This is a genomic window from Halomonas sp. C22, from assembly GCF_007655045.1.
Lineage (GTDB): Bacteria > Pseudomonadota > Gammaproteobacteria > Pseudomonadales > Halomonadaceae > Vreelandella > Vreelandella hamiltonii.
Genome location: NZ_VBVC01000002.1, coordinates 115344 through 228924, shown reverse-complemented (window position 1 = coordinate 228924; position 113581 = coordinate 115344). Strand labels below are relative to the sequence as shown.

The 113581-nt window shown below is 58.2% G+C and carries 106 protein-coding genes and 3 pseudogenes (2 of these 109 only partly in view); 61 read left to right on the top strand and 48 right to left on the bottom strand.

The features are described from left to right. Positions 1-858, bottom strand: partial view of an ABC transporter permease gene (locus FEU76_RS04315; protein ID WP_039175324.1) — the 5' portion only. Its footprint begins 843 nt before the window's first position; the window shows 858 of its 1701 coding nt (coding positions 1-858); the start codon lies at positions 856-858; its stop codon lies beyond the left edge, outside the window. 2 nt (positions 859-860) lie between these two features. Then, a complete protein-coding gene (locus FEU76_RS04310) occupies positions 861-1838 on the bottom strand; it encodes an ABC transporter substrate-binding protein (RefSeq protein WP_096922042.1) in 978 nt (325 codons plus the stop codon). Positions 1839-1996: 158 nt separating this feature from the next. Here FEU76_RS04310 and FEU76_RS04305 point away from each other — a divergent pair, with 158 nt between their 5' ends. Beyond that, on the top strand, positions 1997-2749 hold the full coding sequence (locus FEU76_RS04305; RefSeq protein ID WP_144980670.1) for a DeoR/GlpR family DNA-binding transcription regulator: 753 nt from the start codon (positions 1997-1999) through the stop codon (positions 2747-2749). A 3-nt stretch (positions 2750-2752) separates the two neighbouring features. On the opposite strand, the gene FEU76_RS04300 is transcribed toward FEU76_RS04305, so the two are convergent. After that, on the bottom strand, positions 2753-3211 hold the full coding sequence (locus FEU76_RS04300) for a DMT family transporter (RefSeq protein ID WP_039175164.1): 459 nt from the start codon (positions 3209-3211) through the stop codon (positions 2753-2755). 13 nt (positions 3212-3224) lie between these two features. After that, positions 3225-3653 carry a DMT family transporter gene (locus FEU76_RS04295; protein WP_039175165.1) on the bottom strand — a complete coding sequence of 143 codons (429 nt, stop codon included), beginning with the start codon at positions 3651-3653 and terminating at the stop codon, positions 3225-3227. A gap of 89 nt (positions 3654-3742) precedes the next feature. On the opposite strand from FEU76_RS04295, the gene FEU76_RS04290 reads away from it, so the two are divergent. Beyond that, on the top strand, positions 3743-4684 hold the full coding sequence (locus tag FEU76_RS04290; RefSeq protein WP_144980667.1) for a LysR family transcriptional regulator: 942 nt from the start codon (positions 3743-3745) through the stop codon (positions 4682-4684). Here FEU76_RS04290 and rimO read toward each other — a convergent pair. Beyond that, on the bottom strand, positions 4671-6038 hold the full coding sequence (rimO, locus tag FEU76_RS04285) for a 30S ribosomal protein S12 methylthiotransferase RimO (RefSeq protein ID WP_039175167.1): 1368 nt from the start codon (positions 6036-6038) through the stop codon (positions 4671-4673). The genes FEU76_RS04290 and rimO overlap by 14 nt on opposite strands. A gap of 261 nt (positions 6039-6299) precedes the next feature. Here rimO and FEU76_RS04280 point away from each other — a divergent pair, with 261 nt between their 5' ends. Further along, positions 6300-7499: a GGDEF domain-containing protein gene (locus FEU76_RS04280; protein ID WP_144980664.1), complete on the top strand. Its 1200-nt coding sequence runs from the start codon at positions 6300-6302 to the stop codon at positions 7497-7499. A gap of 4 nt (positions 7500-7503) precedes the next feature. Here FEU76_RS04280 and FEU76_RS04275 read toward each other — a convergent pair whose 3' ends face one another. Next, positions 7504-9195, bottom strand: coding sequence for a PAS domain-containing methyl-accepting chemotaxis protein (locus tag FEU76_RS04275; RefSeq protein WP_144980661.1), 1692 nt, complete (start codon positions 9193-9195; stop codon positions 7504-7506). Positions 9196-9393: 198 nt separating this feature from the next. Here FEU76_RS04275 and mtnK point away from each other — a divergent pair, with 198 nt between their 5' ends. Then, positions 9394-10656, top strand: a complete 1263-nt coding sequence (gene mtnK / locus FEU76_RS04270) for an S-methyl-5-thioribose kinase (protein WP_144980658.1) — start codon at positions 9394-9396, stop codon at positions 10654-10656. Positions 10657-11158: 502 nt separating this feature from the next. On the opposite strand, the gene FEU76_RS04265 is transcribed toward mtnK, so the two are convergent. The 3 genes from FEU76_RS04265 to mtnB are packed head-to-tail and all read right to left on the bottom strand — an operon-like array spanning position 11159 to position 13016. Further along, positions 11159-11707 carry a 1,2-dihydroxy-3-keto-5-methylthiopentene dioxygenase gene (locus tag FEU76_RS04265; protein ID WP_039175169.1) on the bottom strand — a complete coding sequence of 183 codons (549 nt, stop codon included), beginning with the start codon at positions 11705-11707 and terminating at the stop codon, positions 11159-11161. A 35-nt stretch (positions 11708-11742) separates the two neighbouring features. Next, entirely contained in the window at positions 11743-12429 is a 687-nt protein-coding gene (mtnC, locus tag FEU76_RS04260) for an acireductone synthase (protein WP_144980655.1), read from the bottom strand. Beyond that, complete coding sequence (gene mtnB, locus FEU76_RS04255; RefSeq protein WP_144980652.1) at positions 12426-13016, bottom strand: methylthioribulose 1-phosphate dehydratase; 591 nt, start codon at positions 13014-13016, stop codon at positions 12426-12428. Before mtnB ends, mtnC begins: the two co-directional genes overlap by 4 nt. 105 nt (positions 13017-13121) lie before the next feature. Between mtnB and mtnA the strand changes: the two genes are divergently transcribed. Then, complete coding sequence (gene mtnA, locus FEU76_RS04250) at positions 13122-14141, top strand: S-methyl-5-thioribose-1-phosphate isomerase (protein ID WP_144980649.1); 1020 nt, start codon at positions 13122-13124, stop codon at positions 14139-14141. 13 nt (positions 14142-14154) lie between these two features. Here the strand turns inward: mtnA and FEU76_RS04245 are convergent, their stop codons facing one another. The 8 genes from FEU76_RS04245 to FEU76_RS04210 all read right to left on the bottom strand — a co-directional run bounded on the left by FEU76_RS04245 (position 14155) and on the right by FEU76_RS04210 (position 23257). Continuing rightward, a complete protein-coding gene (locus tag FEU76_RS04245; RefSeq protein ID WP_096922050.1) occupies positions 14155-14835 on the bottom strand; it encodes an RES family NAD+ phosphorylase in 681 nt (226 codons plus the stop codon). Further along, positions 14832-15233, bottom strand: coding sequence for an MbcA/ParS/Xre antitoxin family protein (locus tag FEU76_RS04240; protein WP_144980646.1), 402 nt, complete (start codon positions 15231-15233; stop codon positions 14832-14834). The genes FEU76_RS04245 and FEU76_RS04240 overlap by 4 nt, the downstream gene beginning before the upstream one ends. 74 nt (positions 15234-15307) lie before the next feature. After that, complete coding sequence (gene recQ, locus FEU76_RS04235; protein WP_144980643.1) at positions 15308-17428, bottom strand: DNA helicase RecQ; 2121 nt, start codon at positions 17426-17428, stop codon at positions 15308-15310. 62 nt (positions 17429-17490) lie between these two features. Continuing rightward, positions 17491-18333: a carbohydrate ABC transporter permease gene (locus tag FEU76_RS04230; RefSeq protein ID WP_144980640.1), complete on the bottom strand. Its 843-nt coding sequence runs from the start codon at positions 18331-18333 to the stop codon at positions 17491-17493. Next, positions 18330-19214: a carbohydrate ABC transporter permease gene (locus FEU76_RS04225; protein WP_039175176.1), complete on the bottom strand. Its 885-nt coding sequence runs from the start codon at positions 19212-19214 to the stop codon at positions 18330-18332. The genes FEU76_RS04230 and FEU76_RS04225 overlap by 4 nt, the downstream gene beginning before the upstream one ends. Positions 19215-19282: 68 nt before the next feature. Further along, a complete protein-coding gene (locus FEU76_RS04220; protein WP_446718799.1) occupies positions 19283-20542 on the bottom strand; it encodes an ABC transporter substrate-binding protein in 1260 nt (419 codons plus the stop codon). 77 nt (positions 20543-20619) lie between these two features. Next, a complete protein-coding gene (locus tag FEU76_RS04215; protein WP_144980635.1) occupies positions 20620-21744 on the bottom strand; it encodes an ABC transporter ATP-binding protein in 1125 nt (374 codons plus the stop codon). A 94-nt stretch (positions 21745-21838) separates the two neighbouring features. Beyond that, entirely contained in the window at positions 21839-23257 is a 1419-nt protein-coding gene (locus FEU76_RS04210) for a sigma-54 interaction domain-containing protein (RefSeq protein WP_144980633.1), read from the bottom strand. 294 nt (positions 23258-23551) lie between these two features. Between FEU76_RS04210 and speB the strand changes: the two genes are divergently transcribed. From speB to FEU76_RS04190, 4 genes are all read left to right on the top strand, one after another. After that, a complete protein-coding gene (gene speB / locus FEU76_RS04205; protein ID WP_096923396.1) occupies positions 23552-24502 on the top strand; it encodes an agmatinase in 951 nt (316 codons plus the stop codon). A 137-nt stretch (positions 24503-24639) separates the two neighbouring features. Then, positions 24640-26022 (top strand): YjiH family protein, encoded by a 1383-nt coding sequence (locus FEU76_RS04200; protein WP_144980630.1) that lies wholly within the window; start codon positions 24640-24642, stop codon positions 26020-26022. Between the two features lie 10 nt (positions 26023-26032). Continuing rightward, entirely contained in the window at positions 26033-27661 is a 1629-nt protein-coding gene (locus FEU76_RS04195) for a 5-guanidino-2-oxopentanoate decarboxylase (RefSeq protein ID WP_222114780.1), read from the top strand. 9 nt (positions 27662-27670) lie between these two features. Further along, on the top strand, positions 27671-29116 hold the full coding sequence (locus tag FEU76_RS04190) for an aldehyde dehydrogenase family protein (protein WP_144980627.1): 1446 nt from the start codon (positions 27671-27673) through the stop codon (positions 29114-29116). 16 nt (positions 29117-29132) lie between these two features. Here the strand turns inward: FEU76_RS04190 and FEU76_RS04185 are convergent, their stop codons facing one another. Further along, positions 29133-29906, bottom strand: coding sequence for an SDR family NAD(P)-dependent oxidoreductase (locus tag FEU76_RS04185; protein WP_144980624.1), 774 nt, complete (start codon positions 29904-29906; stop codon positions 29133-29135). A 256-nt stretch (positions 29907-30162) separates the two neighbouring features. On the opposite strand from FEU76_RS04185, the gene FEU76_RS04180 reads away from it, so the two are divergent. The 3 genes from FEU76_RS04180 (at position 30163) to FEU76_RS04170 (ending at position 33079) form a co-directional block, all read left to right on the top strand. Further along, complete coding sequence (locus FEU76_RS04180) at positions 30163-31143, top strand: TRAP transporter substrate-binding protein (RefSeq protein ID WP_039175185.1); 981 nt, start codon at positions 30163-30165, stop codon at positions 31141-31143. A gap of 89 nt (positions 31144-31232) precedes the next feature. Beyond that, positions 31233-31787, top strand: coding sequence for a TRAP transporter small permease (locus tag FEU76_RS04175; RefSeq protein ID WP_144980621.1), 555 nt, complete (start codon positions 31233-31235; stop codon positions 31785-31787). Further along, the gene (locus tag FEU76_RS04170; RefSeq protein ID WP_144980618.1) at positions 31784-33079 is read left to right on the top strand and encodes a TRAP transporter large permease; all 1296 of its coding nucleotides are present in this window, start codon (positions 31784-31786) and stop codon (positions 33077-33079) included. Before FEU76_RS04175 ends, FEU76_RS04170 begins: the two co-directional genes overlap by 4 nt. Before the next feature lie 150 nt (positions 33080-33229). On the opposite strand, the gene FEU76_RS04165 is transcribed toward FEU76_RS04170, so the two are convergent. From FEU76_RS04165 to FEU76_RS04155, 3 genes are read right to left on the bottom strand one after another with little or no spacing between them, the layout of a single operon-like run. Next, positions 33230-34663: an FAD-binding oxidoreductase gene (locus FEU76_RS04165; RefSeq protein ID WP_144980615.1), complete on the bottom strand. Its 1434-nt coding sequence runs from the start codon at positions 34661-34663 to the stop codon at positions 33230-33232. After that, on the bottom strand, positions 34663-35964 hold the full coding sequence (locus FEU76_RS04160) for an L-fuconate dehydratase (protein WP_144980612.1): 1302 nt from the start codon (positions 35962-35964) through the stop codon (positions 34663-34665). Before FEU76_RS04160 ends, FEU76_RS04165 begins: the two co-directional genes overlap by 1 nt. Before the next feature lie 46 nt (positions 35965-36010). Next, positions 36011-37174 carry a fumarylacetoacetate hydrolase family protein gene (locus FEU76_RS04155; RefSeq protein WP_144980609.1) on the bottom strand — a complete coding sequence of 388 codons (1164 nt, stop codon included), beginning with the start codon at positions 37172-37174 and terminating at the stop codon, positions 36011-36013. 396 nt (positions 37175-37570) lie between these two features. Between FEU76_RS04155 and FEU76_RS18805 the strand changes: the two genes are divergently transcribed. Together FEU76_RS18805 and nanR are read left to right on the top strand one after the other, a co-directional pair. Then, positions 37571-37822: an SDR family NAD(P)-dependent oxidoreductase gene (locus FEU76_RS18805; RefSeq protein WP_144980606.1), complete on the top strand. Its 252-nt coding sequence runs from the start codon at positions 37571-37573 to the stop codon at positions 37820-37822. A gap of 252 nt (positions 37823-38074) precedes the next feature. Then, the gene (nanR, locus tag FEU76_RS04145) at positions 38075-38881 is read left to right on the top strand and encodes a transcriptional regulator NanR (RefSeq protein WP_260851350.1); all 807 of its coding nucleotides are present in this window, start codon (positions 38075-38077) and stop codon (positions 38879-38881) included. A gap of 94 nt (positions 38882-38975) precedes the next feature. On the opposite strand, the gene FEU76_RS04140 is transcribed toward nanR, so the two are convergent. The 5 genes from FEU76_RS04140 to FEU76_RS04120 all read right to left on the bottom strand — a co-directional run bounded on the left by FEU76_RS04140 (position 38976) and on the right by FEU76_RS04120 (position 44533). Beyond that, positions 38976-39932, bottom strand: coding sequence for an NAD(P)-dependent oxidoreductase (locus tag FEU76_RS04140; protein ID WP_144981490.1), 957 nt, complete (start codon positions 39930-39932; stop codon positions 38976-38978). A gap of 22 nt (positions 39933-39954) precedes the next feature. After that, complete coding sequence (locus tag FEU76_RS04135; protein ID WP_144980604.1) at positions 39955-41010, bottom strand: Ldh family oxidoreductase; 1056 nt, start codon at positions 41008-41010, stop codon at positions 39955-39957. A 38-nt stretch (positions 41011-41048) separates the two neighbouring features. After that, positions 41049-41927, bottom strand: a complete 879-nt coding sequence (locus FEU76_RS04130) for an NAD(P)-dependent oxidoreductase (RefSeq protein WP_144980601.1) — start codon at positions 41925-41927, stop codon at positions 41049-41051. A gap of 67 nt (positions 41928-41994) precedes the next feature. Then, complete coding sequence (locus tag FEU76_RS04125) at positions 41995-42960, bottom strand: GntR family transcriptional regulator (RefSeq protein WP_144980598.1); 966 nt, start codon at positions 42958-42960, stop codon at positions 41995-41997. Positions 42961-43003: 43 nt separating this feature from the next. Beyond that, entirely contained in the window at positions 43004-44533 is a 1530-nt protein-coding gene (locus FEU76_RS04120; protein WP_144980595.1) for a UxaA family hydrolase, read from the bottom strand. A 246-nt stretch (positions 44534-44779) separates the two neighbouring features. Between FEU76_RS04120 and FEU76_RS04115 the strand changes: the two genes are divergently transcribed. The 11 genes from FEU76_RS04115 (at position 44780) to FEU76_RS04065 (ending at position 56665) form a co-directional block, all read left to right on the top strand. Beyond that, positions 44780-45802 (top strand): TRAP transporter substrate-binding protein, encoded by a 1023-nt coding sequence (locus tag FEU76_RS04115; RefSeq protein WP_144980593.1) that lies wholly within the window; start codon positions 44780-44782, stop codon positions 45800-45802. Between the two features lie 17 nt (positions 45803-45819). Beyond that, positions 45820-46359 carry a TRAP transporter small permease gene (locus FEU76_RS04110; protein ID WP_144980590.1) on the top strand — a complete coding sequence of 180 codons (540 nt, stop codon included), beginning with the start codon at positions 45820-45822 and terminating at the stop codon, positions 46357-46359. A gap of 9 nt (positions 46360-46368) precedes the next feature. Beyond that, positions 46369-47631, top strand: coding sequence for a TRAP transporter large permease (locus FEU76_RS04105; protein ID WP_144980587.1), 1263 nt, complete (start codon positions 46369-46371; stop codon positions 47629-47631). Between the two features lie 7 nt (positions 47632-47638). Further along, positions 47639-48643, top strand: a complete 1005-nt coding sequence (gene araD1, locus FEU76_RS04100; protein WP_222114779.1) for an AraD1 family protein — start codon at positions 47639-47641, stop codon at positions 48641-48643. Positions 48644-48707: 64 nt separating this feature from the next. Continuing rightward, positions 48708-50291 carry an aldehyde dehydrogenase (NADP(+)) gene (locus FEU76_RS04095; RefSeq protein ID WP_144980584.1) on the top strand — a complete coding sequence of 528 codons (1584 nt, stop codon included), beginning with the start codon at positions 48708-48710 and terminating at the stop codon, positions 50289-50291. 143 nt (positions 50292-50434) lie between these two features. Continuing rightward, positions 50435-51568 (top strand): iron-containing alcohol dehydrogenase, encoded by a 1134-nt coding sequence (locus tag FEU76_RS04090; RefSeq protein ID WP_144980581.1) that lies wholly within the window; start codon positions 50435-50437, stop codon positions 51566-51568. 123 nt (positions 51569-51691) lie between these two features. After that, positions 51692-52678: a tripartite tricarboxylate transporter substrate binding protein gene (locus FEU76_RS04085; protein ID WP_144980578.1), complete on the top strand. Its 987-nt coding sequence runs from the start codon at positions 51692-51694 to the stop codon at positions 52676-52678. 113 nt (positions 52679-52791) lie between these two features. Further along, positions 52792-53589 (top strand): HpcH/HpaI aldolase family protein, encoded by a 798-nt coding sequence (locus FEU76_RS04080; protein WP_144980575.1) that lies wholly within the window; start codon positions 52792-52794, stop codon positions 53587-53589. A gap of 98 nt (positions 53590-53687) precedes the next feature. Further along, positions 53688-54674, top strand: coding sequence for a tripartite tricarboxylate transporter substrate binding protein (locus FEU76_RS04075; protein WP_144980572.1), 987 nt, complete (start codon positions 53688-53690; stop codon positions 54672-54674). A 9-nt stretch (positions 54675-54683) separates the two neighbouring features. Then, the gene (locus tag FEU76_RS04070) at positions 54684-55181 is read left to right on the top strand and encodes a tripartite tricarboxylate transporter TctB family protein (protein ID WP_144980569.1); all 498 of its coding nucleotides are present in this window, start codon (positions 54684-54686) and stop codon (positions 55179-55181) included. Then, positions 55169-56665, top strand: a complete 1497-nt coding sequence (locus tag FEU76_RS04065; protein WP_144980566.1) for a tripartite tricarboxylate transporter permease — start codon at positions 55169-55171, stop codon at positions 56663-56665. Before FEU76_RS04070 ends, FEU76_RS04065 begins: the two co-directional genes overlap by 13 nt. A gap of 208 nt (positions 56666-56873) precedes the next feature. Here FEU76_RS04065 and FEU76_RS04060 read toward each other — a convergent pair whose 3' ends face one another. From FEU76_RS04060 to FEU76_RS04040, 5 genes and pseudogenes are all read right to left on the bottom strand, one after another. Next, complete coding sequence (locus tag FEU76_RS04060; protein ID WP_144980563.1) at positions 56874-58448, bottom strand: aldehyde dehydrogenase (NADP(+)); 1575 nt, start codon at positions 58446-58448, stop codon at positions 56874-56876. A 41-nt stretch (positions 58449-58489) separates the two neighbouring features. Beyond that, positions 58490-59483 (bottom strand): annotated as a pseudogene (araD1, locus tag FEU76_RS04055) (AraD1 family protein). 53 nt (positions 59484-59536) lie between these two features. Beyond that, on the bottom strand, positions 59537-60820 hold the full coding sequence (locus FEU76_RS04050) for a TRAP transporter large permease (RefSeq protein WP_144980560.1): 1284 nt from the start codon (positions 60818-60820) through the stop codon (positions 59537-59539). A 3-nt stretch (positions 60821-60823) separates the two neighbouring features. Then, on the bottom strand, positions 60824-61414 hold the full coding sequence (locus tag FEU76_RS04045) for a TRAP transporter small permease (RefSeq protein ID WP_144980557.1): 591 nt from the start codon (positions 61412-61414) through the stop codon (positions 60824-60826). A 74-nt stretch (positions 61415-61488) separates the two neighbouring features. Continuing rightward, entirely contained in the window at positions 61489-62565 is a 1077-nt protein-coding gene (locus tag FEU76_RS04040; protein WP_144980554.1) for a TRAP transporter substrate-binding protein, read from the bottom strand. Between the two features lie 218 nt (positions 62566-62783). Between FEU76_RS04040 and FEU76_RS04035 the strand changes: the two genes are divergently transcribed. The 4 genes from FEU76_RS04035 (at position 62784) to FEU76_RS04020 (ending at position 67331) form a co-directional block, all read left to right on the top strand. Then, positions 62784-64586, top strand: coding sequence for an IlvD/Edd family dehydratase (locus FEU76_RS04035; protein ID WP_144980551.1), 1803 nt, complete (start codon positions 62784-62786; stop codon positions 64584-64586). A gap of 21 nt (positions 64587-64607) precedes the next feature. Continuing rightward, positions 64608-65519 (top strand): DMT family transporter, encoded by a 912-nt coding sequence (locus FEU76_RS04030; RefSeq protein WP_144980548.1) that lies wholly within the window; start codon positions 64608-64610, stop codon positions 65517-65519. A 64-nt stretch (positions 65520-65583) separates the two neighbouring features. Beyond that, positions 65584-66354: a FadR/GntR family transcriptional regulator gene (locus FEU76_RS04025; RefSeq protein WP_144980545.1), complete on the top strand. Its 771-nt coding sequence runs from the start codon at positions 65584-65586 to the stop codon at positions 66352-66354. 50 nt (positions 66355-66404) lie between these two features. Then, positions 66405-67331 carry a Gfo/Idh/MocA family protein gene (locus FEU76_RS04020; protein ID WP_144980542.1) on the top strand — a complete coding sequence of 309 codons (927 nt, stop codon included), beginning with the start codon at positions 66405-66407 and terminating at the stop codon, positions 67329-67331. 11 nt (positions 67332-67342) lie between these two features. Here FEU76_RS04020 and FEU76_RS04015 read toward each other — a convergent pair whose 3' ends face one another. Next, positions 67343-68296 carry a LysR substrate-binding domain-containing protein gene (locus FEU76_RS04015; protein ID WP_144981484.1) on the bottom strand — a complete coding sequence of 318 codons (954 nt, stop codon included), beginning with the start codon at positions 68294-68296 and terminating at the stop codon, positions 67343-67345. 130 nt (positions 68297-68426) lie between these two features. On the opposite strand from FEU76_RS04015, the gene FEU76_RS04010 reads away from it, so the two are divergent. The 5 genes from FEU76_RS04010 to FEU76_RS03990 all read left to right on the top strand — a co-directional run bounded on the left by FEU76_RS04010 (position 68427) and on the right by FEU76_RS03990 (position 75092). Beyond that, positions 68427-69656: an aldose epimerase family protein gene (locus tag FEU76_RS04010; protein WP_144980540.1), complete on the top strand. Its 1230-nt coding sequence runs from the start codon at positions 68427-68429 to the stop codon at positions 69654-69656. A gap of 69 nt (positions 69657-69725) precedes the next feature. Next, positions 69726-70715, top strand: a complete 990-nt coding sequence (locus FEU76_RS04005; RefSeq protein WP_144980538.1) for an arabinose ABC transporter substrate-binding protein — start codon at positions 69726-69728, stop codon at positions 70713-70715. A 26-nt stretch (positions 70716-70741) separates the two neighbouring features. After that, entirely contained in the window at positions 70742-72235 is a 1494-nt protein-coding gene (araG, locus tag FEU76_RS04000) for an L-arabinose ABC transporter ATP-binding protein AraG (RefSeq protein ID WP_144980536.1), read from the top strand. Positions 72236-72279: 44 nt separating this feature from the next. Next, positions 72280-73287 carry an L-arabinose ABC transporter permease AraH gene (gene araH / locus FEU76_RS03995; RefSeq protein ID WP_144980534.1) on the top strand — a complete coding sequence of 336 codons (1008 nt, stop codon included), beginning with the start codon at positions 72280-72282 and terminating at the stop codon, positions 73285-73287. A 59-nt stretch (positions 73288-73346) separates the two neighbouring features. After that, complete coding sequence (locus FEU76_RS03990) at positions 73347-75092, top strand: IlvD/Edd family dehydratase (protein ID WP_144980532.1); 1746 nt, start codon at positions 73347-73349, stop codon at positions 75090-75092. Positions 75093-75187: 95 nt separating this feature from the next. Here FEU76_RS03990 and FEU76_RS03985 read toward each other — a convergent pair whose 3' ends face one another. Then, positions 75188-76129, bottom strand: a complete 942-nt coding sequence (locus FEU76_RS03985; protein ID WP_144980529.1) for an exopolyphosphatase — start codon at positions 76127-76129, stop codon at positions 75188-75190. Positions 76130-76560: 431 nt separating this feature from the next. On the opposite strand from FEU76_RS03985, the gene FEU76_RS03980 reads away from it, so the two are divergent. The 9 genes from FEU76_RS03980 (at position 76561) to FEU76_RS03940 (ending at position 83572) form a co-directional block, all read left to right on the top strand. After that, positions 76561-76857, top strand: a complete 297-nt coding sequence (locus tag FEU76_RS03980) for a hypothetical protein (RefSeq protein WP_039175189.1) — start codon at positions 76561-76563, stop codon at positions 76855-76857. Positions 76858-77004: 147 nt separating this feature from the next. Next, on the top strand, positions 77005-78189 hold the full coding sequence (locus FEU76_RS03975; protein ID WP_260851349.1) for a DUF1624 domain-containing protein: 1185 nt from the start codon (positions 77005-77007) through the stop codon (positions 78187-78189). 106 nt (positions 78190-78295) lie between these two features. Further along, positions 78296-79369 (top strand): serine hydrolase, encoded by a 1074-nt coding sequence (locus FEU76_RS03970; RefSeq protein WP_235263841.1) that lies wholly within the window; start codon positions 78296-78298, stop codon positions 79367-79369. A gap of 51 nt (positions 79370-79420) precedes the next feature. Then, positions 79421-79699, top strand: coding sequence for a peptidylprolyl isomerase (locus FEU76_RS03965; RefSeq protein ID WP_039175191.1), 279 nt, complete (start codon positions 79421-79423; stop codon positions 79697-79699). 58 nt (positions 79700-79757) lie between these two features. Then, positions 79758-80702 (top strand): ABC transporter ATP-binding protein, encoded by a 945-nt coding sequence (locus FEU76_RS03960; protein WP_039175192.1) that lies wholly within the window; start codon positions 79758-79760, stop codon positions 80700-80702. Further along, a complete protein-coding gene (locus tag FEU76_RS03955; protein WP_016915096.1) occupies positions 80699-81460 on the top strand; it encodes an ABC transporter permease in 762 nt (253 codons plus the stop codon). The genes FEU76_RS03960 and FEU76_RS03955 overlap by 4 nt, the downstream gene beginning before the upstream one ends. Before the next feature lie 35 nt (positions 81461-81495). Beyond that, complete coding sequence (locus tag FEU76_RS03950; protein ID WP_144980526.1) at positions 81496-82518, top strand: nucleoid-associated protein; 1023 nt, start codon at positions 81496-81498, stop codon at positions 82516-82518. Between the two features lie 5 nt (positions 82519-82523). Then, the gene (locus FEU76_RS03945) at positions 82524-82982 is read left to right on the top strand and encodes a tellurite resistance TerB family protein (protein ID WP_144980523.1); all 459 of its coding nucleotides are present in this window, start codon (positions 82524-82526) and stop codon (positions 82980-82982) included. Between the two features lie 26 nt (positions 82983-83008). Then, positions 83009-83572 carry a YqhA family protein gene (locus tag FEU76_RS03940; RefSeq protein WP_084123705.1) on the top strand — a complete coding sequence of 188 codons (564 nt, stop codon included), beginning with the start codon at positions 83009-83011 and terminating at the stop codon, positions 83570-83572. A 31-nt stretch (positions 83573-83603) separates the two neighbouring features. Here FEU76_RS03940 and FEU76_RS03935 read toward each other — a convergent pair whose 3' ends face one another. Together FEU76_RS03935 and FEU76_RS03930 are read right to left on the bottom strand one after the other, a co-directional pair. Beyond that, positions 83604-84617 (bottom strand): serine hydrolase domain-containing protein, encoded by a 1014-nt coding sequence (locus tag FEU76_RS03935; RefSeq protein WP_144980520.1) that lies wholly within the window; start codon positions 84615-84617, stop codon positions 83604-83606. 395 nt (positions 84618-85012) lie between these two features. Further along, on the bottom strand, positions 85013-85333 hold the full coding sequence (locus tag FEU76_RS03930; protein ID WP_144980517.1) for a hypothetical protein: 321 nt from the start codon (positions 85331-85333) through the stop codon (positions 85013-85015). Between the two features lie 331 nt (positions 85334-85664). Here FEU76_RS03930 and fliD (FEU76_RS03925) point away from each other — a divergent pair, with 331 nt between their 5' ends. The 6 genes and pseudogenes from fliD (FEU76_RS03925) (at position 85665) to FEU76_RS03905 (ending at position 91650) form a co-directional block, all read left to right on the top strand. Then, positions 85665-87008, top strand: a complete 1344-nt coding sequence (gene fliD / locus FEU76_RS03925) for a flagellar filament capping protein FliD (protein ID WP_144980514.1) — start codon at positions 85665-85667, stop codon at positions 87006-87008. 235 nt (positions 87009-87243) lie between these two features. Then, positions 87244-88647 (top strand): flagellar filament capping protein FliD, encoded by a 1404-nt coding sequence (fliD, locus tag FEU76_RS03920; RefSeq protein WP_144980511.1) that lies wholly within the window; start codon positions 87244-87246, stop codon positions 88645-88647. A gap of 279 nt (positions 88648-88926) precedes the next feature. Beyond that, a pseudogene (locus tag FEU76_RS03915) lies at positions 88927-90414 on the top strand (flagellin N-terminal helical domain-containing protein); the annotation flags it as partial. Positions 90415-90444: 30 nt separating this feature from the next. After that, positions 90445-90708 (top strand): annotated as a pseudogene (locus FEU76_RS18800) (flagellin); the annotation flags it as partial. 232 nt (positions 90709-90940) lie between these two features. Next, the gene (locus FEU76_RS03910) at positions 90941-91366 is read left to right on the top strand and encodes a hypothetical protein (RefSeq protein ID WP_144980506.1); all 426 of its coding nucleotides are present in this window, start codon (positions 90941-90943) and stop codon (positions 91364-91366) included. Positions 91367-91413: 47 nt separating this feature from the next. Then, positions 91414-91650, top strand: coding sequence for a hypothetical protein (locus tag FEU76_RS03905; RefSeq protein ID WP_144980503.1), 237 nt, complete (start codon positions 91414-91416; stop codon positions 91648-91650). A 409-nt stretch (positions 91651-92059) separates the two neighbouring features. Here FEU76_RS03905 and FEU76_RS03895 read toward each other — a convergent pair whose 3' ends face one another. Continuing rightward, positions 92060-93052 (bottom strand): Rpn family recombination-promoting nuclease/putative transposase, encoded by a 993-nt coding sequence (locus FEU76_RS03895; RefSeq protein WP_144980500.1) that lies wholly within the window; start codon positions 93050-93052, stop codon positions 92060-92062. Positions 93053-93309: 257 nt separating this feature from the next. Between FEU76_RS03895 and FEU76_RS03890 the strand changes: the two genes are divergently transcribed. The 4 genes from FEU76_RS03890 to FEU76_RS03875 all read left to right on the top strand — a co-directional run bounded on the left by FEU76_RS03890 (position 93310) and on the right by FEU76_RS03875 (position 96081). After that, positions 93310-94653, top strand: coding sequence for a UDP-glucose dehydrogenase family protein (locus FEU76_RS03890; protein ID WP_144980498.1), 1344 nt, complete (start codon positions 93310-93312; stop codon positions 94651-94653). A gap of 122 nt (positions 94654-94775) precedes the next feature. Continuing rightward, the gene (locus FEU76_RS03885) at positions 94776-95129 is read left to right on the top strand and encodes a hypothetical protein (RefSeq protein ID WP_144980495.1); all 354 of its coding nucleotides are present in this window, start codon (positions 94776-94778) and stop codon (positions 95127-95129) included. Between the two features lie 6 nt (positions 95130-95135). Next, positions 95136-95345 (top strand): hypothetical protein, encoded by a 210-nt coding sequence (locus FEU76_RS03880; protein ID WP_081195091.1) that lies wholly within the window; start codon positions 95136-95138, stop codon positions 95343-95345. 142 nt (positions 95346-95487) lie between these two features. Further along, complete coding sequence (locus tag FEU76_RS03875; protein WP_144980493.1) at positions 95488-96081, top strand: hypothetical protein; 594 nt, start codon at positions 95488-95490, stop codon at positions 96079-96081. A gap of 140 nt (positions 96082-96221) precedes the next feature. Here FEU76_RS03875 and slmA read toward each other — a convergent pair whose 3' ends face one another. The 5 genes from slmA to coaBC form a co-directional block, all read right to left on the bottom strand. Beyond that, positions 96222-96830: a nucleoid occlusion factor SlmA gene (gene slmA, locus FEU76_RS03870; RefSeq protein ID WP_039175213.1), complete on the bottom strand. Its 609-nt coding sequence runs from the start codon at positions 96828-96830 to the stop codon at positions 96222-96224. 21 nt (positions 96831-96851) lie between these two features. Beyond that, a complete protein-coding gene (gene argB / locus FEU76_RS03865) occupies positions 96852-97751 on the bottom strand; it encodes an acetylglutamate kinase (RefSeq protein ID WP_039175214.1) in 900 nt (299 codons plus the stop codon). 82 nt (positions 97752-97833) lie between these two features. Beyond that, positions 97834-99222 (bottom strand): phosphomannomutase/phosphoglucomutase, encoded by a 1389-nt coding sequence (locus tag FEU76_RS03860; protein WP_144980490.1) that lies wholly within the window; start codon positions 99220-99222, stop codon positions 97834-97836. Positions 99223-99255: 33 nt separating this feature from the next. Beyond that, on the bottom strand, positions 99256-99711 hold the full coding sequence (dut, locus tag FEU76_RS03855) for a dUTP diphosphatase (RefSeq protein WP_081136753.1): 456 nt from the start codon (positions 99709-99711) through the stop codon (positions 99256-99258). Further along, positions 99708-101039, bottom strand: a complete 1332-nt coding sequence (coaBC, locus tag FEU76_RS03850) for a bifunctional phosphopantothenoylcysteine decarboxylase/phosphopantothenate--cysteine ligase CoaBC (RefSeq protein ID WP_260851348.1) — start codon at positions 101037-101039, stop codon at positions 99708-99710. The genes dut and coaBC overlap by 4 nt, the downstream gene beginning before the upstream one ends. Positions 101040-101196: 157 nt before the next feature. Between coaBC and radC the strand changes: the two genes are divergently transcribed. The 7 genes from radC to ald all read left to right on the top strand — a co-directional run bounded on the left by radC (position 101197) and on the right by ald (position 106572). Further along, positions 101197-101871, top strand: coding sequence for a RadC family protein (radC, locus tag FEU76_RS03845; protein ID WP_039175218.1), 675 nt, complete (start codon positions 101197-101199; stop codon positions 101869-101871). Positions 101872-102151: 280 nt separating this feature from the next. Further along, positions 102152-102388 carry a 50S ribosomal protein L28 gene (gene rpmB / locus FEU76_RS03840; protein WP_016915065.1) on the top strand — a complete coding sequence of 79 codons (237 nt, stop codon included), beginning with the start codon at positions 102152-102154 and terminating at the stop codon, positions 102386-102388. A 38-nt stretch (positions 102389-102426) separates the two neighbouring features. Continuing rightward, positions 102427-102582, top strand: a complete 156-nt coding sequence (gene rpmG / locus FEU76_RS03835; RefSeq protein WP_009098622.1) for a 50S ribosomal protein L33 — start codon at positions 102427-102429, stop codon at positions 102580-102582. 140 nt (positions 102583-102722) lie between these two features. Further along, positions 102723-103550 carry a bifunctional DNA-formamidopyrimidine glycosylase/DNA-(apurinic or apyrimidinic site) lyase gene (gene mutM / locus FEU76_RS03830; protein ID WP_100731437.1) on the top strand — a complete coding sequence of 276 codons (828 nt, stop codon included), beginning with the start codon at positions 102723-102725 and terminating at the stop codon, positions 103548-103550. Positions 103551-103595: 45 nt separating this feature from the next. Continuing rightward, positions 103596-104786 carry a class I SAM-dependent rRNA methyltransferase gene (locus FEU76_RS03825; RefSeq protein WP_039175220.1) on the top strand — a complete coding sequence of 397 codons (1191 nt, stop codon included), beginning with the start codon at positions 103596-103598 and terminating at the stop codon, positions 104784-104786. 48 nt (positions 104787-104834) lie between these two features. Then, positions 104835-105278, top strand: a complete 444-nt coding sequence (locus FEU76_RS03820) for an acyl-CoA thioesterase (RefSeq protein ID WP_096922075.1) — start codon at positions 104835-104837, stop codon at positions 105276-105278. A 178-nt stretch (positions 105279-105456) separates the two neighbouring features. After that, positions 105457-106572 carry an alanine dehydrogenase gene (gene ald, locus FEU76_RS03815; protein WP_144980487.1) on the top strand — a complete coding sequence of 372 codons (1116 nt, stop codon included), beginning with the start codon at positions 105457-105459 and terminating at the stop codon, positions 106570-106572. Positions 106573-106596: 24 nt separating this feature from the next. On the opposite strand, the gene FEU76_RS03810 is transcribed toward ald, so the two are convergent. Continuing rightward, positions 106597-106845, bottom strand: coding sequence for a SlyX family protein (locus FEU76_RS03810; RefSeq protein WP_039175223.1), 249 nt, complete (start codon positions 106843-106845; stop codon positions 106597-106599). Positions 106846-106955: 110 nt separating this feature from the next. Here FEU76_RS03810 and FEU76_RS18780 point away from each other — a divergent pair, with 110 nt between their 5' ends. Further along, complete coding sequence (locus tag FEU76_RS18780; protein WP_039175224.1) at positions 106956-107483, top strand: cold-shock protein; 528 nt, start codon at positions 106956-106958, stop codon at positions 107481-107483. Positions 107484-107540: 57 nt separating this feature from the next. Here FEU76_RS18780 and FEU76_RS03800 read toward each other — a convergent pair whose 3' ends face one another. The 6 genes from FEU76_RS03800 to FEU76_RS03775 all read right to left on the bottom strand — a co-directional run. Next, complete coding sequence (locus FEU76_RS03800; protein WP_144980484.1) at positions 107541-107930, bottom strand: hypothetical protein; 390 nt, start codon at positions 107928-107930, stop codon at positions 107541-107543. After that, positions 107927-109099: a succinyl-diaminopimelate desuccinylase gene (gene dapE, locus FEU76_RS03795; protein ID WP_096922077.1), complete on the bottom strand. Its 1173-nt coding sequence runs from the start codon at positions 109097-109099 to the stop codon at positions 107927-107929. The genes FEU76_RS03800 and dapE overlap by 4 nt, the downstream gene beginning before the upstream one ends. Beyond that, a complete protein-coding gene (gene dapD / locus FEU76_RS03790) occupies positions 109086-110111 on the bottom strand; it encodes a 2,3,4,5-tetrahydropyridine-2,6-dicarboxylate N-succinyltransferase (RefSeq protein ID WP_039175227.1) in 1026 nt (341 codons plus the stop codon). The genes dapE and dapD overlap by 14 nt, the downstream gene beginning before the upstream one ends. Positions 110112-110152: 41 nt before the next feature. Beyond that, positions 110153-110500 carry a Spx/MgsR family RNA polymerase-binding regulatory protein gene (locus FEU76_RS03785; protein WP_016915053.1) on the bottom strand — a complete coding sequence of 116 codons (348 nt, stop codon included), beginning with the start codon at positions 110498-110500 and terminating at the stop codon, positions 110153-110155. A gap of 33 nt (positions 110501-110533) precedes the next feature. Beyond that, positions 110534-111730: a succinyldiaminopimelate transaminase gene (dapC, locus tag FEU76_RS03780; protein WP_144980481.1), complete on the bottom strand. Its 1197-nt coding sequence runs from the start codon at positions 111728-111730 to the stop codon at positions 110534-110536. Positions 111731-111826: 96 nt separating this feature from the next. After that, positions 111827-113581 carry the 3' portion of a [protein-PII] uridylyltransferase gene (locus FEU76_RS03775; protein WP_144980479.1) on the bottom strand. It continues 921 nt past the right edge of the window, so only the last 1755 of its 2676 coding nucleotides appear in the window; its start codon lies off the right edge, out of view; its stop codon occupies positions 111827-111829.

Here is a 113581-nt window from a genome sequence, read left to right as displayed (position 1 = left end):
GCCGCTGTGCCCACCCAGGCCAAAGCGGCTGCGATTCATCCAGTACTGCTGCAGGGCTACCCCGGCCAGGGCCAGCACACCAATCAACAGGGAAAGCGCCGCCATTTCTGCCAGCACGCCGGTGCCAAAGTTGGCCATGCGCTGGTAGATCAAGGTGGGCAGCACGTAATAGCCTGCGGGAATGCCCAGCATGGCGGGAATGCCAAAATTGCCCAGGCTGGAGATGAAGGCCATGGCCGCTCCGGCGATCAGGCCGTGTCGGGTCACGGGCAGAATGATATGCCCCCAGACCTGACCCTGGCGGGCGCCGCTGATGCGGGCGGCTTCGACCAGCTCACGGGGGAGCGACATGAGTGAAGTGCGCAGCGCCAGAAATACCAGCGGTGCACTTTGAATGCCTAGCAACAGCGCAATGCCTTCGGCGGAATAGAGCGGCTGGGGGCTGCCCAGCGGCGGTGCCATGCCGATGCTTTTCAGTAAAGGGCTGGCCGGGCCGAACAACTGTAGCCAGCTCAGCGCAGTGACCTGGGGCGGGATCATCATGGGCAGCATGAAGCAGAATACCAGCCAAGCCTTGCCGCGAATGTCCGTCAGGGTGATCACGAAGGCGAACAGGCTGCCCAGCACCAGGGCAATCAGCATGCCCAGGCCCGAGGTGTACAGGCTGTGCCACAAGGCCCGCCAGGTGCTGGCCGCGTTGAGCACTTTCCACAGCGGGGCACTGCTGCCCTGGCCCAGGTCGCTGAGGGCTTCCATCAAAAGCCGCAGGCTGGGCGCCAGGCTGAGCAACACCACCAACAGCGTGAGCAGGGTAAGCAGCCAGCGATGCTGGCTGCCAACGTTCAGCGAAGGGGTCATCATCAACCGCCAAACAGCTCATTGAAGCGCTGCTTGAGCGCCTCTTCCTCGGACAGCGCTTGCTCGATATCGACCGGCATCAGCTGAATCGAGTCGCGTTCGGGAAAGCCTTCCGGCGGAGCAACGTCCGGGTGCGCGGGCAGGTAACCCTGCTGGCTCACCAATTCCTGCCCGGCTTGGGAGAGCACGAAATCGACGAACTTCTGGGCAGCATCCGGGTGTTGGGCTTCCGCCATGATGGCGACGGGCTCGGTCACGGCGCTGACACCTTCCTCAGGGAAGACGAACGCCACGGGGGAACCCTTGGCCGCTTCACGGATAGGCAGGAAATCCACCACGATGCCGTACGGCTTGGTGCCAGCTGCCACGGCGTTGAAGACGCCACCGTTACCGCTTTGGGCTTCCGTGCGGTTGGCGTGCAGAGCGTCGTAATACTCCAGGCCCAGCGACGTTTCACCGATGGCGGCCATGTGGATCAGCGCTGCGCCGGAGTAGAGGGGGCTGGGCATGGTGACCAGACCTTCGTATTCCGGGCCAATCAGGTCGGCCCAGCGTTGCGGCTGGTGCTCGGCACCCGTGTTGTAAACGATCCCGGTGGTAATGAGCTTGGTGCCGTAGAAGTAGCCGTCGGCGTCGTAGAGCGCCTCATCGTAGGCGTCGCGCTCGGGGCTCAGGTAGGGTTGCAGATGGCCCTCCTGCTTCAGCGACTCCATGGTCATGCTGTCCGCGATCAGCAGCACGTCGGGGTTGCTCACCCCCGCGGCCAGCTCCGAACGCAGGCGAGTCATCAGGCGCGTCGTGCCGTCGCGCACCCACTCCACCTCGATCTCAGGATAGGCCGCCTGGAAGGCATCCACGGTTTGCTGGGCGTCGCTGTTGGGCTGGCTGGTATAGAGCACCAGCGTTTGGTTGGCCAACAGAGGCGTGGACAGGGCAAGGCTTGCAAGGGTCACGGCACGACACAACGAACGCTTCAACATCGGGGAAACCTCCAGTAGGTGAACAGTGATCACACTACTGTCATCGCCTTACAACATCGTGACACTACGCTTTCGTTTGAAAGCGAATGGCTTTCGCCGAGCAGAAAATGGTTTTCGTTTTGCTGGCGTCAACCTTGAAGGGAAAACCGGGAGGAAGCATGGACGTCAATCAACGTCGGCGGGCGGTGCTGGCCTGCGTGCGGGACGAGGGGCGGCAGACCCTGGAGGCATTGGCGCGACGGTTTGGTGTCTCGGTGCAAACCGTGCGCAGCGACATACGCTCGTTGGCCGAGCAAGGGCTGCTGCTGCGCCGACACGGTGAGGTGATGGCGTTTCCTGACCAGGAGAATGTCGGCTATGACCAGCGTCAGATCGTCAATCAGGCCGGCAAACGGCACATTGCCCGTCAGGCAGCCTGGCTGATTACCGATCACCAGTCGCTGTTTTTAGGCACCGGCACCACGGTGGAGCAGCTGGCCGATGCGCTGCACGGCAAGCAGGGCCTGAAGATCATGACCAACAACCTGCATGCGCTGATCAAACTGTGTGCCCTGGAGTGCGAGCTGATCGTGGCGGGTGGTCGCGTGCGCCGCCGCGACCAGGACGTGATAGGCGGTGATGCCTGGCGCTTCTTTCAGCGTTATCGGGTCGATGTGGGCATTGTCTCGGTGGGCGGGATGGACAGCCAGGGCCTGCTGTACGACTACAACGATGACGAAGTCATGGCCCGGGAGGCGCTGCTGGCCCACGCGGCGTACCGTATTCTGGTACTGGACAAGACCAAGTTCGACCTGCCGCTGCGCTGCGCCGCCGGATCGCTGGCCGACTATCATGCGGTGATCACCGACAGCCCCTTGCCCGACCGGCTCAGAAGCCCCCTGGCGGCCCAGGGGGTGAGATTTCTATGTTGAGCGTCAGTCGCGTTGCTGCTGCCGGTGGCTCAGGTAGATCAGGACGATCGCCACGAGCAACAGTGCCATGGCCAGGTAGCGTGAGCCATCCAGTTCACGCTGAGCGTTATCGAGCCAGCCAAAGTGGTCAATCAGCAGGCTCATCAGCAGCTGGCCTGAAATCACCGAGACCGTGGCAGCAGCCGTCCCGACACGCGGTACTGCAAAGACGATGGCCAGCATGTAGACCACCCCGAAGAGCGCCCCGGTCAGTTGCCACTTGGGCACGCTCATGAGCGTTGCTTCCTGAGGGGGCTCGAAAAAGAGCACCAGCAAAAAGGTCAGCACGGCACCCACGGCGAACGTCAGCCAAGCGCTTTCCATGACGCCAGTATGAGCGCCCAGACGGCCATTGATGGAGGATTGGGCGGCCAGGACTGCACCGCCCGCCAGAAGCAGGGCAAAGACAATGGGTAATAGCATGGTGGGTCTCCTGTTACATCAACCAAAGGGCAGCAAGAATCATGGCCAGTGCCGCCAGGCGATAGCCATCGACGCGACGCCGTTCGCTACCCAGCCAGCCAAAGTGGTCAATGGCCAGGCTGGCCGCGACCTGGCCGCACAAGATACCCACCATGGTCATGCCGACACCCACCAGCGGCGTGGCGAGGGTCAACACAATGACGTAGATCGGCCCCAGCAAGCCGCCCGTCAATAGCCAGCGAGGCTGCTGAAACAGCGCACCCAGCTGGCGTTTGGGCGCGAATAGCAGCGCAAGCGACAGTAACAGGGCACCTACCAGGAAGATGGAGAGCGTGGCAGAAAAGTACCCCACCTGCTCCCCCAGAGGCCCTAGCAGCCCTGCCTCCACCGATAACCCCATCCCGGCGATCAATACTCCGAGCAGTATCAACGCGTGTTGCATGTGTCGTTCCCCGATTCAGAAAGAGGCCGCACTCTAAAGAGACACGCTTGTTGCTACAATGCGTTAAACGGGCAAAGGACTATTGCATTTTGGACAACTCGATTCGCCTGCTGGCACTGCGGCTGTTTGTTCGCGTGGCTACCAGCGGCAGTTTTTCAGAGGCTGCACGCTACTATGGGTTGCCGACGTCCTCGGCGTCGCGGCACATCGCCAGTCTGGAGCAAGCGCTGGGCCAGCGTTTGCTTTATCGCCATACGCGAGCCGTCAAGCTGACGGAGGCAGGGGAACGTTACTTCCATGAAGTGCACGAGGCGCTGGCGCGACTGGAGCTTGCCACCGAGGAAGTCATGGGAGGGGCTCGGCACCCTCGCGGGGTGCTTCGAATCAATGCGCCCGTGGCGTTCGGTCGGCGCCATATCGCCCCCCATTTGGCCCGGTTTCAGCAGCGCTACCCTGAAATCGAAGTCGATTTGACGCTGGAAGATCGCTTCATCGATCCCGTGCAGGAGGGGGCCGATGTGGTCATTCGCGTGGGAGCCTTGGCTGACTCCAGCCTGGTGGCTCGTGGCATTGCTCGCCAGCGTTTCATCGTCTGTGCTGCGCCGAGCTATCTGGCGGAGAAGGGCGTGCCAACGACACCCCATGCGCTCGGGCAGCATAACTGCCTGCTTTACAAAGGCAGCAAAGGGACGCAGTCATGGCATTTTCGGGCGTTTGAAGAGGCGCGTGCGGTGCGCCATGTTTTGGCGGGAAATCTGGTGGCCAACAATGCCGAAAGCCTGGTGGAAGCGGCCATCGCCGGGCAGGGCGTGGTGATGTTTCCCTCGTGGCTGCTGTTTGAGCCACTGCGTCAGCAAACGCTGGTGCCTTTGCTGACGCAGTGGGAAGCCTCCGACGACGGTCATCTGGACAATATCTATGCGATTTATCCAGACAACCGTCTTCGCTCGTCAAAGGTCTCGGTGTTCATGACCCATCTGGAGCAGGTCATTGGGAGCCCGCCCTACTGGGATAGCATCAGCCCGCGTTGACGATGTTATTGACAAAGTTCAGCGGCTGGGGAGTATCGATCACCTCGGCCCACAGGTCGTACTCGTCGGCATGGGTGACGCGTGCTCTGACCAGGTCGCCGGCGCGCAGCGCATGGCGGCTTTCCAGATAGACCATGCCATCGATTTCCGGGGCGTCGGCTTCGCTGCGGCCAATGGCGCCTTCGTCGTCCACTTCGTCGACCAGCACTTCGATCTCACGGCCGATCTTGGCCTGCAGGCGAGCTGCCGAGATCTCCTGCTGGTGGGCCATGAAGCGCTCCCAACGGTCCTGCTTCACGTCATCGGGCACCTGCGCCAGGCCCAGCTCATTGGCGGGGGCACCCTCTACCGGGGAGTACTGGAAGCAGCCCACCCGATCCAGCTGCGCTTCGCTCAGCCAGTCCAGCAGGTACTGGAAATCTTCTTCGGTTTCACCGGGGAAGCCGACGATGAAGGTCGAGCGGATGGTCAGCTCGGGGCACTGCTCGCGCCAGCGTTTGATGCGCTCCAGGGTACGGTCTTCGAAGGCGGGGCGTTTCATCGCCTTGAGCACCTTGGGGCTGGCGTGCTGGAAAGGAATATCCAGGTACGGCAGGATCTTGCCCTCGGCCATCAGCGGAATCAGCTCATCCACATGAGGGTAAGGGTAGACGTAGTGCAGGCGCACGCGAATGCCCAGCTCGGACAGCGCATCGCACAGTTCGGTCAGGCGCGTTTTGACCTGGCGCCCGTGCCACTCGTTCTCCACGTAGCGCACATCGACGCCATAGGCGCTGGTGTCCTGGGAGATCACCAGCAGCTCTTTCACTCCGGCCCGCGCCAGGGCTTCGGCTTCGCGCAGTACCTCACCCACGGGGCGGCTGACCAGCTTGCCCCGCATGGAGGGAATGATGCAGAAGCTGCAGGTATGGTTGCAGCCTTCGGAAATCTTCAGGTAGGCATAGTGGCGCGGCGTCAGCTTGATGCCCTGGGCGGGCACCAGGTCGATGCGGTGGTCGTACTCGCTGACGAAGGGCACCGCGCTATGCACGGCGTTCACCACCTGCTCGTACTGCTGTGGGCCCGTCACCGCCAGAACGTTGGGATGCACGTCGCGAATCACGGACTCATCCACCCCCATGCAGCCAGTCACGATCACCTTGCCGTTTTCGGCAATGGCTTCGCCAATGGCGTCCAGGGACTCGGCCTTGGCGCTGTCGATGAAACCGCAGGTATTGACGACCACCACATCGGCATCGTCGTAGGTGGGTACGATCTCGTAACCATCGGTACGAAGCTGCGTCAGGATGCGTTCGGAATCGACCAGTGCCTTAGGGCAGCCTAGCGAAACAAAACCGACCTTGGGTGTGGACATAATGGGCCTCGAGGAAGAGAGCTGAGGGGCGATCACCTTGAGCAGAGGCCCCAAAAAGAACATGGCGAGAAGATAAGGGGCGGCATTTTAGCGCCCTTGACCAGCGGGGGGAACCTCTACGCGTTGGATTCGCCAACGTGTTCGGCAGGCGACGCCGCCGTCAAGAGGTGGCAAACTAAATTGAAGGCTCGACAAGTGTATGAAACGAACGCCTAACCGAAATGGCAACGATTGCCCTTGGGCAGCGCAGGAGCAAGGACAATGAAGAGTGATAGGTTGCTGAACGCCATCGAGCATGAGCTCAGACCACGCTGCCGCTTACGGTTCAGGCAGGAGTTAGAGGCGCTCTTCGAACAGGAAACGCACCAGACACGCCAACGCCATCTGGTGATCATGGGCCTGATCACCGCTCTTCTTTATGTCCTGTTCCTGATCAACGACTACAGCTTTCGACCCGAAGCGTTTCTGGCCTCCGTGATGATTCGCGGTGTCATCTTGCTACCCATGGCGCTGGCGATTTTCTGGTGGGTCTATCGTGGGGTGCCGCCATGGCTGCGTGAAACGCTGATGGCAGGACTGGTCGTGATTGCCATGATCGGCTCCAGCACCATTTTCTACATTTCCAGCTCGCCGCACTCTTATCTGGATGTCTTTTCGTTTGGTCTGATCCTGGTGGCTGGAAACATCGTTTTTTCGTTGCGTTTTCCTTATGCCTTGATGTCCACGGTGATCAGTATCGGAGTCATGAGTGTCTTCGTATTTTATTACGAGCCTATGCCAATCGAGGCCAAACGTTTGGCTATGTTCGCTATTCTGGTCAAGGCGGTGTTTACGTTGATGGCCAACTACCGCCTGGAGTACAGCGAACGAACCTCCTTTCTGCTGCTGATGCGTGAAAAAATTCAGGCAGGCCATATGCAGAGTGCCAATCACCAGTTGACGCGGCTCTCGGTGACCGACCCACTGACGGACATTGCCAACCGCCGCCAGTTCGATACCATTTTTCCCGCGCATTGGCAGGTGGCTCGGTTGGAGCAGAGTCATTTGGCCATCATGGTGATCGATATCGACCACTTCAAAGCCTACAACGACTATTACGGCCACTTGCAAGGAGACCTTTGCCTTCGTCAGGTGGCCGCCGCGTTACAAGCCAACAGCCGATCCGACGATCTGGTGGTGCGCTATGGCGGTGAGGAGTTCGTGATTCTGATGCCTCGCACCGAACCGCATACGGCGCATCAAACCGCAGAGCGTATTCGCGAGAGTGTCGAAGCGCTGGCCATTGCCCATGGCGGGTGCGGTACTTCCTCCGTGGTGACGGTCAGTATTGGGGTGGCTGCCATGCAGCCGACCCTGGGGCAGGAAGACGCCATACTCTTCACTACCGCCGATCAGGCGCTTTACGAGGCCAAGCGCCAGGGGCGTAACCGCGTCTGCATGACGCCCCTGGCAGAAAGCTGAGCGTCTAGAACGACGCCGCGCTGGCGAGTTGGCTGTGTACGGGCTTGCGCGACGGCAGTGCCAGCACGTTATCCTGGCGTGGCTGTGCGCCTTGCCGCATCGTCACCGGATGCTGGCGTTCGCCGATGGGCATGAACGCGTGGGCGCTGTGGGACAAGTGAGCCACTTCTCTGGAGAGGAGGTCGACGGCACTGATGTAGGCATCCATGCTGGTCGCGCTCTCCTGGGTGCCCTGGTCGATCTGGGCGATGGCCTGGCTGATCTGAGCAATGCCCTCGCTCTGTTCGCGGGCGGCGGCGCGGATCTCCTCCATCAGGTCGTTGACGTTGTGGCTCGCCTGACGAATGCGGCTCATGGCATCCCCGGCGGAGCCTGCCTTGTGCTGGCCTGCCTCGATGCGCTGGCGGGCCGTTTCGATCAGTGTCTGCACCTGATGGGCTGCCTCGGCTGATTGGCGGGCCAGGCGGCGTACTTCTTCGGCCACCACCGCAAAGCCTCGGCCATGTTCACCGGCCCGGGCAGCTTCGACGGAGGCGTTCAGCGCCAGAATATTGGTCTGGAAGGCAATATGGTCGATGGTCTTGACGATGCCTGCCATGTCTTGGGACGTGCTGGTAATGCCCTCCATGGCATCATCCAGTTCCTGCATGATGGCCACGGCCTTGTCCACTTCGCCCACGTTACCCACCGACGCCTGGCTGGCCAGTTGGGCATTCTCCGAACTTTGCCGCACGGTAGACGCGATCTGCTCGGCGCTGGCAGCCGTTTGCTGTACCGCAGAGGCCTGCTGATCCACTCGATGGCCCATGGCCTGGTTATGCCGCGACAGCTCCTCCACCGAGGGCATGACCTGGGCAATCCGCTGGTCCAGGTCGCCAATCAATGCATCCAGCGAGCGGCGCATGAAGTTCATGGTGGCCAGGGTGTTGTCCATGGCTTTGTTGCCCACGGTAGGAACCTGAGCGTTCAGGTCGCCCGCCGCGATTTGCAGTGCAAAGTCGTTGGCCTTGTGCAGGAAGCGGCGCAACCGGCGCGCCTGGCGCCACTGCAGCGCGCTCAGCAGCAGCCCGCTGGCCAGCACCATCATCACCAGCGGCAAGGTCACCGAGGTGGTCACGTGGCCCTTTAGCCACCAGGCGCATCCCGCCATCAGTAGCCCAGTGGTGAACAGCGTCATCAGAACGCCGGAAATGCTGGCCAGTCGCGGCGCCCACCAGGCGACACTTGCCAAGCGCTTCAGCGGGTGACGCGCCATGATCTCACCGTGCTTGACCGTGTAGCGACCCTGCTGCTCACGAATGTCCTGATAAATACGCTCCGCCTCGGCCACTTCTGCCTGTTCCGGTTTTACCCGAATGGACACGAACCCGGTGATTTGATTGTTTTCACGGATGGGCACCACGTTGGCACGCACCCAGTAGTGGTCTCCGTTCTTGCGCCGGTTCTTGACCAGCCCGGTCCAGTACTGGCCCGCCTTGAGGTCGCTCCACATATCGGCAAACACCGGGGCAGGCATGTCAGGGTGGCGCACCATGTTGTGAGGCGAACCCACCAGCTCCTCATAGTCGAAGCCACTGATCTCGACAAAGCGATGGTTGGCATAGGCGATGTAGCTGCTTCGGTCGGTTTTGGAAATCAGCACATCATCATCGCGTAGAGGGTGTTCCACTTGGGTAACAGGGCCGTTGTTTTTCATGATGGAGTACCTGTGGGAGGAATACCTGATTGGGTTGGTCAGGTATTACTATAAATCTGCTACAAGAGTTATCCAGGGGCGTTGCATTGTTTAACATTTTCCTGCCCGGACAGTCGGTCATGGCAAGAAGCCGCCATGAATTTGACAACCTCCTCGCGGTATGACAAACACACAACCATTTCAGGTGAGGGATTGAACGTGGCAGACGAGCAAAGCTATCAGGCGTTGGCAGTGGACACCCTTGGCCAGCGGCTGGGGGGAGTGGAAGCGGTCGCCCGCCGCGTGGGTGGCGACCCGACACAGTGGCAGATCCGTGAAGTGGGCGATGGCAACCTCAATCTGGTATTCATCGTCACCGGCAGCACCGGTAGCGTGGTGGTCAAGCAGGCGCTGCCCTACGTGCGCATGGTCGGTGAGAGCTGGCCGCTGCCGCTCTATCGCGCCCATTTCGAATACTACGCCCTGATGCGCCAGGCCAAGCGTGCGCCTGGCGTGGCCCCAGAGGTGTACCATTTCGACAAGCCCCAGGCACTGATCGTGATGGAGTACCTTCACCCGCACGTGATTTTGCGGCGCAAGCTGATCAGCGGCGAGCGGGTGGCTCGGCTAGGGGAGGCCATCGGTGAGTTCTGCGCCCGCACGGCGTTTCGCGGCTCGGAGCTTTCCATGGCCAGCCCAGAGAAAAAAGCCGATGTGGGCCTGTTCTCGGGCAACGTCGCGATCCCCGCGATTACCGAATCACTGGTGTTCACCGACCCCTACTACGGCGCCGAGATGAACCGCCATACGCCCGAGCTCTCGCCCGTGGTGGACGCACTACGCCGCAATGCGCCTTTGAAAGCCAAAGTGCAGCGGCTGTTGATGAAGTTCACCGCCAACACCGAAACCATGCTGCACGGTGACTTGCACTCCGGCTCCATCATGGCCACCGACACCAGCGTGCGGGTCATCGACCCCGAGTTTTCCCAGTATGGCCCCCTGGCGTTCGACCTGGGCATGGCCGTGGCCAATTTCTTCATGGCCTACTTCAGCCAGCCAGCCCACCGCCAGGCAGACGAGCTGGAAGCGTATCAAGCCTGGATTCTCTCGGTGATCAGCGACTGCTTTACCCGCTTCGATGAGGAGTTTCGTCACCTCTGGCAAACCGAGCGGACCGGTATTCTGTTCCCCAGGTCGCTATTCGAAGAGCAGGGCAACAGCGCCGACGACGCCTGCGATGCCCTGCTGGATGAGATTCGTGAAGATGCGCTGGCCTACTGCGGCATCGAAATGCATCGCCGCGTACTCTCGCTGGCCCACAACGCCGATTTCGAAGAGATCGAAGACACCGCCCTGCGCGCCGAGTTGGAAGCACGCAACGTGCTGATGGGCCAAACGCTGATCATGGAACCGCAAGCCTACCGAGACCTCGACGCGCTGACGGAACTCGCCAAAACGTTCAATCAGAAAGCGGTGTTGTAAGCGTTTTCCCATTGCTTCAGTGGCACCTTCGGCACCGCTGTGCGGTGCTTCGCGGGTGCGCTATCGCTTACGCCGCGCTACGGGTGCCCATCTTGAGCTTGGAGAAACGCCGTAGCGCGGCGTAACGAATCTTGCTCGGTACGAGCAAATGAGGCACCCGCGGGGGCGGCGGTAGCCGCCTGGGTGGGCCGCTGCGGAGGATCAACGCTCGGTGGCATCTTCGGCACCGCTGTGCGGTGCTTCGCGGGTGCGCTCCGCTTACGCCGCGCTACGGGTGCCCATCTTGAGCTTGGAGAAACGCCGTAGCGCGGCGTAACGAATCTTGCTCGGCACGAGCAAATGAGGCACCCGCGAGGGCGGCGATAGCCGCCTGGATAGGGCTGCTGTGGAGGATCAACGCTCGGTGGCATCTTCGGCACCGCTGTGTGGTGCTTCGCGGGTGCGCTCCGCTTACGCCGCGCTACGGTTTATCCTTCACCCGTCACCCTTCACCCTTCATCGCTCAAAGCTGATCCAAACGATCGAATTTTCCGGCGATGTCGCTTTCGGTCCAGTGGGGGACCCAGCCTTCCACGTTGTCGAAGAAGCGCAGCGCGGTGAATTCCGGCTCGGGGCCCATATCGAACCAGTGCGGGGTGTTGGCGGGCACGCTGATCAGGTCGTTGCGGGTGCAGAGCACCTGGTAGACCTTGTCGTCGATGTGCAGGCAGAACAGCCCCTGGCCTTTGACGAAGAAGCGAACTTCGTCTTCATGGTGGCGGTGCTCGTTCAGGAACTTCTGGCGCATCGCTTCCTTGTCCGGGTGGGTGGGCACCATGTGCAGCACGTCGACGGTCTGGTAGCCACCCTTGGCTTTGACCCGGTCGATATCTTCCTGATAGAGCGCCAGGATCTCTTCCTGGGTGGCATCGTCGGCAATCTCGCCCGGCGCTGCCCAGCGTTCGAACAGAACGCCCACGCGGTTCAGTTCGGCGGCGATTTGCGCGCCGTCTGTGGTATCCAGAAGCGCATCGTTAGGGTTTTGATCGGCAAAGACTTTCAGTTGTGACATCAATGACTCCTGAAATAAATGGTCAACCGTTGCCGCTAGACGGCAATCTCGTCGAAGCGTGCGACGCAGGCGTGGTGTGTTCCCGGCTGGGTGCCTTCACGTACCAGCTGCCGGGTTTGCATACCTGCCTGTTCAGCGGCATCCAGCTCTTCGACGACATCTGACAAGAACAGCACCGATGCGGGCGGCAGGTCAAGGGTGTCGAGGATACGCTGATAAGAGGCGGCTTCGCGCTTATGGCCAACATGGGTGTCGAAGTAGCCGCTGAACAGCGGGGTCAAATCCCCCTCGTCACTGTAGCCAAACAGCAGCTTCTGCGCCTGCACCGAGCCGGACGAATACACGTACAGCGCCTTGCCCTCTGCCTGCCACTGGCGCAGCGCCGGAGCCACATCGGCGTATAAGTGGCCGGTGAAGTCGCCACGCTGGTAGCCGTCGGCCCATACCATGCCCTGCAGGGCTTTCAGCGGCGTCACTTTCTGGTCGGTATCGATCCAGTGCAGCAGCGTCGCAATCACCGCTTCCAGCGTGGCCTCAGGGGCCTGCATGTCGCTGCGCACGGCGTCGATTTGCTCGGTCACGGCAGGCGTGGCTGCGTTCTCGCGCAGAAAATCAGGCAGCTTGGCGTAGGCGTAAGGAAACAGCACTTTATGAACGAAATTGATATCGGTGGTGGTGCCTTCGATATCGGTCACGATAGCGCGAACGGTTGATTGGCTCATTGGGACCACCGGCTCTCTTCCAGTACACAGGCAAGTAAGAATTCGATGGCTTCCAGGTGGCGGCGGCAGCTGGCAATGCTGTCGCCCACGGCGTAGATGCCGTGTCCCGCCACGAGAAAGCCCCAAGGCATTGGCCAGCCCTGGCGAACGTGCCTGGCCAGCTCCTCCATGTCCTGGGAGTTGGGCACCACCGGCAGGCGAATCGTTGCATCATGCGTCACGTTACCCGCCAACGCCTTTTGCATCTCGAAACCGCTCAGTTCGATGCCGTCGGGAAAGCGTCGCGACAGCACGGTGCTGGCCACGGTGTGGGTGTGCAGCACGCAGTGAATGCTCGGGTCTAGCCGGTACAGCGCGGCGTGCAGGTCGCTTTCGGCGCTGGGTTTGCCGCTACCTTCCAGCACGCGGCCTTCCAGGTCGCAGAACAGCAGGTCATCGGCCTGGATGCGGGTTTTATCCCGCCCGGATGCCGTGACCCAGTAACCAGCCTCGGTACGCGCGGAAAAATTGCCGCCGGTGGCGGGGGTCCAGCCTTGCTGCGCTGCCCAGCCAATGGCGTCCAGCAGTTCGGTGTGTAAGGTAGTCATAGGGCCTGCATCGTCTCATCCAATGGGCATCATTCTATATGATAAGCTTCGCGCCTGATAAGCCGCGCGCCGAGTTCACCGGTTCAAGACCTCAAGGAGCCCTTCATGGTTACGTTACAGTCACGCAGTTTACGAGTGCATGCCGACGCCCTCGAATACCTGGACCAGACCCGGCTCCCCCAGGCCGAAGAGTGGGTGCGCTGCGACTCTCCCGAGGCGTGGCAGCACGCCGTCAAGCATCTTGCCATTCGCGGGGCGCCGTTGATTGGCTTGAGCGCGGCGTTCGTACTGGCCCAGTATGCGGCTCGCCATCCGCAAAGTGAGTGGCAGTGGGTGAGTGATCGCTTGCGGGCGACGCGCCCCACGGCGGTGAACCTGATGTACTGCCTGGACGCCATGGAAGCCTGCTTTGCCCAAGGCGCGCACGCCCTGGCCGAGCGTGCCCAAGCGCTGTTCGAAGAGGACCGCGCGCTGTGTCAGCGCATGGCCGAGCGGGGCGCTGACCTGTTGGCCTCCGGCGACCGGGTGCTGACCCACTGCAACACCGGCGCGCTGGCCACGGCGGGCGTAGGCACCGCGATCGGCGCGCTGGCCATCGCCAAACAGCGCGGCGTGGCGCTGCAGGTCTACGTGGATGAAACCCGTCCGCTGCTCCAGGGCGGCCGTTTGACCGCCTGGGAAATGGCCGATTTAGGCATTCCCTACCAGCTGATCACCGACAGCATGGCGGCCAGCCTGATGGCGGCGGGCAAGGTGGATAAGGTGATGGTGGGGGCGGATCGCATCTGCGCCAACGGCGACTTTGCGAACAAAGTGGGCACTTACATGCTGGCGGTGGCGGCACACTACCATCAGGTACCGTTCTACGTGGTGGCCCCCTACACCACGGTCGACCCCGCCTGCGCGACCGGCGCGGCGATTCCCATCGAGCAGCGCGATGGCGCGGAGGTGCGCGGTGCCGCCGGCGCGTTTGGCGAGGTGGTGTGGGCGCCCAGCGATGCACCAGTGTGGAACCCGGCGTTTGATGTAACCCCGGCCTCACTGGTCACCGCCTGGATTCTGGATACCGGCGTGTTCGACGCCGCCGCTATTGCCCAGGGCGAGCATCTGCGAGGATGGCGTTAACGTTCCGGCAGGCTCATTCCAGCAGCGTCAGCTCGTACACATGGCGAATTCGCTGGCCGTCCCAATCGTACCCGAGATGACGGCCTTGCCGAGTGGCGGAGAGTACCGGGGGCCTTAGCACGGCCGCGCACTGGCCGCCGGGGTCGCGAACGCTGGGGTACACGATGCCATCTGCCTGTTGATCCCAGGCGTTTCTACCCAGAGCTTGCCCGGCAGACCAGCTATCTGGGGCGAGCAGGGGCGCTGCGTCGCGGTGGCCCCGCAAGTCAATCAGTTGGCCCATCACATCGGAGAGATAGACGCGCTGCTGCAGCATCATGGGCGGCTCGTTGGACTCTGCCATGAAGCGCTCTGCGTGGTACAGGGTTTCCGCAATGGCGGTGGCTTCGGTGAGTGCGCAGTAGTAGGCACCAAAGGTGCCATCGCTGAACCGCGAACCGGAGGCAGAGAAATGGCAAAACGCCGCCATGACGGGAGACCAGCCTGGCCCATAACGGCGGTCGCCGTCGCGCACTAGGTGAATCGCGCCCGCCTCTTCACGAAGCCTGGCAGAGGTCTCGCCTTCCAGTTCGTTGAGCAAATCCCAGTCGTCCGTGTGGCTGTTGACGCCTTCGAACAGGTCGATCGGTGGGAAACGTGAAGGGATAACGCGATAGCTTGGCCGCCATGTGACGTTGCTGAGCGGGAAGTTCATACATGGCCCCCTCCACGTGCGGCATCCAGGTGCTGGCGAACGACATAGAGGTCGGAAACGTGACCACTCAACAGGCGCTCCATGGGCGTGTGGCCAGCAAACAGGGGATTGCTGTTGGCTCGTTTTAGCCAGCTATCGGCGGCCTCCTGGTTGGGGAGCAGGATATGCAGCGCCTTGTAGATGCCCAGAATCAGCGACATGCGCTCAAGATGGTTGGCATCCAGGCGGGCTTGCTCGGGGGCTTGCTTCCAGCGTCGGTAAGTCGAGTCGGGCACGCCGAGTAACAAGGCGGCTTCGCTCTCTTTCAGGCCCCAGTGGCGGGATATGTTGGGATACGTGCGCATGGCAGCAGCTCCCATGTCGCGGCGCTTGGTAGCGGTGTTGTGCTGAATGGCCATATCGCGTCTCCTCTCTTGTATAGAGAGTACACCAATTGAGCGGTTTTATAAAAAAAGCGCTCAATTGGTGGCGACTAACGTCGGGCAGCCATGGAAGCCCGTACGCAATGCAGTATCGGATAATCCACACGCCCCTCCAGCGCCTCGAACACCACTTTCAGCCCCTGGCCTGGAAACTGCTCGAAGGCGGCGTGAATCTGCGCCAGGGTCGCCGGGTCCAGGTTGACCACCTCTTCCAGGGCCAGTTCGCCGCCTTGAATGGCATCGCTCAAATGGCGGTAGACCGTGTTGGCGGCCAGCCCGCGCTGCTCGGCGACTTGTTCGGGGGTTAGCCCCTGGCGCAGCAGCGTGGCGGATTCCATGGCGCTATTGCCGATGTCGGTAGGCGCTTCGGGCTCATTGGGGTGCGCCAGTACCACTGCCAGAAATCCTTCGCCGTAATCGGCCAGCTTGCGCGCGCCGATGCCCGAGATGGCGCCCAGCGCCTGCAGCGTTTGCGGTTTTTGCGCTACCAGCTCGGCCAGGGTGGCGTCGTTGAAGATCACGTAGGCGGGTACGCCCTGGGCATCGGCTAGCGCTTTGCGATGCTGGCGCAGCGCTTCCCACAGTACGCCATGGCCCTTGGCGGCGGATGCCCCTTTGGCTCCGCGCCGCGCAGGCTTGCTGGGTTTGCGCAGGGTGAGACTTTGCTCGCCGCGCAGTATGGGCCTGGCGTTGGCGGTGAGCTTGATCGCGCCATGGCCCTCCATGTCCACGCTCAGATAGCCGCTGGCGATCAGCTGACGAAACAGCGCTTTCCACTCGCTGGCGGTGAGCTCCTGGCCGATGCCGAAGGTGCTCAGGCTGTCGTGGCCAAAGCGGCTGATACGCTCGTTGCGCTTGCCGAGCAGCACCTCCACCAGATAAGTGACGCCAAAGCGCTGTTCGGTGCGGTAGACACACGACAGCGCCTTCTGCGCGGCCACGGTGGCCTCCCAGGTGTCAGGCGGGGTGAGGCAGTTATCGCAGTTGCCGCAGGGTTCGTCTAGCGAATCGCCAAAGTAGTGGAGCAGCGCCTGACGGCGGCAGCTGATGATCTCGCAGAGCCCCAGCATGGCATCGAGCTTCTGTTGTTCGATGCGCTTCTGCTGGTCGGCGGCATTGGAGTCCTGCTGCATCTGGCGCAGGGTGATCACGTCCTGAAGGCCGTAGGCCATCCAGGCATCGGCGGGCAGCCCGTCGCGTCCGGCGCGGCCGGTCTCCTGGTAGTAGGCTTCGATGCTTTTGGGCAGATTGAGGTGCGCCACGAAGCGTACGTCGGGTTTGTCGATGCCCATGCCGAAGGCAATGGTGGCGACGATCACCACGCCATCTTCGCGCAGAAAACGGGTTTGATGCTGCTGGCGCTGCTCGGCGGGCAGCCCGGCATGGTAGGGCAGCGCGGTGAGCCCCTGACGCGCCAGCCAGGCGGCGGTTTCTTCCACCTTGCGGCGAGAGAGGCAGTAGACGATGCCCGCTTCGCCGTCGTGGTGCTCGCGTATGAAACTCAGCAGCTGCTCTTTGGCATTGCCCTGATTTTCTGCGATGTGGTAGCGAATATTGGGGCGGTCGAAGCCGTTGTTGTAGAGCGCGGCTTCCTGAAGCTGAAGATGCTCCATGATGTCGTGCCGGGTGGGCACGTCGGCGGTGGCGGTGAGCGCGATGCGCGGCACGTCGGGAAAGCGCTGATGCAGGTGGGAGAGCTGGCGATACTCGGGGCGGAAATCGTGCCCCCACTGGGAAACGCAGTGGGCCTCGTCAATGGCGAACAGCGCAATACGCGTCTGTTCCAGCAGCATCTGCATGCGCGCCGTGGCCAGCCGCTCGGGCGCGATGTAGAGCAGGTCCAGCTCGCCTGCGCGCAGGCGGTTCTCCACCTCCATCGCCTCATGCATCTCAAGGCTGGAGTTGAGGTAGGCGGCGCGCACCCCGTTCTGGATCAGCGCGGCCACCTGGTCCTGCATCAGCGCGATGAGCGGCGAGACCACGATGGCGGTGCCAGAGCGCAGCAGCGCCGGGATCTGATAGCACAGCGATTTGCCGCCGCCGGTGGGCATCAGCACCAGCGCGTCTCCGCCGCCCGTCACGTGCTCGATGATGGCCTGCTGGGGGCCACGAAAGCGCTCAAAGCCAAAAACTTCTTGCAGTACCTTGAGGGCTGCCGGGTCGCCGTGCATCGCTGCTCTCCTTGTCGTGTGCGTGAAGGAGAATTGTCGCACGAAAACCCGAGTGAGTTGGGTTAGCGAATCCCCGCACGTAAAAACGACTGCACGAACTGGCGCTGGAACAGCAGAAAAGCCACCAGCAGCGGCGCAATACTCAGCAGCGTGGCAGCGCTGACGGTGGCCCAGTTGACGCCGGTTTCTGGCGCGGAGAACACGCCCAATCCTACCGTCAGCGGGCGGCTCTCCACGGAGTTGGTCACCACCAGTGGCCACAGGAAGTTGTTCCAGTGGTGGCTGATCGACACCAGCCCGTAGGCCAGATAGGTGGGCTTGGCCAGCGGCACGTAGACCTTCCACAGGATTTCCAGCCAGCCACAGCCCTCGATACGGGCGGCGTCCTCCAGCTCTCGGGGGATGGTCTTGAAGGTCTGACGCAGCAGGAAAATGCCGAAGGCGCTGGCCACGTAGGGCAGGCCAATGCCGGTGATGGTATTGATCAGCCCCAGCTCGCTGGCGATACGGTAGTTTTCGACGATCAGCACTTCGGGAAACACGAACAGCTGAATCAGTACCAGCATGAACAGCAGATTCTTGCCGGGGATCGGAAAGCGGGCAAAGGCAAAGGCGGCCAGCGTGCAGACCACGAACTGGGCCAGTACCACGCCGGTCACCAGCGCGAAGGTGTTCAGGTAGTAACGCGCAAAGGGGGCCTGGGCCCAGGCGTTCGTGAAGTTGTCCAGCGTCAAAGGCGCCAGCAGATCGAAACGTACCATGTAGGCGGGCGGGTGAATCGCGGCCCACACCGCGTAAAGCAGCGGAAAGATCCAGATCACGGCCAGCAGCCAGGCCGCCAGGGTTTCCAGGCGGGGCAGCGCCAGGGTGCGCCGTGGCGACACCGGAAAAGAGAAGGTACTCATTGGTAGTGCGTCCTGCGGTCCAGAATCGTGAACTTCAGCGTGGCCACCACCGCCAACACCAGCAGAATGACCACGGTGATGGTGGCCGCCATGGTGCGGTCGAAGAACGAAAAGGCGTTCTCGTAGACGTAATAAAGCAGCAGGTTGGTGGCGTTATTGGGCCCGCCCTTGGTCAGAATGAACAGGTGGTCGACCACCCGCACCGCATTGATCAGCGCGTTGATCAGTACGAACAGCGTGGTGGGCATCAGCAGGGGAAACGTCACTCGCCAAAAGAAGCTCCAGCGGCTCGTTCCTTCCAGGTCAGCGGCTTCCTTGAGCTCCGGGGGGATGGCCTGTAGCGCGGCCAGGTAGAAGATCATGAAAAAGCCCGCTTCTTTCCACACCGACATGACGATGACCGACCCCAGTGCCACGCCGGGGTCGCCCAGCCAGTTCACCCCGGCAAATCCCAGGGCGCCGAGCAGCTTGTTGAATAGCCCTATCTGCGGGGCGTAGAAAAACATCCAGATATTGGCGGCGGCGATCATGGGCAGAATGGTGGGCGTGAAATAGGCCATGCGTACCAGCCCGCGCCCGGGCAGGCGGGCATTGACCAGCAGCGCCATGCCCAGTGCCAGCGCCGTGGAAGTGGGAACCGTGCCCAGCGCGTACAGCAGGTTGTTGCGGGCGACTTTCCAGAACGTCGGGTCGTCCATCAGCACGCGATAGTTGTCGAGCCCGACGAAGGCGGCGGGCTCGCCGCGAAAGCCGGGCAGAAAAAGGCTGTTGATCACGGTGGTGACCGTGGGCAAGTAGGCAAACGCAGTGAGCAGCAGTGCCGCGGGCAGAAGCAGCAGGGCGCCGTAAAGCTGCATCGTTCGATGGGCGTTCAGGTTCATGGGGCCGCCGTGATGAGAAAAAGCCGGGGCGAACCCCGGCGAGCATGGAAACGTCCGCCTATCGGCGCTTACCGGGCATAGCGGCGCAGCGCCGCATCGGCCTCACGCTGGGCCTGGCTCAGCGCGTCGGCAGGGCTCATTTGCCCTGTCAGTGCGGCTTGCACGGCGTTATCCAGGGCTCGGCGCACGCGGCCACCCTGGTAGGTAGAGAGTTCGGCAGTGCCGTGTTCGAGCTGGTCCCGAGCCACGGCGGCAGGGGCGAACTCTTCCACGTAATGCTGCAATGCTTCGGTGTCATAGGCGGCGGGGCTGACGCCCATGTAGCCGGTTTCGATGGACCAGGCGGCGGCACGCTCGGGGGCGGTCATCCAGCGGATGAAGGTCATCGCTGCGCGCTGCTCCTCTTCACTGGCATCCTCGAAGATGTAGAAGTTGCCGCCACCGGTGGGGCTGCCGCGCTGGGTCTTCATGGGCAGCATGGCGACGCCAAACTCGAAATTGGCCTCGTTGCGTACCGCGGTCAGGTTACCCGTGGTGTGCCACATCATGGCGGTGGACTGCTCGAGGAAGTTCTGGCGCAGGGTACCCCACTCGATGGTGCCACTGGGCATGGCGTCATGCTCGGTGGCCAGCGACACCCAGTATTCGAGGGCTTCGATGGCGGCCGGGTCGTCAAAATAGACCTCGGTGCCATCGTCGTTCATCAGACGATGGCCGTTCTGGAAGGCAAAGGCCTGGAACATCCAGTAGGGGTAGCCGGTGGACGGTACCATCACGCCCCACTGCTCACCATTCGAGGCTTCGCGCACGGCTGCGGCCATCTGGGCCATCTCTTCCCAGTTTTCCGGCGGCGTTTCCGGGTCCAGGCCAGCGGCTGCAAAGGCGTCCTTGTTCCAGAACAGCACGATGGTGGAGCGCTGGAAGGGAATGCCGTAGGTCTTGCCATCCAACTGACCGTTCTCCATCAGGCCGGGGTAGAAGCCATCCAGCCACGCTTGCTCTTCCTCGGTGTCGATGAGGTCATCAAAGGCCACGATGGCGTTCTGCTCGATCAGCTCGTACAGATCGATGGAGAACAGCACCGAGAGCTGAGGCGCATCCCCTGCTTCCATGGCGGACATGGCGCGCACGCGGGTGTCGTCGTAGTTGCCTGCGTAGATGGCTTCCACGTTGATGTCCGGATATTCGCTTTCGAATTCAGCCACCAGGCCATCGATCACGTCGGTCAGTGCGCCCCCCACCGACACCGGGTAGTACATCGTCAAATCGATGGTATCCGCCTGAACCTGAGCGGCGCCCAGTGCGCTGGCAAGCAGGGCGCCGGACATCAAGGGATGAGAAACTCGCATGGCTGACTCCTCGAAGAGTGGGTGATGTCGCAAGGGTTGTGGGGTGGTGAGCAAACTCAGTGCTGAAAAGAGCCCACCGTCGGCGGGCGCGGAATGGTGCGATACGGCGTGAGTTCCAGCGCCGACAGGTCGTCCCGGCGTGCGCCGGAGGGGGCGAACAGGTGAGCCTTGTCTGCCGACCAGAAAAGCCGACAGGGCTGGCCCGTCAGGCTGTGTTTGCCGCCCAGCCGCACACGCAGGGTGTGCTCCCCGACGCTCACATGGGCAATGGTGTCGGCGCCCAGATACTCTTCGCTTTCCACCTGGCCGGGCAGGCCAGCCGCCGAGGCCTCGCGCAGTTCGATATCCTCGGGGCGAATGCCCAACTGGCCGCCTGCCGCGGGCAACGGGGCAACGGGGGTGGTGGGTTCGCCTTCGATCACCGCTCCCTGTGCCCCGGCCACCAGCGGCAGCAGGTTCATGGCCGGGCTGCCGATGAAGCTGGCCGCGAAGGCGCTGGCGGGCTGGTTATAAAGCTCGTCGGGTGTGCCGTCCTGCACGATATGTCCTTGTTGCATCAAGATCACACGGTCTCCCATGCTCATGGCCTCTACCTGGTCGTGAGTGACGTAAACCACCGTCATATCGAGTCGTGATTGCAGGGCTTTGATCTCCCTGCGCATATCGCTGCGCAGCCGCGCATCCAGGTTGGACAGCGGCTCATCCATCAAACAGATGGGGTGTTCGGAAATGATGGCGCGCGCCAACGCCACCCGCTGGCGCTGGCCGCCGGAAAGCTGTGCCGGTTTGCGGTGCAGGTAATCCGTCAGGTCCACCAGCTCGGCCACCTGGGCCAGACGCTGCTGCCGTTCTGCCTTCGCTACCTTGCGGCTGCGCAGGCCAAAGACGATGTTGTCGGCCACGCTCAAGTGCGGAAATAGCGCATAGGACTGAAACACCATGCTCAGCCCACGGTCGCCGGGCGGCAGGTGGGTCACGTCCCGTTCGCCGATATGGATGCGGCCACTGCTGGCGTCGTCCAGCCCCGCCAGCATGCGCAGGGTGGTGGATTTTCCACAGCCTGACGGCCCCAGCAGAATGACGAACTGCCCGGGCTGGATATCGAAGGAAATGTCGTTGACTGCCGTGGTCGCGCCCCAGTGCTTGGAGACGCCTGCCAGGCGAATGCGCGATTGGTTCATGGCTCTCATCCGTCATGCGTGGCGACGATCTAGAGTGAGAGCAAGGTGTTGCGTTTGTATGACGCCTGGATGTCAGGTTGATGTCGTGAGGCGGTCACGGGGTGATCTTGATGCCGTAACGCTGCAGGCGGCGCACGACGCTGGATTGGCTGATGCCCAAACGTTTGGCGATGGCATACGTGCTGGGCAGAGTGCTGCACAGTTGGCCCAAGGTCTCGCGCTCGATGCGCGCCAGGTACTCCTTCAGGCTTTCGTCCTGTTGCAGAGACGCTGCTGGGGACGTCAGCCACGCGGTGGGTAGCGGTGTTTCGGGTGGCTCAGAGGCCGAAGGTGCCGCGGGCGCTTCGATCTGGTCGCCGGGGCTTGAGAGCCAGGCTCTTTCCAGCCAGTTTTCCAGCTCCCGCACGTTGCCGGGCCAGTCGCTGCCCATCAGCGTCGACCAGGCCGGGTTACTGATGATTTTTTGGCGGCCATAGCGGTGGTTCAGCCGGGTCAGGCAGGCTTCCACCAGCACGGGAATATCTTCGCGACGCTCGCGCAGCGGGGGCAGCGTGATGGGGATGACGTTCAGACGATAGTAGAGGTCCAGCCTGAACAGGCCGGTTTCGACCCGTTTGGCCAAGTCCTGATTGGTCGCCACGACCAGCCGGAAGTTGACGCGACGAGCCCGCGTGTCGCCCAACCGGGTCAGGCTGCCATCCTGAATCACTTTCAGCAGTTTGGTCTGCATCAGCAGCGGCAGCTCGCCAATTTCATCCAGAAAGAGCGTGCCCCCTTCGGCCTGCTCCAGCAGTCCGGCCTTGCCTTGCCGCGCGGCACCGCTGAAGGCGCCGGGCTGGTAGCCGAACATTTCCGACTCGAACAGGTTTTCCGGGATCGCCGCGCAGTTGACCTCGATGAACGGGCCATGATGGCGCTCGCTCCAGCGGTGGAGCTGCTTGGCAAAGGCCGTCTTGCCCACGCCGGACTCCCCCAGCATCAGCACGTTGGCATCCGATGGCGCCACGCGCTTGAGCAACAGGGCGATTTCCCGCATCACATGGCTTCTGACCTGAAGGTGGTCCAGCGCATCATCCAGCGCTTGCTCTTCGGCATCGGGGGCGGCCTGGCTGCGTTTCAAGTGTTCACTAAAACGTTTTTGCAGCAGAGCGTATTCGTCCTGCAGCAGCTGAAGGTCGGTCAAATCCCGTGAGCGGCTGACAATGCGCTCCAGCTTGCCGTTGACGAACACGGGGTAGGCTTCGGCAATGACGCGGCGGCCCGTGCCGGTGATTTGCATTAGCTGAGCGGGCTGGCGAGTGCGGATGACTTCCATGGTGATGGACGGTTTCAGAACACCGGCGGCCTGGAGCTGTTGAACGCTGCTGGAAAGCAGCTCCTCCCGTGATACGCCGTATACCGCCTCGGCGCCGGGGCTGATATCCATAATCTGACCGTCGCCGCTGACGATAAAGAAGTGGTCATTGGCGGTTTCCACGATGGTTTGCAGTACGCGCCTGTCGATTTCACTCATGCGTCCCTCCTTATCTACCATCTACCGCAGCCGCTTTTGTATCGTTGGATGAACAGGGCAATGCAAATATGACTCATTGATTCATTTTTGCATCGTTTCATTGGCATTGCGATTCATTTTTGCATCGATGGGACGGTAAACCTCCCTATTTATCAGCGCAGGTGACTTGGCATGGTCTGTGCAGTGGTCTGTGTATTGATCTGTGCATCAATGATGCATGAGCGATATGAGCTGGATAAATCGCTGAAGCGCCAGGCCCGTCAGGCTGGCCACAATAAATCCAAGGAGAGAACGATGTCGGAATTCAATCAGCCGCTGGGCGGCAACACCATGCCGCGCTTTGCAGGCCCTGCCACCATGATGCGCCTGCCCACGCAACAGAGCGCAGCAGGGTTGGACGCGGCGTTCATCGGCATTCCCATGGATATCGGCACCTCCAATCGCCCGGGTACCCGCCTGGGGCCACGCCAGATTCGCGATGAGTCGCGCATGTTGCGCCCCTACAACATGGCCACGGGGGCGGCTCCCTTCGAGCGGCTTCAGGTCGCCGATATCGGTGACGTGCCCATCAACACCTTTCACCTGCCGAAAAGCGTCGACATCATCACCGCCTTCTACGACGACGTGCTGAAGCACGACTGCATTCCTCTGACGCTGGGGGGCGAGCACACGCTGACGCTGCCGATTCTACGCGCCATGGCCAAAAAGCACGGCCCGGTGGGCTTGATTCATATCGATGCCCATGCGGATGTGAACGAGCACATGTTCGGTGAGCCCATTGCCCATGGCACGCCGTTCCGCCGTGCCCAGGAGGAAGGGCTGCTGGCCCGTGACAAGGTCGTGCAAATCGGCCTGCGTGGAACCGGCTATGCCCCGGAAGATTTCGACTGGTGCCGCGAGCAGGGTTTCCGCGTAGTGCCCGCCGAAGAGTGCTGGTACCGCTCGCTGGCCCCACTGATGGCTGAAGTGCGTGAGCAAATGGGCGATACCCCGGTGTACATCAGTTTCGACATCGATGGTCTGGACCCTTCGGTCGCCCCCGGTACCGGCACGGTGGAAATGGGCGGGCTGACCTCTGCCCAAGGGCTGGAAATCGTGCGCGGTGCCGCTGGCTTGAACATCGTGGGCGGGGATCTGGTCGAGGTGTCGCCGCCGTACGACCCCAGCGGCAACACGGCGCTGATGGGCGCCACGCTGCTGTATGAAATGCTCTGCGTACTGCCCGCAGCGCAACGCCGCCCGTAAGCGCTGCCTGCAAAAGTGCCCTGCACCAAGCGCCGACCTGACAAGGCGCGGATGACAATACACAGGAAGGGGAGTGGTGCTCCCCTTCAGGACGCCGCCAGCCCACCTCCAATAATCACATCCAATAGGTGAACCGTATGTCACACTCTAAAGCGACGCCGGAAGCATCCGCTTCGTCCACGTCGATACCCCGCGCGCATCTGCTGAAGTTTCTGATTCCTTCGCTGATCGGCGTGCTGCTGTTTCTGATCCCTTTTCAGTTTGGTGAGACCGTCAATATCGGCATGGGGCTGATGGCCGATGGCCTGCAGACCCTGCTGGGTGGGGCGCTGCCTTCCATTGCGCTAGGCGTGCTGTGCGTTTCCGTGATGGTGACACTGTACGTCAAGCTGGCAAAGCCTGCCTGGGCACGGCAAGGCCACTTCAAGGAGATGTTCGATGTGGGCCCCGTATGGATTGCCATGCGCGTTCTGGGGGCCGTCTTCGTCATCATGACCTTTTTTCAGGTCGGCCCTGAGTTCGTGACGGCGTCCTTTACCGGCGGCGTGATGCTGAACGACCTGGCACCGGTGCTGCTGACGTTCTTCTTTTTCGCTGCGCTGCTGCTGCCGTTTCTGGTCGAGTTTGGTTTCATGGAGTTCATTGGCACCATGGTGCGTAAGCCGTTTCGCGTCATCTTCAACTTGCCGGGTCGCAGTGCCATCGATGCTACCGCTTCCTGGATGGGTTCGGGCACGGTGGGCGTGCTGATCACCTCGCAGCAGTACGAACAGGGCTTTTACAACGGCCGTGAAGCCTCGGTCATTGCCACCAACTTTTCGGTAGCGTCGATTGCGTTCAGTCTGCTGGTGGTCAATTTCGTCAATCTCAATCACCTGTTCATACCGTTCTACTTTACCGTCGTCGTATCCGGGTTGATCGCGGCGGTGATCGTGTCGCGTATCCCGCCGCTGTCGCGTAAATCCGATGACTACCACGAGCCGGTGGGCTGCCAGCTGAGCGAAGAGCGCACTGACAACGTGGGGTTGCTGCGTTACAGCCTGCTGCAGGCCACCCGCCGTGCGGCGGGCGCACCCGGGCCAAAAGCGCTGGCCCGGCTGGCGCTGCTCAACGTCATCGACATCTTCCTGACGCTGTTGCCGCTGGTATTCGCGATTGGCACCGTGGCACTGATTCTGGCCGAGTTCACGCCGCTGTTTACCTGGCTCTCGTACCCCATGGTGCCGGTGCTGGAGCTGCTGCGCATTCCTGAAGCCCAAGCGGCTGCGCCTGCTACGCTGGTAGGTTTCGCGGACATGTTCCTGCCTGCGGTGCTGGCTACCAACATCGAAAGCGAGCTGACCCGCTTCGTGATTGCCTGCCTTTCCATGACCCAGTTGGTCTATATGTCCGAGATCGGTGCGCTGCTGCTCAAGTCGAAGATTCCCATCAAGTTCTGGGAACTGGCCGTGGTGTTCCTGCTGCGTACGGCCATTACGCTGCCGATCATTGCCTTCATGGCCCACACGTTTTTCTTCTAAGGGGCGATGCATGAACGAGTCGAAGACGATGTCCTGCGCCGACCTGTTGATCCACCTGCTGCGCGATACCTACGGCGTGCGAGCGCTGTTTGGCATTCCCGGCGTGCATACCGTGGAGCTGTACCGTGGCCTGGAGGGTAGCGAGGTGGCGCACATCACCCCGCGCCATGAGCAGGGCGCGGGGTTCATGGCCGATGGTTATGCCCGCGCCAGTGGCCAGCCCGGTGTTTGCCTGATCATCACAGGGCCGGGGATGACCAATATGGCCACCGCCATGGGCCAAGCCCTGGCGGACTCCATCCCCATGCTGGTGATCTCCAGCGTCAATCGTCGCGATACGCTGGGCCTGGGCCAAGGGAGGCTGCACGAACTGCCCAGCCAACAGCAGATGATCAGCGGCGTGGCGCGGTTCAGCCACACCCTGCTGGATGCCAGCACGCTGCCGGAGGTACTTGCCCGCGCCTTTGCCGTGTTCAACGGTGCTCGCCCAGGCCCGGTGCACATCGAAATACCCATCGATCTGTTCAATGCACCCGTACCCGTGCCGACCAGTTGGCAAGCGCCAACGCTATACCGAGCGGCCCCCGACCCGGAAGGCGTGGCCGAAGCGGCTCGCCTGCTCCAGGCGGCGAAGCAGCCCCTGGTGCTGTTGGGAGGTGGCTGTGTGTCATCGCCAGAAGCCGCGCGAGCGCTGGTTGGGCAGCTGGATGCGCCCACGGTGACGACCATCAACGCCAAGGGGCTGCTGGGGCGTGATCACCCGCTGGACCTGGGGGCCAATGCCGCGCTGCCTGCCGTCAGGGAGCTGGCTGCCAGTGCCGATGTGATTCTGGCCATAGGCACCGAGCTGGGCGAAACCGACTATGACGTCGTTTTCGACGACGGTTTTCACCTCAACGGCACGCTGATTCGAATCGACCTGGACCCCGAGCAGCTGGTGCGCAATCAGCGCACCACGCTTGGTTTGGTGGGTGATGCCGGGCGCAGTTTGGAGCTTCTGCTTGAGCACTTTTCAGCGCCGCTGAAACGTCAGGGCGCCGAGCGAACGGCCGCTGCGCTAAACGCATTGGATTTGGTCAATGATCCTGCGTTTCGCGATTTCGTACCGCTTTATGCCGCGCTGGCCGACCACCTGCCTGAGGCCATCCTGGTCGGCGATTCCACCGCGCCGGTGTATGCCGGTAACCATCTGGTCAGCCAGCTTGCGCCCAGGCGCTACTTCAACGCCTCTACCGGCTACGGCACCTTGGGCTATGGGCTGCCTGCGGCACTAGGAGCACAGCTAGCCCGGCCTGATCTCCCCGTCGTTGCGCTGGTGGGAGACGGCGGGGTGATGTTTACGCTCTCGGAGCTTGCCACTGCGGTGGAAGCCCGCCTGCCAGTGGTCATCGTGCTATGGCACAACGCCGGTTATGAAGAGATCCGCCGCTACATGGATGCCAACGGCGTGGCCCGCCTGGGGGTCGATATTCAAGCGCCCAATTTTCTCACCTTGGCCGAAGGCTTCGGCTGCCCCGGCATGCTGGTAGAGAGCCCCGACGAGCTTTCCAAAGCGCTTGCTCAGCGCGTGACCAGCGGCCCGCTACTGATTGAAATCGACGCCGCTGCCTGGCAGCGGGCGTGCTCACTTCCCGACTAGGACGTTCCCATGCAGACTCTCGACCAGCAGTTCATCAATAATCAATGGGTCGCCTCGGCGGGCACTCGCCTGCTCGATGTGATGAACCCTTACCGCGAAGAGCGGATTGCGCGAGTGACCGGTGGCGATGCGGCAGACGTCGATGCGGCGGTGGCCGCTGCCCGGCAGGCACAGCCCGAGTGGCAGGCGTTGGGCGGGGCGGCACGGGCCGAGTATCTGACCAGGTTGGCCGAGGCGCTACAGGCACGGCGTGAGGCCTTGATGCAGCTGTCGGCGACCAACAACGGCAAACCGCTGGCCGAGGCAGGGATCGATCTGGACGATGCGATTGCCTGTTACCGCTATTACGCCGCCCAGGCCAAAGCGCTGGATGCGCGCCAAGGAGAGCGCGTCAGTCTCGAAATGGAAGGCGTAGAAGCCCGCACCTACCATGACCCTGTCGGCGTCGTGGGGCTGATTGCGCCCTGGAACTTCCCGCTGGTGACCAGCGCCTGGAAACTGGCGCCCGCGCTGGCCGCAGGCTGTACGGTGGTGTTCAAACCCTCGGAAGTCACCCCGCTGCCCGAGCGGGTGCTGGCAGAGATCGCGCTGGACATTGGCCTGCCCGCAGGCGTACTGAATCTGCTCAATGGCGACGGTGAAGGCATTGGCGCGCCGCTCACTCACCATGCAGGTGTGGATAAAATCTCCTTTACCGGCAGTAACCGCGTTGGCGAGGCCGTTATGCAGGCCGCCAGCGCGCGCACTGCGAGCGTATCGCTGGAGCTGGGCGGCAAATCCCCCATTCTGGTGATGGACGATGCCGACCCCGCCCAGGCCGCTGACTGGGTGATGGCGGGTATCTACTTCAACGCCGGGCAGATTTGCTCTGCCACCTCGCGACTGCTGGTGCACGAAGACGTTGCCGAGGCGCTCTACGCGGCGCTGGCCGAGCGCATGGACGCGCTGACGTTGGGTGACCCGCTCGCTGAAGGCACTGACCTGGGGCCGTTGACCACCGCCAGACAGCGCGATGCCGTACAGCGCTATCTCGATCTTGCCGAGCAGGAAGGGCTGACGGTGGTGCGCGATGGGCGGCATTGCACGCTACCCACCCAAGGCTATTTTCTGGCACCCACGCTTTACCGCGATGTGCCGGTAGAGAGCCGTCTGTGGAAAGAAGAGATCTTCGGCCCCGTGCTTTGCGGTCGCAGCGTGGCAAGTGAGGCCGAAGCCATTCGGCTTGCCAATGACAGTGACTTTGGCCTCGCCGCCACGGTGATCAGCGGCAACCCGGAGTGCGCAAAGCGGATTGGCCGCCAGCTGAAAGCGGGCAGTATCTGGTACAACAGCGAGCAGCTCGTGCTGCCCGAAACCGCCTGGGGCGGGTTCAAGCGCAGCGGTATTGGTCGCGAGCTGGGACCTTGGGGGTTGAGCGCCTACCTGGAGGTGAAGCATGTGGTTGGCCCGGCGTAAGTCGCCGGGCCAACGCTTACGTCTGGTGGCGCAAAATGGTCGGCGCAGACCACTGCTGACACACGGGCATGACTTCCAGGCGGGTGATATTGACGTGGGCAGGCAGGGAAGCCACATGCAGCGCCTGCGCGGCCACGTCTTCTGGCTGGAGCGGCTGGGTGCCTTCGTAGTAGCGGTCTGCGACGCCCTGGTCGCCCTTCATGCGCACCAGGGTGAACTCGCTGGCCGTCATGCCGGGGGCCAGGTCCGTGACGCGAATGCCCAACGGGCCCACGTCACAGCGCAGGTTATAGCTGAACTGCTCCACGAAGGCCTTGGTGGCGCCGTAAACATGGCCGCCCGGGTAGGGCGTGTTGGCGGCAATGGAGCCCAGGTTGATGATCGTGGCCCCTGGGGTGGAAGCGCTCAGCAGCGGCAGCAGGTGCTTGGTGACGTTGACCAGCCCCTTGATATTGGTGTCGATCATGCGATGCCAGTCTTCCAGCGATGCTTGCGGCGCCGGGTCCTTGCCCAGCGCCAGCCCGGCATTGTTGATCAGCGTATGCACTCGCTGAAAGCGCTCGGGCAAGGCCGCCACGACTTCGGCCACCGCCTCGGCGTCGCTGACGTCCAAAGCCGCCGTATGGGTAGGCACGCGCCGTTCGAAGGTGGCCTGCAGCTGCGCCAGGCGGTCCTGGCGCCGCCCGGTCAATACCAGTGCCCAGCCCGCGTCGGCAAAAAGATGCGCGCATGCCAGCCCGATGCCGGACGTCGCACCGGTGATGAACACGACCTGCTCGGTTTCGTGCATGGAGAATACTCCCACATTGAATTGTCATGGAACCTTTCGGGGTAGCGCCATTGGGTATCGAACCCGAGCCCTTGAGTATCCATCTTTAGTCGCAGCCTTTCGCAGCGTCCCGGAAAAAGTGCCGCTATGGGGGACATTGCAGCCATCGTCATTGACGAAGCCTGCCTTCTCGAACGCCGATTTGAGCCGTTTGGCGGCTTGTTTCAAGATCGAAGCAGTACCACACCCAATAACGACAACCGTAGAGAGCCTTCCCATGCGGAAACAACTGCTTGCCACGCTGGCGACCCTGGGCATGCTGACGACAGCACCGTTCGTTCTGGCTAACCCGATCGAAATCCAAGTCAACAACACCATGAGCGAAGGCGGTTCCGAAAGCGCCGCCGTGGAGCGCTTTGCGGAGTACCTGGAAGAGCAGGCGCCGGGCCGCTTCAACGTTCGCCCTTTCCTGGCGGGCTCGCTGGGAGGCGAGGATGCCATTCTGGAATTGCTCAACCTGGGGCAGACCCAGCTTTCCATTACCGGCGGGAACTGGCGCCAGCAGTATGCGCCTGAGTACGACGCCATTACCGTGCCATTCGTGTTTGCCACCTGGGAAGAGGTGGATGCGTACATGGAGAGCCCCTCTGGGCAGGCGTTGATCGCGCAGGCCGAAAGCCAGGGCGGGCTCAAGTACTTCGGCACCCAGCATCGTGGGCCGCGCCACATGACCGCCAACAAGGCCATCGAAACCCCTGAAGACCTGCGCGGTTTCCGCATGCGCCTACCTTCGTTGCCGGTGTGGCTGGCGGTATGGGAAGAGATAGGTGCCCAGGTGGTCAACGTGCCTGCTCCGGAGATCTACCTGGCCATGCAGACGCGCCAGGTAGACGGCCATGAAAACTCGCTCTCTTCGCCATATACCCGGCGCTTATGGGAAGTGCAGGACCACATCATTCTGACCAGCCACGTGCAGTTCCCGTGGAACTGGGTGGCCAGTTCGCGGTGGTGGAACGGCCTGGAAGAAGACGATCAAGCGCTGATCGAAGAGGCCATTCACGTGGCGCGAGCCCATGGCTCCGAGCGTGAGCGCGAGCTGGACGAGTACTACCTCGGCGCGCTGGAAGAGCAGGGCATGACCATCATCGAACCGGATATCGAGGCGTTCAGAACCGCTGCGTTGCCTGCCATCGAGCGGGTCATGGCCGATATGGCCGATGGCGTGAGCGAGGACGCCCTCGGGCATCAGGGCGAATGACGCGCTAGCGCCAACGCGTTGGGTTCAGCCACGGGGGTGCCCGACACCCCCGTGGCCGTGGATTGCGAGATCACCTCAGGAAATGATCGATGAATGCTCCCTCGGAAGAGAAAGCGGCACCCGTGCAGGGGCTGGATAGGGCCGCCCAAAGTTTGCTGCGTGTCATTACGAGCCTGTGCGATGTGGTGGGCGTGACCTTGATGGTGGCCATTCTGGTGCTGCTGGTGGCCGCCGTGGTGGCTCGTGACCTGCTGGGGCTGGGAATGCCCTGGACAGAAGAAGTCGCGTCGCTGCTGGCCATTTATGCAATTGGTTTTGGCTCCATTTCGGCGTGGGTGCGTAGTGAGCATCTGGTCGTGGACCTGTTCAGTCACCGGCTCTCCAACGTGGGCAGGCATCTTCAGTATCGCTTGACGGCCATGATCTCCTGCGGATTTTTCGTGCTGGCGGCCTGGGGCGCCTGGATCATGTCCGACATGAGTGCCAACAACAAGACCGTATCGCTGAGTATCAGCTTCAGTTTTCTCTATTACGGCGTATTGCTCAGTTTCTCGGGCATGGCGCTGATCGCCGCGTGGCAGACCCTGCGTGGCCCCGTGGCCTGGTTGGAAGCGCCCCATGAAGAGGAGCCCGCGCAGCCATGATGGAATTGCTCGTATTCGTAGGGGGCTTGCTGGCCCTGATGGCCATTGGATTGCCCGTGGTGGTGGCCATTGGCGTGACCTCGTTCATTGCCCTGGCGGTAACCGGGGTGGGGGGCCTGCCGGTGGAGCTGCTGCCGTTGCGCATGGTGCAAACCCTCAACAACTTCACGCTGCTGGCTATCCCGCTGTTCATTCTGGCGGCCAACATCATGAACGTGGGCTCCACGACCACCCGTATCTTCGACTTCGCCACGGCGCTGGTGGGATTCACCAAAGGTGGGCTGGGGCATGCCAATGTCGTGGCCAGCTCGATTTTTGCCACCATGTCGGGTACCGCAGTCGCCGATGCCGCCGGGCTTGGCAGCATCGAAATCAAGGCCATGAAGGAGCGCGGCTACGAGCTGGGCTATTCCACTGGCATTACGGCGGCCTCCAGCGTCATCGGCCCTATCCTGCCGCCCAGCATTGCGCTGGTGGTGTATGGCTGGTTGGCCAATGTCAGTATCGGTGGGCTGTTTATGGCGGGGTTGCTGCCGGGCATCCTGATGGCACTGTTACTGATGGGCATGACGGTGGTGCTAGGCATGACTGGCCGGGTAGTGATGCCAACGCCGACCGCGTTCGATGCCTGCGAAGTCGTGCGCACGGGCAAACGGGCCATCCTGCCTCTGATGATGCCCGCCATTATCGTGGGCGGTATTTGGGGAGGCTTTTTCACCCCCACGGAAGCGGGTGCGATTGCCTCGCTGTACGCGGTGATCCTGGGCGGGGTGATCTACCGTGACCTGAACGGGCGGGATTTATTCCTGGCGTTTCGTAGAACCCTGATGTTTAGCGCGGTCATTCTGCTGATCATCGCGGTATCGAGCTTCTACGGCTGGATTCTGGTCCGCATGGGTATCCCCCAGGCGCTGGCAGGCCAGGTCGCCAGCATCGATATGCCCACCATCGTGCTGCTGCTCTGTTTTGCGCTGTTTTTCCTGCTGATCGGCTGCTTCATGTCGGTGATCGAGAGCATCCTGATTTTCACGCCCATCGTCGTACCGGCCGCCCTCAGCGCGGGGTTGGACCCCGTTCACTTCGGTATCGTGATGGTCATCACGCTCTCGGTGGGCGTCATCACGCCGCCCTTCGGCACGGTACTGTTCCTGATGGTCGGGATTACCCGGTTGAGGTACGGCCAGGTGGTCAAAGCCGTATTGCCGTTCCTGCTGCCCATTCTGGCCACGATCCTGCTGTTGATCGCCGTGCCTGGACTGGCGACCTGGCTGCCGAGCATGATGGGGTATTGAGTAGACAATTAGGCCATACCGCCTAAGTGTGTAAATAATTAAAACTGGCAGAACAGCTCCTCCAGTAACCGGAGGAGTTGGCATCGATAACCAGGTTTTAACTAAAATGTTTTGTAGGTTCTCAAGTCGGTCCAGGCTCTTAGGTATAAATCAGTGTGGCGAATCCACGGTAGGCAAAATCCTTCCTGGATTCATCAGCCCCTTAGGATCGAACAGCGTTTTAACGCCTCTGACCATCTCACGCTCAATCGGCGATAGGCGCGCCAAATAAGGCGCTTGCTTGGTGCGGCCAATGCCGTGTTCAGCGCTGATGCTGCCGTGGAAATCATCCAGCACCTTAAAAATACACTCTTCAAGCTCGTGCAAATGGGCTTTCTTATCGCTATCCGCCATGGCCGCGGGGGGTAGGATATTGAAGTGCAGGTTGCCGTCGCCCACATGGCCGTAGGCAATGATTTCGCACTCGGGGGATGCTGCCATCACCACCTCGCTTGCCCGGCTCACGAAGTTCGAAATCGCCGAGATGGGTACCGAGATATCGGTGCGCAAATGTTCTCCGCGCCGCCGTTGGCCTTCCAGCATGCTTTCTCGGAACTGCCACAGCTGGGCGGACTGGGTGTCGCTAGAGGCTAGCGCGCCATCCAGTACCAGTTCGCGCCCCATGCCGACTTCTAGCAGTGCTTCCAGCAAGGCACTAAGATCGACTGGCCCGGTGGCAGCAACCTCCATCAGTACGTACCAGGGGTAGGCGTCTCCAAGTGGATCACGTAGCTCTGGCGTCGCTTCAATCGCTAACTCAATGCAGCGACGAGGAATCAGCTCGAAAGCCGTTAGCAGATCGCAGCACTCTCGGCGTGCCAAACCATAAAGATCAATCACGGACTGAACGGAGGGCAGCCCCAGCAGCGCCGTCCGATTTTGGGTGGGGCGCGGTGATAGTTTTAACACTGCCCCAGTGACGATGCCCAAGGTACCTTCGCTACCCAGAAACAGCTGTTGAATGTCATAGCCGCGATTGTCCTTGTGCAGCGCATTCAGGCTTTCCCAAACGCGTCCATCAGGCAGTACTACTTCAAGGCCCAGCACTAGCTCGCGCATCATGCCGTAGCGCAACACGTTAAGCCCGCCTGCGTTGGTGGCGATATTGCCGCCAATCTGACAACTGCCTTGCGAGCCGAGCGAGAGGGGAAAGTCGCAATCATGATCAAAGGCGGCCAGCTTAACGTTCTCAAGAATACAGCCTGCGTCTACCGTGATGGTGAAGTTGATCGGGTCAATGGCCCGCACGCTATTTAAGCGCTCTAAGCTGATTACCAGCTCCTGTCCATTGGCGGCGGACAAGGCACCTGCCACTAAACCGCTATGGCCGCCTTGGGGCGTCATCGCGATCCCTTGTTGATAGCAGCGCTTTGCTACTTCTGCGACTTCAGCGGTATTGGCTGGGCGAGCCACGGCTAGCGGCATGCCCAGTGTATCGCCTGCCCAGTCGCTCACGTAGCGCGCCATGGCATCCGGTTCGCGCAGTAAACCGCGCTCACCGAGCAGGCTGGTTAACTCATTTAGGAAGGTGGTGGTGTTGGTCATTAACGCTCTTCCTGCCAGGCTGCACCCTCAGGGAAGCGGTGCTGTGCTTGGGATTCTGCGTGCATGGCAATGCTGTACCCCGGCGCTTCGGGCACCTGATAGCGGCCACGGTTGATGACTACCGGGTCGATAAAGTGCTCGTGAAGGTGATCTACGTACTCCAGCACGCGGCCTTCAAGGTTGCCGGATACCGCAATATAGTCGAATAGCGAGATATGTTGGGTATATTCGCATAGCCCTACGCCGCCGCCATGAGGGCAAATCGGTACGCCGAATTTAGCGGCCATCAGCACCACGAGAATAACCTCATTTAGCCCACCCAAGCGTGCTGCATCAAGTTGGCAGTAGTCGATGGCATCCGCCTGGAAGAACTGCTTGAACATCACCTTGTTGTGGCAGTGTTCGCCGGTGGCGACGCCAATCGGTGCCACTCGATGGCGGATCTCGGCGTGGCCGAGAATGTCGTCAGGGCTGGTGGGTTCTTCGATCCAGAGTGGGTCAAACTCGGCCAGGCGGCGCATTTTGGTGATCGTCTCGTCGACTTCCCACACCTGGTTGGCGTCCATCATCAGCACGTTGTCCCAGCCGATCTCATCGCGCAGCAGCGCTGCACGGCGGGCGTCCTCTTCGATGTCGCCGCCAATTTTCTGTTTGAAGTGCGTCCAGCCTTCGGCCAGCGCTTCACGTGCCAGGCCGCGCACTTTCTCGTCGCTGTAACCCAGCCAGCCCGCCGAGGTGGTATAGCCGGGGTAGCCGTCACTGCGCATTTCGGCTTCTCGTGCCGCTTTGCCGGGGGCTTGGCGGCGTAGCAGACAGATTGCTTCTTCTGGCGTTAATGCATCCGTCACAAAACGGAAGTCGAGACAGCGCACCAACTGTTCGGGCGTCATATCCACCAGCAGTTTCCACACCGGCTTGCCTTCTTTTTTCGCCCACATATCCCACACGGCGTTGACGATGGCGGCGGTCGCCAGGTGAATCGCGCCTTTATCGGGGCCAATCCAGCGTAGCTGGCTGTCACCAGTGATTTCCCGCCAGAAGGTGCCCATGTTATCGGTAATCGAGGCCAGCGTGCGCCCTTCAACCAGAGGCGCCAGCGATTGCAGCGCCGTGACTACGATCTCGTTACCGCGGCCAATGGTAAAGGTTAAACCGTGCCCCTCTGGGCTGCCGTCATCGGTGTGTAGGATGACGTAGGCGGCGGAGTAGTCCGGCGCGGCATTCATGGCATCCGAGCCATCCAGCGAACGCGAGGTGGGGAAGCGAATGTCTTGAATGTCGACGCGAGTAATCGTTGTCATTGTGCTCTCCTTGGCGGTGCGATGAGGGGCGTATTGAGTGTCAGTATCAGCGGCGCGCTAAGTGGCGCATCAGTTCGCGAATACCGTAAGTCCAGGGCGGCAATTGATCGCTGCGGCCTACCCGGTTGACCAGTGCGCCCAGAGCAGGGGTGGCGATAGTAACGCGATCACCCAGGTGGTGGGTAAACCCCTGGCCTTCTCCGTCGCGATCCTGAATCGGCGAGAACATGGTGCCCAGGAACAGCATAAAACCGTCTGGATATTGGTGGTGATCGCCAATGGTTTGCTGCACTAGATCCAGCGGATCGCGGCTGATCTCGCGCATATCGCTCTTACCCTGGAGCAAGAAGTCGTCATCCACACCTTCGATACGTAGCGATACTTGGCAGTTGCGCACGCTGTCGATAGTAAAGTGATCATCAAACAGACGGATAAACGGGCCGATTGAGCAGGAGGCGTTATTATCTTTCGCCTTGCCTAACAGCAGGGCGCTGCGCCCCTCGACGTCCCGCAGATTGACGTCGTTGCCTAAGGTGGCGCCGCGCACCTGGCCGCGGCTATCGACGGCCAGGACGATTTCCGGCTCGGGGTTATTCCACTGAGAGGAGGGATGCAAACCCACCGGCGTGCCAAAGCCTACCGATGAGAGCGGCTGGGCTTTGGTAAACACCTCCGCATCGGGGCCGATACCCACTTCCATATATTGTGACCAGCCACCGCGCGCCTGAAGCGCCTTTTTCAGCGACATCGCTTCTTCTGAGCCCGGTGCGATTTTAGAAAGGTCGGTGCCGATCAGTGCCTGCAAATCGTCGCGAAGCTTCACCGCCCTCGCCGGGTCGCCGCCCGCTTGCTCTTCGATCATTCGCTCCAACAAACTTACGGCGAAGGTGACGCCACACGCTTTGACGGCCTGCACATCACAAGGCGCGAGCAGGTAGGGCACTTGTGGTTGAGATAACTGAGAGTTTTCAATGAGTTCCTCGACACTGCAAAGCAGTGGGCCTTCCGCCTGTTCCACTACCGCTTGTAGATCGTCGTGTTCCAGAAGGTCAGCCATGGTGGGGCCGAACGCGGTAATGTCGATCACTTGGCCGTTGCTGATGGTTACGAGTGCGGGGCCTGGATGATTACCTTCCAACCAAACTCTGCCTACTAGAAGGGCCTTGTTCAGGTCGGTTGGGAGTGTGTCCATTAATGAAAGTGCCTGCATGCGCATCTCCATTCGTTCTTGGAATTAGTTTTATTATTGCCCTTGCGGGCGACTAGCGCTGAACATGGTTACTGCCTAGCATACTATGAATGTCATGCTGTATGACAGGTATGCTATTTCATGGTTTACTTTATCGCACCGTTTCGTTTCAGGTCGATAGTTAAATAGATCTAGAGGTAGGTAATGTCGCTATGTGCGTCTTTCTTATGGAAAATAAAAGTAAGGAAAATTCCATGTGAGACGAGTGGAAACACTGGTGTTGATTTTGGTTTTTTTTTGTGGTAGGTGATCGGCTGGTGAGAGCGCTTTACCCTGAAAGCAGATATCATTGGCACCCACGAGACCCAAAAAATTGTCGACGATGCTGCCGAGCGCTGACGCGGTTTAGACTTGTTGATGAATAACGCGGGAGATATGTCGGACCGTTTTGGCCTGGATGAGAGGAACGAAGAGCAGTATGAGCGGGTTGTGGATTTCAATAGCCACTCTATGACTATGGCCAGTCGCGTGGCGCTGTCGCATTTTCAGCGTACTGGAGGCTGCAATATTATGCATAGCACTTCGCTTGCTGTACTCGATGGCGGCGGGGCTGGGTTATACGCTTCCACCAAAGGGTTTGTGAGCACGGTTACCCGAAATATGGCCTAGGAGCTTACTAAGTATAACATCCGCGTAAATGCCATAGCCCGGCACAATTGCCACTGGTTTTTATGATCGCCACTCCAGAGATGCTCGCCGTGACGCGGCTTGTGTATCATTTTACAGGGGCCGTCTGGGTGCTGCAGAGGTGTGTGGGCGTGTACGTGCTTCTGGGCCAGCAGATACGCTCATTGGCTATTTCATGGAGCAAAACATTGAAGTTAACGGTAAACAGCTAATGCCATGAGTAGCCCCACTCTTATGAGCGAAAACTGGCTGCAAACCATGCACGGAAATGCCGTAAAATGGCGATTAATCCAAGATTCATCAGGAGTAACTGCCATGAGCAGTAGATACCGGATCGAACGTAAAACACTGTCTGAGCAAGTCGCCGAACAGCTTGAAGCAGACATTCTGGAAGGGAGAGTGAGTGAAAATGACCAACTTCCTTCAGAGCGGGAGTTGATGGAGCAGTTTGGCGTTGGTCGGCCCGCAGTGCGAGAGGCGCTATTTCACCTTCAGCAGCTTGGGCTAATAGCGATCAATAGCGGCACCCGGGCCAGGGTGATTCGTCCCACTGCCGAGGCAGTCATGGCAAGGCTTTCTGGTGTGACACGGCAACTACTTTCCCAGCCTGATGGTCAGCAGTATTTCCAAGAAGCGAGAGCCATGTTCGAGATATCGTTGGCGCGCTACGCTGCTCGTCATGCCAGCGAGGAGGATATTGTTCGGCTACGCAACGCCTTGGCGGATAATCGCGACTCCATTGGTGATGAGGCGCGCTTCAAGCGCTCCGACAATAATTTCCATGGTGTGTTGGCCAGCATTGGACGTAACCCAGTTTTCGATGCCATCCATGTTGCACTTTCTGAGTGGTTGGATGATCGCCGTGCCCAAGTGCTGCAGCAAAAGGGTGAAGACAAAGCTGCGACGGATGCCCACACGGACATTATTGCTGCTATCGAATCCCGCGACCCAGATGCGGCCGAAATAGCCATGCGGCGTCACCTTGATCGTCATTATGGTACTTATATGCAGCTTAAAAAGCGTCTATCTAATATTCCGTAGCCTGTCAGTAAGCGTTTTTAATTAATAAGCGCGACACCTGGTTTGTCAGATGCCGCATTAACTCCGTTATTATCGCTACCTTAATGTTGAGGCCCTAGCTATCTTTGGCGGGAAAAGTGGAGATTTCATTTCGCTTTATACAGCTGTCATATGCTTGAGGTACGAAGGCCTCATCACCTATGTCACTTCGCGCTAATGCAAGAAACTTGCAAAGTGGCGGTAGCATAAGAGTGGCTAGTTGATTAGTTTTTAACGTGTCTGTAAGGTAGTGCATATCTTTTTCAGCATTAAAAAGACTAAACTGTAAGCTTGGGCATTCTTTCTGTAGAACCCACTCCATAACAGGAGCAAGCATTGCGCTATTGGCCCCCCCTTGTGAACATATCTCTAGCAGTTTTTCTTGTGATACACCCATCCCTGCTGCCATAGCGGCAGCCTCGCTTACTAGCGTTGCAGACCCTAAGGATATAAAGTTGTTAATTAGTTTTAGCTTGTGTGCTGTACCAATCTTACCCACATGAAAAATGTTTTCCGCAAAGCTTTTGATGACAGGCGTGATACGGGCCACGCTAGAAGCATCGCCACCCACCATCACATTTAGTCGCCCCTCTTTCGCTTCCTTGGGGGTGCGAGCTAAAGGCGCATCTACAAATACCACGCCGTGGTGTGCTAGTTTTTTAGCCAGGTGCTCAGTTGATTCAGGGTTGGCCGTAGAACAGTCAATAATGATAAGCCCCTCATGGCATCCATCTATTAAGCTGTCAGTGCCGTACACAATTTCGCTAACCTGTTCGGATGTCTGTACACAGATGAAAACAATATCGCTATGTTTTGCCATCTCAGCGGGAGTGCTGACTTCCGTGGCGCCTTCCTGACATAGTGCTTCAACTGAAGATCGATTTCTATGGGCCAGCACTGTTAATGGGTAACCATTGTTTAAAATATATCTGGCCATCTCCTTGCCCATTAAACCGAGCCCGATAAATCCTATGCGTTCTTTTTTCATGGTTATCTCTGATAAGTGATTCAACACATTTATGCTGTTGCCCATTAGACCTCGGAATAGACCATTGTCATTCCAGTGCATTAGGGAAGATTACTCCCAGCCGTTTTGACCAGTCGATAAGAGCTTCGGGTACACCGTTTGGAAGAGGTACTCCCTCTTGCATATAACGCCTGTGCAGTGCAAGACCACGTTCGCCAGGTATTCGAACGGGAGGGCTGTTTTCTGCTACAGGATTATTACGGCACGCATCCACTAGGGCACCGGTTTCGCGCTTAAAGGCGTCAAGACCACCAAAAGCGCCAGGATCCATGATCTGAACCATGACAGAGGCTCCCCATTGTGAAGGTTTCTGCACGCGGCCGAATCCAGCGAGCCCAGACGTTAGTGCTTCTACCATTAGCCCAAGCGCATATCCCTTGTGACCATGGTCAAGACCACCAATTGGCATGATGCTCCCCTTAGGTGCATCGAAAAGCACGGAAGGCTGGTTGGTCGCATTCCCTTGATGGTCCTTAAGCCACGGGAACGGCAGTTGACTATTGTGTTTGTGGAGTCGTCCAACCATGCCATTCGTGGTAATAGAGGTGCTGACATCCAGAAGGACCGGCCCTGAATCCGTCGGGTAGCCCACAGCAATCGGGTTGGGCGTATGAGTAGCCTGCAACCCGCCGTAGGGTGCAACGGATTTGGTTGCTGGGTCAGAGGATTCGATGATGACCAACAGGTTTTTATCTGTGGCGCGCTTGAGGTAAGCGGCTAAGCAGGCTATGTGATTGGAGCGGCGAATAACAACTGTGCCTGTGCCGCAAGTGCGTGCCATGGTTTCGGCGGCGTCCATCGCTTTTAGAATCAGCCAGGGGCCGGGTAGATATCGACCGTCCCAAGTCTGTACGGCTGTGCGTTCGGAGATCGTTTCGTACTCGCCCGTGACTGGCATCCTACCTGAATGGATTTCTTCAAGGTACGGGGATAGTAGCTGAAGCCCGTGAGTCGTATGCCCCATCAGGTCGCCCTCAACGAGCACATCGGCGACGGCCTTTGCCTTCTCGTGATCAAGCCCAGCGGCCCCCAGTAGGTCAATGCTAAACTGGGTGATGTGCTGAACGTCGTAGTAATTGCTCATCGTTTTGATTCTCCAAGAATTGTTATTGTCAGTTGTTTTTACGTATTCCGTCTTCTGAGGTGCTTAATCAGGACACTGTGGTCAAGCTCCCCATCGCCTTGATTGACGAGTTCTTCAAACAACGTATTAACCAGTGAGGATACCGGAAGCTCAAGGTTCATTGTTTTGGCAAGCTCCATAGCGGTTTGGGTATCCTTCAACTGCCATTTTGCAGGCCCGCCAGGCTGGAAGGTTTTGTGAATCATGCGCTGACCGTGAATTCGCAAGATGGTTGAGTCTGCAAACCCTCCTTCCAGGGCGGCCAGCATTTTCCCAGGATCGGCCCCGCCTCGTTCTGCCATGAGGATGGCTTCGGCTACGGTCGCAATGGTATTGGCCACGATCATTTGATTGGCGAGCTTGGCCAGTTCCCCGCTTCCGGCAGGTCCGACCCGTACAGGCCGGCCAAGTAGATTGAGAACGGGCTCAATGGCTTGAAAAGTCATAGCGTCGCCGCCCACCATAATAGCTAATGTGCCATCTATGGCTCCTTGTTCGCCTCCTGAAACCGGTGCATCCAAATAATGAACGAGCTTTTGAGCGGCTTCTTCTGCCTGTTTTCGAGCGCTTTCGACCGGGATTGAACTCATGACGACAAGCGTGGCACCACGCTGCATGATCTTAAGCACTCCCTTCGAGCCGAGTAATATTTCATTGCAGACTGGGCCAGAACTTAGCATTACGATGACAATGTCGGATTGAGCAGCAGCTTCTTTGGGCATGTCGACGACTTCGATACCATGGTTTGCCAAACGATCCGCTTTGCTTTTCGTTCGATTCCAGGCACGTACTTGATGGCCTGCGTCCGCTAGACGTACTGCCATTGGAGCGCCCATGATGCCAGTGCCAATGAAGCCGATAGTGCGTGATCTTGTCATTATTGATTCCTCTATCGTTTATCCTTCAGTACTTGCTGTACGCTCGGAAGCAGCATGGGTTGGATAGTTAGCGCAAATAAGGCGGTACCGAGATCTCTCCGGATTCGCGAAAATTGATCAAACGTCCAAGCACCTTGGATTCCGATCGTTCCAAGTGGCTCGCCAGCGCCTTGCCTGCTAATGCCGGTTGTTGTTGCCGCATTTTTTCGAATATCCGTAAATGCTCGTCGAAGAATGGGTCCTGATCAGGAAGCTTGAGTACCCGGCCGAGAAGGTGTTTGCTAACCAGTAGGATGGGGTGTGTGCGGCGGAGCATATTCATAACCTCTTGGTTATCCCCCTGACTTACAGCGCTATGGTGAAGGTCATTCTCCAGCTCATCCAAAAGCTCGCCTTCGATATCGGGGTAGCTTTGGGCCGCATGCTCGAGTCTTCCGATATAACGGTCGATGGTGCTTTCAGGCATATTCCTGGCGGCCCGTTCGATCATGTAGGGCTCGAGCTGGCGACGCGCTTCATAAAGGTTGTGCAGCCGCCGGTCATCCAGCGGCACCACGCTCCAGCTATTGTATTTCGTCTTCTCGACCAGACCGATCGACTGCAGGTAGAGAAGAATCTGATGGGTGACCGTACGGCTGACATTCAGCGACTTGGAGAGCTTGAGTTCATTGAGTTCAAAAGCGCCCTTGATCGAACACAAAACGATATCGTGCTCCACGCTATCGATATGAGCCCGCCAGGACACGGTACGATCAACCTTGGGCGCGTCGCCTGATTGCTTGAAGTCACGCTCGCTGAGAGAGCGCCGCACGATATCGCCTGGCGATGCGCCGACAAGATAGCCGCGCCCCTCGAAACGGCATATATACCGCTCCTCATGCAACTGACTCAGCGTTTGGCGCACGGGTGATCGGCTAATGCCAAAGAGGGTGGCGATGTTGCCTTCAAGCAACACCAGTCCAGGTTCGAGGCGCTTTTCGACGATACTTTGCTTGAGAGCCGTATAAAGCTGATCGCGTAGCGTTCTTGTCATGGGTAACCATTGGTCATAATCAGTCGATTGGTTTCGTGGACGATCAAGTGACGGCGCCTACAAGCCAGGGGACGAACTCATTGTTACCGTAACCAAGCGACTCGCTGGCACTCATGTCGCCCGAGGCAATGGCGATGATACGCTCGAAAATCTGTTCGCCAACACGCTCCACGCTGTCGGTTCCGTCAACGATGACGCCGCAGTTGATATCCATGTCCTCGTGCATCTTCTCATACATGGCGGTATTGGTTGCCAGCTTGAGACAAGGGGCGGGCTTGAAACCCGACACCGAACCTCGGCCCGTGGTAAAGCAGACCACGTTGGATCCCGAGGCTATCTGGCCTGTCACGGAAATAGGGTCGTACCCGGGGCTGTCCATGAAGTTGAACCCGCGCGTCGAGATCTTCTCCGCGTAGAGCAGGACATCGTTGAGACTCGATGTGCCTCCCTTGGCAACTGCCCCCAGCGACTTTTCAAGAATCGTGGAGAGCCCGCCGGCCTTGTTGCCCGGGGAAGGGTTGTTGTTCAACTCGGCCCCGTTTATCTCGGTGTAATGTTTCCACCAGCTGATGCGATCGAGCAGTTTTTGTGCAACGTTTTCGTCGATGGCGCGATCAATCAGCAGGTTTTCAGCCCCGTAGATCTCCGGGGTTTCGGCGAGTATGACGCTGCCTCCGTGCTGAACGATCAAATCCGCTGCATGGCCAAGTGCTGGGTTTGCGGTAATGCCCGAGTAGCCATCCGACCCCCCGCACTGAAGAGCAACGACCAAGTGTTCGAGAGAGACGGGCGTGCGTTCTTGCTGACCGTGCCGGGCGGCCATTTCCAGAATGTGGCTGCAGGCCCTCTTGATGCTGCTGCGGGTCCCGCCGGCGTCCTGAATGTTGAAGTAGCCCAGCCTGGAGGCATCTTCCAGCCCCTTTCGTTTGACCAGTGTCTTGACCTGATTGGTTTCACAGCCAAGGCCAATGATCAGCACAAACGCAAAGTTGGGATGTTGGGCATAGCCTGCGATGACGCGCTCGAGAAAGTCGAAGCCTTCCGAATCGGTGTTCATGGCGCAGCCTGAGCCATGGGTAATGGCCACCACGCCATCGAATCCCATCTTGTCCAGCTCGCCGGACCGGTTGAGTTCATCGGCCGTGGCCTTTGCGACGGTCGCCGAGCAGTTGACGGTGGAAAGAATGCCGATGTAATTGCGCGTACCCACGCCGCCGTCAGAGCGCTGATACCCCTGAAACGTTCGGGTGTGGCTGGTCGTGCCGGTTCTTGGATGCGCCTTGAAATCGTCCAGCGATGAATCGAGTTCGATCATGGTGAGGTTGTGGGTATGCACATGCTCGCCAGGCTTTATATCCCGCGCGGCAAGCCCTATCAGCTGGCCATACTTGAAGACGGCCTCGCCTTGTTGAATGGCGGCAAGCGCCACTTTGTGCCCTGCATCGATATTTTCCCGAGCCGGCGTGCCGTCCTTGTCGATCGGAATGCCTTGGGGAACCGCTTTCGAGGCAACGCCCACGTTGTCCCTCGAATTGAGATGAATGATTACGGAGGGGGAGTTGATGAGATCCATCGTTTACCTCGAGCTGATGTCAGGGCTTTCGATGCACGGGGTAGGCGCAATCTAAAAGCGGTCATTGTGGATGCACTCTAGCAAGCGGGCGGTGCACGTCGATTAGACTATCGTCCTATATAATGCTCATTGAACGCAATGTTCATTTGATCTAGATTGCTTCCATGCATTAAGCGCGCAGCCACCAAGCAAGCTGAATTACCTATACAAGGCTTGCTTATATTTAATAAAAAAACGGAGTGATCTATGGCTTCAATAATCAAGAACAAGCGCTTGATAGGAATGGCCCTGTGCGTGGGCGGGGTGCTGGGGAGCTTGTCTACAGCGAACGCGGCCACCACCTTGCGCCTTGCCCATACCTTCAACCCGGGCGAAGCGAGCTACGAGCTGTTTGCAAAACTGCCGGAACTAATCGAAGAGCGTACTGATGGTGAGGTACGTATTCAGGTCTTCCCAAGTGAGCAGCTGGGCTCTGAGGTACAGCTTCTTCAACAGGCGAGCAACGGGTCGGTGGATATTGTCGTCCCCGGCTATTCAGGTGCCAGCACGCTGGTACCCGCCCTCGAAATATCGAATGCGCCCTTCATGTTTCAAAGCTGGGACGAAGCGCGTCATATTCTGGAAGGAGACGCCTACCAGCCGATCTTCGATGAGCTGGATGAACAATACGGTCTACAGCCGCTGGCTAAATCCTGGTACTGGGGGTGGCGCAACTTCACCTTCAAAGGCGCCGACGTTCACTCGATTGACGATATGACGGGCTTGAAAATCCGCGTGCCGGAATCCCCCGCTTGGGTCGAAATGATCAACGCCTTCGGCGCATCGGCAACACCCATTCCGTTCAGTGAGGTGTACCTGGCGCTTCAGCAGGGCACCGTCGATGGGCAGGAAAACCCTATCCCCACTATCTACGCGCGCAAGTTCTTCGAGGTTCAAGACCAGCTTGTCATGAGCCGCCATATGCTTCAAAGCCAGGTAGTGCTGATCAACAGCAACCGCTTCGATTCGCTCAGCAGCGACCAGCAAGAGGCGCTCAAGGACATCATGGCTGCGCTTGCCGACGAAAACTACGCCATGCAGAGCGCGCGGGAAGAAGAAATGCTTCAAGAGATGAAGGATTCCGGCCTGATCGACGTGGTGGACGATATTGACAGGGCACCTTTCGAGCAAGCCGCACAAAGTGCCTACGACAACCTCACCAGCCGTTGGGGCGAAGAGCACTTTCAGCGCGTATTGGATGCTGTCGAAAGCTACCGCCAGCAGGACTGATGACGTGATGCCCCGCCATGAAAGGCGGGGCTGAAAACTCTAAAGGCATTGTTATGAAATCAGCGTTACTGCGTCTTGATTCGCAACTTTTGACGGTGGAAAAGTGGATTGCCGGATCGTTACTGGGCGCCATGGCTTTATTGCTCGTGGCAGGAGTGCTCTTTCGTTATGTGCTTGGAACGCCATTCGTCTGGAGTGAAAGCGTCTCGAGGCTTTTGATCGTCTGGCTGACATTCGTCGGAAGCAGTATCGCTTTTGCTGAGAAGAAGCATATCACCGTGGACTCCATCCTCTATTTTCTTCCGAGCATGGCGAGGCCCGTGATCCGGGTGTGCATCTTTGTCCTGGTGGCGGTAACGCTTGGCTACATGACCTATCTAGGCTACCTGTACTGCCTAAGTGTCTCTCGTAACACGTCCCCCATGCTGGGTATTTCACTCGCCTATTTTTCGATGGCCATGCCGATCACCTTTTTTATTGGGCTTTTACACATCTTCGTCAACGTCTTTCTAAAGCGTGACTTTCTAGTCTTCGAATCAGCGTTGGATGAAATATAGGTTCTCACTATGTTAGCCGCGATCGCTCTACTTCTATTTGTACTGATCTTGTTGGGTATGCCGATTGCTGTCGCCATGATGGGAGCCTCTATCGTCGCGATTATTGCCTTGGACATTCCCATGAATGTTCTGGCGCAGCGTGTTTCCTCGGGTGTCGAGTCGTTTCCCTTGCTGGCCATTCCGCTATTCATGCTGGCGGGAGGTATCATGAATAACAGCGGCATCAGCGAGCGGCTGTTCGGTTTTTGTCGATCATTGGTTGGTCATCTGCGAGGCGGTTTAGCGCACGTGAACGTCTTGTCGAGCGTGCTGATGGCCGGTATATCAGGCTCTTCGCTTGCTGACTGTGCGGCAACGACCCGCGTAATGGTGCCGCAAATGGAAAAACACGGTTACGACCGTGGCTTTTCAGTCGCACTCACCACCTCGTCTGCCACGCTCTCTCCGATCATTCCACCGTCGATCTTGATGGTGGTCTATGGATGGCAGGCCAATATCTCGATCGGCGATCTGTTTCTTGCGGGTATTCTGCCTGGGCTGTTGATTGCTTTTTGCCTGACGCTTTTGATTACCTTGATCAGTATCCTCAAGCAGTACCCCAAGGATGAGCGTTTCAATAAGCAAAGACTCTATTCAAGCGCCAAAACTGCCGCTTGGGCCTTGCTGATGCCGATCATCATTATCGTGGGGTTCCGGCTGGGCGTGTTTACCGTTACCGAAGTGGCTGCCATCGCCGTGGCGTACTCCTTCGTGGTAGGTAAGTACGTCTACAGGTCACTGAGCTGGCGTGACATGGGTGAGCTGCTGGTGTCAACGGCGCGAGAGGCGGCATCCATTCTGATCATCATCGCCGCCTCAGCCCCCTTGGCCTGGTCATTGAGTATTCTGCAGGCGCCTCAGGAGGTCGTGGGCTGGATCACGGGACTGACAGACAACCCCTGGGCTGTGCTGCTTCTTTTGAATGTTGCGCTTCTGGCGATTGGAATGTTCATGGAGACCATTGCGATCATTATCGTGCTGGTGCCCATTCTGATTCCTCTGCTGAATTCCCTGGACATCAATCTGGTTCACTTCGGCATCATCATGCTCTTCAATCTGCTTATCGGCCAGATTACGCCGCCGTTGGGTGTTCTGATGTTTGTCAGCTGCAATATCGCCAAACTGGGCACCCTGCAGTTTCTACGATCGTCGGCACCTTTCTTTCTTACCTTGTTAATCGCCTTATTGCTGGTGACGTACGTGCCCTGGCTATCGCTTGTGTTAATTCGTTGAGGTTCCTATGAAAAATAATATCCATGTTGTTCAGATTAGCTCCGAAAACGGCGCTGTCATCGCCGCCCAGGTGAAAGGGGAAAGGCTGCAGCCGCTTTCGGCTTCGCTTTACGATTTGGCGCTGGTGGCGGCCAACGAAGGTCGCTCGTTGAGCGATGTGCTAGAGGCATCCGCTGCCGGCGAGACGCTCGACTACAACGAAATGATCGAGTCCGGCCGGTTGCTGTCGCCGATTACCCATCCGGACCCCGCCCACCTGCTGCTTACCGGTACCGGGCTTACGCATCTGGGCAGTGCCGCACCACGCAACAAGATGCATGGCAAGGAAGGCGAGAAAAGCGGTCGTGAGGAAACCATTACCGACACCCAGCGCATTTTCGATTGGGGCGTGGAGGGGGGCAAGCCGGCGGGCGGCGGCCCAGGCGTACAGCCCGAATGGTTCTACAAGGGAACGGGGCACACGCTTCGCGCGCCGCACCAGGATATTCAGATGCCTGCCTTTGCGCTGGATGGCGGCGAAGAAGCTGAGCTTGCGGGCGTTTATATCGTCAATGCCCAAGGCCGTGTGTTTCGGATCGGCTATGCGTTGAGCAACGAGTTTTCCGATCACGTCACGGAAAAGCAGAACTACCTTTATCTGGCTCATTCGAAGTTGCGTGATGCCAGTATCGGCCCCGAGATCGTCATCGGTGAGCTGCCTGAGGAAGTCCGCGGTAACGTGTCGATTCATCGTGACGGCTCGGTGGTATGGCAGCACGATTTTGCCAGTGGCGAACAGCATATGTGCCACTCGATCGAAAACCTTGAGCACCACCACTTCAAGTACGCCACGTTTCGCGTTCCTGGGCAGCTCCACGTGCATTTCTTCGGCGCTGCGATCTTGAGCTTCGCCGACGCCGTGAAGCTTCAGGATGGCGATGAAATGCGCATCGAATGCAATCTGATGACTAAGCCATTGATCAATCGTATCAAGGTGATGCCGGAAGAGAGCGTTGGTGTAACGGCCTTGTAAGAGGAAAACGGCACGGCGGAATAGAGGCACAATTATCTTGATTCACAACGGTAGGAATGACGCTATGAGTTCACTTAAAGGTCAGTCGCTGATCGGTCAGCAATGGATAGACGGCACGCGTAAAGAGATTCGTGCCATCAATCCCGCAACGGGTGATACGTTAGACCCTTCCTACAAGGGGTGCTCTGAGGGGGACGTGGAAAAGGCCTGCGAGCTGGCACGATCGGCCTTCGACAACTATCGGGAAACCTCGCTTGACGCGCGGGCGACATTTCTGGAGACCATTGCCAGCGAAATCGAGGCGCTTGGAGATGTACTGATTGAGCGCGCCATGGCTGAGAGCGGCCTTCCACGCGCCCGCCTGGAAGGCGAGCGCGGGCGCACCTGCGGCCAGCTGCGTCTATTCGCCGGTGTCGTTCGCTCAGGTGAGTGGCTCGATGTGCGTATCGACCCTTCATTGCCGGACCGCCAGCCGGTGCCCCGCGCCGATCTTCGTCAGCGCCATATCGCGGTCGGACCCGTTGCGGTCTTCGGGGCGAGCAACTTCCCGTTGGCCTTCAGCGTGGCGGGGGGAGATACCGCCTCGGCCCTGGCGGCCGGTTGTCCCGTGATCGTCAAGGCTCACTCCGCGCACCCCGGCACCTCGGAGCTTGTGGGTCAGGCCGTACAGAAAGCGATTTCCCGGTGTCAGCTTCCGGAAGGCGTTTTTTCCTTACTGTTTGGATCGGGCCGAGAAGTCGGTCAAGCACTAGTTGCTGATCCGAACATTCAGGCGGTGGGATTTACGGGATCGCGGGCAGGCGGCATGGCGCTGATGGCGACCGCTCAGACAAGGCCCCAGCCAATTCCTGTTTACGCAGAGATGAGCTCGATTAACCCGGTATTTATACTCCCAGAGGCACTCAGCGCTCGCGCCAAGGCACTGGGTGAGGGATTTGTCGGCTCACTCAATATGGGAGCTGGCCAGTTCTGCACCAATCCAGGTTTGGTCATTGCGATAAAAGGGGACGGCCTAAAAACGTTCATCGAAGCGGCAAGTGTTGCGGTGAACGAAAGTGCTGCGCAAACGATGCTAACGCCGGGTATCCATCAAGCCTACGAAGAAGGCATCGCGCAACTACGTGTCAATGCTCGTGAAATCGCATGTGGTAGGCCGGGCGAGAAAGGATATCAATGCCAAACGGCGCTCTATACCACGCCAGCAGTAGATTTCCTGAGCAGTGCAGCGTTGCAAAAAGAAGTATTCGGTGCTGCCTCATTAATTATCGAATGTAGCGATGAAAAAGAAATGCAACAGGTCGCCCAACATCTCGAAGGTCAACTGACAGCCACCTTGCAGATGGACGAAGAAGATATGGAGCTTGCTCGCACCTTACTTCCTACTCTTGAGCAAAAGGTAGGGCGAATTTTGGTGAACGGCTGGCCTACAGGTGTTGAGGTATGTCATGCGATGGTACATGGCGGGCCTTTTCCGGCCACGTCGGATACACGAACTACCTCAGTAGGTAGCGCGTCGATTAATCGCTTCTTACGGCCGATCTGTTACCAGGATATGCCCATGACACTGCTACCGGAAGCTCTAAAAGACGATAATCCTTTGAAGATAGCCCGGTTGGTCGACGGTAAACGTGAGCACAATACCGCGTAAAACCCTCTGCGCTGCCAAGCATTTCCAGGAAGTGCTTAGGCAGCCAGAAAAATGCCAAAAAAGCATTGTCATACTATCATGCTGTATGACACCTTATGGAATGGCTATTTGGTTCACGATGCCAACAATAATGAGAAACCAGCATGCCCTACATGATTAACTACCTAACAAAAATTCAGTTTGGCGAAAACGCTGTTGACGAACTAGCCAGTGAGCTGGAAATACTCAAGATAACAAAACCACTGTTTGTAACAGACAAGACCTTGAGTACGAATGGTCTGCTAGCTCGGGTCATTGCATCATCAAAACTTGGTGGTGACGTTTGCATTTTTGATGCAACGCCGTCCAACCCGACGGAAGCAGCTGTAGAACAGGCGCTGGCTTTCTTACGCGAGAATGCCTGTGATGGCATTGTAGCTATTGGCGGAGGTTCAAGTATCGATCTAGCCAAAGCGGTCTCGCTGCTATTCGACCATCCAGCACCACTTCGTCAATATGCAGCGATCGAAGGTGGCGTTGCGAAAATTAGTGCCGATGTAATGCCATTGATCGCCATACCCACAACAGCTGGTACGGGGAGCGAGGTAGGTAGAGCTTCGCTGATAACCATGAAGGATAATCGCAAACTCGGTTTTCTTTCTCCATATCTGATTCCTTCGGTGGCTATTTGTGATCCTTGCTTGACGGTTGGCCTGCCGCCGTTCTTAACAGCTGCGACGGGCATGGATGCGATTGCCCACTGTGTAGAAACTTTTCTGAGCCCGAAAATTAACCCACCGGCTGATGCGATTGCGCTTGACGGCCTGGCGCGTGCCCGCCGCTCCCTTGTCGAGGTCGTTGAAAACGGTGAAAACCTGTCAGCAAGAACTGAAATGATGATGGCTGCCCTTGAAGGAGCCATGGCATTTCAAAAGGGGCTTGGTGCGGTGCACTCCCTGTCACATGCGTTGGGTGGCATAAACGAATTGAAGCTCCATCACGGCACGCTCAATGCGGTGTTAATGCCAACCGTTCTTCGGTTCAACCAGCCCGAGTGTGAAGAGAAATATACGCGGTTAAAAGCTGTTATGGGACTCACCCCTGAAGATGATCTTGCAATGGAATTCGAAAAGCTCAATGCAAAGCTCGGGATGCCAGCTAACTTGCGGGAAATGGGAGTTACTGAAGAGCATCTGGAGCCGCTTTCCCAATGGGCGTTAGAAGACCATTCGACGGCCACTAACCCACGTACACCTTCTAGAGAAGATTTTTACAGCATGCTCAGAGATGTTTTCTGATTGAGAACGCTTGGTCGTACATTTATCAAACAGCACTAGGAGTAATCGTTAAGACAGTAATAGCTAAACCGACACACTACTTTGAATGACACTCATTGCTAACAAAGCCAAAGGAAAATGAGCATGACAATTATAAACTCATCTATCAAGAACGCTGTTGTTTCAGGTTTCGCCGCCACCCTGATTGTTACCTCGGGCGCTGCTCTGGCGGACTACCCAGAACGACCTCTTACACTGATTGTACCCTGGGCCGCAGGTGGTGGAACGGATGCCACGGCGCGTACCATCGCGCGGGCACTAGAGGAGGAGCTGGGCCAGAATGTCAACGTAGTTAATCGTACTGGAGGCAGCGGTGTGGTGGGGCATACCGCTATGATCAATGCCAGACCTGATGGCTACACGATTGGTTTGGCGACAGGTGAAGTCAATATGATGCACTGGCAGGGGTTGACCAACCTCACTTTTGAGGACTTCACGCCGATCGCGCAAATTAACTACGACTTTCCAGGTATACAGGTCGCCGCCGACTCTCCCTATGAAAGTCTGGAGGCGCTTTTAGAGGCTATCAGAACGGAGCCTAAGGGTACTTTCACTGCCTCCGGCACTGGCCAGGGTGGTGTCTGGCATCTAGCGTTTGCTGGTTTCTTGATGGATCAGGGCATCGCGGCGGACCAAGTGACCTGGATTCCCAGTGAAGGTGCGGCACCTGCGATGACCGAGCTGGTCTCGGGAGGAATCGACATCGTTCCAAGTTCTGTGCCGGAAGCTCGCTCAATGATCGAGGCCGGCCGCGTTAAAAGCTTTGCGGTCATGTCGCCGGAGCGCATTCCAAGCTTCTCCGATATTCCGACTATTCATGAGGCAATTGGCAGCAGTTACCAGGTTGGTGAGTGGCGTGGCATCGCTGGCCCTAAAGGTATGGAGCCTGATGTCGTCGCTACGCTCGAAGCAGCTCTTGAGGCCGCTTATAACAGTGATACTTATCAAGAGTTCATGAACCAACAAGGATTTGGCACCGAATGGCGTAACGCTGAAGAGTTTGGCCAGCTCATGCAAGAGATGGACGGTGTTTTTGGTGACATCGTCGAACAGGTGGGGCTAGCAAACTAAAAGGCTCGCTCTTTTCCCTCACTTATCGAGGGAAAAGAGCGTATCGCTTGAAGGGCACTGTTGCCGCCAGAGGCAAAAGTGACCGACATCCACTTCTCTGCAGGAGTAATGGGATGCAGGTACCGACCAATACATTCAAACAGGCACTGAAAGGGCAAAAACCGATATGGGGCTGTTGGGCTGGTTTTGCCTCAGGCTACGCCACTGAGATTGTCGCCAGTACCGGTTTCGATTGGTTATTGATAGATGGCGAGCATGCGCCTAATACCCTTCCTTCTATCTTGGCCCAGCTACAGGCGGTCGCCCCTTATTCGACAGCGCCCGTAGTGCGTAGCGTTAATCAGGATCCGGCGCTGATCAAGCAACTGCTCGATATAGGGGCACAAACGCTGATGGTTCCGATGGTGGAAAGTGGCCAACAGGCAGCCGCATTGGTACGGGCCACACGCTATCCGCCGCACGGGATGCGCGGTGTGGGTGGCGGGGTAGTGCGGGCCACGCGTTGGGATGGCGTTGATGACTATTTGAAGAAGGCACATGAGTCGCTCTGCCTAATCGTGCAGGTGGAGTCTCCCCAAGGAGTTGAAGAGATAGAAGCTATCGCAGCAACTGGGGGTGTTGATGCGGTATTCATTGGACCAGCAGATCTTTCAGTTGGAATGGGTTATCCCGGTAATCCGACCCATCCCAACGTGCAAAGCGCCATAGAGAAAGTAATAAAAGCGGTACTTGCTGCCGGCAAACCGGTAGGAATCCTAGCACCCATCGAAGAGGATGCACGCCGCTATCAGAAGTTGGGCTGTCGTTTTATCGCCGTTGGAATTGACATCAGCCTGCTTCGACAGGGTGCAATAACGACCGTTGGGCTATATAAGGAACAGTCTGCTGGGACTCCATCAAAAACGTATTGAACTCGTAACTGAACAGTATGGAGAATGAAGAGTTTAGTGTGTGCATGCTGTGTGACAAGAAAGACTAAATAGGCAATAAATCCTTGAGGATAAGAATAATGAATACAAAAAGTGTTGGTTCCAGAATCCTTCAATACTCTATTCTAGCAGTAGCAACCTCGTTAGTATCAACTCCGGCTGTTGCCGATTATCCAGAACGTCCTCTCACTTTGATTGTACCTTGGGCGGCTGGTGGTGGAACGGATGCAACGGCACGCACCATTGCACGTGCGTTAGAAGAGCAGTTGGGGCAAAACGTTAATGTAGTGAATCGTACCGGTGGCAGTGGGGTGGTGGGCCATACTGCCATGCGTAATGCAGCCCCTGATGGCTACACGATCGGCCTGGCCACCGTTGAGGTCAATACCATGCACTGGCAAGGGTTGACGGATCTGACATACGAAGATTTTACCCCTATCGCGCAAATTAATTACGACTCTCCAGGAATCCAGGTTGCCACCGATGGAGTGTTTGAGAGTCTTGAAGAGATGATGGAGGCCATTCGTACTGAGCCTAAAGGGAGCTTCACAGCGTCGGGAACAGGGCAGGGTGGTATCTGGCATTTGGCCTTTGCGGGTTTTTTGATGAACCAGGATATTCCTGCTGATCAGGTTATCTGGATTCCCAGTGAAGGTGCGGCACCCGCGATGACTGAGCTGGCATCAGGGGGTGTGAATATCGTTTCGTCATCAGTGCCTGAAGCTCGTTCGATGATCGATGCCGGGCGCGTCAAAAGTTTTGCCGTCATGGCATCGGAGCGCCTTGCAGCCTTTCGAGACATTCCTACCACTCAAGAGCTAGTGGGGAGTGATTACCAGGTTGGTGCGTGGCGTGGAATTGTCGGCCCACATGGAATGGATACAGAAGTGGTTGCCATGCTTGAATCGGCACTCGAAGCGGCCTACCAAAGTGATACATACCAGGATTTCATGGCGCAACGGGGGTTCGGCACCGAATGGCGTAATGCCGAAGAGTTTGGCCAATTGATGCAAGAGATGGATACGGTTTTAGGTGAAATCGTCGAGCAAGTTGGGTTAGCCAACTAAGGAATGACCATGAGGGATTTTTTTTCCGGGGTGGCATTTTTTATGGCTGGTGTGGCAACGATTGTTACCGCCCAGCAATTTCCAACGCTCCCCAGTCTTCAATATGGGCCCTCGCTTTTCCCTTCCATCGTTGGAGCGGGATTTTGCATTGGAGGTACGATCCTGGCAGCCAATGCGTTATGGAATGGAAAAAAAGCAACGGCTCAAATGGCGCCCACCAAAGCCTCTTCCTTGAAAGAGTCCATCACTGAAGAACCTGGGTTGGTAATGACGCTACCGCCCATCGCCATTCTTTTTTACATCTTTGCGAGTGACTACATCGGCGCTATGCTTACGATGGCGTGCATCATGTTTGTCTTGATGGTGTTTAGGAAAACGGCTCCTTGGTTAGCATTGATTGCCTCTCTGCTCGTGGCGCTAGCAATCTATTTCATCTTTTCGCGCTACTTACTTATTCCGCTACCGCAAGGAACGCTAATAGAGGGGCGTGTACCATGGATATTCTAATGAATGGGGTTGGTTTGGTTTTGAATTTTGAAACCTTGCTGGTTATCTTGCTAGCGTCGCTTTTTGGAATATTTGTAGGTGCTGTGCCAGGACTTACGGCAACAATGGCTGTTGCTTTATTGGTGCCGTTGACGTTCTACATGGACACCATCCCCGCCATTGCTGCAATTGTCACGACCTCTGCCATGGCGATTTTTGCCGGGGATATTCCAGGCACTTACTTGAATATCCCTGGCACACCTGCGTCGGCGGCCTATGTCGGGGAATCTCATGCGCTGGCCAAAAAAGGAAGGGCGCGGGAGGCTTTAGGAATCAATCTTGCCTGTTCAGTCTTTGGCGGTATCTTCGGTACCATCATCTTGATCGTGGTGGCTCAGTCGCTTGCTGAGGTTGCGTTGAAATTTAGTGCCTTCGAATATTTCTGGCTGGCGGTGTTGGGACTAAGCTGTTCGATCTTCATCTCTGTTGGCTCCCGAATAAAGGCTTTTCTATCGCTTTTATTCGGTATATTACTGTCAACGGTTGGGTTGGACATGATGAGCGGTGCCCCTAGGTTTACCTTCGGAGTGCCGGATTTAATGGCAGGCATAAACTTCATTCCAGTCATGATCGGTATGTTTGCGTTGAACGAGCTAATGAGCTACTACGGTTCCAAATCCGAGAAAAAGACTATTAGCGTTGCCGATAAAGACAGTGTTTTTCGCAGTGTACCTAAGCATATGAAACGTTATTGGCGCAACATGGTGCGTGGTAGCTCAATCGGTACTTTAATTGGAGCTCTGCCCGGCGCAGGAGCTGATATTGCGGCCTGGATTTCCTACGGGGTGGGCAAGGGAAGATCCAAGGAAAAAGAAAAATATGGCACTGGAAATGTCGAAGGTATCGTGGATGCCAGTTCCGCCAACAACTCTGGGATCAGCGGAGCATGGGTACCTGCACTTGTATTCGGCATCCCCGGCGACTCTATCACTGCGATCGTTATTGGCGTGTTGTATATGAAGGGTATGAACCCCGGGCCAACGATTTTTATGGATGGTAGTGGCCTAATATACGCGCTTTTCATGGTGTTTATTTTGGCCAACCTGATGATGCTGCCAATTGGGTATATCGCGATTCGTCTCTCCAAAATATTTATCCTCACCCCTAGCCGGATACTCATGCCAGTCATACTTTGTTTTTGTATTGTCGGTGCTTTTGCCATTAATAATAGTATCGTCGATGTATGGTTAATGTTGATTGTAGGGCTGATCGCTTATGTTTTGTCGGTCAATGATTTTCCAATGGCCCCGGCGATACTAGGTTTGGTGCTAGGATCCGTTGTTGAAAATAACTTTATGAGCGCAATGCTGCGCACAGGAGGAGATCTGACGAGCTTCTTTGCACGTCCGATCAGTGCAGGCCTAGGTATCGCTGTGATACTTCTGTGGTGTTCGCCGCTTCTGATCAAAGCGTGGAGGAAAAGGTCTCGACATTCCTCAACGTAAAGGGCTTTGATAGGGAGCTCAGGCGTAATGACCATGACTTTAGCATTCCCACGAAAAATTAGTGTGAATTCGTTAAGTGATAAAATAGAGGATTAGTTGTGTATTAACCACTAATAAAAAAACGCAGCGAGGGAGCCCTCGTTGCGTTTGGGTTGCTAAAGGTTTGGTGTCAGGACAAGAGCTTAAAACATGATCTTTTAAATTCAATTTATTCACGCTTTCCATCGACCAGGCGTGATATGCCGTCAGGGTTACCATCACGAATCGCCTCAGGCAGCAGGCCTTCTGGCAGCGCTTGGTAGCACACCGGACGCAGGAAGCGGAATATCGCAGCGCTGCCCACTGAGGAGGTACGTGAATCCGACGTTGCCGGATAAGGTCCACCGTGTACCATGGCGTGGCATACTTCCACACCCGTCGGCCAGCCATTGACCAGAATACGTCCTGCTTTGCGCTCTAACGTTGGCAACAGTTGCTTGGCAGTTGCCAAGTCACCATTATCCATCTGCAACGTAATGGTGAGCTGGCCTTCCAACTGAGCCGCTACACGGGCCACTTCCTGGGCATCAGTACAGGCGATGACCAGCGATGTGGAACCGAACACCTCTTCTTGCAATGCCGGGTCACTCAGGAATGCCTCTGCCTGGGTAACGAATAGCCCTGCTTGACAGGGGTTAGCTGTCTCACCTGCCTGCCCGCGCGCTATCTCAGTGACCTTGGCGTGGTTAGCAAGCCGATCAACACCCTGCTGGTAAGCATCGTGAATGCCTGGCGTCAGCATGGTTTGGGCAGCGCTACCTTTAACGGCTTCACCTGCTGCCGCAATAAAAGCATCCAGCTCTGGCCCTTCAATCGCAATAACCAGTCCCGGATTTGTGCAGAACTGCCCGGCGCCCATGTTGAGTGAGCCGACAAACCCTTCAGCAATCGCTTTACCGCGAGCCTTGAGGGCTTCCGGTAGCAGAAATACCGGATTGATCGAACTCATCTCTGCGTAGACGGGGATCGGCTGCGGCCGTGCCTGGGCAGTGGCCATCAAGGCCGTGCCACCACTGCGTGAACCGGTAAAACCAACGGCTTGAATGCGCGGGTCGGCAACCAGCGCCTGACCGATCTCACGGCCAGAGCCAAACAGCAGCGAGAAAACGCCTTCGGGGAGTTCGCACTTGGCAATGGCACGCTGAATGGCACGGCCTACCAGCTCTGAAGTGCCGGGGTGGGCAGAGTGTCCCTTGACCACGACAGGGCAGCCAGCCGCCAGCGCAGAAGCGGTATCGCCACCAGCCACACTGAAGGCGAGTGGGAAGTTACTGGCGCCGAACACTGCCACCGGGCCAAGGCCGATATGGCGTTGACGCAGGTCGGCGCGGGGCAGCGGCTGGCGGTTGGGCAGGGCAGGATCGATACGAACATCCAACCACTCTCCGGCGCGTACGACCGAGGCAAACAGACGAAGCTGGCCACAGGTACGGCCACGTTCGCCTTCTAAGCGCGGGCGGGGCAGGCCGGACTCGGCCATGGCCCGCTCGATCAGCTCATCACCGATCCCTTCGATCTCGTCGGCAATAGTTTCCAGAAACGTCGCGCGTGCCTCTAAACCAGTTTCGCGATAGCTATCGAATGCCGCCTCGGCTAAAGCGCAGGCTTGCTCGACTTCAGCTTTGCTGCCCCTAGGATAGGCGGGGCTTAGTGTTTCTCCAGTCGCGGGGTTCACTGCGTGAATGTCAGCCTGTTGGCCGCTGATGGCTTGCTGGCCAATCAGTAATTTACCTTCCAGAGTCATACCATCTCCTGCTGGATCATGTGTGAATTAAAATTATTAAGTTAAAGCGACTTTATGTTGATGGCCGGTGCGTCTGCTTCCACACGAAGCGGGTTGCGCAGGGCACGACCAAACTTTTTGATTTTGATCTCAAAACGATCGCCTTCACGCACCTTGATACCGTCGGCAAAGCTCAGCGTCGCAGTGCCAAAAAAATGCACATGGACATCGCCAGGACGGCGGAAACCGGAGTATTTAAAATGGTGATACTCCAGGTTGGCTAGACATGTGGGCCATGTTGGCTTCGCCGGTCAAAAAGGGTTTCTCCCACACGGTTTCACCACTGCGCCGGATGCTGCTGGTACCTTCCAGATGAGCCGGCAATTCCCCGATCAACAGTTCGGGCCCAAAGCTGCAGGCGCGTAGTTTGGAGTGAGCCAGCCACAAATAGTTGAAACGTTCGGTCACGTGATCAGAAAACTCGTTACCAAGCGCATAGCCCACTCTCCAGGGTAGGCCGTCCTCGCCAATGACGTAAAGGCCCGCCAGCTCAGGCTCCTCGCCTGCATCCTCGGCAAAGGCGGGTGAAGGGATTTCCTCTTCCGGTGCCACCACACACTGGCCATCACCTTTGTAGAACCACTCAGGCTGTGTGCCGACTTCACCGTCTTGGGGTTTTCCGCCTTCCATACCTAGCGTGAACATACGCATGGAGTCGGTCATATCTTCTTTTGCTGCCTGAGCGTGAGTATGCATAGATGAACGGGTATTGGCGCTTCCCAAGTGAGTCAGTCCAGTGCCTGTGACCAAACAGTGTGCTGGGTCAGGATGAGTCAATGGTGGCAACAAGCGTTTTTTATCTATTAGCGCCTGATAATCGATAAGCTCGTCGCCAAGATACTCTGCTACTAAGTGTTTAAGAGATACTCCTGAGCTAATAGCCTCGTAAGTCAAGGCGTAGGTACCACCTTCAATATTAATCGGCTGCACGATATCAGCACTCTTCACTAGCGCGACCCGAACCCGTTCTTGATCGCAGTATTGAATTAATCGCATCCTAATCTCCCCTTGGTGGTGGCCAGTTTTCTAGATAGTAGTAGAGGCTATAATCAATTGCCGCGTACGGCAGTGATGTTAGGTAACCACGTAACAATGCTGGGAAATGCTATCAGAATAATTAGTACAACCAGTAACGCGGCATAATAAGGCAGCATGGCTCTGACAAGCTGTTCCATAGAGACCTTGCCGACTCCGCAGCCGACGTATAGGCAAGTGCCTACAGGTGGGGTTAACAGGCCAATGCCAAGAATAAAGGCCATTAATACACCAAAGTAGACTGCATCAACGCCTGCCGATGTTACGATTGGCGTTAGCATGGGAGCCATGATTACCATGGCTGGGGTCAAATCCATCACAAATCCCACTAACAGCAATAAGCCCGCAACGATCAATAGCAACATAAAAGGATCTTCGGTAATTGCTTGTACTTGGCGAACCAATGTTTGTGGAACCATGTTGATGGTTAAGAACCATGCGATGACCGTGGCAAATGCCAGCAGGAGCAAGACCATGCCAGTCAAACGAGCAGTACGAATCAGCATGCCCCATAGTTCACGGATATGAAACTCTCGATAAACTACCAGTGAAATAAAAAGAGAATAAAGCAGCGCTGCTACGGCGGCTTCGGTGGCGGTAAAAACGCCGCCGATGATGCCGCCAATCACAATAATCGGTAAGACTAGTGCAAGCCAAGCCGCTTTGAATGCTTCCCAAAGTACATCAAGGCGGAATTGACGGGTTTGACCCGCCTGGCCAATAGTGGCCATAATAAAAGTCGTCGCCATCAGTGCAAGAGCGATCAATATACCTGGCACAATACCCGCAATAAATAGACGGCTAATTGATGTTTCAGTCACAATTCCAAATAATATCAATGGGATAGATGGGGGTATAATAATTCCAATCACTGATGAGACAGTATTGATCGCAGTTGCTTGAGGTGCGGTGTAACCCTGTTGCTTCATTGAGGGAATCATCATTGCTCCAGTCGCTGCTGTATCAGCAACGGCTGAACCACTAATGCCGCCGAAAAACATGGAGCCAGTGATCGCTACTTGACCTAAACCACCGCGAATAAACCCTACCATGGCGCCAGCTAGTTCCATCAAGCGGCGTGCAATACCGCCGTTGCTCATGACCTCGCCGACCAAAATAAAGAATGGAATCGCCAGTAGAGGAAAGCTGTTAACTCCTCGAATCGACTGTTCAATCATAATGGATAATGGGATGTCCGAAATAAGTGCCATTACTACGGCAGCAATACCCAAGCCAAAGGCAATGGGAAGTCCTAATGCTAGAGAAGAAAAAAGAATACCTAGAAATATCCATAGCATGGTCTAACGGTCTCCGGTGGTGGGTATTGCACTAGGTGAGCGTATTTGCTGTACGCTCTGCCAAGCACGCCAAATCGCGACTGTGGCAATAAAGGTGGCACATAGTACGAGCGAGATATTTACCAAGTTCCATGGCACACCAAGAATCGCGGTACGCCCCGATGCTCTTGATATCACCAAAAAGCCACCCCAAATAATGACTCCCATCAAGCTGGTAATTGCCAAGTGCTGAATTAAGTAGAGTATATGAGCGGCGCGAGGGGGTAACTTGTGCACGAGAATATCCACAGCGATGTGCTCATAGCGCGCGAAAGCTGCGGCAGCGCCCACGAAAATTAGCCAAATAAACAGCATGCGAGCAAGTTCGTCAGCCCACGGAAGAGAATGGTTTAAAATAGCTCGCCCGATAACATTGGCAGATACTGAAACAATCAATGCCACCAGAAGAGCAGCGATGACATGCTCCATCCCCAGGGTTAGCCAGCGAAATAATGCAGGGCCACGACGCTGTTCTGTGTCGATTTCCAGCGGCTTACGCTGAGGGTCATCGAGAAAAGCTGTGGTATCGGGAACGGGGGTATTTGGTATGTCCATGTGCTCTCCGCAACAGCAAATAACAATCAGGCAAGAGATGCCTGCCTCTTGCCTGATCTTTCACTAGAAATGGTTTATTCAGCCATTGTTGATTCAGCGATACGCTGGAATTCAGTAACTAGGTCTTCACCAATGCGCGGTGCCCACTCTTCATAAACCGGTTGGACAGCTGCCTGAAAGGCTGCAATTTGATCATCATCAAGCCGTGTGATCTGCATGCCACGTTCTTCTAGTTGGTCTCTGGCCCAGTCATCGTACTCGCTAGCAAGTTGTATTTCATAGTCAGCTGATTGCAGAGCAGCCTCGTGTATAAGCGCCTGGTATTCAGGGGCTAGGCGATTCCACGTACGTTCAGAAATCATCATGATAAATGGTGTATAGACATGGCGTGTTTCTGATCCGTAATCCTGAACTTCATGAAAATTCGACGTCAGAATAGTGCTCCAAGGGTTTTCCTGACCGTCGACAACACCTTGCTCCATGGCGGAAAACAGCTCTCCGAAAGCCATGGGGGTTGGGTTGGCCCCAAGGGCTTGCCAGATAGCTAAATGAACAGGATTCTCCATCGTACGTACTGACAAACCGCGAACGTCCAATCCTGCTACGTCTTCAGGCGATGAGACCTGCCTGGAACTATTGGAAAGCTGTCGAAAGCCGTTTTCAGAGAACGTTAAAGCTTTCAGGCCGGTACCCTCAAACGCATCTAGCATTTCTTGAGCGGCATCACTGCGCATTGCTTCAATGGCCGCTTCACGAGTCGGCAGTAAGAAAGGTAGATCGAAAACGGCTAGCTCTGAAACGTAGCTGGTCGCTGGGGAAGAGGAGGGGTAGGTCATGTCCAACGTGCCGGTTTGTAGCATTTCCATCATCTGCACGTCATCGCCAAGCTGGCTGTTAGGAAAGATATTGACGCTGATGCGACCCTCACTGCGTTGGTCGAGAATATCTGCAAAGTATTGGCTCGAGATGTACTGGGGCGAGCTTTCGGCCAAACCAAGGCCCATGCGCAGGGTGACATTGCCATGGTCACTGACGACTGCGCCTTCAATGGAAGGCGGGGCCGAAAGATCAGGTGTTTGAGCATAAGCGATTCCTGAGCTGAGTAGCGTGGCTCCGGTCACTAACAAGGTGTGTTTCCAAAGATAATGCATAATCTTCACTCTCCTGGCGTGCTGCAGCGCACTTTACTGAGGATAATCAAGCGAAATGCAGCGTGGCTTACCGTTGTTGTTCTTTAAACCCACAAAACAATGTCTAACTTTTTCTCTGTATGTTCAACATATACTTTTGTATGTGTCGACGAGATCGGCGAGAAGGAGTACCGTTCCTAAAAACATTTTTACACCTACCTCAAGCGTGGAGCGGAACCATGGCTAATTTGCATCGCGTAATGTCTGATCAATTGCGTTCACGCTATTGGTTTGATAACCCGGATCACCCTGGCACGACCGCGCTATGCATCGAACGCTATCTCAATTACGGTATGACCCTTGATGAACTGACCAGCGGTAAACCTATTATTGGCATTTGCCAATCTGGGTCTGACCTCACTCCCTGTAACCGCCACCACATTGATTTGGTAAAGCGCGTGAAAGACGGTATTCGTGCCTCGGGAGGTGTACCGTTTGAGTTTCCTATGCACCCAATCCATGAGAATGTACGTAGGCCGACCGCTGCCTTGGATCGTAATCTCGCCTACTTAGGCATCGTTGAGGTACTTCACGGCTACCCACTGGATGGTGTGGTGTTAACGACGGGGTGCGATAAAACCACACCAGCGGCATTGATGGCGGCGGCAACGGTGAATATTCCTGCTATCGTGTTGTCCGGTGGGCCCATGCTTAATGGCTGGCGAGGAGCTGAACGTGTAGGTTCAGGCACCATCATCTGGGAGTTGCGCAAACGCCTAGCCGCAGGAGACATCGACTACGCTGAATTCCTTTCACGGGCCAGCGACTCGGCACCTTCCGTTGGGCACTGCAATACGATGGGCACTGCTTCAACGATGAACTCCCTGGCTGAAGTACTAGGCATGAGTCTACCGGGGTCTGCAGTGATTCCAGCTCCGTACAAAGAACGTTCGATGGTGGCCTACGACACTGGTGCTAGGATCGTAGATATGGTGTGGGAAGACCTGCGTCCATTGGATATTTTGACCCGCGAAGCCTTTGAAAACGCCATCGTTGCTTGCTCGGCGCTGGGTGGTTCATCCAACGCTCCTGTGCACATTAATGCCATTGCCCGTCATGCGGGAGTCAAGCTGGACAATGATGATTGGCAGCGACTGGGCCATGAAATCCCGCTGCTGGCCAATGTGATGCCTGCAGGTGCCTTCTTATGTGAAGAGTTCTATCGCGCTGGGGGCGTCCCCTCGATCCTCTATGAGCTTCAGGCCGCCGGTAAGCTTCATGGCGATGCGCTGACGGTCAATGGCCGCTCCATAGGCGATAATCTACAGGGCCGCGAAACTCAAGACTCCAATGTAATTTGTCGCTATAACGCCCCATTGGTGAATCATGCGGGCTTTCTCAATCTCAAAGGAAATCTATTTGACTCGGCGTTAATGAAAACTAGCGTCATCTCGCGAGATTTTCGTGAACGATTCCTGAGTGATCCTGACGATCCTGATGCTTTTGAAGGTAAAGTCGTCGTCTTTGACGGTTCGGAGGACTACCACGCCCGTATTGATGACCCCGCACTACATATTGATGCACGTACCATTTTAGTCATGCGTGGGGCTGGCCCAGTGGGCCACCCCGGCGGGGCCGAAGTAGTCAATATGCAGCCACCTGAGGCGTTGATTAAACAGGGGGTCGAGTCTCTTCCGTGCTTGGGGGATGGCCGTCAATCGGGTACGTCTGGTTCTCCATCGATTCTTAATGCTTCTCCAGAAGCCGCCACGGGTGGGGGCTTGGCGCTGTTGGAAAGCGGCGACTGGCTGCGAGTTGATCTCAAAAGATTCGAGGTACATCTACTGATCGAAACGAGCGAGCTAGAAGCGCGTCGTGCGCGTTTGGCGCAGCAAGGCGGCTACCGCTACCCTGGCCACCAAACGCCTTGGCAGGAGATTCAGCGCAGCATGGTCGAACCACTGGATAGAGGCATGACACTAGAACCCGCTAGCAAGTATCGTGATGTAGCTCGCCAGCACCCACCCCGAGATAATCATTAAAGGCAAAAGGATAAGCACCAAATGGGTCTGGTGAGTTTCTTATCGCATCGCCAGCAAGGGCTGCTATTGACCGGCAGTGGGGCATTGATCATGGCCCCCGATGCGCTGCTTATCAAGATAGCGGATCTCCCCGACGCTGAAATTTTGATGTGGCGTGGCTTCCTGTCTAGCTTAGGTTTTCTGATGATTGCTCTGCTGCGCTATGGTCGCAATACTCTGTTAGCTTATCGCCGCTGTGGCTGGATAGGTATTGCCGTAGCGTTACTTTTCAGCTTGACGACTTGTGGGTTTGTGCTAGGTAATCAATACACCAGCGCAGGCAACGTGCTGATGATATTGGCCAGCTCGCCGCTGATCGCCGCAGCGTTATCTTGGGTTATCCTCAAGGAGCGCTTGCCCCGTCGAACCTGGGTGGCCATCTTGCTGTGTATGGTGGGTATTTCCATGATCGCTTTGGATGATGCAGGTGCAGGCTCTTGGATTGGTAACGGCTTTGCTTTAATGGCGGCCACGACACTAGCGGTTAATTTCACCCTTTGCCGCACTCGGCCGGGTGTGGACATGAGCCCAATGTTGGTCTTTAGCGGCTTCCTTGTTGGCATCGTCGCAGGGATGTTTTGGCTGATGGGAAGTGATAACTCATTGCCAGCTGCCAATCAGCTTGCCGTCATGATTCTGTTGTGCCTGTTTATTGTCCCCTGCGGAGTCACGCTGTTGCAGCGCGGACCTCTTTATCTGCCATCCGCTGAAGTAGGGCTGCTGATATTGCTGGAAGTAGTTATTGGTACTTTGTTGGCTTGGTGGATTCTTGCTGAGCAGCCAGCGCCGATGGCAATGGTGGGCGGCACCTTGGTGTTGGGTACGCTATTTGCCAAGGGGCTTTATGATCGTCGACTGGAGCTGAGGCTGCGCGATGGTTCCGTCCCCCCGTGACGGTTACCGTAAGACTAAACTAGTACGTTATGATTGGCCAAAACTGAACCAGGGACTTTTCGTAGTGACGTCATCTCTTATCAAGCCAGCGACTCGTCCCAGTATCGCCGAATATCTCGCCGAGGAGATCTTCGGCGGGCGCTACCGTCCTGGGGACTTTGTGCCGCGTGAAGTGGATCTATGTGAGCGTTTTGCTGTCAACCGCTCAGCGGTGCGCAGCGACCTACGCCAACTGGTGGAGGCGGGTATTATTGAACGTATTTCTGGCCATGGCTCTAAAGTTCGCGAGTATTCAGAGTGGCATATCCTTGATGTACAGGTGACTGACTGGCTTACACGTTACGCCGCACCTAACCCGAATATTCAGCGAGAAATCCTTGCTTTTCGTCTTGATGTTGAGCCCTATGTGGCGATGACGGCAGCAAAGCGCGCTAAGGCGCGTGATCTCGTGGCCATTGAAGAGGCGTTTGAAGGCTTAGGCCAGAACTTGCGGAATGCTACTTGCCAAGAAGAACGCCGCTTACACAGTGAGTGTGACATTGCATTCCATGAGGCTATCTTCAAAGCAACCCATAATATTGTCTGGGCACAGCTATCACATATTTTGCGGCCTTCCATCTATTTGCTGGTCTCAATGTCTAACGAGAGCGCCTCTGATCCAGAAGAGAGTCTCGAACGCCATCGCCAGTTGATGGAAAGCATCCGCCTGAGACGCCCTCGTGATGCATTCCAGGCTGCCCAGGCGGTGTTAGCGGGTACAGCAGAGGCACTGGGGCTTGAGCATAGTACAAGCTCATTGGGGCGTGGTGTGGAACTTCCTCCCACAAAGCGCTAGGTTTAATAAATCTCCCGCAATTGATTGTTAACTTTGAACAGGGCAAGCGCATGTCAGACATAACGATTGGTCTTGTGGGTGTTGGCAAAATTGCCCGTGATCAGCATCTTCCGGCAATTGCTGCGTCTCCTCACTGCCATCTCGTCGCCACCGCCGACCCCAATGCTTCAGTGGATGATGTTCCGTCCTATGGGAGTTTGGAGGCCATGCTGGATGCACACACTGAAATCGCTGCGGTGGCGATTTGTACGCCAACGCACCTACGTTACTCCCAAGCGCGAAATGCGCTACTGCGTGGCAAGCATGTGCTGCTTGAGAAGCCACCTGGGGCGACGTTGAGCGAGGTGGAAAGTTTGGCCGAGCTTGCTACCGAACACGGCGTTAGCCTGTTTGCCGCTTGGCATTCACGTTTTGCCCCCGGTGTTGCCCACGCCAAGCAGTGGTTGAGTGAGCGCCAGGCTCAACGTGTCAACATCGAGTGGAAAGAGGATGTTCGGTTATGGCACCCCGGCCAAGCCTGGATCTGGCAGCCCGGCGGTATGGGCGTTTTTGATCCCGGCATCAATGCGCTTTCCATTGCTACCGCTATATTGCCCCAGCCATTTTTTCTGCAACAGGCACGGCTGCTGGTGCCCAGTAATGCGCAAACCCCGATTGCAGCGGATCTCTCCTTTACCGACCCAACAGGTGCGGAAATTGAGGCGGCGTTTGATTTTCGCCAGACTGGCCCGCAAACTTGGGATATCCATGTTGATACCGATGGTGCCCGCTTGAGCCTTACTCAAGGCGGATGCCGACTGACGATCGACGATGACGTGATTGTTGATGCCGAAGAGCGTGAATACCCAGGCCTCTATGCGCACTTTGCCGAGCTGGTAGCCCATGGCCGTGGCGAAGTGGATGTGGCGCCACTTCGTCAAGTGGCCGATGCGTTTTTATACGGCCACCGCGAGGTGATCGAGGCGTTTATCGAGTAAATGCCACTCGGTTACGTTAAGCCAGTCGCGTTAAGGGCAATAATCTCCCTCAATGTGCTCATTAATGCTGCGGCACTAGGGGAGAGCCGCTGGTGGCGTAGGCTGACTAAACCGTATGGCTGCACGCTAAGCGTCTCGTTGAAGGGCAATAGGTGAAAACGCTGTGGGTTGCATAGCAGGTCAGCGGCTTCGCGGGTAGTTACCGTGATGGTGTCGGATTTGTCGACTAGGGCGAGCGACACCAGCAGGTCAGCGGTATCGACGGTTTGGCTGGGCGGCGTTACCTGATGGTGCAAAAACAGGCTGTCGACCCGCTGGCGCATTAGTGCGCCTGTAGGCTGTAGCGACCAAGGGTAAACTGCCATGCTCGCCAGGCTCAGTGGCGCTTTGTTCGTTAATGGATGGCCCTTGCGGCAGACAAAGCAGAGTTCTTCCTCGCCAATCTCTTCAAACACAAAGCGTTCGACATCGACTCCGGCAGGAATACGGGTAATGGCGAAATCCAGTTCGCCTTCCAGTAATCGCGGTACCAGTACTTTACTGACGTCCACATCCACGCTGACCTTTAGTCCGGGTCGCTCTCTATGCACCCGTTCGATAGCGCTGGTGAGCAGCGTCACCGCCGGGGCCATCACGGTACCCACGGTCACCGTGCCCGCATTCCCCTCCCTTAGCGCATTTAGCTCTTCGCCGGTGTGGTGTAACGCCGAGATCATGCTGTGAGCATGACGAATCATGATCTCGCCGTACCAGTTGGGAGTTAACCCGCGAGGGTGACGATCAAATAGCCGAATACCCAAACTGGCTTCCAGGTCGCTGAGCAGTTTCGACGCGGCGGGCTGGCTCATATTGAGTTGATCCGCAGCACGATGCAGGTTGCGTTGCTCATCCAGCGCTAAAAATAGCTGAAAATGACGCAACTTTAGTCGCACGTTTAAAAACCAGTTCTCGTCAAGAACGCCCATGGCATAAGCCTTTTCTTGTTGTCGATAATAGAAAGCATATAGATAGTGATGCATTTGTATATTGGATGGTTATGACGGAATTCTCTACTGTACAAACACAATAATAACCATATCTCCAAAGAGAACGCCGATGTCTCATGTCTATCATCCACTCACTAAAGTGTGGTCGCCGCTGCTGCTCAGTGCGGCTGTGGCAGCCCTTGTACTAAACACTGCGCAATCGCAGAGCGGTTCTGCATCAACGCCTGACGCCAACGCCAACGGTGCTATTCAGAAGTCCCTGTTTGGTCACTTACCCGATGGCCGTGAGGTCGATGTTTACAGACTGACCAACAGCAATGGTATTGAGCTTCAGGTCACCAACTATGGCGGCATTATCCTGTCATTGAAAACCCCCAATATGGCGGGTGATTTTGACGATATCGCGCTGGGCTTTGACTCTCTGGAGGCCTACCTTTCTGATGCGTACCGGCAAGCCAATCCCTATTTCGGCGCCATTATCGGGCGGTATGGCAACCGCATTGCCAATGGTCAATTCTCTCTCAATGGGGATCAGTACACTTTGGCGAGCAATGATGGCAACAATCACCTGCACGGTGGCCAGCAGGGGTTCGACAAAGTGTTGTGGCAGGCCGAACCGTTTGAAAACGATGAAGGCACTGGCTTGGTATTGCGTTATATCAGCGAGGATGGCGAGGAAGGCTATCCCGGACGATTGGAAACCGAAGTCATCTATACCCTGACCGATGATAATGAACTGGTGGTTGACTACCGGGCGGTGACCGATAAAGCCACTCCTGTGAACCTGACCCAGCACAGCTACTTCAACCTAAAAGGCGAGGGTAGCGATACCATTCTTGATCATCAGTTGATGATCAACGCCGCTGAGTTTACCCCGATCAACGACAGACTGATTCCCACTGGCGAGCTCCGCTCGGTAGATGGCACCCCTTTCGATTTTACCCAGGCGACACCCATGGGTGAACGCATCGAGCAAGACAACGAACAGCTCGCTTTCGGCGGCGGTTATGACCACAACTTTGTGCTCGCCCGCGATAGCGCTGGTGCAGAGGAACTCGTGGTGGCTGCCAAAGTGTGGGAGCCGCAAAGTGGGCGCATGGTGGAGATTTTGACGACCGAGCCAGGCATCCAATTCTATTCGGGTAACTTTCTTGCTGGAGACCTGACTGGCAAACAGGGCCAAGCTTATCAGCACCGCTCGGGCTTTGCCCTGGAAACCCAGCACTATCCTGACTCTCCCAATCAGGACGCATTTCCCAGCACGATTCTAGCGCCCGGCGATACGTACCGCTCGCGTACAGTATACCGCTTTTCGGCACAGCAAGACTTTGGGGCATAGCCCCAATGGGGTCGTCATAAAAACTGAGATAGCCATAAAAACAACGCTAAAAACAGCAGGAGTAGAACAATGAGATTGACAACAGCATTTAGCCGTTTAGCCCTGGGCAGCGCGATCATGTTGGCCTCTTTGGGCTCAGTGCAGGCGCAGGATGTGAAAATCGGCTTTATCGTCAAGCAGCCCGAACAGGCATGGTTTATCAACGAGCAGCGAGCGGCCACCGAGCGTGGTGAAGAGCTTGGGTTCGACGTAGTGCGGATGAGTGGCAAGGATGGGCAGGAGGTGCTTAGCGCAATCGACAACCTCTACGCCCAAGGAGCCCAAGGATTTGTGATATGCCCTCCTGATGTACGCCTTGGGTCTGCCATCATGAACCGTGCCGAGCAGTACGGTATGAAGGTGATTACTGTAGATGATCAATTCGTGACCTCTAGTGGCGAGCCGATGGAAGGCGTACCGCACTTGGGGATGTCGGGCACCAGGATTGGTCAGCAGGTAGGCCAGGCAATCGCCGCTGAGATAGAAGCACGAGGTTGGAACCCTGAAGAAGTCGCCGCGCTGCGTATTACCAATAATGAGCTACCCACTGCCGTCGAGCGTACTGATGGCGCCACCCAGGCTTTGCTGGCATCAGGTTTTCTTGAAGCGAATATCTTCGATGCACCTCAACAGAGTACCGATACCTCCAGCGCATTCTCAGCTGCAGCGCCGGTACTCTCCCAACGTGGAGAGTTTGCTCACTGGGTCATCTATGCCCTGAATGAGGAGAGCGTTCTGGGTGGGGTCAGAGCCACCGAGCAGTATGGCTTGGCAGCCGACAACGTGATCGGGGTGGGCATCAACGGTTCAGGCGCGGCCTTTGCCGAATTTTCCCGCAACAATCCCACAGGCTTTTACGGCACTGTGGCGGTCAGCTCCACCATGCATGGTCGCCAGACGGCTGAAGACCTCTACCTTTGGATTGCTGAAGATCAGGAGCCTCCGGCAAATACCGAAACTTCCGGCACGCTGATGACTCGCGACAATTGGGAAGAAGTGCGTGCGGCACTGGGTCTGTAACCAGCTAATGGCAGGAGTGCTCACATATGTCTGATCCATATCTACGCTTCGATGGGATTAGCGTTGTCTTTCCTGGTGTGCGGGCACTGGATGGTGTGAGCTTTGCCGCTCACGCTGGCCAGGTGCATGCGCTCATGGGAGAGAACGGAGCGGGTAAATCCACCCTGCTCAAGGTGCTGAGTGGCGTTAACCGCGTGGCGGAGGGTGCGCTATGGATCAATGGTCAGCGCCATGTGTTCGGTAACGCTCGCGAGGCACTTCGGGAAGGCGTCTCGATCATCTACCAGGAACTGACTCTCTCGCCCAATATGTCGGTGGCTGAGAACCTGTTACTGGGGCAATTGCCCACGCGGAGTGGTTTTATTAACCGCCGCGAGTTACGGGAAAGGGCTTTAGCGATCCTCGCCGACCTAGGGGAAGGAAGCATCCATCCCTCCACCAAGGTACGCGAGCTTTCCATTGGCCAGCAGCAGATGATCGAAATTGGCCGAGCGCTGCTCCGCGACGCCAAAATCATCGCCTTCGATGAGCCCACCAGCAGTCTCTCCATCCAAGAAATCCGCCAGCTTAAGCGCATCGTCAATCGGCTGCGCGATGAAGGCCGGGTGGTACTCTACGTGACCCACCGCATGGAGGAAGTGTTTGAAATGTGCGATGCGGTGACCATCTTCCGTGACGGCAAGCATATCCGTACCCATGAGGACATGTCTGAGCTGAATCACGACCTGCTGGTTAGCGAAATGGTCGGCCGCGATATCGACGATGTGTACGGCTATCGCACCCGTGAGCAGGGCGATGTGGTCTTGAACTTAGAGGGCATCCAAGGGCGCGGCCTTAAAAAGCCGGTGAGCTTTGCCGTCAAACGCGGTGAAGTGTTTGGACTGTTTGGTTTGGTCGGCGCCGGGCGCAGTGAGCTACTGCGTTTGGTGTGCGGCGTTGAGTCACCCAAAGCGGGTACTGTGACCTTTAACGGCGAATCGCGGCGCTTCAAGAGCCCCGGTGAAGCTATCCGTGCCGGTATTGCCATGTGCCCGGAAGATCGCAAATCCCAAGGCATCTTTCCCGTCGCCAGCGTGGCCGACAACCTCAATATAAGTTGTCGACGCTTTTATAAACGCTGGGGCGTATTCCGTCATCCTGGTCGCGAACGGCGTAACGCAGAGTCTTATATCCGGCAGCTCAGTGTAAAAACGCCAGGGCCCCGGGCACCCATCGGCAAGCTCTCCGGGGGGAATCAGCAGAAGGTGATCCTGGCCCGCTGGCTCTCTGAAGAGATTGATCTGTTTGTGATGGATGAGCCGACACGTGGAATTGATGTGGGGGCGCGGCGGGATATTTACGCGCTGCTCTACGATTTGGCTGAGCAGGGTAAAAGCGTGGTGGTGATCTCCAGCGACCTTGCCGAAGTCAGCTCCATTTGCGACCGCATTGCCGTGATGCGTGACGGTGAGCTGGTGGAAGTGGTGTCACGGGAGTCGGCAACCCCCGAGCGCCTGTTGGGGCTGGCGCTGCCTGCCTAACTATAAATGGCCACTTTTCAGAACATAGGTTCAGGATATTAACCATGACAACCAATGATGTAACCCAAGGTGAATTACCTGCCTGTCCGGCGGGTCGGCAAGGGCTTGCCAAGCCGCTGCGCACGCTACTCGATACGTCTGGCCTGATTGCGATTTTCATACTGCTGTTTGTGTCGTTGTCGGTCTTTATTCCCGGCTTTCTGACTGGCCGCAATATGGTCGGGCTGCTGCTGTCGATCACTCTGATCGGCAGTTTGGCAACCACCATGATGCTGGTGCTGGCACTAGGTGAGGTGGATCTCTCGGTGGCTTCCACGGTGGCCTTTGCTGGTGTCGTTGCCGCTGTGGTGACCACGACTTCTGGAAGCGTATTTATCGGTGTGATGGGGGGCGTCCTGGCCGGTGGCACGGTGGGGGTTTTTAACGGTTTGGTGATCGCCAAGTTCGGAATCAACTCACTCATTGCGACCCTGGCCGCCATGGAGTTCGTGCGCGGGCTCGCCTACATCACCTCCGGCGGCGATGCGGTGATGATCACCGTGCCAGGCTTCTTTGATCTGGGCAGCGCCTCGTTTCTTGGCCTGACGCTACCAGTCTGGACCATGCTGGCCTGCTTTGTGATTTTTGGAGTAGTACTCAACATGACCGCCTTTGGCCGCAATGTGCTGGCGACAGGGGGAAACTCGGAAGCCGCTGCGCTGGCGGGGGTAAACGTCCGGCGCCTGAAAGTGATTGTCTTCGGCTTGCAGGGTGTCGTAGCGGGTGTTGTCGGGGTGCTACTGGCTTCACGCATGGGCTTGGGCGATCCCAACACCTCCATGGGGCTGGAACTGGCGGTTATCTCCGCCTGTGTGCTGGGTGGGGTGGCGTTATCGGGCGGTGTTGCCACCATCACCGGCGTTTTGGTGGGGGTGCTGATCATGGGCTGTGTCCAGAACGCCATGGGCCTGCTCAACGTCCCGACCTTTTACCAGTACCTGGTGCGCGGTGCGATTCTGCTGCTGGCGGTGATGTTTGACCGCTGGAAACAGACCCGTCGTCAGCGGGCCTGACGCTTAACGCTTTACTCCCTTTTTGCCACTTTATTCCCGGTTAGTACGGAGACTTATTCATGTCTGATCGTCAGCGCCCATTACGCTCTGCACAGTGGTTTGGCACCACCGATAAAAACGGTTTTATGTACCGCAGCTGGATGAAAAATCAGGGTATTCCAGACCATGAGTTTCAGGGTAAGCCAATCATCGGTATTTGTAATACCTGGTCGGAATTGACCCCCTGCAATGCGCACTTTCGCAAACTGGCCGAGCACGTCAAGAAGGGCGTGTTGGAAGCCGGCGGCTACCCGGTGGAGTTTCCCGTCTTCTCTAACGGTGAGTCCAACCTGCGGCCCACGGCAATGTTTACTCGCAATTTAGCCAGTATGGATGTGGAAGAAGCCATTCGCGGTAACCCGATCGACGCAGTAGTGCTGCTGGTGGGCTGCGATAAAACTACCCCAGCGCTGCTGATGGGCGCAGCGAGCTGCGATATCCCTACGATTGTGGTATCCGGTGGGCCAATGCTCAACGGCAAACATACAGGGCAGGATATTGGTTCCGGTACTGTGGTCTGGAAACTATCCGAGCAGGTTAAGGCTGGTGAGATTTCGTTGCACGACTTCATGGCCGCTGAGGCAGGCATGTCACGTTCTGCCGGTACCTGTAACACCATGGGTACTGCCTCTACCATGGCTTGTATGACGGAAGCATTGGGTACGTCGCTGCCCCATAACGCCGCGATTCCGGCGGTGGACTCGCGCCGCTACGTGCTGGCGCATCTCTCCGGTAACCGGATTGTCGAGATGGTAAATGAAGACCTACGGTTGTCCAAAATCCTCACCAAGGAAGCCTTCGATAACGCCATCCGCACTAATGCCGCCATCGGCGGTTCGACCAATGCGGTGATTCATCTCAAAGCCATCGCCGGGCGAATTGGTGTCGATCTCACCCTGGACGACTGGAGCCGTGTCGGCCGCGGTACACCCACGGTGGTCGATTTGCAACCCTCAGGGCGCTTTCTGATGGAGGAGTTCTACTACGCCGGTGGCCTACCTGCCGTACTCAAACGCCTGGGTGACGCCGATCGACTACCCTTTAAAGAGGCGTTAACCGTCAACGGCAAAACCCTATGGGAGAACGTCCAGAACGCGCCGCTCTATAACGACGAGGTGATTCGCCCGCTGGATAACCCGCTCACAGTGGATGGTGGCATCTGCGTGGTGCAGGGCAATCTGGCCCCCAACGGCGCGGTGCTAAAGCCCTCGGCAGCCACTGCCGAACTGATGCAGCACCGCGGTCGCGCGGTGGTATTCGAAGATTTCGATGACTACAAGGCACGCATCAACGACCCGGACTTGGAGGTGGAAGCTAACGATATTCTCGTCATGAAACACTGTGGGCCGCGGGGTTATCACGGCATGGCGGAAGTGGGTAATATGGGGCTGCCGCCCAAAATTCTCGCCCAAGGAATTAGCGATATGGTGCGCATTTCCGATGCCCGCATGAGTGGCACCGCTTATGGCACCGTCGTGCTTCATGTAGCACCCGAAGCTGCTGCTGGAGGCCCTTTGGCTGCGGTGCGCAACGGTGACTGGATTGAACTTGATTGTGCTGGCGGGCGGCTGCATTTGGATATTAGCGACGAAGAGTTAGCATCGCGGCTTGCCGACAGCGACCCCACTGCTGCTTCAACATTGATTGCTAGCCAGGGAGGCTACCGCCAGCTTTATATTGAACGAGTGCTACAGGCGGATGAAGGCTGCGACTTCGACTTTCTGGTAGGTTGTCGAGGTGCTGACGTACCGCGACATTCGCACTAAAGTAATCACTTGATAGGATAGGGAGTGGTCACACTCCCTATTTATTTGTCGGGGGATATCTTGAGCTGTTATTCAATTAAGACGGCTTTTGATATTTACCCATCTGTCCTTATTTTCTCAACAATCTCCGCCAGCGCGCTTTCCGCCTGGTCATTATCGACTTGGCAGGTGCCCGCATTCAGGTGGCCGCCGCCGCCGTAGCTCAAGCACAGCTCGCCCACATTGGTGTTGCTGGAGCGGTTGAGGATCGACTTGCCAATGGCCAGCACGGTGTTCTGCTGCTTGAGGCCCCACATCACATGGATCGAGATGTTGCACTCGGGGTACATGGCGTAGATCACGAAGCGGTTGGTGGCATAGATGGTCTCTTCGTTGCGCAGGTCCAGCACCACCAGATTGCCGTGTACGCTGGCGCAGCGTTCGATCTGCTGTTTGGCCAGTTGCGCGTGTTCACGGTACAGCGCGGTGCGCTCGTGAACGTCTTCCAAAGCCAGGATTTCGTCGATGGTGTGCTCACGGCAGTAATCGATCAGCTTCATCATCAACTGGTAGTTGGAAATACGGAAGTCGCGGAAGCGCCCCAGCCCCGTGCGCGCGTCCATGATGAAGTTCAGCAACACCCAGCCTTGCGGGTCGAGAATCTCGTCGCGATCGAACTGTGCCGAATCACCTTTATCGACCGCCTCCATCATGTCGTCCCAGCGGGCGGGGAAGGCCTCGTGGCCACCGTAATATTCCCACACGACGCGTGCCGCAGAAGGGGCGTCGGCATTGATGATGTGGTTGTCGGCACGCTCGACGTTACGCACGGTTTCGCTCAGGTGGTGATCGAAGGCCAGATGGCAGCCGGGCACATAAGGCAGGTTGGTGGTGATGTCGTTGGCATCGATCTCGATCTTGCCATCCTGCATGTCTTTGGGGTGCACAAAGGTGATCTCATCGATCAGCCCCAGATGCTTGAGCAGTGCGCCGCATACCAACCCATCAAAATCGCTGCGGGTAACCAAACGAAACGTGGATGTCTGTTGCGTAGGCATTTGTAGTCTCTTCACGGTGATCGGTATCTGAACGATACCAGCAGTGAACGCGGGTTAAAATAAACCTTTCCGCTCTTGCAACCCCGGTTACCAACGCTTCGGCGAGGCGTAGCACTGGCTAGTTAAAGTGAGCAGTGTTACAGCGGGGCGTGAGCATCAGGGGCTCATGTGTCAGAGGTAAACAATAAAAAACTAATTAAATATTATAGAAGAGACGCGTTGGCATGCAGGAATTTTTTATAAGCTACTGAAATCTAGTGATTTAAAGATTTTCTGGCGCAGGCTGGCATGGGGGGTGCAATGTTCTAGGCAAGAACGGCAAGCATGAATGTCAGGACGACACGCCGCTCTTATCGATCGTGAAGATGAAACGTTGTTAGATGCGTAACACGCCGAACTGAACGAAAGAAACGCCATTAGGAGGCACGACCATGAAAAAGGAAGCTCTGAAGAAACTCGGTATTCTGGGTGTATCATTTGGCCTGGTAGCCAGCCCGCTGGCATTCGCAATGGAGGAGCATGAAGAGCACCCCACTGCGCCGCAGGAAGAAACCATGCAGGATGATCAAGGCTCATTCAACTCTTTCGATGCTGATCAAGAGCAAGGTGCCACCAACGACGGTGTGACCACCGAGTACGAAGAGGAAGAGCAAGAATTCACTTATGAAGAGGAAGAAGAAGAGCAGGATCAGTGGGAGACTGAAGAGGAAGACGATTCTGGCTGGTAATCCCACGGCCGCTTAAGGGAGTAACTTCTACTTCGGCTCAAGGATGAGCCACGCAGCGCCCCGCCAATTGCGGGGCGCTGTTGCGTTTGGGCTATCGTGTCATAGGGGCTGTCATAGGGGCGAAGCGTGGAAGGGAAATGCGCGTGAATGCGCTATGGTAAGAGACGCATCTTCATAAAATTCCTCCGCTATGACCCTGACCACGATAACAAGGACGTGCCCAACGTGTTGAATTGGAAAGAGCTTCCCCAGCTGCCTCGCGCCGAAGGGCGTATCGAAGCCATCGACCTGGCACGAGGTATCGCCATCGGGCTGATGATCGTCAGCCATGCGGTGAGTGGTTTGGTCGGCATACGTAACGTACCGGACTGGGGCATGGTCCCCGTTCACTTCATCACCAAGTTTTCATCGTCGCTGTTCATTCTGGTGTTCGGTATTGCCCTGGCGGTGGCCTTTTTGGCCCATACCCAAAGCGAGGATTGGCCCAAAAGGCGCCTCAAGCTTTGGGTGCGCGCCTTGGAAGTGTGGTTCTGGTACAAGGCCCTGACCATCGTCGAGATGCTGCCTTACTACTCCCCCGCCGACATCGTCGATACTCTGCTGTATGGCCGCTTTGCCATCTGGGTCGAAATCCTCGGATTTTATGCCATTGCCCTGTTATGGGTGCCGCTGTTGCTCCCCCTGTGGGCACGAACACCTCTGTGGGCACGACTCGGAGCCATTGTGGGGCTGACCGCGCTCTCGGCCTGGCTTCAAGGGCTGAGCTTCGGCGGAAACAATATTCTCAAGGCGCTGCTGGTGGATCATGAAGACCACTACACCTGGGGCCAACTGAGCCGGGCACCGCTGGTGCTGGCGGGGTTGCTGATGGGTGAGGCCCTGCTGCGCTGCTACTTCGATGTGGCGCTGCGCCGCCGTTTGGTCGGCGTATTGGTCGTGGTAGGGGCGCTGATGGTGGCCGGTTTCTACGGCCTGGCCATCAGCGCTGGAGATGTCGATGCCGCCATGCTGGCGATTGCCAACAATGCGGGCAAGCACCCGCCAGGGCTGCAATTCATGCTGTTCAGCGTCGGAGGGGCGCTAGTGCTACTGGGCCTGGCATTGGCAGGCGGCGCCATGGCAGCCAAGGTGCTGCTGCCGCTGACCGTGGTGGGCAGCGATGCCCTCAAGGCCTTCATATTTCACATCGTGATGATTTTTCTGGTGCTGCGCTTTTTGCTGGGGGCCGAAAATGTTCTCTCTTATCCACAGGTGCTCGGCGTGGGCGGGCTGTTGATTCTGGGGGCCGCCTTATGGATAGGGCTGACCCGCTGGGTGGTCCAACATAAATAGCCTGTACGAGAATAGGCAGTGCAACGGTAAGCCGTAGATGGGGAGGCAAGGTTTGAGACGTTTCAAACGCTGGTGGTTGAGTATGGTGCTGGGCGCGTTGCTGCCGATGGGGCCGGTCGTGCTGGCAGAGACTCACGGGCAGGCGCATGGTTATGAGACGAACTGGTACTACGAAGTCGACAAGCAGAGCCCTTGGCAGGGCAGCCTGGATGCCCGGATCGCGGCCATCGAAGAGGCATTCGGTGGCGAGCTGGGCGTCTACGTGCAACAGCTGACGAGCGGCGAAGCGTACTCATGGCGTGCCGATGACCCCTGGTATCTTGCGTCGTTGGTGAAAGTCCCGGTGGCCGCGGAAGTATTGGCGCAGCGCCAGGCGGGCACGCTGTCGCTGGATGAACGGATCACGCTCTCGCGCAGCGACTTCGTGGATGGCGCCGGGCCGGTCAACTGGCACGACCCTGGCACGCCCATTTCCATCCGCTACCTGCTGGAACAGATGGTGACGGTCAGCGATAACACGGCCACGGACATGCTGATCAACCGCGTGGGGCTTGCCGAGGTCAACGCCCGTGCTCGGGCCATGGTTGCGGCCAGCGGCGGGCACCCCGAGCAGTTGGGGCCCATCAGCCTGCTGGTGGGTGTGCGCCAGGGCGTGTACGGCCAGCTGCACCCGCAGGCCCGCCAGCTGGGCGGGCTCGATTTCATGGCGCTTCGCCAGCACAGGCTTGGCCAGCGCCCCGCGGCGCTGGCCCGGACGCTCGGGGTATCGCCCAGCAGTTTCGCGCAGCCAGACTACGACAGCGCCTTCGATGCCTACGAAGCCAGTGGTGAAAACGTCGGCACGCTGCGTGCCTATGGCGACCTGCTGGCCAGCCTGCACCACGGAGGCATGGACGACCTCGACCGCGAGCAGCGGCAAACCCTGCTGGAGGTCATGCAGCGCACCCGCTCTGGCGAACAGCGGCTCAAGCGTGGCATGGGCCGCGAAGTGACGTTTGCTCACAAGACCGGCACCCAGCACCGCCGAAGCTGCGATGCGGGCATCGCCACCCGCGATGGCGCAACCCCGCAACACTGGGTCATCGTCGCCTGTAGCCGTGGCCCGCTGGCGCTGAGTGCCCACGAGCAGGCGTTGACCCGCGTAGGTGAAGCATTACACGACAGCGGCGTGATAAACTGACCAGCCGTTTTGGGTTGAACCGTTATCAGGTTGAATATTAAGGAGTTGACCATGGCCCGCGCTAGCGCACGTCATATTCTGGTAAGCAGTGAAGAGCAGTGCAACGCACTGAAACAAGAGATCGAAAACGGCCGTGACTTTGCCGACGTGGCCAAGCAGCACTCCAGCTGCCCCTCTGGCCGTCAGGGCGGCGACCTGGGCAGCTTTGGCCCCGGCCAGATGGTGCCTGAATTCGACAAGGTGGTGTTCAGCGGTGAGTTGAATACCGTGCATGGCCCGGTACAGACCCAGTTTGGCTACCACCTGCTCGAAATCACCAGCCGCAGCTAAGGGCGCCCAGCGCCCGTAAAGCACCGCGGCGTCCCCGCCGCGGTGTGAGGAGCACGCCTTGAACGACCCAATCATTGCCATCGAAGGCCTGAACAAAACCTACTCAGGAGGCTTTCAAGCGCTTAGCCGTGTCGATCTGACCATCGCGCGCGGTGAAATCTTTGCCTTGTTGGGCCCCAACGGCGCCGGCAAGACCACCTTGATCAGCGTGGTGTGCGGGCTGGTGAATCCCAGTGAAGGCCGTGTGTTGGTGGATGGCTTCGATAGCGTTCGCCACTATCGGCAAGCCCGCGAGCGTATCGGCCTGGTGCCCCAGGAACTCACCAACGAAGCCTTCGAAACCGTCTGGAACACCGTCAGCTTTAGCCGAGGCCTGTTCGGCAAGGCGCCGAACCCGGCGCATATCGAAAAGGTGCTCAAGTCACTCGCCCTCTGGGACAAGCGCCATAATCGGCTGATGACCCTCTCGGGGGGCATGAAGCGCCGCGTGCTGATTGCCAAGGCGCTGTCTCACGAACCGCGTATTCTTTTTCTGGATGAGCCCACCGCAGGCGTCGATGTCGAGCTGCGGCGCGACATGTGGCAAGTGGTACGCGGGCTGCGCGATGACGGCGTCACGATCATCCTCACCACCCACTACATCGAAGAAGCCGAAGAGATGGCTGACCGCATCGGGGTCATCAATCGTGGTCAGATCGTGCTGGTGGAAGAGAAAGCCGCGCTGATGAAAAAGCTCGGCAGCAAGCAGCTGACCCTGCACTTGCACACTCCCTTGCAAGCGCTGCCGGAAGCACTGGCCAATGAAGCACTGAGCCTGGCGGCCGATGGGCACGAGCTGGTGTACACCTACGATGGTCGCCAGGAAGAGCATCAGGCCGAGGGGCGCAGCATTTCGTCACTGCTGGCGCAGCTGGAAAAAGAGGGCATTACCTACAAGGACCTGCACACTCGGCAGAGCTCTCTGGAAGACATCTTCGTGGATCTGGTCAAGGAGCGCGCATGAACCTCTATCCCATTCGGGCCATCTACATGGCAGAAATGGCGCGTACTCGGCGAACCCTGCTCCAGAGCATCGTCTCGCCGGTCATCTCCACGTCGCTTTACTTCGTGGTCTTCGGGGCCGCGATTGGTTCGCGCATCAGCGAGATCGGCGGGGTGAGCTATGGCGCCTTCATCGTACCGGGCCTGATCATGCTGATGCTGCTCACCCAGAGCGTCTCCAACGCCTCCTTCGGCATCTTTTTTCCCAAATTCTCCGGCAGTATCTACGAGATATTGTCGGCCCCGGTGTCGTATCTGGAAATCGTCATCGGCTACGTGGGGGCGGCGGCGTCCAAATCGATTCTGCTGGGCTTGATCATCCTGGCCACCTCGGGCTTGTTCGTGCCGCTGGAGATTGCCCATCCCTTCTGGATGCTCACCTTCCTGGTGCTCACCGCCGTCACGTTCAGCCTGCTGGGGTTCATCATCGGTATCTGGGCCGACGGTTTCGATAAACTGCAACTGGTGCCGCTGCTGGTGATTACGCCGCTGACGTTTCTGGGGGGCAGCTTCTACTCCATCGATATGCTGCCTCCGTTCTGGCAAACCGTGACCCTGGCCAACCCCGTGGTGTACCTGGTGAGCGGGTTTCGCTGGAGCTTTTATGGCATCAGTGATGTCAGTGTGGGCGCCAGTATTGCGATGATCCTGTTCTTTTTAGCCGTCAGCCTGGCCACCATTGCCTGGATTTTCCGCACCGGATACCGGCTGAAGCCCTGACGTTTCACGTTTTTCTGCAAAGGTAACGCCTGCTTATGCCGCTACTGCAAAGTGCCGTGCACCGCCTGGAGCCCTCGTTGGATGGCGAGCGCCTGACCGTGACGCCGCCCCCGGCACCCGCCGAGGCCGACAACCCCGTCATGGCCAGCCTGGTCAACACCCTCAACGATACCTACAACACCAAGGCCAAGGGGTGGGGGCGGTTTGCCGAGCAGGGGGAGCAGGCAGGGCCGCTGGTAGCCTGGCTGAGCGCCTATCTTGCCGCTGACCCTTCGGGCACCGAACAAGGTTTTGCCGAACTGGCCAACGCCCTGGCCGAGCGCCTTGCGCAAACGCTGCAGGAGCAGCTGTCGGTCAGTGGTTATCTGGTGACGGCGCACCTTCGCCAGGGGGATACGGATACCCTATTCTTCGGCTTGATCCATCAGCGGGAAGGGATCGGCTTCAATGAGGCTCATCAGGCCGTGCCAGCCGCTCAATTGAACGCCAGCCAGCTGACGCTGGCGGCCAGGGTGAACCTCACCCAGTGGCAACGGGCGGATGCCACGACGCAGTACGTCTCGTTCCTCAAGGACCGTGGTGCCAAAAAGCTCTCCGATGGGCTGGTGGCGCTGCTGGGCATGGAAGAGGGCATCGATGCCCCGGCAGAAACCCGCACCTTGCTCAAGGCCTTCAGCGACTACGTCGAACAAGAGGACCTGGACGAAGACGCCAGCCGTGAAAAAACCGACACCCTGGTGGATTACGCCAACGAGCAGCTGCGCCGTGGCGAACCCATGACGCTGGAAGCGCTTTCCGAGCTGGTGGACGAGAAGCAGCCCCAGGCGTTTTACGACCATATCCGCAACGCCGATTACGGCCTCTCTCCGGAGATTCCGCCGGATAAGCGCACCATCAACCAGTTCCGCCGGTTTACCGGCCGAGCGGGTGGGGTGTCGATCAGCTTCGACTCGCACCTGCTGGGTTCCAGCATCGAGTACGATGCCGCGCAGGACCGTCTTATCATCAAGCAGGTGCCCAAACAGCTCAAAGAGCAGTTGGCCAAACGCAAGGAGTAATTGCCGTGCTGGACGCGACTCAAAGCTTCTTTCAGCGGACGCTGTCGGCCCCGGAGCAGCGCGACGACCAGGCCCTGACCCTGGAGCTCGCCTGTGCTGCGCTATTGTGCGAAGTGATGCGGGCCGACTATGAGCAGAGCGAGGCCGAGCGCGCCGCCATGCAGCGCATGCTGATGACGCGCTATCGCCTCGATGAGCAGGCAGTGGCCGAACTGATGCGCCTGGCGGAGGCAGAAGTGGACGACGCCGTGGACCACTACCAGTTCGTCAGCCTGATCAAACAGCACTACGGCTATGAGCAGCGCCTGGAGGTAGTGGCCATGATGTGGCAGGTGGCCTGGGCCGATGGCTCGCTGGACCCGCTGGAAGAGCACCGCATTCGCCGCCTGGCCGACCTCCTGCACGTCAGCCACAGTGATTTCATTCGCAGCAAGCTCAGCCAACGCCCGGATTCCGCCTCTTAAACGCTTCAAGGAGCGCTTCGACCGCCATGAACAACAATGCTCTTCCTCCTCCTGCGCCCAAGCCGCCCCATGAACAGTCGCCCTGGGAGCGGTGGATAGAGACCGCGCTATGGAACTCCCGTTTTCTCGTCATGCTGGCGGTGGTGCCGAGCCTGATGGGGTCGCTGTTGCTGTTCATCGTCGGGACGCTGGATATTTTGAGCGTGGGGGGCGATGTGCTGCATTACTACTTTATCGATGACTCGCGCAATATCCACGACACCCTCGTGCCGAATATCATCATGGCCGTGGATATTTATCTGATTGCCATCGTGCTGCTGATTTTCGGGTTGGGGGTGTATCGGCTATTCGTGTCCCGTATCGACCAGGCTGAAGTACGCTATCCTACGCACCCCTTCAACGTTGCCTCTCTGGATCAACTCAAGGACAAAATTGCCCGCGTCGTCATATTGGCCGTCATTATCGAGTTCTTTCGCGCCGTGGTGGATATCCGCTTCAGCACACCGTTGGAGGCCATTTATCTGGCCCTTTCCGTACTGGCGCTTGCAGCCGCGCTCTACTTGATGAGCCTGGCGCACAAGGGCGAGTAGCTCGCCCTTCCCGTGAACAGCCCGTGGCGGGCTACGGAGAGCTCTCCGTTTCCAACAGGCCCGCCACCAGCGCATTCAACTGCTGCTGGAACTGGCCACCGGGGGAGGGCGGGTTGGGGTCAGACGTTATCACGACCGTCATCGCCCGCTCAGGCACCACGAACAGCGCTTGGCCACCGTAGCCTCGGCCATACATCACTGGTGTGTCGGCAAGGGTAGTGATGAACCAGCCATAGCCGTAACCATCGCCTGTCCAGGGCGAGCTGCCCCGAGCAGTCCAGGAAGCCTCCACCCAGCCTTCGGGCAAGACCCGCTGGCCGTTCACTACGCCATCGTTGCGGTACAGTTCACCAATCTCGACCAGTGCTCGGGGCGACAGCAGCATATCGTTGCCACCAAAGTAAATGCCTTGCGGGTCCCGTGGCCATGCAGGAATGGTGATGTTCAAAGGCTCGCCCAGCAGCCGTTGGGCGAGCGCCAAGGTGCTTTCACCGCTGGCATGGGTGAGGGCCGCCGAGAGCAGATGGCTCGTACCCGTGGAATAGAGCATGCGCCCGCCGGGGGTATCGACGAACGGACGGCTAAGCGCATCGTTGACCCAGTTGGCGCTGGCCACCCAGGCGCCGTAGTGGCTACCCGAGGTGCGCTCCAATCCTGCCTGCTGGGCAAGCAAGTGGGCCACGGTGATCTCGTTGACCCGTGGGTCGGCATCGCTGGGCAGGCTGTTCAGCAGGCTCGCCAACGGCTGATCCACCGAGTCGATCACGCCCGCTTCGATAGCCGCCCCCGTAATGGCCGCCAGCACGGTTTTGGATAACGACTTCACGTTGGCAGGCGCCGCCACCCCAGGCCCACCCTGATGAATTTCGTGCACGATCTCCCCGTCATGAGCGACCACCACCGCATGCACCCGGGGCAGCGCAGCGGTGCGTTCGTCGAGCGCTTGAAGCCGTGCGGCATCAGGGGCGTTGGCAGAGGCCATCGGCAGAGAAAACGAGACGAAGGAGAGCGCACAACAGCAGGACACCAGTAGAGGAAAACGCATCGCAGAACCTTGGCAGAGCCTTGAAAAGGGGAGGCTAAACTTCGAGGCAGTGCCTGGCCAAAGGTTCCCCAGCGGCCCCTGATCAGCCAAATTCCAGGAAATTACGCAAACATCAAAAAAGCCTGCTACGCTAGAAGGGCCTGTTAAGGGAGAAGCAACCCTTTGATTTTCATGAAACGCTAAAGCAAGGAGTGCCGTTATGCGTAGCATTATCTATATCGTGGGTCTGGTTGTCGTGGTGTTGTTCATCCTTTCGCTGCTGGGCTTACGTTAAGCAGCCTGGGGCCACCATCCCCGTTAGCACGCCAAGCGCCCGCTTCCCCCAGCGGGCGTTTTTTTATGGGTTTCAGTTGGCTCAAGCCGCTTGTTTGTCCAGGCGCGTCATTCGCTTGTATTCAAGCGCAGTCGGCGGCCCCTTGGCCAAACATATCGAACATCAATTCGCGGCCCATGCCCGTCAGCACCCAACGGCCATAGCTGTTGTACGTCGCGGCACCGCTCTGTTCCAATACCTGTTGGCACATGGCCCAGCCAGTTTGCTGCTGGCGCAGCGTGTTCAGCTCATGACGGGACAAGCCCCGTTGGGACAAGGTGATGGTTTCAAGGACGTGGCCGCTTTCATAAAGCAGCTCGGCAGCACGGGAAAGGCAGTGGCGCAAGCTGCGTTGCAGATGAAAAGCAGCGCTGGAGGCCTTAGGTAACGCTTCTGCGGGCATGGATGACTCCTGCAATCGCACGGAAAAGGGGATGTGCTGCGGTGCATTATAAATGAGCCGGGATGTTAGACCAAGGTCTATGTTGAGCCATGAGCGGCGCGCAGGGTGGTTGCCACATGTCTGCAACGTAAAGCCCGTAGATTTCACTTGTGAGCCGCTGAAATTCGCCTTTGCCAACACAATGCGCTCAGCAAGAAAATAATGAAAAATTGGATGAACCCTAAAGACTGGGGTTAAATGGCCGAAGGTTATTAGTAATACAGCACACTGTTAAACGATTCATTGGCGTCGGAGCACATAGCGAGGCGTATAAACTAAAGGACATTAGCGTATGGCTTCCATTTCATCATTGGGTATCGGTTCAGGGCTTGATCTCAACGGCTTGCTAGACCAACTGCAAGAAGCCGAGCGGGGTAAGCTGGAACCCATCGAGCGACAACTGGAAACTCAGCAAACAAAAATTTCCGCCTACGGCCAGCTGCAGAGCGCAATGTCTCAGTTTCAAAGTGCAGCCGCAGCGCTTAACGACAGCGCCCTGTACGAAAGCCTTTCAACCAACGTTGGTGGCAGCGCCATTACGGCCGCCGCTGATAGTGAAGCCCAGCCAGGCGCTTACAACGTCACTGTCGACCAGCTCGCTACCGCAGGCACGCTGGCCACCACCTCCGTGCCGGATGCCACGGTAGCCCTGACCGAAGAAGACACCTCCCTGACCCTAAGCTTCGCCGGCCAGGACGATGTCAACGTAGCTATCAGTGCCAATAGCACGCTGGAAGACGTGCGTGATGCCATCAATGCCCAGCAAGACAGCGGCGTCTCCGCGTCGATTATTTTCGACGGTGAAGCATACCGCCTGGCATTGAGTTCTACTCAGACGGGGGCTGCGGCTTCCATTGAAGGCGTGGCCTTTGGCACCGCCTTCGGCAGTGAGCTGGCTACCGATGTGGTGCAAGCTGGTCAAAATGCCCTGCTCAATGTCAATGGCGTTGAGATCACCAGCCCCACTAATCAAGTGGAAGGCGCCATTCAAGGGGTCACGCTCAACCTGCAAGAAGAAGGCACCAGCACCGTGGCCGTAGAACAAGACACCCGCGCCGTGCGCGAAGCGATCACCAGCTTTGTGGATGCCTATAACGACCTGAAAGGAACCATTGGAGAACTTACCAGTTTCAACCCTGAAAGCGGCGTGGCTGGCGAGTTGAACGGCGACAGTGCCGTGCGCACAGTTGAATCGCGCTTACGCAGCGTGTTAAGCGGTGGTATGGAAGGCCAATTTTCCATGCTGAGCGATATTGGCATTACCCTTCAGCGCGATGGCACTTTGGCCGTCGATAGTGACAAGTTAGATGATGCAATTGCCAACAACCAGGAGGCGCTTTCCGCCTTCTTTGCAGGCGATGCCAGCGATGCAGGGATGGCCGGCCAGGTTAACCAGACGCTAACGCAATTGCTGGGCACCAATGGTGCTGTGGCAGGGGCCATCAGCGGGGCTGAAAACCGCGTAGAATCCCTAGGCGAACGCTATGTGCGCATGGAGCAAACCATCGAGCAGACCATTGCACGATACCGCACCCAGTTTGGCCAGCTAGACAGCATGATTGCCCAAATGAACCAGACCAGCGATTACCTGACCCAGCAGTTCGATGCGCTGGACGCCCAACTGGGCCGCCGCTAAGCGCTTTCCCGCCTTACCTTACGCCTGCTGGAAACAGCAGGCGTTTTTGTGACTGGCATACTTTATTACGTGCAGGCAAAGCTTAAAAAAACACTCACCCCATTCAAGTTTTCCGCTGATGCGCCGATAATGACTTTACATTTGATCGCTCTGCTTAACCCCCCCCCTTCAGGAGCGACGACACAAGCGCGTTCATCGCGCATGGGTTTAGCCTTTTGCACCGAGGAACGACGGTATGGCGACAATAACCTCTCTAGGCGTTGGCTCTGGCCTGGATCTCACCGGCTTGCTGGATCAGCTACAGGCTGCGGAACGCGGCAAGCTCGTGCCCATTACCCGCCAAAAAGAGCAGCAGCAGGCCAAAATTTCGGCTTTCGGCCAGCTGCAAACGTCGCTGAACGGTTTTCAGGATGCGCTGGCTAAAATCAACGACCCTAAGCTCTACCAAAGCCTTTCCGCCAACGTGCGGGGCGATGCCATTAAAGCCACTACCACCGCCAGCGCGCTGCCCGGCAGCTACCGGGTAGAGGTGTCGCAGTTGGCCACCTCTGGCACCTTGGCATCTAACCGCATCATAGGTGAAAAAAACGCCGCGCTAGACCTGCAAGGGGCCACTGCCATACGGCTCAATTTTGGCGGCGCGGATTCGGTCGATATTGCCATTGCCCCCAACAGCAGCCTGGAAGCCATTCGTAACGCCATTAACGCCCATAAGGATGCCGGTGTTAACGCCACCATCATCAACGATGGGGAAGGCTACCGCCTGGCGCTCAGCTCCAAGGCTACGGGTGCGGATGCTTCGATTGAAGGCTTCAGCTTTGTAGATGCCAGCCAGGACCCCGCGGTAACGGTAGCAGGGCCCTTTAGCGAAGATGCCGCCACCAAGCGTTCTGGCGAAAATGCCGCGCTAACCGTCAATGGCATTGCCATCAGCAGCGCCAAAAACCAGATCGAAGGGGCCATTCAAGGGGTTACGCTCAACCTGGCAGAGTTGAGTATTGCCGAAGGCGAAACGGCCACCAGTACCATTACCATCGAGCGCGACACCCTCAAGCAGCGCGAAGCCATCAACGGCTTTGTGAAAGCGTTCAACGACCTGAAAGGCACCATTGCCAAGCTGACTAGCTTTACAGGCGACAGCGAAACCGCAGGCGAACTGGTTGGCGACAGTACCGTGCGCACCATTGAAAGCCGCTTGCGCAGCGTGTTGACCGGTGGCGTGGAAGGTGGCGAGCTAGGCACCCTGAACCAGCTAGGCATTACCCTGCAGCGTGACGGTAAGCTGGCAGTGGATGACGACAAGCTATCCGATCTGGTGGCCAATAACCCCCAGGCGCTGAGTGACTTCTTCGCGGGCGATAAAAAAGAGAATGGCCTGGCAGGCAAGCTTTCCACCACTATCGACCAAATGCTCAGCAACAATGGCGTGGTCAAGCTGGCCATTAGCGGTGCAGAAACCCGCATTAAAAGCTTGGGCGAGCGCTTCGAGCGCATGGAAAAATCCATTGAAGGCACCATTGCCCGCTACCGCACTCAGTTCAGCCAGCTGGACGCCATGATCGCCCAGATGAACAGCATGAGCAGCTACCTCACCCAGCAGTTCGACGCCCTGGACTACCAGCTAGGCCGCAAGCGCTAATCCATCCCAATACACGCCCAGCCCCCCCTTTGTGGGGGGCGTTTCACATCTGGAACGCACACAGCCAGCCTGAAGGCCAGCAACTGTGGGAGGCGGCTTTAGCCCGCGACCGATTTACCCCACCCCCAAATAGCCCTACTCCTTCAGTTACCAAAAATTACACAAATCTCTTTCCCCCTCCCTAAAGATTCCCCCTCTCGTGCCGTTAATTAATACAACGGCGCTTCATGTCGCCGAACAGCGGGCCTTCCGGCCAGTTCACACGCAAGGAGTATCACCATGTCAGTGATCAACACCAACATCACTTCGATGATCGGTCAGCAGAACCTGAACAAGAGCCAGAACGCGCTGCAAACCAGCATGGAGCGTTTGAGCTCTGGCCTGCGTATCAACAGCGCCAAAGATGATGCGGCTGGTCAGGCCATTGCCAACCGCATGTCCGCCCAGATCACTGGTCTGGCCCAAGCTCAGCGTAACGCCAATGATGGTATCTCCGTTGCCCAGACTGCTGAAGGAGCGCTGAACCAGGTTAACGACAACTTACAGCGTATTCGTGAGCTGGCAGTGCAGGCTGAAAACGGCACCAACAGCCAAGACGATTTAGAGTCTATCCAGAACGAAATTAATCAGCGTCTTTCTGAGATCAACCGTATCTCTGATGAAACCGACTTTAACGGCACGAAAGTGCTTCAGTCTGATAATGGTCTGAAAATTCAAGTCGGCGCAAACGACGGTGAAGTGATTGAAATTGGCTTGAAAGAAATCAATGCCAAGTCACTGGGTTTAGAAGGCTTTAACGTTACTGGTGCGGGTGAAATCGCTAACGCCGCAGCAACTGAACGCGACCTACGTTTAGCTGATAACGTTACCGTTGGTGGCACTGCGGCCGCACCCACGTTCACGCTTAAGCAAGAAAATAGCTCGATTTCTGCTGGTCAGTTCTTTGATTTACTCGATAACAATGCAACTGTCAGTTTGACCTCTACTACTGAGACAGGCTTGTCAGACGAGACTGGTACTGCGCTTACGTTTAACAGTATTGGCAACCTCACCTACAGTAAAGCTAATGATAACTTCACCTATGACGCTACACTGAATGCTGCTTCCTTCGAGTCGCAGCTTATTCCTTCTGCAGCAGAAGGCATGCGGGAAGCGACTATTAACATTGGTGGCGCCGATACCGCTGTACTGATCGACTCACGTGGCGATATTTTCAATACTAATAACGAAGAACTGCACTTCGACGCTCAAGGGAATATCACTACCTCTACAAGTGGCACTACGACTCGTGCAACCGTGGAAGCCATGGGCGAGTTCATGACAGCTGCTAGCGATGCTACCGTCCGCGGCATCGATATGGACGGTACTGCTGCTTCTGTGCTGAGCACTATGTCAATCACGCTCGGCGATGACTCTACCTTTACTGGCACGGATAATGCTGGTGTAGCAGCTACCGGTCTGGTGATCTCTAGCAGTGACGTTCAGAACATTCTCTCCAACGAAGGTGGTACTGTTACGCTAGCAGCCAGTATTGATGTTGGCGGCGCCTCTACTACGACATTTACTTTTGATACGTCTGGCAGTGGTCTAAGTATTACTAATGGTGTAGATGCAATTCGTTTCTCAGATGCTGATGATATTGCTGGCAGCCTGACTACTGAAGAAAACACTGAAACTGAGCTGTTTGTTCGTGAAAATAATGGCGGTGCAATCACTGATGCCAACGGCATTCAGTACTATGTCGGCCAAGACGGTGAATTGACCACTGAATCTACGACGAAAGCTGAGCGTTCTTCATTGAGCGAGCTAGACGGTGCACTGTCTACTGTTGACGCCCTGCGCTCTGACCTCGGTGCGATCCAGAACCGTCTGGAGTCCTCTATCGAGAACCTGAGCACCACTGAGACCAACCTCTCTGCCGCTCGTTCGCGCATCGAAGACGCCGACTACGCAGTAGAAGTTGCCAACATGACCCGCGCGCAGATCCTGCAGCAGGCTGGCACTTCCGTACTGGCTCAGGCCAACCAGATCCCGCAGAACGTTCTTTCTCTGCTGGGTTAATTGGTTAGCTTTTAAGCTGATTGATCGATATAACGGGGCCGAAAGGCCCCGTTTTTTTGTTTTCGGGGGCGTTGTTATGGCATATCGTGTATCAAGTATTAATTATGTCCCAGATGTAGAAGGGTTTAATTTTTATGTATTTTTGATTGGAAAGTCATGGGAGGGAGGGTCAATAAGTGAAGTGGAGAAGAATTTCAATCTAATTGGGTAGAGTTTAAAAAATAAAGGAGCTTTGATTAAAGGTTTTGATGACGAGTCAATTGTAAGAGAGTTGAAAAATAAATGCCCTGGCCCTGGCCCTGGCCCTGGCCCTGGCTTTGGTAGCAAAAGCTTCTCAAAATTCGTCAGTGCTGGACATAGCGATCAAGCCGCTTTCCTGCTAACCAGTAAACACCCCAACTCATTTTCCGCTGAGGATGATATTGCTATATATCTTCCTTTGCGTAGTATTGTAGAAGTTTATGATAGCATGGAAATTTTTTATGAGGATCTATGTAATATGGTTTTAGAAAATGATGAAAGCCTCATTGCTAAGTTTGAGAGGGTTTCTGATGGGCCAGGAGTCGTTGAAAAGATTTTAAATGATGTTGAGATAAAGCCAGATTTGTTTGGTATAACTATCAATATAAAGAGGCTTTATAGTAAGTTGAAGTCATGAGTTAAAGTTTCTTAGCCCTTTGATGCCGCTATTTAACTAGAGTCAACATGACACAGGATGACCACCAGCGCGTAATTAATGAGCTGCAGCATCAAGCCACGTTAGCCCGCTTTAAAGCAACCGATATGGATGAAGAGCTGGCAGAGGATGACGACAAGCGGCTGACGATTTGGACGAAGCGCTTAAACAGCGCATACGAAGGCGCTATGGTTGGCATGGGATGGCTTCGTCGTTGCACTCCACCACAAACGCTCGTCTTAGTTCCGTTGGCTCTGGGGCGTTGAGTCACTCGACTAACGTTATAAGCACCTCCAGCATGTCTTGCTCGTCGTGGTTGTGTTCCCACCCAGTGTTCCACTGACAATCTCTCCTTCATCAAGAAGCAGATAGGCCAAGTGTGGTCGGTAGCGCTCAAGCCCCCCTGTGGGAGGCCAATTTATTGGGCGACTGCCTGAGCAAGCACGGGTGCCGCCGTCATCGCGGGCTAAAGCCGTCTCCTACTAGTCCAGTTCTAAGCCGCTGCTGCCGCTGGTACACTGAAGCCTCAAGCCCAGTGGTGGCAAAGCAATCGAGCGACTGCCTGGGCGTTGAGCAGCAAGTCATCGGAAGGCATAAAAAAACAGGCAGAAACGACAAGGGCAGCCCCATTCGGTGGCTGCCCTTTTGTGGGCAAAGGAAGGGTGTCGCTCGGTATCAGTGCTGATCTTCCCTGCGTAGCCTGGTAATCTCGTCAACCGCCAACCCGGTCGCTGCGGCTATCTGCTCGTCACTGAGCACGCCCAGCTTCAACAAATTGCGAGCGGTTTTTTCAATACCCAGCTTCTCGCCTTTCTGAATACCCAGCTTCTCGCCTTTTTCAATACCCAGCTTCTCACCTGCCTGACGACCTCTTTCTTCCCACAGCTCAGGCCACTTTTTAATTCGCTCTGCCAGCATGTCGTGTACCTCATGCAAGTTGGTGAAATCACTCACCTCAGGAAATTCAAGCCCTGGGGCTCGGTTGGGCAGAAACACTCGGTAGAACCATACGATGATCGCCCGCCGCAAGCTGGCTTGTTCTGGGCCGTTGAGCCAGTCTGCTAAATGCCCCATGGCGTCTGAAACATCGTTTTCATCGCGATGTTTCTCGATACGAAATATCGCTGCCACGATATTGCGCGTTTCATCCGTCCACCCAGGCGCGTCAACAATAGCGCCTTCATCTATCAGCAAATAGCTAAGATGGGGGCGATAGCGCTCCAGCCCACCCGGTACTGATTCGACCAGATCCGCGACGTTTTGTGCCGCTGTCCAGCGCTTCTCTCCATTGTAGAGCACAATGGGCAACACAGGTGGCAGCTTGCCGCTCGGGGTAAACGCGTCCTGGCGAATCAGGTCCTGGTACAGCAGCCCCAGGTAGCTCATGATCCGCACGGCCATGTGCTTGTCTTCCGATGACTGAAACTCCAGTAGAAGATAAACGTATAGCCAGCGGTCTCGCCACCATATCCGCCAAATCATGTCATCTTCACGGTCGCGCAGTTCATCGGTGATATAAGAGCCGCTGACCTGTTCCATTTGGTTAAAATCCAGCTGCTCGACCCAGGCTTCCTTGACGAAGCCGGTGAGCAAGTCCCGCACCATTTGTTTATGCGAAAACATCAGTTTATAGCTGTGATCGTGACGGTTATGCACCTTGCTGACCATGCGGGCTCCTGTAGCTGGATTGATACTTTACCACAACACCCGCTTTCTCAACCCAGGCCCCCCTGTGGGAGGCCAATTCATTGGGCGACTGCCTGAGCAAGCACGGGTGCCGCCGTCATCGCGGTAAAGCCCGGCCCTTCTCCAGCTGCCGCCATAGAACCGTCATCCCGCTGCCCCAACCCTGTCATCTGGGCTTTGTAAGGTGAATGTCATCAGTCGGCATAGGCCGTGGGTGATGTTACCGGGAAGGGTTGGGTATGAAGATTTCCGTATTTGGCAGCGGCTACGTAGGCTTGGTCACGGCGGCATGTCTGGCCGATGTGGGCCACCAGGTGCTGTGTGTGGATGTGGATGCCGAGAAGGTAACTCAGCTAATGCGTGGAACTGTGCCTATTTACGAGCCGGGGTTGAGCGAGCTGGTGCAGTGCAACCATGAGGCGGGCAGGCTGCGCTTCACCACCGATGCTGAGGTGGCGGTGGCGTTTGGAGTGCTGCAGTTCGTTGCTGTCGGCACCCCGCCGGATGAAGATGGCAGCGCCGATTTGCAGTATGTGCTAGCCGTGGCCCGCACGATTGGCCGCTACATGCACGATGAAAAAGTGGTGGTCACGAAGTCGACCGTACCGGTAGGTACCGCAGGCCGTGTGCACGAAGCGGTTACTCAGGCACTGGCGCAGCGTGGTGCTAGCATACCGTTTGAGGTGTGCTCCAACCCGGAGTTTTTGAAAGAAGGCTCCGCCATTGAGGATTTCAACCACGCGGCGCGTATTGTGGTAGGCACCGACAGCCAGCGGGTGCGGGTGCTCATGCGCGAGTGCTACGCACCCTACATTCGCCTGCAGGAAAAATTGGTGTTCATGAGTATTCGCTCGGCAGAGCTGACCAAATACGCCGCTAATGCCATGCTGGCTACCAAAATCAGCTTTATGAACGAGATTGCCAACCTGGCCGAGCATTTGGGGGCAGATATTGAAGAGGTGCGCAAAGGCATTGGCTCCGACCCGCGCATTGGCTATCACTTTATTTACCCCGGCTGTGGGTACGGGGGCTCGTGCTTTCCTAAGGATGTGAAAGCCCTGGCCGCCACGGCTGAGCAGGTAGGCTATACCCCAGCATTATTGAACGCGGTGGAAGCGGTGAACCAGCGACAAAAAGAGGGTATGTTCACCAAACTGCAAAAGGCCTTTGATGGCGAGCTGGCAGGTAAAACCATTGCCTTATGGGGGTTGGCGTTCAAACCTAATACCGATGATATGCGTGAAGCCCCCAGCCGAGCCTTGATGGAGGCGCTATGGCATGTTGGGGCAAAGGTGCAGGCGTTCGACCCCAAAGCCATGGCAGAGTGCCAGCGGTTATACAGCCAGCAGGCAGCGCTCACGTTAGTCGCCAGCCGCGAAGAGGCGCTGCAAGGCGCCGATGCGCTGGTGATCTGCACCGAATGGAAGGAGTTCCGAGCGGTCGATTTTCAGTGGCTGAAAAACATCCTGCGCTACCCCATTGTGGTGGATGGGCGTAACCTCTATGCGCCAGAGTTGGTCAAGCAGGCAGGCTTGATTTACTACGCCGTAGGGCGGGGGGATTCGTTGCAAGTTGTGCACTAATACCAAGAGGGTGTGGGAATATACCCGCTCTACCAGGGGTTAATTCAGCCTTAGGCCAGCACGAGTGCATGGTAAAGTGGAGCTTTATTTCCACTTGGGCGCCGTTGGCCGCTGAGAGACCCGTGAAACCCCACTCCACTACCATTTCTGCGCTGTACGTGGTCAATGAACTGATCCCCAAATTGAACGCCGTTGAAAAACGCGTCGAGCTAACCATCGGGTCCGTTGCCGCTCGCGGGGCCGTGCCTACGGGCATTGAGCGAATGACTCGTCTACAAGCGGAGTTTCAGCTTGAGCTCACCATGATTCGCTTGAACCTGGCACATTTGCTGAAACGCTATCAGGCAGTGCTGGAGGCTGCAATGCAGGACCCAGCCAACGACCAGCTATTGACCCTGGATGCTTACGAAGCCACGGCCATTGCCAGCGCCAAGCAGTTATATGAGCGGGTGCAGCAGCTGCAGAAGGGGGAGTGACACGTGATGACGGCGGACGAGCACGAGCGAGTGATTCTGGCCCTGGAAGCACTGATACATGATACTCGCCAAACGCTGGCAAACGTCGAAAAGCACGGCCTGGAGGAAGCACAGCCGAAAGATTACCAGGCGCTGCTGGATATTCTGGATACCGCCGTCAAGCAGCAGCGTGCCCATACGCTGGCCATGCTGAAGGTAGAAGAAGGCCTCAATTAGCCACCGCGTTCTGGTGCTGCTCTTTCCTTGAAGTAAACGCCTCCCCCCTAGACCAAATGTTAGCTTGCAAACCGCCTGCCCTGAACTATGGTCTGTTCTGGTAAGCAGTTTGGTGCTTGGCTAACAAAACGAGAACAGGGCGATGGATACCCAAACGTTGGTGTTGGTGGTGGCGATTGGTGCGCTTTGGTTGAGCGTGACTTGTGGGTGTGTGGCGGGGTACATGATGCTGGCACGGCGGGCAAGCGCGGTGCCGGTGGCAGTCGGGGCGTTGGGTGGGGCGCCGCCCGTCGTGGTGCCAGAAGCCCCGGCCTTGCTGAATGAGGAAAGTGTGGCCTGGGAGGTAAAGGTGCTGTTCGACGAGCCGTCGCCTGCGCTGAACGACCGCTTGAGTGCGGTATTGAGTTCGGCAGGTGCGGTGTATGAACAGCGCACCAAGACCTTTGCCGTGGCGGGGGATTCTTCTCGCACGCCGATTCTGATCGAAAATGCGCTGGGGTCGGGCCAGTTGCCACCCTTGACCGAATCCCAGGCCAGTCATCCGCCGGTGAAGGGCGTCAGCATCAAGATTGCCAAGACCCAGCGCATGCTGGCTCCCAGCAAGCTGCAGCTGGCCAAGCTGGTGTCGCTTTCCAAGAAGCTGGCCAAGTTGGGGGGCACCGCGTTGGATGCCGAGAAGCAACCGATTACCCCCGCTGGGTTCGAGGCGGTGATTCAAGGGCAAGCGAGGGTATAACGCTTCGTGGCGATGCCTGTCCCAGTGTGGCTGAGGCATGGCAACCACCACGACACACGCCCTCAGGGGTAGTTGATGGCTACCCCTGAGGGCGTGTGCGTTGTATGCGTAGGCTGTTCGTGTATGAAGCGCGCCCGTAGTCAGGCGAGCTGTGGGCTGGGTTGTAGCAATTGGCTGGAAAGTAGCGCCCACTGGTCTTCCCAGTGCTCGGTGGGCAGCCGTTTGAAGTCGCTGCGCACGTACTGGGCGATGCGCCCTTCGGCTTGCGCGATCAGCAGGTTGGCAGCGGCGGAGGCGGGAATGCTGGGGCGCAACCCTTCACGCAGCTCGGCTTCGCGGAGGATTTGTTTCAGTTGGGTCTCCAAACGTTCGAACAGCTGGTGAACGCGCAGGCGCAAGCGTGCCGTTTCGCCGGTGAGTACGTCACCGCCCAGTACCCGGGCCAGGCCGGGGTTCTTTTCGGCAAAGCCCAACAGCAGTGAGAGTATCGTGCTGCAGCGGGTGGTGGCGTCGGGAATGTCTTCCAGTATCCGCGTAATGCGCGCGAAGATGCTCTCTTCGATGAAGTCGATCAAGCCTTCGAACATGCGCGCCTTGCTGGGGAAGTGGCGGTACAGCGCCGCTTCGGAAACCCCCACCTGGCGGGCCAGGGCGGCGGTGGTGATCCGCTTGCCGCTGTCCTCTTCCAGCATGATGGCCAAGGCCTGCAGTATTTGCTCGCGACGGCGAGGCTTGCGGTCGTCACTCATGACTCTTGCCCTCCGTCGCAGTTAGCCTGCGTTGGTGATCAGGGTGCCTACCCCAGCGTTGGTGAAAATTTCCAGCAGCACGGCATGCGGCACCCGGCCATCGATGATGTGGGCGCTGTTGACGCCTCCCTTGACGGCGTCCAGGGCGCAGCGAATCTTCGGCAGCATGCCGCCGTAGATGGTGCCATCGGCAATCAGGGCGTCTACCTGGGCCGTGGTCAGGCCGGTCATGACCTGGCCTTCGCTGTTCATCAGGCCCGCCACGTTGGTCAGCAGCATCAGCTTTTCGGCGTTCAGCGCTTCCGCCAGCTTACCGGCCACCAGGTCGGCGTTGATGTTGTAGCTGTTGCCTTGGGCGTCCACGCCGATAGGTGCGATGACCGGAATGAAGTCGCGGGCTGCGAGCATCTCGATCAGGTCGGTGGAGATCGCTTCCACTTCCCCCACGTGGCCGATGTCGATGATCTCCGGGGCGGTCATTTCCGGGCTTTGATGCTCCACCTTCAACTGGCGGGCGCGAATCTGGGCGCCATCCTTGCCGGTCAGGCCAATTGCCTTGCCGCCGCTCTGGTTGATCAGGTTGACGATGCTCTTGTTGACTAGGCCGCCCAGCACCATTTCTACCACATCCATGGTTTGCGAGTCGGTGACCCGCATGCCGTTGACGAAGCGCGATTCGATATTGAGCTTTTCCAGCAGGCTGCCAATTTGCGGGCCGCCGCCGTGCACCACCACGGGGTTGATGCCGACTTCTTTCATCAGCACGATGTTACGAGCAAAGGAGTCGATCAGCGTATCTTCGGTCATGGCGTTGCCGCCGTACTTCACGACCACGGTCTTGCCGGAAAACTGCTGAATGTAGGGAAGGGCTTCGGATAGCACCTCCACAACGACCTTGGGGTCGCGGCTAGCTGAACTCATGAGATTGTCCCTTTGCTCTAGTAATATCTGCTTTTAATGTCTGCTTCATCGTAGCGCGGGTGGTGTGCGCTTCGCGGCATGATCATGTGATGGGGGTGTCTGGTATCGTCAACGTAGGTGAAACACCTTGCAGGGCGCGTGCGAAGCGCTCGCGTATCCGTTCCAGGGCCGCGCTGTCTTCCCCCTCGAAGCGCAGCACCAGCGCGGGCGTCGTGTTGGACGCTCGGCACAATCCCCAGCCATCGGGGTAGTCAACGCGAATACCATCCAGCGTGGTTTTGATACCTTCGCCGAAGTCGCCCTCTCTGGCAAGCGTCTCGACCATGGCAAATTTGTCGGCATCCGCCACGATGATGTTGATTTCGGGCGTGCTCACTGCCTGGGGAAACTGGTCGAAGAAGGCATCCGCATCGCCTGGGTAGCGGGCCAGTATTTCCAGTAGCCGGGCGGCAGCATACAGGCCGTCATCGAAACCGTACCAGCGTTCCTTGAAGAAGATGTGACCGCTCATCTCGCCCCCCAGCAAGGCGCCGGTTTCCTTCATGCGCGCCTTGATGAGCGAGTGGCCGGTGCGCCACATCTCCGGCTCGCCGCCTGCCTCGCTCACCACCCGTGCCAGGTGCCCAGTACACTTGATGTCGAACACCACTTTGGCACCAGGGTTGCGGGAGAGCATGTCGGTGGCGAACAGCATCATCAGGTGGTCGGGAAAGATCATTCGCCCGCGCGGCGTGACCACGCCCAGGCGGTCGCCGTCGCCGTCGAAGGCCAGGCCGATGTCTGCACCTACCTGCTGCACCTTGCGCATCAGGTCCTGCAGGTTTTCCGGTTTGCCGGGGTCGGGGTGGTGGTTGGGGAAGCGGCCATCGATCTCGGCGAACAGCGCTGTGGTGGCCACCCCCAACCGTTCGACCAGCTGAGGGCCAAGTTCGCCCGCCACGCCGTTGCCGCAATCCACCACCGCACTGAGCGGCCTTGCGAGCTGCACATCCTCAAGAATCCGCGCCAGATACGTGGCCCGCAGGTCGTGGGCGTGCACACGGCCATGGCCCTCGGTGAAGTCGCCTGACTGAATGCGCTCATACAGGGCGGTGATCGCTTCGCTGGCCAGGGTTTCTCCGGCCAGCACGATCTTGAAGCCGTTGTAGTCGGGTGGGTTGTGGCTGCCGGTCAGCATCACCCCCGAGCAACTTTCGGGCAGGGTGTGTGTGGCAAAGTAGAGTACCGGCGTGGGCACCATGCCAAGGTCGATCACATCGCGCCCGGCGGCCTGGAGCCCTTTGATGAGCGCCGCTTGCAGGCGTGGCCCCGAGACTCTGCCGTCCCGTGCGACGATCACGGTGTGTTCACCGCGGGCGGCGGCTTCCGAGCCCACTGCCCGGCCAATCAGCTCGGCGGTGGCTTCGCTGAGAGTGTCATCCACGATGCCGCGAATATCGTAGGCGCGAAAAATCGAAGCGGGTACGGTCATGGTCAATCCCTGAAAGAGCGCGCTAGTGAGTGCTTACTGGCGGCCAGTGCTGCCAAAGCCGCCACTGCCACGGGTAGAATCGGTGAAGCTGTCGACGAGGGTCAGTTCGGCCTGCACCACCGGCACCAGCACGTATTGTGCCAGGCGCTCGAACGGCGTGACCGTGAAGCTGGCCTGCCCGCGGTTCCATACCGAGACCATCAATTCGCCCTGGTAGTCGGAGTCGATCAGCCCCACCAGGTTGCCCAGCACGATGCCGTGCTTATGCCCCAGCCCCGAACGCGGCAGGATCATGCCGGCAAGGTTGGGGTCTTCGATATAGATGGCCAGGCCGGTACGCACCAGCTGGCATTCGCCTGGGGCCAGCGTCAGCGGTTCGTCCAGCAGGGCGCGCAGGTCCATGCCCGCCGAGCCAGCGGTGGCGTAAGAGGGCAGATAGTCGCGCAAGCGCTCGTCCAATACCTTGCACTGCAGGCGAGGGCGGTTCATGAGGAAGCTCCGTGAGAAGTGTGAGGCAGCAGGGAGAGCGCCTGCTGCAAGATCAGGGTGGCCAGCGCGGTCTTGGGTTGGGGTGGCGCGCTGTGCTGCTGCGTGCCGCCAGGCGTACGCCAGAGCAGCAGGGCGGCGTTGTCGTCGCTGCCAAAGCCCAACCCTTGCTGGGCCACGTCGTTGGCCACGATCATGTCCAGGCCCTTGCGGTCGAGCTTGTGGCGGGCGTAGCGTTCGACCTCCTGGGTTTCGGCGGCAAAGCCGACCACGAAGGGGCGTTGCCCGTTGGGCAAGGCCGCCACGTCGGCAATGATGTCCGGGTTTTTCACCAGCGTCAGGGTCAGTGTGTCCTGATCGTCGGTTTTCTTGAGCTTGTGCTCGGCGGCGCTGGCGGCGCGGTAGTCGGCCACGGCGGCACAGCCAATGAACAGCGCGGCCTGGGGGGCGAGCTGCAGCGCGGCCTGGTGCATCTCCCGGGCGGTTTCCACGTTTTGGCGCTCGACCCCGGCTGGGGTGGGTAAATTGACCGGGCCGCTGATCAGGGTTACGCGAGCCCCTTGCGCCACGGCGGCGGCGGCCAGAGCGAAGCCCATCTTGCCCGAGCTGTGGTTGGACAGGTAACGCACCGGGTCCAGGGCTTCACGGGTGGGGCCTGCAGTGATCACCACGTGAGGGCGCGCTGCGCCCTGAGCGGGCGGCGCAACCTTGGCTGCTTTGGCGAAGTGCTGTTGAAGGGCTGCGAAGATCTCTTCGGGTTCGCTCATTCGCCCTGGGCCAACGTCGCCACAGGCCTGCTCGCCCGCGGCAGGGCCGATCAACTGCCAGCCGTCGGCGGCCAGCTGTGCCTGGTTACGCTGCGTGGCGGGATGGCGCCACATGGCCTGGTTCATGGCGGGGGCCATCAGCCGTGGCGCTTCCGAAGCAAGGCACAGGGTGGTCAGCAGGTCGTCGGCCATGCCGTGTGCCAGGCGCGCCATCACATCGGCCGTGGCCGGGGCCACCAGCAGGGCATCCGCCCAGCGGGCCAGTTCGATGTGCCCCATCCCGGCTTCTGCCTCGGGGTCCAGCAGCGATGTGCGCACGGGCTCGCCAGAGAGGGCCTGCAGCGTCAGGGGGGTGATGAAGGCTTGAGCACCCTCGGTCATCACCACGCGCACCTCACAGCCTGCCTGCTTCAGCAGCCTCACGATCAGTGCGCTTTTATACGCGGCAATGCCTGCGCTGACGCCCAGCAGTACGCGCTTGCCTGCGAGCAGGGCGGTCAACGATGGCGCTGATAGTGATGACTCGGATAGTGATGGCTCGGAAGTGTGCGAGAGTGATGCCATGGTAGGCGGTCCCGTATGACGGTCGTAAGGAGGCTTACCATACCATTTGGCGGTTTATTTTGGCATGCTCGGTGGAAGTGTTATAACGCTAGGTATAGTGAGGATGAGGGCGTGAGCCACACGCCATGGGACTGGGTAGCATGGACAGGGGGCATGGATGGGCATCAATCATTGGCCAGAAGGTGAGCGGCCCCGTGAAAAACTGCTGACCATGGGGGCGCAGTCGTTATCGGATGCCGAACTGCTGGCGATCTTTCTGCGGGTGGGGGTCCAGGGGCGTTCGGCAGTGGACCTGGCGCGTGACCTGCTGGCGAGCTTTGGCGGGTTGCGGCAGCTGCTGGAGGCAGACAGAGAGCAGTTTTGTGCCGCCCGGGGGTTGGGCGATGCCAAGTTTTCCCAGTTGCAGGCCACGCTGGAGCTATCACGGCGGCATTTGGCCAGCCAGCTGGCACGCGGCAACGCGTTGACCTCGCCAGCCCTGGTGCGCCACTACCTGAGTTCGCAGCTGCGCCACCTGGGGCATGAAGAGTTTGCGGTACTTTTTTTGGATACTCAGCACCGAATCATTCGCTATGAATCCCTGTTTCGCGGTACCCTAGACAGCGCATCCGTTTACCCCCGCGAAGTTGCCAAGCGTGCGTTGGAACTCCACGCTGGCGCTGTCATCCTGGCCCACAATCACCCTTCGGGTGTGGCTGAGCCCAGCGACGCTGATCGACGTATCACCGAACGCTTGAAAGATGCCCTTGCTCTCTTTGACGTGCGAGTGCTGGATCATTTTGTGGTGGGAGACGGAGACGTGGTGTCCTTTGCCGAGCGCGGCTGGCTCTAGCGGGCAGGTCATGCGCACGCACTCCGGCAGTATCGAAAAGGCAGGCTGGCCCGCTCGATGCTGCGGCTGTCGTGACGAAAATTGTCCAAAAACGTGCTTTTTTGGCCTTTTTGGGCGGTTTCGCTTGCTGGTGGCCGGGTGCTCTGGTATAAAGTGCCACCTTTGAACTTGGGTTGAATAACGGATTTGGGTACAGCTAGGCGGTTAACTGCGTCGACTCCCTCCCTGCTCCGGTTTGCCCGACAGTTTTGAACAACTCGCCAAGCGGTTGGAGGCTCTCATGTCCAAAGTATGTCAGGTTACCGGCAAGCGTCCGGTAACTGGTAATAACGTTTCTCACTCCCAGCGCAAGACTCGTCGTCGTTTCTTGCCGAACCTGCACACCCATCGCTTCTGGGTGGAGTCTGAAAACCGCTTCGTCAAGCTGCGCGTTTCCTCTAAAGGCATGCGCATCATCGACAAGAAAGGTATCGACTCGGTTCTGGCCGACATCCGCAAACGCGGCGACGCTATCTAAGCCAGTTTCTGGCTCAGCATTTTTGGGAGAGTTAAACCATGCGCGATAAGATCAAGCTGGTGTCTAGTGCCGGTACTGGCCACTTCTACACCACTGACAAGAACAAGCGGAACACCCCGGATAAGTTCGAATTCAAGAAATACGACCCGGTCGTCCGTAAGCACGTCATCTACAAGGAAGCCAAGATCAAGTAACCTCGGTTACGATGATCGGCTTTCACCGCAGGCGAGCGCCTGTTGAAAAACCCGGCCCCAAGCCGGGTTTTTGCATGTCTAACGTTCGCGTTTCGCGTGTTAGCATCGCTGTCACTGTGCTGTCATCATAGGCTTTCATCATGCCCGAATTGCCTGAAGTGGAAACCACGCGGCGTGGTATCGCGCCCTACCTGGAAGGGCAGGAGATTACCGAAGTGCTGGTACGCCAGCCGCGCCTGCGCGTTCCCGTGCCGGATGACCTGGCCGAGCGGCTGGTCGGGGCTCGCGTGGGTGAGCTTGCCCGGCGCGCCAAATACCTGCAGATCCCGCTGGCCACGCCCACCGGCCACGCCACGCTGCTGTGGCACCTGGGCATGTCGGGTAGCCTGCGGATTGCCCGCCTGGGCGATCTGCCCAAAAAGCATGACCATGTGGATATCGTCACCGCCAGTGGTCATATATTGCGCTATCACGACCCGCGCCGCTTTGGCTTCGTCGATTGGCAGCACGCCGATGCACAGTTCGATACGCGGCTGGCGCACCTGGGCCCGGAACCCCTCGACGATGCCTTCACGGGCCGTTGGCTCCACGCACTGTCGCGCGGCAAGCGCGTCGCCGTGAAGCCTTTCCTGATGGATAACCGCGTGGTCGTGGGAGCGGGCAACATCTATGCCGCCGAGGCGCTGTTCATGGCGGGCATCGACCCGCGCCGGGCCGCCGGACGCATTTCACTGGCGCGCTACGAAGCGCTGGCCCAGGCGGTCAAGGAAGTATTGGCGGCGGCCATTACCCAGGGTGGCACCACGCTGCGCGATTTCGTCAGCGGCCAGGGGGAGCCGGGCTACTTTGCCCAGCAATTGAATGTCTATGGTCGCCATGGCCAGCCTTGCCTGCGCTGTGGCAGTGAACTCAAGCGCATTACCCTGGGGCAGCGGGCCAGCGTATTCTGCCCCGGTTGCCAGCGCTGAGCGCCGCCCTGGGCGGCTAACTGTTTTGTTTATCTGGAGAATGTTGTGACTCAACGCCTGCGCCTGAATAAAAATGCCGATCGCCGCTTGAAGGCTGGCCATCTGTGGATCTACTCCAACGAAGTCGATATCAAGGAAACGCCGCTGAAGACCTTCGAGGCGGGCGAGCCTGCCTTGGTAGAGGCCTCCAACGGCAAGACTCTGGGCGTGGCCTACGTGAACCCGCACTCGTTGATCTGTGCGCGTATCATGTCCCGCGACCCGGAAATGCGCCTGGACCGCTCGCTGTTCGTGCACCGTTTCAATCAGGCGCTGGCGCTGCGCCAGCGTCTGTTCGATCAGCCCTTTTACCGTCTGATCCATGGCGAGGGCGACCTGCTGCCAGGACTGATCATCGACCGTTTTGGCGATGTGCTGGTCGTACAGCTCAATACCGCCGGCATGCAGGCCCTGGCCGACGAGATCGTCGATGCGCTGGAAAAGGTCATCAAGCCTGAGGTCATCGTATTCCGTAACGATACCGGGGGCCGCCGCCAGGAAGGCTTGGAAGCCCACGTGGAAGTGGTCAAGGGCACCCTGCCCGACGAAGTGCTGCTGGTAGAAAACGGCGTGACCTTTGCGGTGCCGGTACTCAACGGCCAGAAGACCGGCTGGTTCTTCGACCACCGCGTCAACCGGGCCTGGTTGAACAGTCAGGTTGCTGGAAAGCGCGTGCTGGACGTATTCAGCTATGTGGGTGGCTGGGGCGTTCAGGCTGCCGCCAGCGGCGCCTCCGAAGTGCTGTGTGTGGATGCCTCCGGCGTTGCCCTGGAGCAAGTGGCGCGCAATGCCGAGCTGAACGGCGTGCAGGAGCAGGTGGCCGTGGGTGAAGGCGACGCCTTCGAAGCGCTGGCCGCATTGAAAGCCGACGGCGAGCAGTTCGACGTGGTGATTCTCGACCCGCCTGCGTTCATCAAGAAGCGCAAGGACATCCCCAACGGTGAGCGCGCCTATGCACGACTCAACCGCGAGGCAATGCGCCTGCTGGGTCGCGATGGCCTGCTGCTGTCTGCGTCCTGCTCCATGCATCTGGCCCACGAGCGGCTGGTGGATGTGGTGCGCGGTGCCGTGCGCCATCAGGACCGCCATGGCCAGGTGATTTTCCAGGGCCATCAGGGGCCGGATCACCCCGTGCACCCGGCGATTCCCGAAACTGCTTATTTGAAAGCGCTGGGCGTGCGGGTCTTCCGCGACTGAGCATCGCCCGCTGTCGAGCGCCGTCGTCATAGGAAAGGAGGTGGACACATGGAGTGGGCGTTGCCAGAGCCGTTCGTACTCACGCTGCAGGTCGCGCCGGAAGCCATCGACGCTTACCGGCACGTCAATAACAGCGAGTACCTGCGCTGGGTAGAGCAGATCAGCTGGGCCCACTCCGAGGCGTTGGGGCTGTCGCTGGAACGCTATCGGGCGCTGGACCGGGCGATGGTGGTCCACCGCCACGAGCTGGACTACCTCGCCCCTGCTTTTCAAGACGACACGCTCTGCCTGGCCACCTGGATCGTCGACTGCGACGGCCGCTTCAGCCTGACGCGCCGCTTTCAACTGATACGGCCAGCAGACGGCAAGACGCTGCTGAAGGCGCGCACGCGGTTTGCCTGTGTCGCGCTTTCCAGCGGTCGCCCCAAGCGCTTGCCGGAAGAGTACCAGCGCATTTATGGCGCTGCGGTGGTGCCCGAGCCCGCCGAGTGATGAATCGACGGTGCGGCGTGGATTTTTTCGTCGCGGCCCGTCAAACGCTGAATTTTCTGTTGAAAAACGCCTTTACCGGCGTTTTTTTCGTTTTGCTCCCTTGGGCTGGTGGTTCACGCCTGCTGTGCTGTAATGCATTGAGCACCCAGTGATGTTGATGACCCAAGGAGAGTCCGCCATGCACATTGCCGTTCCCAAAGAGATCAAGAACCACGAGTATCGCGTTGCGCTTACGCCCACGGGGGTACGTGAGCTGGTCGGGCGTGGTCACTCCGTCAGTGTCCAGGTAGGTGCGGGCGAAGGCGCTGGCTTTCAGGATGACGCCTACCAAAGCGCGGGCGCAACATTGGAGGCCGACGTCGAGGCGCTGTGGCAGCGCGCCGAGCTGATTCTGAAGGTCAAGGAGCCCCAGCCGGAAGAGGTGGCGCGCCTGACGCCAGCGCACACGCTGTTTACCTATCTGCATCTGGCCGCCGAGCGGGCACTGACCGAAGGGCTGATGAAAAGCGGAGCCACCTGCATCGCCTATGAAACCATCACCGATACCCGCGGCGGGTTGCCGCTGCTGGCCCCGATGAGCACCGTGGCGGGGCGCATGGCCATACAGGCCGGTGCCCATGGGTTGGAGAAGGCCCAAGGGGGCTCGGGGGTGCTGTTGCCCGGCGTGCCCGGTGTGGCACCGGGGCAGGTAACGGTCATTGGGGGTGGCGTGGTGGGGGAAAACGCAGCGCGGATGGCGCTGGGGCTAGGGGCAGAGGTGACGATTCTCGATACCTCGGTGGCCCGGCTGGAAGCGTTGGATGCGCGCTACCAGGGGCGTATCAAAACCGTCTACTCCACCGCCGATGCGCTGGACCACGCGGCACGCACCGCCGACATGATCGTGGGCGCGGTGCTGATCCCCGGCGCGGCAGCTCCCAAATTGATCACCCGTGCCATGCTGGCCGAGATGAAACCCGGCAGTGTGCTGGTGGACGTGGCCATCGACCAGGGCGGCTGTTTCGAAACCAGCAAGCCCACGACCCACGCCGAGCCCACCTATCTGGTGGATGGCATCGTGCACTACTGTGTGGCCAACATGCCAGGCGCCGTGGCACGTACGTCTACCCTGGGGCTCACCAACGCGACGCTGCCGTTCGTGCTGGCGCTTGCCGACAAGGGGTGGCGCCAGGCGCTGGCAGACGATGCCCATTTTCTGCCCGGGCTGAACGTCCACGATGGCCAGATTACCTACCGGGCCGTCGCCCAGGCGTTTGGCCTGGAAAGCATCGAGCCGGCCAGCGTGGTGAAGTGACCCGCGCGCCAGGCGGTGGGTCCATTAGTAGTGGGGCGGGATGTCGTCTTCGGGGCGAAAACCGCCCTGTGAGTCGCTGGCTTGCAGCGCCTGATGCTGTTCGCGGAGCCGTTCACGCATGAGGGCGCTCAGCTGTTCCAGCTTTTCGAGGCGGCGCTCCTGCTGGGCGACGGCCTGGTCCAGGGTGTCCAGCCAATGTTCCTGATAAGCCAGCCGACTTTCCAACGATTCAATACGTTGAGTGAGCTCGGCAGGCGTTAATTCGTTTGTCATGATAACATCGTCACCGTATGTAGTATGCTCGGTACTGTTAGGAAAGGGCCTGGTAGGCCGAGTATTGTCTTGCTTCTGTTACCCATACAACAAGAGAGCTTTTATCATCCATGAACCCAAAAGTTGTTTTTCGCTGTTTCTTTATCAGTATCTTACTGGCCGCCCCCACGCCGCTTCTTCTGGCGGGGATTGTTCATTTAACCAATGCACCTCTGGCTGAACAGTGGTTGGCCGAGGCTGCTTTCAGTGTGTATGCCGCTGTGGCACTTGGCTGTTTTGCAATGTTGTTCGTCGGTACGCTGGCGGCTGCGGCCCTGGCACCACCGATGGTGGTAAAGGCCGATGTGGCCAGGGTCAAACCTGCCCCGCGTCAGCCCCAGGCAGCACCCGTGGTGGACGATGAAGAAGAGGATATCATCGACCCCAACGATGGCCGTGAAGAGGGCGAGGTCAAGTGGTTCAACACCAACAAGGGCTACGGCTTCATCACCCGGGACAATGGCGAAGATGTCTTCGTGCATTTTCGGGCGATACGCGGTCGTGGCCCACGCATGCTGGCCGAAGGCCAGATCGTGCGTTACCACGTGATCAAGAACGACCGTGGCCTTCAGGCCGATGATGTCAGCATTATCGAATAAGCGCTCCGGCGCGGTTGCTGACAGGAAAACCCCCGCCTTGTGCGGGGGTTTTTACGTTTAGCGCCCGGAATCCGGCCATTCGATGGCTTTTTCCTGGCCGCCGGGCAGCACTTGCCAGAAGCGGTCCGGGTCATCGCCAGGGTGCCATCCACCCAGCGAACAGCGGACTTCCACGTTGAGCGCTTCGGCCGCGTGCTGCGCGCACTCCTGATCGGTGTGCCAGGGGGTGTGGGCGCTGTCGAACCACAGGCTGGCAAAACCGTCGGCGGCGTTGTCCACCAGCAGCACCGGGACGCTTTCTCCCTGATGCTGGCCACGGGTTTTCCACTTGCCCTTGCCCGCCTGGCCCAAGGGTGGGGCATCGAGGGTCTCGCTGAGCCAGGCGTTGAGATCATCCAGCGACACGCGGGCCAGGTACACTTCGATATCCGGAAACCGCTCCATCATACGCATACCTCATCAGTGGTGAGCAGCGCCTGCAGGGTGGCTTCGTAGATGCGGCTGAGCGCATCGAGGTCGCTGGCCAGCACGCGCTCGTTCACCTTGTGAATGGTGTCGTTGAGCGGACCCAGCTCCACCACCTGTGCCCCCAGGGTGGCAATGAAGCGGCCATCGGAGGTGCCGCCGCTGGTCGACAGCTGCGGGCGCTCACCGGTGACGGCTTCCACACCGCGAATGGCTGCATCGACCAGTTCGCCTTCGGCGGTCAGGAAGGGCTCGCCGTTCAAGGTCCAGTCCACATGGTACTCGAGGCCATGGCGATCCAGAATCGCTTCGGTGCGAGCTTTCAGTGCTTCGTGGGTCACTTCCGTGGAGTAGCGGAAGTTGAACACCACTTCGATGTCGCCAGGGATCACGTTGGTCGCCCCGGTGCCCGCGCGCACGTTGGAAATCTGGAAGCTGGTGGCGGGAAAGAAGTCGTTGCCGGCATCCCAATGCTCGCGTGCCAGGGCATCGAGCGCAGGCAGCGCCTGGTGAATGGGGTTGCGTGCCAGGTGGGGGTAAGCCACATGCCCCTGCACCCCTTTGACATGCAGCACGCCGCCCAGCGAGCCGCGTCGGCCGTTCTTGATCACATCCCCCAGCCGCGCCGTGGAAGAGGGCTCGCCGACGATGCAGTAGTCCAGCCGTTCGTTGCGCTCGCGCAGGTGCTCCACCACGGCTCGGGTGCCGTCCACGGCGGGGCCTTCCTCATCGGAGGTGATCAGGAAGGCGATACGGCCGTCGTGGTCGGGGTAACGGGCCACGAAGCGCTCCACGGCGGTCAGCATGGCGGCCAGGCTGCCTTTCATGTCGGCCGCACCGCGCCCGCAGAGCATGCCCTGCTCGTCGATGCATGGCTCGAAGGGCGGAAACTCCCAGCTGGTATGCGGCCCGCTGGGCACCACGTCGGTATGCCCGGCGAAGGCCAGCACCGGGCCATGATGGCCGCGCACGGCCCAGAAGTTTTTCACATCGCCGAACGGCAGCTGCTCGACATGGAAACCGAGCGCCGTGAGGCGCTCGATCATCAGGTCCTGGCAACCCTCGTCGTCCGGGGTCACCGACGCGCGACCCAGCAGGTCAAAGGCCAGGGTGAGCGTCGGTGACAGGGCAGCAGACTCAGTTGTGGGCATGCAGCGCCTCGTTCAGCGCAATGGCACTCTTGTTGGTGAGGCACTCGATGCGGCCATTTTGCGAGTTGCGGCGCAGCAGCAGGTCGTCCTGGCCAGCCAGCTCACGGGCGGCCACGGTGTTGACTTCCTGACCCTGGTCGTCGAGGACGGTCACCTTGGAGCCAGCGGTGATGTACAGGCCTGCTTCCACGGTGCAGCGGTCGCCCAGCGGAATGCCGATACCGGCGTTGGCGCCGATCAGGCAGCCTTCACCCACCTTGATGATGATGTTGCCACCACCGGAGAGGGTGCCCATGGTGGAGCAGCCGCCGCCCAGGTCGGAGCCTTTGCCGACCATGACGCCCGCTGAAATGCGGCCTTCGATCATGCCCGGGCCTTCGGTGCCCGCGTTGAAGTTGACGAAGCCTTCGTGCATGACCGTGGTGCCTTCGCCCAGGTAGGCGCCCAGGCGTACGCGGGCGGTGTCGCCAATGCGGATGCCGGTGGGCACGACGTAGTCGGTCATCTTGGGGAACTTGTCGACGCAGTCGACGGACAGCGCGCGGCCTGCCAGGCGTGCCTTGAGGCGGCGAGCCGGCAGCTCTTCGATGTCGATGGCGCCTTCGTTGGTCCAGGCGATGTTGCGCAGCAGGCCGAACATGCCGGTCAGGTCCAGGCCGTGGGGCTTCACCAGACGGTGGGACAGCAGGTGCAGCTTGAGGTAGACCTCCGGCACGGTTTGCGGCGCCTGGTCGGTGTCCAGGAACATCGCTACCAGCGGGCGCTGGCTAGTGGCGAAAGACTCGGCCAGCGCTGCCTGCTCGGAATGACCCGCGGCTTCCAGTGCTTTGGCCAGGCGGGTGCAGTCTTCCGGCAGGAAGCTGACAGGGCTGTTCTCGGCAGCGGCGCCCAGCGCTTCCTTGGCGGCGGCCACCAGGCTCTCGTCGGGGTTCAGCAGCGGGGCCGGGTAGTAGATTTCCAGCCAGTCACCCTGGGTGTTTTGGGTACCAATTCCAAGCGCAAAGCTCAGCATAACGGGGCTTCCTTCAAGGTTGTGTGTCTAAGAGGGGGCGTTCAGCCGCTCAGTTTGTCGTAATCGCCGTCGCGGTAGCCGACCAGGATGGTGCTGTTGTCGACTTCGAGTAGCGGACGCTTGAGCAGCGTGGGTTGTTCCAGCAGCAGCCGACGGGCCGACGTGGCGTCCAGCTGATCCTTTTCCTCCTGGGGCAGGTTGCGCCAGGTGGTGCTGCGCTTATTGATGGCTTCCAGCAGCGGCACCCGCTCGAGAATATGCTCCAGCAGGCTGGCCGACAGGCCATCCTTGCGCAGGTCATGGGTCTTGAAGGGAATGCCGCTCTCCTCCAGCGCCTTGCGGGCTTTGCGGCAGGTGTCGCAGGTGTTGATGATATATAGCGTCAGCATGGAAAAGCCTCCTTGTCGTGGGGTGTCGCGGCGTTAGCTGCGCTCGATCAGCTGGCGCAGTCGCTTGGCTGCTTCCAGGGTCGGTTCGAGCTCTGCCACCAAGGCTAAGCGTAGTCGACCTGCGCCCGGGTTATGGCCATCCTTGCCAGGGCGGCCCATCAGGCTGCCGGGCAACACGCTGACATGCTGTTCACTGAACAGCCGCTGGGTAAAGGCGATATCGTCGCCCCCCGGCACGGCGGGCCACAGGTAGAAGCTGGCTTCGGGCGTCGGGAACGACATGACCGGCGCAAGAACCTCGGTGACGGCGCTGAATTTCTCGCGGTAGGCGTCACGGTTGGCGCGCACGTGGGCTTCGTCCTGCCAGGCAGCGATGGAGGCGTGCTGCAGCGGCAGTGACATGGCGCAACCGTGGTAGGTGCGGTAGCGCTTGAACGGGGCGAGGAGGTCGGCGTCGCCCGCCACGAAACCCGAGCGCAGCCCCGGCAGGTTGGAGCGTTTGGAGAGCGAATGAAACACCACGCAGCGGCGGTAGTCATCGCGGCCCAGCTCGGCGCAAGCCTGCAGCAGTCCGGGCGGCGGAGTGGCTTCGTCCAGGTAGAGCTCGGAGTAGCACTCGTCGGAGGCAATGATGAAGTCGTGTTCGTCGGCCAGGGCAATGAGCTGCTTGAACTCGGCCAGCGGAGTGACTACGCCGGTGGGGTTGCCCGGTGAGCAGAGAAAGACGATCTGCACGTCGCGCCAGGTGTCGGCGCTGACGGCTGAAAAGTCCGGGCGAAAGCCGTTGTCGGCGGTACAGTCCAGGTAGAGCGGCTCGCCGCCTGCCAGTAGTGTGGCGCCTTCGTAGATCTGATAAAACGGGTTGGGTACCGCGACCTTGGCGGGGCGGGTGCGGTCCAGCGCCGCCTGCACGAAGGCGAAGATGGCTTCACGGGTGCCGTTCACCGGCAACACCTGACGTTCGGCGTCCAGCCCCGCCAGGCCAAAGCGCTGGGTGGCCCAGGCGGCAATGGTCTCGCGCAGGGCGGGCAGGCCGTTGGTGGCTGGGTAGCGCGCCATCTCCAGCTGGTGGGCAATGAGTGCGTCCAGTGCGCCCTGGTAAGGGGCATGCTGGGGCTCGCCAATGGTCAGCGGAATATGCGCAAGCCCCGCCGGAGGCGTGAGCGTTGCCTTGAGGGCAGCCAGCTTTTCAAACGGATAGGGGTGCAGGGCATTCAGGTCTGAGTTCATGGCGAGTCCGTACCGTTTATCGAACCGCCGATTATAGGCAACCCCTGGTGCAGGCTCAAACCCAACGACCAGGGGGTGTTCGGTCAGGCATCTGGGCTAGACGCTCAATACGTCGATCAGCCGCTCACGAAGCTGCTGTTGACGGGCGGGGTCGGTGAGCGGCTCACCGGCCTTGGTGGTGATGAAAAAAACGTCCTCGACGCGCTCGCCCAGGGTGGCGATCTTGGCCGCCGACAGGGCGATATCCTGCTCCATGAAGATACGCCCCACCCGGGCCAGCAGGCCAGGACGGTCGGGGGCGGTCAGCTCCAGCAGCGTACGCTCATTGGCCGGGTCCTGCTCGATGACGACCTCCGTGGGCACCTTGAAGTGCTTCAGCTGGCGCGGCGTGTGCCGGGTGACGATTTCGGGGTAGTCGTCCGGGTCGTCCAGCTCTTCCACCAGGTGGCTACGCATCTCTTCGATGCGCAGCGGGTCACGGATCGGCTGGCTGTGGCTATCCAGCACGATGAAGGTGTTCAGCGTCCAGTCGTTGTGGGACGTGGCAATCCGCGCATCGTGGATGGACAGCCCCAACTGCTCCATGGCGGCGGCCGTGGCGGCAAACAGGTCATCCGCAGAGCGGGTGTGGATGAACACCTTGGTGCCACCTTCGGCCATGTCGGCGGTGGGGGCGCTGATCAGCACCAGCGGCAGGGGAGACGGCTGGTGGGCCAGAATGCCTTGGGTCTGCCAGACGATCTCGCTGGGGGCGTACTGCAGGAAGTAGTCTTCCCCAAGGGAGTCCCATAGCGAGTCGATCTGGCTGCTGTCCACCCCGACGGCTTGCAGCAGCGAACGCGCCTCGGTGCGGGTTTCTCTGACCCAGTCGTCTCTGTCCGGCGGGTTTTTCAGCCCTCGCCGCAGAGCGCGCTTGGTCTCCGCATGAAGCTGGCGCAACAGAGAGGCCCGCCAGCCGTTCCACAGCGTGGGGTTGGTGGCATTGATGTCGGCCACGGTGAGCACGTAGAGGTAGTCCAGGCGAGTTTCGTCGCGCACGATCAGTGCAAAGTCGCGGATCACGTCCGGGTCGCTGATGTCGCGCTTCTGGGCGGTCATCGACATCAGCAGGTGATGCTCGACCAGCCAGCTGACCAGGTTCGTATCGTGCTGCGAAACGTGATGACGACGACAGAACTGCTCGACGTCACGGGCGCCGATTTCAGAGTGGTCTCCGCCGCGCCCTTTGCCGATGTCGTGGAACAGCCCGGCGATCCACAGCAGGTCCAGCTTGGGTAGCTGGTGGATCAGGTTGGCGGCCACCGGGAAGTCGTCCTTTGCCTCGGGCTTGCGGAAGCCGTGCAGAAATTTCAGCAGGCGCAGGGTGTGGGCGTCCACGGTATAGATATGAAACAGGTCGTGCTGCATCAGCCCGACCGCTCGGCCGAACTCCGGCAGGTACTTGCCCAGAATGCCGTAACGGTTCATGCGCCGGAGCTGGCGAGGCACGTTGCCCGGCGCCCGCATGAGCGCCATGAAGAGCCGCTGGTGGCGCGGGTCTTCCCGGTAGTGGTCATCGATCTGATGGCGATGGTCACGGATCAGGCGAATGGTGTCGGCGCGCACGCCTTCGATTTCCGGGTGCTTGGCCATCAGCAGAAACAGCTCCAGCATGGCGGCTGGGCGTTCGCGAAACAGGCTGCGCGAGCGGGCCTGAATGTAGCCCCCCTTGATCTCGAAACGGTCGTTGAGCTTGACGGTTTCCAGCGACTCCTTGCCGCGCAGGATCACTTCGTCGAAGTGCTGCAAGAGCATGTCGTTGAGGCCTGCCAGCGCCGTTACATGGCGGTAGTAGCGCTTCATGAACTGTTC

Coding starts and splice junctions, on each gene's coding strand:
- FEU76_RS04310 (WP_096922042.1), bottom strand. CDS start 1,838: ATGTTGAAGCGTTCGTTGTGTCGTGCCGTGACCCTTGCAAGCCTTGCC.
- FEU76_RS04305 (WP_144980670.1), top strand. CDS start 1,997: ATGGACGTCAATCAACGTCGGCGGGCGGTGCTGGCCTGCGTGCGGGAC.
- FEU76_RS04300 (WP_039175164.1), bottom strand. CDS start 3,211: ATGCTATTACCCATTGTCTTTGCCCTGCTTCTGGCGGGCGGTGCAGTC.
- FEU76_RS04295 (WP_039175165.1), bottom strand. CDS start 3,653: ATGCAACACGCGTTGATACTGCTCGGAGTATTGATCGCCGGGATGGGG.
- rimO (WP_039175167.1), bottom strand. CDS start 6,038: ATGTCCACACCCAAGGTCGGTTTTGTTTCGCTAGGCTGCCCTAAGGCA.
- FEU76_RS04280 (WP_144980664.1), top strand. CDS start 6,300: ATGAAGAGTGATAGGTTGCTGAACGCCATCGAGCATGAGCTCAGACCA.
- FEU76_RS04275 (WP_144980661.1), bottom strand. CDS start 9,195: ATGAAAAACAACGGCCCTGTTACCCAAGTGGAACACCCTCTACGCGAT.
- FEU76_RS04265 (WP_039175169.1), bottom strand. CDS start 11,707: ATGTCACAACTGAAAGTCTTTGCCGATCAAAACCCTAACGATGCGCTT.
- mtnC (WP_144980655.1), bottom strand. CDS start 12,429: ATGAGCCAATCAACCGTTCGCGCTATCGTGACCGATATCGAAGGCACC.
- mtnB (WP_144980652.1), bottom strand. CDS start 13,016: ATGACTACCTTACACACCGAACTGCTGGACGCCATTGGCTGGGCAGCG.
- mtnA (WP_144980649.1), top strand. CDS start 13,122: ATGGTTACGTTACAGTCACGCAGTTTACGAGTGCATGCCGACGCCCTC.
- FEU76_RS04245 (WP_096922050.1), bottom strand. CDS start 14,835: ATGAACTTCCCGCTCAGCAACGTCACATGGCGGCCAAGCTATCGCGTT.
- FEU76_RS04240 (WP_144980646.1), bottom strand. CDS start 15,233: ATGGCCATTCAGCACAACACCGCTACCAAGCGCCGCGACATGGGAGCT.
- recQ (WP_144980643.1), bottom strand. CDS start 17,428: ATGCACGGCGACCCGGCAGCCCTCAAGGTACTGCAAGAAGTTTTTGGC.
- FEU76_RS04230 (WP_144980640.1), bottom strand. CDS start 18,333: ATGAGTACCTTCTCTTTTCCGGTGTCGCCACGGCGCACCCTGGCGCTG.
- FEU76_RS04225 (WP_039175176.1), bottom strand. CDS start 19,214: ATGAACCTGAACGCCCATCGAACGATGCAGCTTTACGGCGCCCTGCTG.
- FEU76_RS04220 (WP_446718799.1), bottom strand. CDS start 20,542: ATGTCCGGCGCCCTGCTTGCCAGCGCACTGGGCGCCGCTCAGGTTCAG.
- FEU76_RS04215 (WP_144980635.1), bottom strand. CDS start 21,744: ATGAACCAATCGCGCATTCGCCTGGCAGGCGTCTCCAAGCACTGGGGC.
- FEU76_RS04210 (WP_144980633.1), bottom strand. CDS start 23,257: ATGAGTGAAATCGACAGGCGCGTACTGCAAACCATCGTGGAAACCGCC.
- speB (WP_096923396.1), top strand. CDS start 23,552: ATGTCGGAATTCAATCAGCCGCTGGGCGGCAACACCATGCCGCGCTTT.
- FEU76_RS04200 (WP_144980630.1), top strand. CDS start 24,640: ATGTCACACTCTAAAGCGACGCCGGAAGCATCCGCTTCGTCCACGTCG.
- FEU76_RS04195 (WP_222114780.1), top strand. CDS start 26,033: ATGAACGAGTCGAAGACGATGTCCTGCGCCGACCTGTTGATCCACCTG.
- FEU76_RS04190 (WP_144980627.1), top strand. CDS start 27,671: ATGCAGACTCTCGACCAGCAGTTCATCAATAATCAATGGGTCGCCTCG.
- FEU76_RS04185 (WP_144980624.1), bottom strand. CDS start 29,906: ATGCACGAAACCGAGCAGGTCGTGTTCATCACCGGTGCGACGTCCGGC.
- FEU76_RS04180 (WP_039175185.1), top strand. CDS start 30,163: ATGCGGAAACAACTGCTTGCCACGCTGGCGACCCTGGGCATGCTGACG.
- FEU76_RS04175 (WP_144980621.1), top strand. CDS start 31,233: ATGAATGCTCCCTCGGAAGAGAAAGCGGCACCCGTGCAGGGGCTGGAT.
- FEU76_RS04170 (WP_144980618.1), top strand. CDS start 31,784: ATGATGGAATTGCTCGTATTCGTAGGGGGCTTGCTGGCCCTGATGGCC.
- FEU76_RS04165 (WP_144980615.1), bottom strand. CDS start 34,663: ATGACCAACACCACCACCTTCCTAAATGAGTTAACCAGCCTGCTCGGT.
- FEU76_RS04160 (WP_144980612.1), bottom strand. CDS start 35,964: ATGACAACGATTACTCGCGTCGACATTCAAGACATTCGCTTCCCCACC.
- FEU76_RS04155 (WP_144980609.1), bottom strand. CDS start 37,174: ATGCAGGCACTTTCATTAATGGACACACTCCCAACCGACCTGAACAAG.
- FEU76_RS18805 (WP_144980606.1), top strand. CDS start 37,571: ATGAATAACGCGGGAGATATGTCGGACCGTTTTGGCCTGGATGAGAGG.
- nanR (WP_260851350.1), top strand. CDS start 38,075: ATGAGCGAAAACTGGCTGCAAACCATGCACGGAAATGCCGTAAAATGG.
- FEU76_RS04140 (WP_144981490.1), bottom strand. CDS start 39,932: ATGGGCAACAGCATAAATGTGTTGAATCACTTATCAGAGATAACCATG.
- FEU76_RS04135 (WP_144980604.1), bottom strand. CDS start 41,010: ATGAGCAATTACTACGACGTTCAGCACATCACCCAGTTTAGCATTGAC.
- FEU76_RS04130 (WP_144980601.1), bottom strand. CDS start 41,927: ATGACAAGATCACGCACTATCGGCTTCATTGGCACTGGCATCATGGGC.
- FEU76_RS04125 (WP_144980598.1), bottom strand. CDS start 42,960: ATGACAAGAACGCTACGCGATCAGCTTTATACGGCTCTCAAGCAAAGT.
- FEU76_RS04120 (WP_144980595.1), bottom strand. CDS start 44,533: ATGGATCTCATCAACTCCCCCTCCGTAATCATTCATCTCAATTCGAGG.
- FEU76_RS04115 (WP_144980593.1), top strand. CDS start 44,780: ATGGCTTCAATAATCAAGAACAAGCGCTTGATAGGAATGGCCCTGTGC.
- FEU76_RS04110 (WP_144980590.1), top strand. CDS start 45,820: ATGAAAGGCGGGGCTGAAAACTCTAAAGGCATTGTTATGAAATCAGCG.
- FEU76_RS04105 (WP_144980587.1), top strand. CDS start 46,369: ATGTTAGCCGCGATCGCTCTACTTCTATTTGTACTGATCTTGTTGGGT.
- araD1 (WP_222114779.1), top strand. CDS start 47,639: ATGAAAAATAATATCCATGTTGTTCAGATTAGCTCCGAAAACGGCGCT.
- FEU76_RS04095 (WP_144980584.1), top strand. CDS start 48,708: ATGAGTTCACTTAAAGGTCAGTCGCTGATCGGTCAGCAATGGATAGAC.
- FEU76_RS04090 (WP_144980581.1), top strand. CDS start 50,435: ATGCCCTACATGATTAACTACCTAACAAAAATTCAGTTTGGCGAAAAC.
- FEU76_RS04085 (WP_144980578.1), top strand. CDS start 51,692: ATGACAATTATAAACTCATCTATCAAGAACGCTGTTGTTTCAGGTTTC.
- FEU76_RS04080 (WP_144980575.1), top strand. CDS start 52,792: ATGCAGGTACCGACCAATACATTCAAACAGGCACTGAAAGGGCAAAAA.
- FEU76_RS04075 (WP_144980572.1), top strand. CDS start 53,688: ATGAATACAAAAAGTGTTGGTTCCAGAATCCTTCAATACTCTATTCTA.
- FEU76_RS04070 (WP_144980569.1), top strand. CDS start 54,684: ATGAGGGATTTTTTTTCCGGGGTGGCATTTTTTATGGCTGGTGTGGCA.
- FEU76_RS04065 (WP_144980566.1), top strand. CDS start 55,169: ATGGATATTCTAATGAATGGGGTTGGTTTGGTTTTGAATTTTGAAACC.
- FEU76_RS04060 (WP_144980563.1), bottom strand. CDS start 58,448: ATGACTCTGGAAGGTAAATTACTGATTGGCCAGCAAGCCATCAGCGGC.
- FEU76_RS04050 (WP_144980560.1), bottom strand. CDS start 60,820: ATGCTATGGATATTTCTAGGTATTCTTTTTTCTTCTCTAGCATTAGGA.
- FEU76_RS04045 (WP_144980557.1), bottom strand. CDS start 61,414: ATGGACATACCAAATACCCCCGTTCCCGATACCACAGCTTTTCTCGAT.
- FEU76_RS04040 (WP_144980554.1), bottom strand. CDS start 62,565: ATGCATTATCTTTGGAAACACACCTTGTTAGTGACCGGAGCCACGCTA.
- FEU76_RS04035 (WP_144980551.1), top strand. CDS start 62,784: ATGGCTAATTTGCATCGCGTAATGTCTGATCAATTGCGTTCACGCTAT.
- FEU76_RS04030 (WP_144980548.1), top strand. CDS start 64,608: ATGGGTCTGGTGAGTTTCTTATCGCATCGCCAGCAAGGGCTGCTATTG.
- FEU76_RS04020 (WP_144980542.1), top strand. CDS start 66,405: ATGTCAGACATAACGATTGGTCTTGTGGGTGTTGGCAAAATTGCCCGT.
- FEU76_RS04015 (WP_144981484.1), bottom strand. CDS start 68,296: ATGGGCGTTCTTGACGAGAACTGGTTTTTAAACGTGCGACTAAAGTTG.
- FEU76_RS04010 (WP_144980540.1), top strand. CDS start 68,427: ATGTCTCATGTCTATCATCCACTCACTAAAGTGTGGTCGCCGCTGCTG.
- FEU76_RS04005 (WP_144980538.1), top strand. CDS start 69,726: ATGAGATTGACAACAGCATTTAGCCGTTTAGCCCTGGGCAGCGCGATC.
- araG (WP_144980536.1), top strand. CDS start 70,742: ATGTCTGATCCATATCTACGCTTCGATGGGATTAGCGTTGTCTTTCCT.
- araH (WP_144980534.1), top strand. CDS start 72,280: ATGACAACCAATGATGTAACCCAAGGTGAATTACCTGCCTGTCCGGCG.
- FEU76_RS03990 (WP_144980532.1), top strand. CDS start 73,347: ATGTCTGATCGTCAGCGCCCATTACGCTCTGCACAGTGGTTTGGCACC.
- FEU76_RS03985 (WP_144980529.1), bottom strand. CDS start 76,129: ATGCCTACGCAACAGACATCCACGTTTCGTTTGGTTACCCGCAGCGAT.
- FEU76_RS03980 (WP_039175189.1), top strand. CDS start 76,561: ATGAAAAAGGAAGCTCTGAAGAAACTCGGTATTCTGGGTGTATCATTT.
- FEU76_RS03975 (WP_260851349.1), top strand. CDS start 77,005: ATGCGCTATGGTAAGAGACGCATCTTCATAAAATTCCTCCGCTATGAC.
- FEU76_RS03970 (WP_235263841.1), top strand. CDS start 78,296: ATGGGGCCGGTCGTGCTGGCAGAGACTCACGGGCAGGCGCATGGTTAT.
- FEU76_RS03965 (WP_039175191.1), top strand. CDS start 79,421: ATGGCCCGCGCTAGCGCACGTCATATTCTGGTAAGCAGTGAAGAGCAG.
- FEU76_RS03955 (WP_016915096.1), top strand. CDS start 80,699: ATGAACCTCTATCCCATTCGGGCCATCTACATGGCAGAAATGGCGCGT.
- FEU76_RS03950 (WP_144980526.1), top strand. CDS start 81,496: ATGCCGCTACTGCAAAGTGCCGTGCACCGCCTGGAGCCCTCGTTGGAT.
- FEU76_RS03940 (WP_084123705.1), top strand. CDS start 83,009: ATGAACAACAATGCTCTTCCTCCTCCTGCGCCCAAGCCGCCCCATGAA.
- FEU76_RS03935 (WP_144980520.1), bottom strand. CDS start 84,617: ATGCGTTTTCCTCTACTGGTGTCCTGCTGTTGTGCGCTCTCCTTCGTC.
- FEU76_RS03930 (WP_144980517.1), bottom strand. CDS start 85,333: ATGCCCGCAGAAGCGTTACCTAAGGCCTCCAGCGCTGCTTTTCATCTG.
- fliD (WP_144980514.1), top strand. CDS start 85,665: ATGGCTTCCATTTCATCATTGGGTATCGGTTCAGGGCTTGATCTCAAC.
- fliD (WP_144980511.1), top strand. CDS start 87,244: ATGGCGACAATAACCTCTCTAGGCGTTGGCTCTGGCCTGGATCTCACC.
- FEU76_RS03905 (WP_144980503.1), top strand. CDS start 91,414: ATGACACAGGATGACCACCAGCGCGTAATTAATGAGCTGCAGCATCAA.
- FEU76_RS03895 (WP_144980500.1), bottom strand. CDS start 93,052: ATGGTCAGCAAGGTGCATAACCGTCACGATCACAGCTATAAACTGATG.
- FEU76_RS03890 (WP_144980498.1), top strand. CDS start 93,310: ATGAAGATTTCCGTATTTGGCAGCGGCTACGTAGGCTTGGTCACGGCG.
- FEU76_RS03880 (WP_081195091.1), top strand. CDS start 95,136: ATGACGGCGGACGAGCACGAGCGAGTGATTCTGGCCCTGGAAGCACTG.
- FEU76_RS03875 (WP_144980493.1), top strand. CDS start 95,488: ATGGATACCCAAACGTTGGTGTTGGTGGTGGCGATTGGTGCGCTTTGG.
- slmA (WP_039175213.1), bottom strand. CDS start 96,830: ATGAGTGACGACCGCAAGCCTCGCCGTCGCGAGCAAATACTGCAGGCC.
- argB (WP_039175214.1), bottom strand. CDS start 97,751: ATGAGTTCAGCTAGCCGCGACCCCAAGGTCGTTGTGGAGGTGCTATCC.
- FEU76_RS03860 (WP_144980490.1), bottom strand. CDS start 99,222: ATGACCGTACCCGCTTCGATTTTTCGCGCCTACGATATTCGCGGCATC.
- dut (WP_081136753.1), bottom strand. CDS start 99,711: ATGAACCGCCCTCGCCTGCAGTGCAAGGTATTGGACGAGCGCTTGCGC.
- coaBC (WP_260851348.1), bottom strand. CDS start 101,039: ATGGCATCACTCTCGCACACTTCCGAGCCATCACTATCCGAGTCATCA.
- radC (WP_039175218.1), top strand. CDS start 101,197: ATGGGCATCAATCATTGGCCAGAAGGTGAGCGGCCCCGTGAAAAACTG.
- rpmB (WP_016915065.1), top strand. CDS start 102,152: ATGTCCAAAGTATGTCAGGTTACCGGCAAGCGTCCGGTAACTGGTAAT.
- rpmG (WP_009098622.1), top strand. CDS start 102,427: ATGCGCGATAAGATCAAGCTGGTGTCTAGTGCCGGTACTGGCCACTTC.
- mutM (WP_100731437.1), top strand. CDS start 102,723: ATGCCCGAATTGCCTGAAGTGGAAACCACGCGGCGTGGTATCGCGCCC.
- FEU76_RS03820 (WP_096922075.1), top strand. CDS start 104,835: ATGGAGTGGGCGTTGCCAGAGCCGTTCGTACTCACGCTGCAGGTCGCG.
- ald (WP_144980487.1), top strand. CDS start 105,457: ATGCACATTGCCGTTCCCAAAGAGATCAAGAACCACGAGTATCGCGTT.
- FEU76_RS03810 (WP_039175223.1), bottom strand. CDS start 106,845: ATGACAAACGAATTAACGCCTGCCGAGCTCACTCAACGTATTGAATCG.
- FEU76_RS18780 (WP_039175224.1), top strand. CDS start 106,956: ATGAACCCAAAAGTTGTTTTTCGCTGTTTCTTTATCAGTATCTTACTG.
- FEU76_RS03800 (WP_144980484.1), bottom strand. CDS start 107,930: ATGATGGAGCGGTTTCCGGATATCGAAGTGTACCTGGCCCGCGTGTCG.
- dapE (WP_096922077.1), bottom strand. CDS start 109,099: ATGCCCACAACTGAGTCTGCTGCCCTGTCACCGACGCTCACCCTGGCC.
- dapD (WP_039175227.1), bottom strand. CDS start 110,111: ATGCTGAGCTTTGCGCTTGGAATTGGTACCCAAAACACCCAGGGTGAC.
- FEU76_RS03785 (WP_016915053.1), bottom strand. CDS start 110,500: ATGCTGACGCTATATATCATCAACACCTGCGACACCTGCCGCAAAGCC.
- dapC (WP_144980481.1), bottom strand. CDS start 111,730: ATGAACTCAGACCTGAATGCCCTGCACCCCTATCCGTTTGAAAAGCTG.